This window comes from Cronobacter turicensis, assembly GCF_041222865.1.
Lineage (GTDB): Bacteria > Pseudomonadota > Gammaproteobacteria > Enterobacterales > Enterobacteriaceae > Cronobacter > Cronobacter turicensis.
This window is the reverse complement of sequence record NZ_CP165997.1, coordinates 2,468,924-2,579,819: the sequence shown is the minus strand read 5'-3', so window position 1 is coordinate 2,579,819 and position 110,896 is coordinate 2,468,924. Positions and strand designations below refer to the sequence as shown.

General features: G+C 55.0%; 121 protein-coding genes and 3 pseudogenes (2 of these 124 cut by a window edge). 79 read left to right on the top strand and 45 right to left on the bottom strand.

Annotated elements, in window-relative coordinates:
- Positions 1-454: the 5' portion of a transcription-repair coupling factor gene (gene mfd, locus AB8W27_RS12340; protein WP_041923445.1), read on the bottom strand. It extends 2,993 nt beyond the left edge of the window; only the first 454 of its 3,447 coding nucleotides appear in the window; its start codon is at positions 452-454; its stop codon lies beyond the left edge, outside the window.
- Between the two features lie 140 nt (positions 455-594).
- Here mfd and lolC point away from each other — a divergent pair, with 140 nt between their 5' ends.
- The 5 genes from lolC to cobB are packed head-to-tail and all read left to right on the top strand — an operon-like array spanning position 595 to position 5,497.
- Positions 595-1,794: a lipoprotein-releasing ABC transporter permease subunit LolC gene (lolC, locus tag AB8W27_RS12335; protein ID WP_015740869.1), complete on the top strand. Its 1,200-nt coding sequence runs from the start codon at positions 595-597 to the stop codon at positions 1,792-1,794.
- Positions 1,787-2,491, top strand: a complete 705-nt coding sequence (lolD, locus tag AB8W27_RS12330; RefSeq protein WP_007769521.1) for a lipoprotein-releasing ABC transporter ATP-binding protein LolD — start codon at positions 1,787-1,789, stop codon at positions 2,489-2,491. Before lolC ends, lolD begins: the two co-directional genes overlap by 8 nt.
- On the top strand, positions 2,491-3,735 hold the full coding sequence (lolE, locus tag AB8W27_RS12325) for a lipoprotein-releasing ABC transporter permease subunit LolE (RefSeq protein ID WP_041923446.1): 1,245 nt from the start codon (positions 2,491-2,493) through the stop codon (positions 3,733-3,735). The genes lolD and lolE overlap by 1 nt, the downstream gene beginning before the upstream one ends.
- 15 nt (positions 3,736-3,750) lie before the next feature.
- Positions 3,751-4,671: an N-acetylglucosamine kinase gene (gene nagK, locus AB8W27_RS12320; protein WP_015740871.1), complete on the top strand. Its 921-nt coding sequence runs from the start codon at positions 3,751-3,753 to the stop codon at positions 4,669-4,671.
- A 1-nt stretch (position 4,672) separates the two neighbouring features.
- Positions 4,673-5,497, top strand: a complete 825-nt coding sequence (gene cobB, locus AB8W27_RS12315) for a Sir2 family NAD+-dependent deacetylase (protein WP_041923447.1) — start codon at positions 4,673-4,675, stop codon at positions 5,495-5,497.
- Positions 5,498-5,718: 221 nt separating this feature from the next.
- Here cobB and potD read toward each other — a convergent pair whose 3' ends face one another.
- From potD to potA, 4 genes are read right to left on the bottom strand one after another with little or no spacing between them, the layout of a single operon-like run.
- Complete coding sequence (gene potD, locus AB8W27_RS12310; protein ID WP_015740873.1) at positions 5,719-6,765, bottom strand: spermidine/putrescine ABC transporter substrate-binding protein PotD; 1,047 nt, start codon at positions 6,763-6,765, stop codon at positions 5,719-5,721.
- A complete protein-coding gene (potC, locus tag AB8W27_RS12305) occupies positions 6,762-7,574 on the bottom strand; it encodes a spermidine/putrescine ABC transporter permease PotC (RefSeq protein ID WP_041923448.1) in 813 nt (270 codons plus the stop codon). Before potC ends, potD begins: the two co-directional genes overlap by 4 nt.
- Positions 7,571-8,428, bottom strand: a complete 858-nt coding sequence (potB, locus tag AB8W27_RS12300) for a spermidine/putrescine ABC transporter permease PotB (RefSeq protein ID WP_015740875.1) — start codon at positions 8,426-8,428, stop codon at positions 7,571-7,573. The genes potC and potB overlap by 4 nt, the downstream gene beginning before the upstream one ends.
- Positions 8,412-9,560, bottom strand: a complete 1,149-nt coding sequence (gene potA / locus AB8W27_RS12295) for a spermidine/putrescine ABC transporter ATP-binding protein PotA (protein WP_041923449.1) — start codon at positions 9,558-9,560, stop codon at positions 8,412-8,414. The genes potB and potA overlap by 17 nt, the downstream gene beginning before the upstream one ends.
- Before the next feature lie 287 nt (positions 9,561-9,847).
- Here potA and pepT point away from each other — a divergent pair, with 287 nt between their 5' ends.
- Entirely contained in the window at positions 9,848-11,077 is a 1,230-nt protein-coding gene (gene pepT, locus AB8W27_RS12290) for a peptidase T (protein ID WP_041923450.1), read from the top strand.
- 221 nt (positions 11,078-11,298) lie between these two features.
- Here pepT and AB8W27_RS12285 read toward each other — a convergent pair whose 3' ends face one another.
- The 9 genes from AB8W27_RS12285 to rluE all read right to left on the bottom strand — a co-directional run bounded on the left by AB8W27_RS12285 (position 11,299) and on the right by rluE (position 21,512).
- Complete coding sequence (locus AB8W27_RS12285; RefSeq protein ID WP_015740878.1) at positions 11,299-12,420, bottom strand: cupin domain-containing protein; 1,122 nt, start codon at positions 12,418-12,420, stop codon at positions 11,299-11,301.
- Positions 12,421-12,469: 49 nt separating this feature from the next.
- A complete protein-coding gene (gene phoQ / locus AB8W27_RS12280) occupies positions 12,470-13,975 on the bottom strand; it encodes a two-component system sensor histidine kinase PhoQ (protein WP_041923451.1) in 1,506 nt (501 codons plus the stop codon).
- The gene (gene phoP, locus AB8W27_RS12275) at positions 13,976-14,647 is read right to left on the bottom strand and encodes a two-component system response regulator PhoP (protein ID WP_015740880.1); all 672 of its coding nucleotides are present in this window, start codon (positions 14,645-14,647) and stop codon (positions 13,976-13,978) included.
- Positions 14,648-14,801: 154 nt separating this feature from the next.
- A complete protein-coding gene (gene purB / locus AB8W27_RS12270; protein ID WP_007769547.1) occupies positions 14,802-16,172 on the bottom strand; it encodes an adenylosuccinate lyase in 1,371 nt (456 codons plus the stop codon).
- A gap of 17 nt (positions 16,173-16,189) precedes the next feature.
- Positions 16,190-16,819: a high frequency lysogenization protein HflD gene (gene hflD / locus AB8W27_RS12265; RefSeq protein ID WP_015740881.1), complete on the bottom strand. Its 630-nt coding sequence runs from the start codon at positions 16,817-16,819 to the stop codon at positions 16,190-16,192.
- 55 nt (positions 16,820-16,874) lie between these two features.
- A complete protein-coding gene (gene mnmA / locus AB8W27_RS12260) occupies positions 16,875-17,984 on the bottom strand; it encodes a tRNA 2-thiouridine(34) synthase MnmA (protein WP_015740882.1) in 1,110 nt (369 codons plus the stop codon).
- Positions 17,985-18,177: 193 nt separating this feature from the next.
- Positions 18,178-20,127 carry a methyl-accepting chemotaxis protein gene (locus AB8W27_RS12255; protein ID WP_015740883.1) on the bottom strand — a complete coding sequence of 650 codons (1,950 nt, stop codon included), beginning with the start codon at positions 20,125-20,127 and terminating at the stop codon, positions 18,178-18,180.
- 268 nt (positions 20,128-20,395) lie between these two features.
- Positions 20,396-20,845, bottom strand: coding sequence for an NUDIX hydrolase (locus AB8W27_RS12250; protein ID WP_041923452.1), 450 nt, complete (start codon positions 20,843-20,845; stop codon positions 20,396-20,398).
- A gap of 10 nt (positions 20,846-20,855) precedes the next feature.
- The gene (gene rluE, locus AB8W27_RS12245; RefSeq protein ID WP_007769570.1) at positions 20,856-21,512 is read right to left on the bottom strand and encodes a 23S rRNA pseudouridine(2457) synthase RluE; all 657 of its coding nucleotides are present in this window, start codon (positions 21,510-21,512) and stop codon (positions 20,856-20,858) included.
- A gap of 115 nt (positions 21,513-21,627) precedes the next feature.
- On the opposite strand from rluE, the gene icd reads away from it, so the two are divergent.
- Both icd and AB8W27_RS12235 read left to right on the top strand, forming a co-directional pair.
- Positions 21,628-22,878: an NADP-dependent isocitrate dehydrogenase gene (gene icd, locus AB8W27_RS12240; protein ID WP_015740885.1), complete on the top strand. Its 1,251-nt coding sequence runs from the start codon at positions 21,628-21,630 to the stop codon at positions 22,876-22,878.
- Complete coding sequence (locus tag AB8W27_RS12235) at positions 22,856-23,956, top strand: hypothetical protein (protein WP_282914010.1); 1,101 nt, start codon at positions 22,856-22,858, stop codon at positions 23,954-23,956. The genes icd and AB8W27_RS12235 overlap by 23 nt, the downstream gene beginning before the upstream one ends.
- Here the strand turns inward: AB8W27_RS12235 and AB8W27_RS12230 are convergent.
- From AB8W27_RS12230 to AB8W27_RS12210, 5 genes are all read right to left on the bottom strand, one after another.
- The gene (locus AB8W27_RS12230) at positions 23,946-25,094 is read right to left on the bottom strand and encodes a site-specific integrase (protein ID WP_015740887.1); all 1,149 of its coding nucleotides are present in this window, start codon (positions 25,092-25,094) and stop codon (positions 23,946-23,948) included. The two genes, AB8W27_RS12235 and AB8W27_RS12230, sit on opposite strands and share 11 nt — an antisense overlap.
- Positions 25,075-25,320 (bottom strand): excisionase, encoded by a 246-nt coding sequence (locus AB8W27_RS12225; RefSeq protein ID WP_071820287.1) that lies wholly within the window; start codon positions 25,318-25,320, stop codon positions 25,075-25,077. The genes AB8W27_RS12230 and AB8W27_RS12225 overlap by 20 nt, the downstream gene beginning before the upstream one ends.
- 10 nt (positions 25,321-25,330) lie before the next feature.
- Positions 25,331-25,522, bottom strand: coding sequence for a hypothetical protein (locus AB8W27_RS12220; RefSeq protein ID WP_015740888.1), 192 nt, complete (start codon positions 25,520-25,522; stop codon positions 25,331-25,333).
- On the bottom strand, positions 25,519-25,911 hold the full coding sequence (locus AB8W27_RS12215; protein ID WP_015740889.1) for a hypothetical protein: 393 nt from the start codon (positions 25,909-25,911) through the stop codon (positions 25,519-25,521). The genes AB8W27_RS12220 and AB8W27_RS12215 overlap by 4 nt, the downstream gene beginning before the upstream one ends.
- Before the next feature lie 378 nt (positions 25,912-26,289).
- The gene (locus AB8W27_RS12210; RefSeq protein ID WP_041924145.1) at positions 26,290-26,985 is read right to left on the bottom strand and encodes a helix-turn-helix transcriptional regulator; all 696 of its coding nucleotides are present in this window, start codon (positions 26,983-26,985) and stop codon (positions 26,290-26,292) included.
- Between the two features lie 97 nt (positions 26,986-27,082).
- Here AB8W27_RS12210 and AB8W27_RS12205 point away from each other — a divergent pair, with 97 nt between their 5' ends.
- The 7 genes from AB8W27_RS12205 (at position 27,083) to AB8W27_RS12175 (ending at position 30,904) form a co-directional block, all read left to right on the top strand.
- A complete protein-coding gene (locus AB8W27_RS12205) occupies positions 27,083-27,340 on the top strand; it encodes a helix-turn-helix transcriptional regulator (RefSeq protein ID WP_015740891.1) in 258 nt (85 codons plus the stop codon).
- A 30-nt stretch (positions 27,341-27,370) separates the two neighbouring features.
- The gene (locus AB8W27_RS12200) at positions 27,371-27,907 is read left to right on the top strand and encodes a YmfL family putative regulatory protein (protein WP_015740892.1); all 537 of its coding nucleotides are present in this window, start codon (positions 27,371-27,373) and stop codon (positions 27,905-27,907) included.
- A gap of 193 nt (positions 27,908-28,100) precedes the next feature.
- Positions 28,101-28,268, top strand: coding sequence for a DUF4222 domain-containing protein (locus tag AB8W27_RS12195; protein WP_015740893.1), 168 nt, complete (start codon positions 28,101-28,103; stop codon positions 28,266-28,268).
- Positions 28,265-29,161: a conserved phage C-terminal domain-containing protein gene (locus tag AB8W27_RS12190; protein ID WP_015740894.1), complete on the top strand. Its 897-nt coding sequence runs from the start codon at positions 28,265-28,267 to the stop codon at positions 29,159-29,161. Before AB8W27_RS12195 ends, AB8W27_RS12190 begins: the two co-directional genes overlap by 4 nt.
- Positions 29,158-29,394, top strand: coding sequence for a PerC family transcriptional regulator (locus AB8W27_RS12185; protein WP_015740895.1), 237 nt, complete (start codon positions 29,158-29,160; stop codon positions 29,392-29,394). Before AB8W27_RS12190 ends, AB8W27_RS12185 begins: the two co-directional genes overlap by 4 nt.
- Positions 29,394-30,572, top strand: a complete 1,179-nt coding sequence (locus AB8W27_RS12180; protein WP_015740896.1) for a phage N-6-adenine-methyltransferase — start codon at positions 29,394-29,396, stop codon at positions 30,570-30,572. Before AB8W27_RS12185 ends, AB8W27_RS12180 begins: the two co-directional genes overlap by 1 nt.
- Positions 30,569-30,904 (top strand): Rrf2 family transcriptional regulator, encoded by a 336-nt coding sequence (locus AB8W27_RS12175; RefSeq protein WP_015740897.1) that lies wholly within the window; start codon positions 30,569-30,571, stop codon positions 30,902-30,904. Before AB8W27_RS12180 ends, AB8W27_RS12175 begins: the two co-directional genes overlap by 4 nt.
- A 94-nt stretch (positions 30,905-30,998) precedes the next feature.
- On the opposite strand, the gene AB8W27_RS12170 is transcribed toward AB8W27_RS12175, so the two are convergent.
- A complete protein-coding gene (locus AB8W27_RS12170) occupies positions 30,999-31,475 on the bottom strand; it encodes a hypothetical protein (RefSeq protein ID WP_282914009.1) in 477 nt (158 codons plus the stop codon).
- A gap of 81 nt (positions 31,476-31,556) precedes the next feature.
- Here AB8W27_RS12170 and AB8W27_RS12165 point away from each other — a divergent pair, with 81 nt between their 5' ends.
- The 10 genes from AB8W27_RS12165 (at position 31,557) to AB8W27_RS12120 (ending at position 37,799) form a co-directional block, all read left to right on the top strand.
- Positions 31,557-31,940, top strand: a complete 384-nt coding sequence (locus AB8W27_RS12165) for a RusA family crossover junction endodeoxyribonuclease (RefSeq protein WP_041924146.1) — start codon at positions 31,557-31,559, stop codon at positions 31,938-31,940.
- Positions 31,941-31,955: 15 nt separating this feature from the next.
- Positions 31,956-32,681, top strand: a complete 726-nt coding sequence (locus AB8W27_RS12160) for a phage regulatory protein/antirepressor Ant (RefSeq protein ID WP_015740900.1) — start codon at positions 31,956-31,958, stop codon at positions 32,679-32,681.
- Positions 32,678-33,664 carry a DUF968 domain-containing protein gene (locus AB8W27_RS12155; protein WP_041923453.1) on the top strand — a complete coding sequence of 329 codons (987 nt, stop codon included), beginning with the start codon at positions 32,678-32,680 and terminating at the stop codon, positions 33,662-33,664. Before AB8W27_RS12160 ends, AB8W27_RS12155 begins: the two co-directional genes overlap by 4 nt.
- An 18-nt stretch (positions 33,665-33,682) precedes the next feature.
- The gene (locus AB8W27_RS12150; protein ID WP_015740902.1) at positions 33,683-34,513 is read left to right on the top strand and encodes an antitermination protein; all 831 of its coding nucleotides are present in this window, start codon (positions 33,683-33,685) and stop codon (positions 34,511-34,513) included.
- Positions 34,514-34,726: 213 nt separating this feature from the next.
- Positions 34,727-35,452, top strand: coding sequence for a hypothetical protein (locus AB8W27_RS12145; RefSeq protein ID WP_015740904.1), 726 nt, complete (start codon positions 34,727-34,729; stop codon positions 35,450-35,452).
- A 122-nt stretch (positions 35,453-35,574) separates the two neighbouring features.
- The gene (locus AB8W27_RS12140; protein ID WP_015740905.1) at positions 35,575-35,955 is read left to right on the top strand and encodes a phage holin family protein; all 381 of its coding nucleotides are present in this window, start codon (positions 35,575-35,577) and stop codon (positions 35,953-35,955) included.
- Positions 35,942-36,226: a phage holin family protein gene (locus AB8W27_RS12135; protein WP_015740906.1), complete on the top strand. Its 285-nt coding sequence runs from the start codon at positions 35,942-35,944 to the stop codon at positions 36,224-36,226. Before AB8W27_RS12140 ends, AB8W27_RS12135 begins: the two co-directional genes overlap by 14 nt.
- On the top strand, positions 36,223-36,846 hold the full coding sequence (locus tag AB8W27_RS12130) for a glycoside hydrolase family 19 protein (protein ID WP_041923454.1): 624 nt from the start codon (positions 36,223-36,225) through the stop codon (positions 36,844-36,846). The genes AB8W27_RS12135 and AB8W27_RS12130 overlap by 4 nt, the downstream gene beginning before the upstream one ends.
- Entirely contained in the window at positions 36,846-37,310 is a 465-nt protein-coding gene (locus tag AB8W27_RS12125; protein WP_015740908.1) for a lysis protein, read from the top strand. The genes AB8W27_RS12130 and AB8W27_RS12125 overlap by 1 nt, the downstream gene beginning before the upstream one ends.
- A 177-nt stretch (positions 37,311-37,487) precedes the next feature.
- Positions 37,488-37,799: a hypothetical protein gene (locus AB8W27_RS12120; RefSeq protein WP_015740910.1), complete on the top strand. Its 312-nt coding sequence runs from the start codon at positions 37,488-37,490 to the stop codon at positions 37,797-37,799.
- A 100-nt stretch (positions 37,800-37,899) separates the two neighbouring features.
- On the opposite strand, the gene AB8W27_RS12115 is transcribed toward AB8W27_RS12120, so the two are convergent.
- Positions 37,900-38,313: a hypothetical protein gene (locus AB8W27_RS12115; protein ID WP_071820289.1), complete on the bottom strand. Its 414-nt coding sequence runs from the start codon at positions 38,311-38,313 to the stop codon at positions 37,900-37,902.
- A gap of 297 nt (positions 38,314-38,610) precedes the next feature.
- On the opposite strand from AB8W27_RS12115, the gene AB8W27_RS12110 reads away from it, so the two are divergent.
- From AB8W27_RS12110 to AB8W27_RS11975, 28 genes are all read left to right on the top strand, one after another.
- Positions 38,611-39,153 (top strand): hypothetical protein, encoded by a 543-nt coding sequence (locus tag AB8W27_RS12110; protein ID WP_049787172.1) that lies wholly within the window; start codon positions 38,611-38,613, stop codon positions 39,151-39,153.
- Between the two features lie 123 nt (positions 39,154-39,276).
- Positions 39,277-39,630, top strand: a complete 354-nt coding sequence (locus tag AB8W27_RS12105; protein ID WP_041923455.1) for an HNH endonuclease — start codon at positions 39,277-39,279, stop codon at positions 39,628-39,630.
- A 63-nt stretch (positions 39,631-39,693) separates the two neighbouring features.
- Entirely contained in the window at positions 39,694-40,035 is a 342-nt protein-coding gene (locus AB8W27_RS12100; RefSeq protein ID WP_015740913.1) for a hypothetical protein, read from the top strand.
- Between the two features lie 133 nt (positions 40,036-40,168).
- Positions 40,169-40,642 (top strand): phage terminase small subunit P27 family, encoded by a 474-nt coding sequence (locus tag AB8W27_RS12095; protein ID WP_015740914.1) that lies wholly within the window; start codon positions 40,169-40,171, stop codon positions 40,640-40,642.
- Positions 40,642-42,399 carry a terminase large subunit gene (locus AB8W27_RS12090; protein ID WP_015740915.1) on the top strand — a complete coding sequence of 586 codons (1,758 nt, stop codon included), beginning with the start codon at positions 40,642-40,644 and terminating at the stop codon, positions 42,397-42,399. The genes AB8W27_RS12095 and AB8W27_RS12090 overlap by 1 nt, the downstream gene beginning before the upstream one ends.
- A complete protein-coding gene (locus tag AB8W27_RS12085) occupies positions 42,399-43,703 on the top strand; it encodes a phage portal protein (RefSeq protein ID WP_015740916.1) in 1,305 nt (434 codons plus the stop codon). The genes AB8W27_RS12090 and AB8W27_RS12085 overlap by 1 nt, the downstream gene beginning before the upstream one ends.
- Positions 43,704-43,711: 8 nt before the next feature.
- The gene (locus tag AB8W27_RS12080) at positions 43,712-44,566 is read left to right on the top strand and encodes a head maturation protease, ClpP-related (protein ID WP_015740917.1); all 855 of its coding nucleotides are present in this window, start codon (positions 43,712-43,714) and stop codon (positions 44,564-44,566) included.
- Between the two features lie 13 nt (positions 44,567-44,579).
- Positions 44,580-45,800 (top strand): phage major capsid protein, encoded by a 1,221-nt coding sequence (locus AB8W27_RS12075; RefSeq protein WP_015740918.1) that lies wholly within the window; start codon positions 44,580-44,582, stop codon positions 45,798-45,800.
- A gap of 51 nt (positions 45,801-45,851) precedes the next feature.
- Positions 45,852-46,037 (top strand): hypothetical protein, encoded by a 186-nt coding sequence (locus AB8W27_RS12070; protein ID WP_015740919.1) that lies wholly within the window; start codon positions 45,852-45,854, stop codon positions 46,035-46,037.
- A 9-nt stretch (positions 46,038-46,046) separates the two neighbouring features.
- Entirely contained in the window at positions 46,047-46,373 is a 327-nt protein-coding gene (locus tag AB8W27_RS12065; protein WP_015740920.1) for a head-tail connector protein, read from the top strand.
- Positions 46,370-46,711 carry a phage head closure protein gene (locus AB8W27_RS12060; RefSeq protein ID WP_015740921.1) on the top strand — a complete coding sequence of 114 codons (342 nt, stop codon included), beginning with the start codon at positions 46,370-46,372 and terminating at the stop codon, positions 46,709-46,711. The genes AB8W27_RS12065 and AB8W27_RS12060 overlap by 4 nt, the downstream gene beginning before the upstream one ends.
- Complete coding sequence (locus tag AB8W27_RS12055; protein ID WP_015740922.1) at positions 46,708-47,157, top strand: HK97-gp10 family putative phage morphogenesis protein; 450 nt, start codon at positions 46,708-46,710, stop codon at positions 47,155-47,157. Before AB8W27_RS12060 ends, AB8W27_RS12055 begins: the two co-directional genes overlap by 4 nt.
- Entirely contained in the window at positions 47,154-47,483 is a 330-nt protein-coding gene (locus AB8W27_RS12050) for a DUF3168 domain-containing protein (protein ID WP_015740923.1), read from the top strand. The genes AB8W27_RS12055 and AB8W27_RS12050 overlap by 4 nt, the downstream gene beginning before the upstream one ends.
- A gap of 46 nt (positions 47,484-47,529) precedes the next feature.
- The gene (locus AB8W27_RS12045; protein WP_007760125.1) at positions 47,530-47,985 is read left to right on the top strand and encodes a phage tail tube protein; all 456 of its coding nucleotides are present in this window, start codon (positions 47,530-47,532) and stop codon (positions 47,983-47,985) included.
- Positions 47,986-48,033: 48 nt separating this feature from the next.
- Positions 48,034-48,429, top strand: coding sequence for a phage tail assembly chaperone (locus AB8W27_RS12040; RefSeq protein WP_015740924.1), 396 nt, complete (start codon positions 48,034-48,036; stop codon positions 48,427-48,429).
- A 23-nt stretch (positions 48,430-48,452) separates the two neighbouring features.
- Positions 48,453-48,722, top strand: coding sequence for a DUF4035 domain-containing protein (locus tag AB8W27_RS12035; protein ID WP_007760133.1), 270 nt, complete (start codon positions 48,453-48,455; stop codon positions 48,720-48,722).
- Between the two features lie 147 nt (positions 48,723-48,869).
- Positions 48,870-49,190: a hypothetical protein gene (locus AB8W27_RS12030; protein ID WP_015740926.1), complete on the top strand. Its 321-nt coding sequence runs from the start codon at positions 48,870-48,872 to the stop codon at positions 49,188-49,190.
- Between the two features lie 83 nt (positions 49,191-49,273).
- A complete protein-coding gene (locus AB8W27_RS12025) occupies positions 49,274-52,546 on the top strand; it encodes a phage tail tape measure protein (RefSeq protein WP_015740927.1) in 3,273 nt (1,090 codons plus the stop codon).
- A 46-nt stretch (positions 52,547-52,592) separates the two neighbouring features.
- Positions 52,593-52,931: a phage tail protein gene (locus tag AB8W27_RS12020; protein WP_015740928.1), complete on the top strand. Its 339-nt coding sequence runs from the start codon at positions 52,593-52,595 to the stop codon at positions 52,929-52,931.
- Between the two features lie 6 nt (positions 52,932-52,937).
- Positions 52,938-53,690, top strand: a complete 753-nt coding sequence (locus tag AB8W27_RS12015; RefSeq protein WP_015740929.1) for a phage minor tail protein L — start codon at positions 52,938-52,940, stop codon at positions 53,688-53,690.
- Positions 53,691-53,692: 2 nt separating this feature from the next.
- On the top strand, positions 53,693-54,397 hold the full coding sequence (locus tag AB8W27_RS12010) for a C40 family peptidase (protein WP_015740930.1): 705 nt from the start codon (positions 53,693-53,695) through the stop codon (positions 54,395-54,397).
- Positions 54,394-54,990 carry a tail assembly protein gene (locus AB8W27_RS12005; protein WP_015740931.1) on the top strand — a complete coding sequence of 199 codons (597 nt, stop codon included), beginning with the start codon at positions 54,394-54,396 and terminating at the stop codon, positions 54,988-54,990. Before AB8W27_RS12010 ends, AB8W27_RS12005 begins: the two co-directional genes overlap by 4 nt.
- 49 nt (positions 54,991-55,039) lie before the next feature.
- Positions 55,040-58,201, top strand: coding sequence for a host specificity protein J (locus AB8W27_RS12000; protein ID WP_041923456.1), 3,162 nt, complete (start codon positions 55,040-55,042; stop codon positions 58,199-58,201).
- Positions 58,201-58,491, top strand: a complete 291-nt coding sequence (locus AB8W27_RS11995; RefSeq protein ID WP_041923457.1) for a hypothetical protein — start codon at positions 58,201-58,203, stop codon at positions 58,489-58,491. Before AB8W27_RS12000 ends, AB8W27_RS11995 begins: the two co-directional genes overlap by 1 nt.
- Complete coding sequence (locus tag AB8W27_RS11990) at positions 58,488-59,147, top strand: hypothetical protein (protein ID WP_282914008.1); 660 nt, start codon at positions 58,488-58,490, stop codon at positions 59,145-59,147. Before AB8W27_RS11995 ends, AB8W27_RS11990 begins: the two co-directional genes overlap by 4 nt.
- Positions 59,148-59,184: 37 nt before the next feature.
- The gene (locus AB8W27_RS11985) at positions 59,185-60,636 is read left to right on the top strand and encodes a pyocin knob domain-containing S74 family peptidase (protein WP_041923458.1); all 1,452 of its coding nucleotides are present in this window, start codon (positions 59,185-59,187) and stop codon (positions 60,634-60,636) included.
- Between the two features lie 141 nt (positions 60,637-60,777).
- Positions 60,778-61,215, top strand: coding sequence for a translesion error-prone DNA polymerase V autoproteolytic subunit (gene umuD / locus AB8W27_RS11980; protein ID WP_014728470.1), 438 nt, complete (start codon positions 60,778-60,780; stop codon positions 61,213-61,215).
- Positions 61,199-62,461: a Y-family DNA polymerase gene (locus tag AB8W27_RS11975; RefSeq protein WP_015740936.1), complete on the top strand. Its 1,263-nt coding sequence runs from the start codon at positions 61,199-61,201 to the stop codon at positions 62,459-62,461. The genes umuD and AB8W27_RS11975 overlap by 17 nt, the downstream gene beginning before the upstream one ends.
- Before the next feature lie 107 nt (positions 62,462-62,568).
- Here AB8W27_RS11975 and AB8W27_RS11970 read toward each other — a convergent pair.
- Positions 62,569-62,709: pseudogene (locus AB8W27_RS11970) on the bottom strand (arsenate reductase); the annotation flags it as partial.
- A gap of 329 nt (positions 62,710-63,038) precedes the next feature.
- On the opposite strand from AB8W27_RS11970, the gene AB8W27_RS11965 reads away from it, so the two are divergent.
- Both AB8W27_RS11965 and AB8W27_RS11960 read left to right on the top strand, forming a co-directional pair.
- Positions 63,039-65,303, top strand: coding sequence for a restriction endonuclease (locus AB8W27_RS11965; RefSeq protein WP_282914007.1), 2,265 nt, complete (start codon positions 63,039-63,041; stop codon positions 65,301-65,303).
- Positions 65,304-65,921: 618 nt separating this feature from the next.
- Positions 65,922-66,113, top strand: coding sequence for an isocitrate/isopropylmalate family dehydrogenase (locus tag AB8W27_RS11960; RefSeq protein ID WP_015740939.1), 192 nt, complete (start codon positions 65,922-65,924; stop codon positions 66,111-66,113).
- A gap of 398 nt (positions 66,114-66,511) precedes the next feature.
- On the opposite strand, the gene AB8W27_RS11955 is transcribed toward AB8W27_RS11960, so the two are convergent.
- Positions 66,512-67,351 carry a helix-turn-helix transcriptional regulator gene (locus tag AB8W27_RS11955; protein WP_015740940.1) on the bottom strand — a complete coding sequence of 280 codons (840 nt, stop codon included), beginning with the start codon at positions 67,349-67,351 and terminating at the stop codon, positions 66,512-66,514.
- 99 nt (positions 67,352-67,450) lie between these two features.
- On the opposite strand from AB8W27_RS11955, the gene AB8W27_RS11950 reads away from it, so the two are divergent.
- The 3 genes and pseudogenes from AB8W27_RS11950 (at position 67,451) to AB8W27_RS11940 (ending at position 69,454) form a co-directional block, all read left to right on the top strand.
- A complete protein-coding gene (locus AB8W27_RS11950; RefSeq protein WP_015740941.1) occupies positions 67,451-68,347 on the top strand; it encodes an SDR family oxidoreductase in 897 nt (298 codons plus the stop codon).
- Positions 68,348-68,567: 220 nt separating this feature from the next.
- Positions 68,568-68,843 (top strand): annotated as a pseudogene (locus AB8W27_RS11945) (DUF4113 domain-containing protein); the annotation flags it as partial.
- A gap of 203 nt (positions 68,844-69,046) precedes the next feature.
- Positions 69,047-69,454 carry a hypothetical protein gene (locus AB8W27_RS11940; protein WP_237653229.1) on the top strand — a complete coding sequence of 136 codons (408 nt, stop codon included), beginning with the start codon at positions 69,047-69,049 and terminating at the stop codon, positions 69,452-69,454.
- 285 nt (positions 69,455-69,739) lie between these two features.
- On the opposite strand, the gene AB8W27_RS11935 is transcribed toward AB8W27_RS11940, so the two are convergent.
- Complete coding sequence (locus AB8W27_RS11935; RefSeq protein WP_369832971.1) at positions 69,740-70,180, bottom strand: hypothetical protein; 441 nt, start codon at positions 70,178-70,180, stop codon at positions 69,740-69,742.
- Positions 70,181-70,847: 667 nt separating this feature from the next.
- Here AB8W27_RS11935 and AB8W27_RS11930 point away from each other — a divergent pair.
- Positions 70,848-71,582 carry a metallophosphoesterase gene (locus AB8W27_RS11930; RefSeq protein WP_015740946.1) on the top strand — a complete coding sequence of 245 codons (735 nt, stop codon included), beginning with the start codon at positions 70,848-70,850 and terminating at the stop codon, positions 71,580-71,582.
- A 213-nt stretch (positions 71,583-71,795) separates the two neighbouring features.
- Here AB8W27_RS11930 and AB8W27_RS11925 read toward each other — a convergent pair whose 3' ends face one another.
- The 3 genes from AB8W27_RS11925 to AB8W27_RS11915 all read right to left on the bottom strand — a co-directional run bounded on the left by AB8W27_RS11925 (position 71,796) and on the right by AB8W27_RS11915 (position 75,457).
- A complete protein-coding gene (locus AB8W27_RS11925; protein WP_041923463.1) occupies positions 71,796-72,734 on the bottom strand; it encodes a hypothetical protein in 939 nt (312 codons plus the stop codon).
- 604 nt (positions 72,735-73,338) lie between these two features.
- A complete protein-coding gene (locus AB8W27_RS11920) occupies positions 73,339-74,877 on the bottom strand; it encodes a methyl-accepting chemotaxis protein (protein ID WP_041923464.1) in 1,539 nt (512 codons plus the stop codon).
- Positions 74,878-75,283: 406 nt separating this feature from the next.
- Entirely contained in the window at positions 75,284-75,457 is a 174-nt protein-coding gene (locus tag AB8W27_RS11915) for a YnfU family zinc-binding protein (RefSeq protein WP_007696555.1), read from the bottom strand.
- A gap of 240 nt (positions 75,458-75,697) precedes the next feature.
- Here AB8W27_RS11915 and AB8W27_RS11910 point away from each other — a divergent pair, with 240 nt between their 5' ends.
- Positions 75,698-76,171 (top strand): hypothetical protein, encoded by a 474-nt coding sequence (locus tag AB8W27_RS11910; protein WP_015740949.1) that lies wholly within the window; start codon positions 75,698-75,700, stop codon positions 76,169-76,171.
- Positions 76,172-76,238: 67 nt separating this feature from the next.
- On the opposite strand, the gene AB8W27_RS11905 is transcribed toward AB8W27_RS11910, so the two are convergent.
- Entirely contained in the window at positions 76,239-76,892 is a 654-nt protein-coding gene (locus AB8W27_RS11905; protein WP_041924148.1) for an epoxyqueuosine reductase QueH, read from the bottom strand.
- A 543-nt stretch (positions 76,893-77,435) separates the two neighbouring features.
- Between AB8W27_RS11905 and AB8W27_RS11900 the strand changes: the two genes are divergently transcribed.
- Positions 77,436-77,648, top strand: a complete 213-nt coding sequence (locus tag AB8W27_RS11900; protein WP_007760255.1) for a cold shock domain-containing protein — start codon at positions 77,436-77,438, stop codon at positions 77,646-77,648.
- A complete protein-coding gene (locus AB8W27_RS11895; protein ID WP_015740951.1) occupies positions 77,632-77,856 on the top strand; it encodes a hypothetical protein in 225 nt (74 codons plus the stop codon). The genes AB8W27_RS11900 and AB8W27_RS11895 overlap by 17 nt, the downstream gene beginning before the upstream one ends.
- 136 nt (positions 77,857-77,992) lie before the next feature.
- On the opposite strand, the gene AB8W27_RS11890 is transcribed toward AB8W27_RS11895, so the two are convergent.
- Positions 77,993-78,229: a hypothetical protein gene (locus tag AB8W27_RS11890; protein WP_004385763.1), complete on the bottom strand. Its 237-nt coding sequence runs from the start codon at positions 78,227-78,229 to the stop codon at positions 77,993-77,995.
- 147 nt (positions 78,230-78,376) lie between these two features.
- On the opposite strand from AB8W27_RS11890, the gene AB8W27_RS11885 reads away from it, so the two are divergent.
- The gene (locus tag AB8W27_RS11885) at positions 78,377-78,547 is read left to right on the top strand and encodes a hypothetical protein (RefSeq protein WP_007760256.1); all 171 of its coding nucleotides are present in this window, start codon (positions 78,377-78,379) and stop codon (positions 78,545-78,547) included.
- 228 nt (positions 78,548-78,775) lie between these two features.
- Positions 78,776-79,744, top strand: coding sequence for a chemotaxis protein (locus AB8W27_RS11880; protein WP_007760259.1), 969 nt, complete (start codon positions 78,776-78,778; stop codon positions 79,742-79,744).
- A 357-nt stretch (positions 79,745-80,101) separates the two neighbouring features.
- Here AB8W27_RS11880 and AB8W27_RS11875 read toward each other — a convergent pair whose 3' ends face one another.
- The gene (locus AB8W27_RS11875; protein ID WP_015740953.1) at positions 80,102-80,284 is read right to left on the bottom strand and encodes a hypothetical protein; all 183 of its coding nucleotides are present in this window, start codon (positions 80,282-80,284) and stop codon (positions 80,102-80,104) included.
- Between the two features lie 62 nt (positions 80,285-80,346).
- Complete coding sequence (locus AB8W27_RS11870) at positions 80,347-81,288, bottom strand: VirK/YbjX family protein (RefSeq protein ID WP_041923466.1); 942 nt, start codon at positions 81,286-81,288, stop codon at positions 80,347-80,349.
- 436 nt (positions 81,289-81,724) lie between these two features.
- Here AB8W27_RS11870 and AB8W27_RS11865 point away from each other — a divergent pair, with 436 nt between their 5' ends.
- Positions 81,725-82,030, top strand: a complete 306-nt coding sequence (locus AB8W27_RS11865) for a hypothetical protein (RefSeq protein ID WP_007760268.1) — start codon at positions 81,725-81,727, stop codon at positions 82,028-82,030.
- Here the strand turns inward: AB8W27_RS11865 and AB8W27_RS11860 are convergent.
- Positions 82,027-82,383: a DUF488 domain-containing protein gene (locus AB8W27_RS11860; RefSeq protein ID WP_015740956.1), complete on the bottom strand. Its 357-nt coding sequence runs from the start codon at positions 82,381-82,383 to the stop codon at positions 82,027-82,029. The two genes, AB8W27_RS11865 and AB8W27_RS11860, sit on opposite strands and share 4 nt — an antisense overlap.
- Positions 82,384-82,590: 207 nt before the next feature.
- Here AB8W27_RS11860 and AB8W27_RS11855 point away from each other — a divergent pair, with 207 nt between their 5' ends.
- Positions 82,591-83,298 (top strand): CTP synthase, encoded by a 708-nt coding sequence (locus AB8W27_RS11855; RefSeq protein ID WP_041923467.1) that lies wholly within the window; start codon positions 82,591-82,593, stop codon positions 83,296-83,298.
- A 1-nt stretch (position 83,299) separates the two neighbouring features.
- On the opposite strand, the gene AB8W27_RS11850 is transcribed toward AB8W27_RS11855, so the two are convergent.
- The 3 genes from AB8W27_RS11850 to AB8W27_RS11840 all read right to left on the bottom strand — a co-directional run bounded on the left by AB8W27_RS11850 (position 83,300) and on the right by AB8W27_RS11840 (position 85,720).
- On the bottom strand, positions 83,300-84,484 hold the full coding sequence (locus AB8W27_RS11850) for a CynX/NimT family MFS transporter (RefSeq protein ID WP_015740958.1): 1,185 nt from the start codon (positions 84,482-84,484) through the stop codon (positions 83,300-83,302).
- Positions 84,485-84,559: 75 nt separating this feature from the next.
- Entirely contained in the window at positions 84,560-85,006 is a 447-nt protein-coding gene (locus AB8W27_RS11845; protein ID WP_007760274.1) for a DUF441 domain-containing protein, read from the bottom strand.
- 189 nt (positions 85,007-85,195) lie between these two features.
- Positions 85,196-85,720 carry a YbaK/prolyl-tRNA synthetase associated domain-containing protein gene (locus AB8W27_RS11840; RefSeq protein WP_015740959.1) on the bottom strand — a complete coding sequence of 175 codons (525 nt, stop codon included), beginning with the start codon at positions 85,718-85,720 and terminating at the stop codon, positions 85,196-85,198.
- Between the two features lie 440 nt (positions 85,721-86,160).
- Between AB8W27_RS11840 and AB8W27_RS11835 the strand changes: the two genes are divergently transcribed.
- On the top strand, positions 86,161-86,337 hold the full coding sequence (locus AB8W27_RS11835) for a general stress protein (RefSeq protein WP_007760278.1): 177 nt from the start codon (positions 86,161-86,163) through the stop codon (positions 86,335-86,337).
- A gap of 50 nt (positions 86,338-86,387) precedes the next feature.
- On the opposite strand, the gene AB8W27_RS11830 is transcribed toward AB8W27_RS11835, so the two are convergent.
- The 3 genes and pseudogenes from AB8W27_RS11830 to yeaG all read right to left on the bottom strand — a co-directional run bounded on the left by AB8W27_RS11830 (position 86,388) and on the right by yeaG (position 91,532).
- Entirely contained in the window at positions 86,388-87,908 is a 1,521-nt protein-coding gene (locus AB8W27_RS11830) for an EAL domain-containing protein (protein ID WP_015740960.1), read from the bottom strand.
- Between the two features lie 284 nt (positions 87,909-88,192).
- Positions 88,193-89,475 (bottom strand): annotated as a pseudogene (locus AB8W27_RS11825) (YeaH/YhbH family protein).
- A gap of 122 nt (positions 89,476-89,597) precedes the next feature.
- Positions 89,598-91,532 (bottom strand): protein kinase YeaG, encoded by a 1,935-nt coding sequence (gene yeaG / locus AB8W27_RS11820; RefSeq protein WP_007760282.1) that lies wholly within the window; start codon positions 91,530-91,532, stop codon positions 89,598-89,600.
- Between the two features lie 471 nt (positions 91,533-92,003).
- Here yeaG and AB8W27_RS11815 point away from each other — a divergent pair, with 471 nt between their 5' ends.
- Positions 92,004-92,714: a MipA/OmpV family protein gene (locus tag AB8W27_RS11815; protein WP_202623501.1), complete on the top strand. Its 711-nt coding sequence runs from the start codon at positions 92,004-92,006 to the stop codon at positions 92,712-92,714.
- 122 nt (positions 92,715-92,836) lie between these two features.
- Here the strand turns inward: AB8W27_RS11815 and AB8W27_RS11810 are convergent, their stop codons facing one another.
- The gene (locus AB8W27_RS11810) at positions 92,837-93,724 is read right to left on the bottom strand and encodes a D-hexose-6-phosphate mutarotase (RefSeq protein WP_041923468.1); all 888 of its coding nucleotides are present in this window, start codon (positions 93,722-93,724) and stop codon (positions 92,837-92,839) included.
- A gap of 75 nt (positions 93,725-93,799) precedes the next feature.
- On the bottom strand, positions 93,800-94,795 hold the full coding sequence (gapA, locus tag AB8W27_RS11805; protein WP_007760285.1) for a glyceraldehyde-3-phosphate dehydrogenase: 996 nt from the start codon (positions 94,793-94,795) through the stop codon (positions 93,800-93,802).
- Between the two features lie 345 nt (positions 94,796-95,140).
- Between gapA and msrB the strand changes: the two genes are divergently transcribed.
- Positions 95,141-95,554: a peptide-methionine (R)-S-oxide reductase MsrB gene (msrB, locus tag AB8W27_RS11800; protein ID WP_007760286.1), complete on the top strand. Its 414-nt coding sequence runs from the start codon at positions 95,141-95,143 to the stop codon at positions 95,552-95,554.
- 40 nt (positions 95,555-95,594) lie between these two features.
- Complete coding sequence (locus AB8W27_RS11795; RefSeq protein ID WP_015740965.1) at positions 95,595-95,873, top strand: YeaC family protein; 279 nt, start codon at positions 95,595-95,597, stop codon at positions 95,871-95,873.
- A gap of 81 nt (positions 95,874-95,954) precedes the next feature.
- Here AB8W27_RS11795 and pncA read toward each other — a convergent pair whose 3' ends face one another.
- From pncA to sppA, 3 genes are all read right to left on the bottom strand, one after another.
- Positions 95,955-96,596 (bottom strand): bifunctional nicotinamidase/pyrazinamidase, encoded by a 642-nt coding sequence (gene pncA / locus AB8W27_RS11790; protein WP_015740966.1) that lies wholly within the window; start codon positions 96,594-96,596, stop codon positions 95,955-95,957.
- A 12-nt stretch (positions 96,597-96,608) separates the two neighbouring features.
- Positions 96,609-97,625, bottom strand: a complete 1,017-nt coding sequence (gene ansA, locus AB8W27_RS11785; RefSeq protein ID WP_015740967.1) for an asparaginase — start codon at positions 97,623-97,625, stop codon at positions 96,609-96,611.
- A 101-nt stretch (positions 97,626-97,726) separates the two neighbouring features.
- A complete protein-coding gene (gene sppA, locus AB8W27_RS11780; protein WP_015740968.1) occupies positions 97,727-99,577 on the bottom strand; it encodes a signal peptide peptidase SppA in 1,851 nt (616 codons plus the stop codon).
- Between the two features lie 174 nt (positions 99,578-99,751).
- Between sppA and AB8W27_RS11775 the strand changes: the two genes are divergently transcribed.
- The 4 genes from AB8W27_RS11775 (at position 99,752) to AB8W27_RS11760 (ending at position 103,832) form a co-directional block, all read left to right on the top strand.
- Entirely contained in the window at positions 99,752-100,303 is a 552-nt protein-coding gene (locus tag AB8W27_RS11775; protein WP_041923469.1) for an NAD(P)H nitroreductase, read from the top strand.
- Positions 100,304-100,454: 151 nt separating this feature from the next.
- A complete protein-coding gene (selD, locus tag AB8W27_RS11770) occupies positions 100,455-101,498 on the top strand; it encodes a selenide, water dikinase SelD (protein ID WP_015740970.1) in 1,044 nt (347 codons plus the stop codon).
- A gap of 3 nt (positions 101,499-101,501) precedes the next feature.
- Entirely contained in the window at positions 101,502-103,448 is a 1,947-nt protein-coding gene (locus AB8W27_RS11765; protein ID WP_015740971.1) for a DNA topoisomerase III, read from the top strand.
- A gap of 102 nt (positions 103,449-103,550) precedes the next feature.
- Entirely contained in the window at positions 103,551-103,832 is a 282-nt protein-coding gene (locus AB8W27_RS11760) for a DUF1496 domain-containing protein (RefSeq protein WP_007760311.1), read from the top strand.
- On the opposite strand, the gene AB8W27_RS11755 is transcribed toward AB8W27_RS11760, so the two are convergent.
- A complete protein-coding gene (locus AB8W27_RS11755; protein ID WP_015740972.1) occupies positions 103,792-104,205 on the bottom strand; it encodes a pyrimidine (deoxy)nucleoside triphosphate diphosphatase in 414 nt (137 codons plus the stop codon). The two genes, AB8W27_RS11760 and AB8W27_RS11755, sit on opposite strands and share 41 nt — an antisense overlap.
- 45 nt (positions 104,206-104,250) lie before the next feature.
- Complete coding sequence (xthA, locus tag AB8W27_RS11750) at positions 104,251-105,057, bottom strand: exodeoxyribonuclease III (RefSeq protein ID WP_007760319.1); 807 nt, start codon at positions 105,055-105,057, stop codon at positions 104,251-104,253.
- Between the two features lie 441 nt (positions 105,058-105,498).
- On the opposite strand from xthA, the gene AB8W27_RS11745 reads away from it, so the two are divergent.
- The 5 genes in view from AB8W27_RS11745 to astE are tightly spaced (at most 9 nt apart) and all read left to right on the top strand, a layout consistent with a single transcriptional unit that may run on beyond the window.
- Positions 105,499-106,719 (top strand): aspartate aminotransferase family protein, encoded by a 1,221-nt coding sequence (locus AB8W27_RS11745; RefSeq protein WP_015740974.1) that lies wholly within the window; start codon positions 105,499-105,501, stop codon positions 106,717-106,719.
- Positions 106,716-107,753: an arginine N-succinyltransferase gene (gene astA, locus AB8W27_RS11740; RefSeq protein WP_015740975.1), complete on the top strand. Its 1,038-nt coding sequence runs from the start codon at positions 106,716-106,718 to the stop codon at positions 107,751-107,753. The genes AB8W27_RS11745 and astA overlap by 4 nt, the downstream gene beginning before the upstream one ends.
- Positions 107,750-109,228 (top strand): succinylglutamate-semialdehyde dehydrogenase, encoded by a 1,479-nt coding sequence (astD, locus tag AB8W27_RS11735; protein ID WP_015740976.1) that lies wholly within the window; start codon positions 107,750-107,752, stop codon positions 109,226-109,228. The genes astA and astD overlap by 4 nt, the downstream gene beginning before the upstream one ends.
- Positions 109,225-110,550: an N-succinylarginine dihydrolase gene (astB, locus tag AB8W27_RS11730; protein ID WP_015740977.1), complete on the top strand. Its 1,326-nt coding sequence runs from the start codon at positions 109,225-109,227 to the stop codon at positions 110,548-110,550. The genes astD and astB overlap by 4 nt, the downstream gene beginning before the upstream one ends.
- A 9-nt stretch (positions 110,551-110,559) precedes the next feature.
- Positions 110,560-110,896 carry the beginning of a succinylglutamate desuccinylase gene (astE, locus tag AB8W27_RS11725; protein ID WP_015740978.1) on the top strand. 629 nt of this gene lie beyond the right edge of the window, so the window shows 337 of its 966 coding nt (coding positions 1-337); its start codon is at positions 110,560-110,562; its stop codon lies beyond the right edge, outside the window.

The following is a 110,896-nucleotide window of genomic DNA, read 5'->3' as shown; positions in this document are numbered from 1 at the left end:
GGCGATAGCCCGCCTGATCCAGCTGGGCGCGCAGCGTGTCGCGCGATAACTGCTGGCCTTTTTGCATCACCAGCGCGTGGCCATGCAGGAAGCTGTGCGGGCAGACGCGCTGCATCAGGGTGTTCACCGGCAGGATCAGCACGCCGCGCTGCATACCAGGCAACTGATAAAGCGTCGACAGGCGCGAGGAGATAATCTCCTGATGCGGCGAGAAGCTGTCATACGGCAGCGTCTCCCAGTCGGCCAGATTCATCACCAGGCTTTCGGTAAATTGTTGAATTTCATCGTGCAGACGCAGGGCGGTTTGCATATCCGGCGCGATAAGCGCCAGCGGGCCGGCATGGCGTTCCGCCATTTCCGCCACCTCGACGGCGCAGGCCGCGCCGGTCAGTTCACCCAGTTGACGCTGATCGCCCGCTTTGACGGGCAGAGAGTAACGATATTGTTCAGGCATAGAAGGCGAAGCGTGCTCCGGTTGTGCCGCTTGTCCGGGATAAAAACCCGGCGACAGAGTGGGTTAGTGGTTCCATAAATCAGATCTGGGCTTTATTATCGTTGATCACTTTGCATTAGCAACCGTACAAGACGGATTTCATGTATCAACCTGTCGCGTTATTTATCGGCCTGCGCTATATGCGCGGGCGTGCAGCAGACCGCTTCGGCCGTTTCGTCTCCTGGCTCTCCACTATCGGCATCACGCTCGGCGTGCTGGCGCTGGTGACAGTGCTCTCCGTGATGAATGGTTTCGAGCGTGAACTGCAAAACAACATTCTCGGGCTGATGCCGCAGGCGCTTATCAGTTCATCCAAAGGCTCCGTCAATCCGCAGCAGTTGCCTGCCGACAGCCTCCACCTTGAGGGCGTTAACCGTATCGCGCCGCTCACCACCGGCGATGTGGTGCTGCAAAGCGCCCGCAGCGTGGCGGTGGGCGTGATGCTGGGTATCGACCCGGCGCAGCGCGACCCGCTGACGCCGTATCTGGTCAACGTCAACCAGCAGGATCTGGCCGCCGGGAAATACAACATTATTCTCGGCGAACAGCTCGCGGGCCAGCTTGGCGTCAAACGCGGCGATCAACTGCGCCTGATGGTGCCGTCGGCCAGCCAGTTCACGCCGATGGGCCGACTGCCGAGCCAGCGTCTCTTTACCGTTATCGGCACCTTCGCCGCCAACAGCGAAGTGGATGGCTACCAGATGCTGGTCAACATTCAGGACGCCTCACGCCTGATGCGCTACCCGGCAGGCAATATCACCGGCTGGCGGCTGTGGCTGAATGAACCGCTGAAAGTGGATGTGCTGAGCCAGCAGACCTTACCCGCGAACACCCAATGGCAGGACTGGCGCGAGCGTAAGGGCGAACTCTTCCAGGCGGTGCGCATGGAGAAAAACATGATGGGCTTGCTGCTGAGCCTGATTGTCGCCGTCGCCGCGTTTAACATCATTACGTCGCTGGGGCTGATGGTGATGGAGAAGCAGGGCGAAGTGGCTATCCTGCAAACCCAGGGCCTCACGCGCCGTCAAATCATGGCGGTGTTTATGGTCCAGGGCGCCAGCGCAGGCGTTATCGGCGCGCTGTTTGGCGCGCTGCTCGGCGCGCTGCTCGCCAGCCAGTTGAATAATCTGATGCCGGTGATTGGCGCGTTCCTTGATGGCGCCGCGCTGCCGGTCGTTATCGAGCCGTTGCAGGTCATCGGTATTGCGCTGGCGGCGATGGCCGTCGCGCTGTTGTCCACGCTTTATCCTTCCTGGCGCGCCGCCGCCACCGAACCCGCTGAGGCTTTACGTTATGAGTAATTCTGTGCTGTTACAGTGCGACAACCTGTGCAAACGCTACCAGGAAGGCAAAGTGCAAACGGATGTGTTGCACAACGTCAGCTTCAGCATCGACGCGGGCGAAATGATGGCGATTGTCGGCAGTTCCGGCTCCGGCAAAAGTACGCTCTTGCACCTGCTGGGCGGGCTGGATACGCCCACCTCCGGCGACGTGATTTTCAGCGGACGTGCGCTGAGCACGCTCTCGTCTTCCGCCAAAGCGGAACTGCGCAACCGCGAGCTTGGCTTTATTTACCAGTTTCACCATCTGCTGCCGGATTTCACCGCGATGGAAAACGTGGCGATGCCGCTTTTAATCGGTAAAGCGCCGAAAGCGGAAACCGAGCGCCGGGCGCTGGCGATGCTCGACGCCGTAGGCCTCGCGCACCGCAGCAACCATCGCCCGTCTGAGCTTTCCGGCGGCGAGCGTCAGCGCGTCGCTATCGCCCGCGCGCTGGTGAATAATCCGCGGCTGGTGCTGGCGGATGAACCGACCGGTAACCTCGACGCCCGTAACGCCGACAGTATTTTCGACCTGCTCGGCGAGCTGAATAAAACCCAGGGCACCGCTTTTCTGGTGGTGACGCACGATCTGCAACTGGCGAAGCGGCTGTCGCGCCAGCTGGAGATGCGCGACGGGCATCTGAACCCTGAGCTGACCCTGATGGGGAGGGCGTAATGGGTTCCCCGTTATCGTTACTGATTGGCCTGCGCTTTAGCCGGGGGCGCCGACGCAGCGGCATGGTGTCGCTGATCTCCGTTATCTCTACTATCGGCATCGCGCTTGGCGTGGCGGTGCTGATTGTGGGCTTAAGCGCCATGAACGGTTTTGAGCGCGAGCTGAATAACCGCATTCTGGCGGTCGTGCCGCATGGCGAAATCGAGCCGGTGGAGCAACCGTGGCGCGGCTGGCAGGATGTCGTGACGCGCGTTGAAAAGGTCAACGGCATAGTCGCGGCGGCGCCGTACGTCAACTTTACCGGCCTGGTGGAGAGCGGGACGAACCTGCGCGCCATCCAGGTGAAAGGCGTTGATCCGGCGCAGGAGCAGCGTTTAAGCGCGCTGCCGCATTATGTGCAGAACAATGCCTGGCAGAGTTTTCAGGCAGGCAAACAGCAAATCATTGTCGGTAAAGGAGTGGCGGATGCGCTGAAAGTGAAGCAGGGCGACTGGCTCTCTATCATGATCCCGAATTCTGACGCCGACCATAAGTTGTTGCAGCCTAAACGCGTGCGTTTGCAGGTGGCTGGCATTCTGCAACTGAGCGGCCAGCTCGATCACAGCTTTGCGATGGTGCCGCTGACCGATGCGCAGGGGTATCTGAACCTCGGTGACAGTGTCACGGGTATCGCCATCAAAGTGAATGATGTCTTCAACGCGAATCAACTGGTGCGTGACGCGGGTCAGGTGACGGACGCTTATGTCTATATCAAAAGCTGGATCAACACCTACGGCTACATGTATCGCGATATCCAGATGATCCGCGCAATTATGTATCTGGCGATGGTGCTGGTGATTGGCGTCGCCTGTTTTAACATCGTCTCGACGCTGGTGATGGCGGTGAAAGACAAAAGCAGCGACATCGCCGTGCTGCGCACGCTGGGCGCAAAGGATGGTCTGATTCGCGCGATTTTCGTCTGGTACGGACTGCTCGCCGGGCTGCTCGGCTCGGTCAGCGGCGTGGTGGTGGGCGTGCTGGCGTCATGGCAGCTGACCGCCATTATTCACGGGATTGAAAAACTGATCGGCCATCATTTCCTTTCAGGCGATATTTACTTTATCGACTTCCTGCCCTCGGAGCTGCACGCGCTCGATGTGGTCTATGTGCTGATCACGGCGCTGGTGTTGAGCCTGCTGGCAAGCTGGTATCCGGCGCGGCGCGCAAGCCGCATCGATCCGGCGCGGGTACTGAGCGGACAATAATTCAGGGAGCGGCGGATGTATTACGGGTTTGACATTGGCGGCAGCAAAATCGCCCTCGGGGTTTACGATGAGGCGCGGCGTCTGCAATGGCAAACCCGCGTCGCGACGCCGCACGACAGCTACGACAACTTTCTTGACGTCATCGCCGCGCTGGTGGCAGAGGCCGATCGCCGCTTCGGCGGCGCGGGCCATGTCGGCATCGGCATACCGGGTATTCCTGAAACCGACGAAGGGCTGCTTTACGCCGCCAATCTCCCCGCCGCCAGCGGCAGGGCGGTGAGGCGCGATCTCAGCGCGCGGCTCGGGCGCGACGTGCGTATCGATAATGACGCCAACTGTTTTGCGCTCTCCGAGGCGTGGGACGATGCGTTCAGCGCGTATCCGGTCGTGATGGGGCTTATTCTCGGCACCGGTGTCGGCGGCGGCGTGATTGTCGAGGGCAAACCGGTGACCGGGCGCAGCTTTATCACGGGCGAGTTCGGGCATATTCGACTGCCGGTGGACGCGCTTGCGATCCTCGGGCGCGATATCCCGCTGATCCGCTGCGGCTGCGGGCAAACGGGCTGTATTGAGAACTATCTTTCCGGCCGGGGCTTTGCATGGCTCTGGCAACACTTCTACCATGAATCACTGGAGGCGCCGCAAATCATCGCGCGCTGGCAGCAGGGTGACGCCCAGGCGCAGGCGCATGTTGAGCGCTACACTGACCTGCTGGCGGCGTGCGTTGCGAGCCTGCTGACGGTGCTGGACCCGCACCTGGTGGTGCTGGGCGGCGGGCTGTCGGGGTTTTCGCATCTGACGGCGGCGCTCTCAGTGAAGCTGCCTGCGTATCTGCTGCCTGTTGCGAAAGTGCCGCGTATCGAGCAGGCGCGCCACGGCGACGCGGGCGGTATGCGCGGCGCGGCTTTTCTCCATCTCACACGCTCACGGAGTTGAAATGCAATCGCGTCGTCTGCACCGGCTGGGCCGGTTTCGAAGGAATAAACGTCGGCTGCGCGAGCGCTTGCGCCAGCGAATTTTTTTCCGGGACAGAATTATGACACCTGAAGTAATGAATAAACCTGTGGTTGTGGTCTTAACCGGGGCGGGGATCTCGGCGGAATCGGGCATTCGCACCTTCCGCGCCGCCGACGGGCTGTGGGAAGAGCACCGGGTTGAGGATGTGGCGACGCCGGAAGGGTTCGCGCGCAATCCGCAACTGGTGCAGGAATTCTATAACGCCCGGCGTCGTCAGCTTCAGCAACCGGAGATCCAGCCTAACGCGGCGCATCTGGCGCTGGCGCGGCTGGAAGAGGCGTTCGGCGACCGTTTTTTACTGGTCACCCAGAATATCGATAATCTGCATGAGCGCGCGGGCAACAAAAACGTGGTGCATATGCATGGCGAGCTGCTGAAAGTGCGCTGTTCGCAGAGCGGGCAGGTGCTGGAGTGGACGGGCGACGTGACGCCTGGCGATAAGTGCCACTGCTGCCAGTTCCCGGCGCCGTTGCGTCCGCATGTGGTGTGGTTCGGCGAGATGCCGCTCGGTATGGACCGCATTTATGAAGCGCTGGCGCGCGCTGATGTGTTTATCGCCATCGGCACCTCCGGGCACGTTTATCCGGCCGCCGGTTTTGTGCATGAAGCGAAGCTTCAGGGCGCGCATACGGTGGAGCTTAACCTTGAGCCAAGCCAGGTCGGCAGCGAGTTTGAAGAGAAGCATTACGGGCTGGCAAGCCAGGTGGTGCCGGAGTATGTCGAGAAGCTGCTGAAAGGGCTTTGACGGCAGGGTTGTCAGAGGGAAACGGCAGTGTCAGAGGGAAACGGCGGGTGCGCTTCGCTTACCCGCCCTACACCGCTCTTTAACCGGTTATTCGTAGGATGGGTAAGCGAAGCGCACCCACCACGCAACGCCACATCTCTACCGCATAACGCCGCATCTTCCGGTTGTAGGGTGGGTAAGCGAAGCGCACCCACCTTTACACCACGACATCGCGACGAAACTTAACGTCCCGCCTTTAACTTCTGGTAATACGACTCGTAAATCGCGCTGGCGTCGCCGACATCGTTCTGCCATTCGCCTTTCTTGATGATGGCTTCGGCAGGGTAAAGCGACTTATCTTCCGCCACCTCTTTCTTCAGAAGCTTACGGGCTGCCAGATTCGGCGTCGGGTAACCGATCGTTTCGGCAACCTGCTTCGCCACATCCGGGCGCAGCAGGAAGTTAATCAGCTTATGCGCGCCTTCAACGTTTTTCGCATTCGCCGGTATCGCCAGGCTATCCATCCAGAAAATCCCGCCTTCCTTCGGCCATACCACATCCAGCGGCGCGCCCGCCTGACGGGCGACCCACGCCGAGCCGTTCCACACCATGCCGAGGTTCACTTCGCCCTCCAGATACGGGTTCGCCGGGTTATCGGAGTTAAACGCCGCCACGTTCGGCATCAGCTTTTTCAGCTCGTTATAGGCCGCTTCTATCTCTTTCGGATCGGTGGTGTTGCCGGAAAGCCCGAGCTTGCGCAGCGCCATCTGGAACACTTCGCGCGCGTCATCGGTCAACAGCAGGCTGCCTTTATATTCCGGCTTCCAGAGATCCGCCCAGGAGGTCACGCTTTTCGGATCGATGGCGTCGCTGTTCACGCCAATTGCCGTCGCGCCCCAGATATACGGCACGGAATAGTCGTTATTGGGATCGAAAGGCTTGTTCAGCATCGCCGGATCCAGATTATGGAAATTCGACAGCTTGCTCTTGTCGATCTTCTGGATCATCCCTTCTTTACGCATCTTGTCGACGAAGTACGTGGACGGCACCACGAGATCGTAGGCGCCCTGCTGATAGGTCTTGAGCTTGGCGTACATGGTTTCATTCGATTCATAGGTCGAATAGATAACCTTAATGCCCGTCTCTTTCGTGAACTGCTCAAGCAGGCCCGGCGGCACGTACTCGGTCCAGTTGTAGAAGTAGAGCGTGTTCTTGTCATCAGCATGCGCGGCGCTCATGCCGAACGCCAGAGCACCCGCAGCAAGCAGGTGGCGTGACCATTTTTTCATTTTACGTCCCCTGGGGTTAAGGCCTGGCGAGGCAGGCTTTTCGTTTTATCGCGAAGCATCAGCTGGCTTGCCAGTACGAGCGCCAGCGACAGCATCAGCAGAATGGTGGCGAGCGCGTTCACTTCCGGCGACACGCCCACTTTGACCATCGAGTAAATTTTCAGCGGCAGGATTTCATAGCCAGGCCCGGTCACGAACGATGACACCACCACGTCATCCATCGACAGCGTAAAGCTCAGCAGCCAGCCCGCCGCCACCGCCGGCATCGCCAGCGGCAGAATGATTTTGCGCAGAATGATGATTTCGCTGGCGCCCAGATCACGCGCCGCTTCAAGCATGCGCACGTCAAAGCCTTTCAGACGTGAATAGACGGTGACGACCACGAACGGCAGGCAGAACGTGATGTGCGAGAACAGCAGCGACCAGAAACCGAGCTGAATGCCCACCAGCATAAAGAGCACCAGCAGGGAAATCGCCATCACGATATCGGGCGACATCATCACTACAAACAGCATGCCGCTGACAAACGGTTTGCCGCGAAAACGGTAGCGGTAGAGCGCGACCGCCGTCAGCGCGCCGATGGCGGTCGCGAACGTGGCGGAGAGCACCGCCATCGTCAGCGAGTGCTGGGCGGCCTGCAGCAGGCTATCGTTATTCATCAGCAGGCTGTACCAGTTGGTGGTAAAGCCCTGCCAGTTAATGCCGAAACGCGAGCTGTTGAACGAGTTCACAATCAGGATCACGATCGGGATGTAAAGGTAAGCGTAAATGGCGGTCATAAAACCGCCGCGCAGCAGGCGACCGATCATTCCAGTTCCACCTTCTTGTTAAGCAGGCGCGCGGCGCGCCAGTACACCAGTAGCATCAGACCCATCACCAGCGTCAGCGTAATGCTGGTCGCCGCGCCGAACGGCCAGTCGCGGATGTTCAGGAACTGGCTCTTGATAACGTTGCCGATTAGCAGGTTTTTCGCGCCGCCCATCAGATCGGAGACGTAAAACAGCCCCATCGCGGGCAGCATCACCAGCAGACACCCGGCGATAATGCCCGGCATCGTCAGCGGCAGAATAATGCGCACAAAGGTTTGCAGTTTGCTGGCCCCGAGATCTTTCGCAGCTTCCAGCAGCGGCTTATCGAGCTTCTCAATGCTGGAGTAGAGCGGCATCACCATAAACGGCAGCAGAATATAGACCAGACCGATAATCACCGCCGACGGGGTATACATGATGCGCACCGGCGTGTCGATAACGCCAAGCCAGAGCAAAAACTCATTCAGATAGCCGCGCGTGCTGAGAAACAGCTTCAGCCCGTAGATGCGGATAAGCGAGTTCGTCCAGAACGGGACTATCAGTAAAAACAGCAGCAGCGGGCGCACTTTCGCCGGCAGCTTCGCCAGAAACCACGCAAACGGGTAGCCCAGCACCAGACACGCCAGCGTCGCCTGCAACGCCATATTCAGCGAATGCAGTAGCACCTGGAAATAGAGCGGGTCGAGCAGGCGCGCGTAGTTATCCAGCGTAAACACCAGGCTTACGAAATGCGCGTCGTCGCGGGTGAGAAAGCTGGTGGCGATGATCATCAGGTTGGGCAGGAAGACAAACAGCACCAGCCAGCCGACGATCGTGGCGATCACCCCATTCTGGAATTTACGCGAGCTCTTCATCGGCCAGCACCACCTCCCAGCTCTCCACCCAGGTCACGGCCATTTTCTGATCGAGCGAGTGGTCGAAATCGGGGTCGTCTTCGTTAAAAAATTCGCTGACCAGCACGATTTTGCCGTTTTCCAGCTCCACGACCGATTCCAGCGTCATGCCCTTATAGTTGCGCTCGCGCACAAAGCCAATCAGGCCGTCGGCTTCGCCGTCGCCGTTAATCTCTTCAACGCGCAGATCTTCCGGGCGCAGCAGCACGTTGAGTTTCTGGCCTGCGGCCACAGGGAAGGCGACATACAGCACGCACTCGCGGCCTTCCACGTTTGCGCGCACGCGCTGCGCGTCGATACGCTCAATGACGATGGCCTCAAAGATGTTGATCTCGCCAATGAAGCTCGCCACAAACAGGTTTTTGGGTTCTTCGTAGATTTCGCGCGGTGTGCCGTCCTGCTCAATGCGCCCGTCGCGCATGACCACGATGCGGTCGGACATCGTCAGCGCTTCTTCCTGATCGTGCGTCACGAAAACAAAAGTAATACCCAGCTTGCGTTGCAGCGCTTTCAGCTCGTTCTGCATCTGTTTGCGCAGTTTATAGTCGAGCGCCGAGAGCGATTCATCGAGCAGCAGCAGGCGGGGTTTATTCACCACGGCGCGGGCGATCGCCACGCGTTGTTGCTGGCCGCCGGAGAGTTGATGCGGTTTGCGCTGGGCAAATTCCTCAAGCTGCACCATCTTTAAAGCATCCATCACGCGCGGCGTTATTTCGGCGGCGGGCGTTTTTTGCATCCGCAGGCCAAACGCGACGTTCTCAAATACCGTCATATGCGGGAACAGGGCGTAGCTCTGGAAAACGGTATTAACGTGGCGATGCTCGGCGGGAACGTCGGTGATGTCGTGTGAATCGAGCGTGATACGCCCGGTATCGGCGTTCTCAAGGCCTGCGATAAGGCGCAGTACGGTAGTTTTACCGCAGCCGGACGGGCCGAGGAGCGTGAGGAATTCACCATGATTGATGGTCAGTGAGAAATCAGAAATGACGGTTTTACCATCAAAGCTTTTCCCGATATCCGCCAGTTGCAGAAGCGGGGAAAGCGAGCGCGGCTGTGTATTCAATTTTTTGACTCTGTCCCGTAATAAACGCATCAAGAAGAAACCGGATGCGGGGTTTGTGATGAACCACCTTTGGGTCTGGCACGTGATAAGGGCAGGCATTCTACGGCAAACCATAGAAATCGCCAATGCCACAGACGCTTTCTTGCTGGTTTCACGCGGATTTCCGCGCTTTCTGTCAGGTCGGTTGCACGAAGGGAGAAATACCCCCTTTTTCCCGGCAGGATTATTCCTCTTCGCCGGGCGAAAGGTGACCTGAAACAATATTTGTCTTTTAATGCTTAATGATAATAACGTCACAAAATAACAGGGGTGAGAACATGGATAAATTACTCGAACGTTTCCTGCAATATGTCACTATGGATACCCAGTCCCGGGCCGGGGTGAAGCATGTTCCCAGCACCGAAAGCCAGTGGAAGCTGTTAAACCTGCTGAAGACTCAGATGGAAGAACTGGGCATGGTCAATGTGTCGTTGAGCGAGCACGGCACGCTGACCGGGACGCTCCCGTCGAACCTGGATAAACCCGTCCCCCCCATCGGATTCATTTCTCATGTCGATACCTCGCCAGATTTCACCGCCAAAAACGTGAACCCGCAAATCGTTGAAAACTACCGCGGCGGGGATATCGCGCTGGGCACCGGCGAAGAGATCCTCTCACCAGTGATGTTCCCGGTGCTTCATCAGTTGCTCGGCCATACGCTTATCACGACCGACGGCAAAACGCTGTTAGGCGCGGATGATAAAGCGGGCGTCGCGGAGATCATGACCGCCATGGCGACGCTTGTGCAGAAAAACATTCCTCACGGCGATATCCGCGTGGCCTTTACGCCGGATGAAGAGGTAGGCAAGGGCGCGAAGCATTTTGATGTCGAAGCCTTTGATGCGCGCTGGGCGTACACCATGGACGGCAGCGGTATCGGGGAGCTGGAGTATGAGAACTTCAACGCGGCTTCGGTAACAATCAAAATCGTCGGCAACAACGTGCACCCTGGCAGCGCCAAAGGCGTGATGGTGAACGCGCTGTCGCTCGCCGCGCGCATTCATGCGCTGGTGCCTGCCGGGGAAAGCCCGGAGTGCACCGAGGGCTACGAGGGTTTTTACCATCTGCACACCATGAAAGGCTCGGTGGATCGCGCCGAGATGCATTACATCATCCGCGATTTTGACCGTGAGAATTTTGAAGCGCGTAAACGCCGCATGATGGATATCGCGAAGCAGGTCGGCAAGGGGCTGCACCCGGATTGTTATATTGAGCTGGCGATTGAAGACAGCTATTACAATATGAGCGAGAAGGTGGCCGAGCATCCGCATATTATCGAGATAGCCCGCCAGGCGATTATCGATTGCGGCATTGAGCCGCAGTTAAAGCCAATCCGCGGCGGCACCGATGGCGCGCAGCTGTCGTTTATGGGCCTGCCGTGTCCGAACATTTTCACCGGCGGGTACAATTATCACGGCAAGCATGAGTTTGCGACGCTGGAAGGGATGGAGAAAGCGGTGCAAGTGATTGTGCGTATCGCCGAATTAACGGCGCAGCGGGAGGGGTGATCCTGCGCGTTAATTAAGCATGAAAAAGGCGGGTGCGCTGACGCTTACCCGCCCTACAGGTTTAGTTAACATTCAGATGATGTTGTAGGATGGGTCACCCACCACACGTCAGGACGCCATTAGCGTAGGGTGGGTAAGCGCCAGCGCACCCACCACACGTCAGGACGCCATTAACGTAGGGTGGGTAAGCGAAGCGCACCCACCGTCATACACTACCGCTGCTAATCCGCGAAATACCAGTAACCGCTGTTCACCAGCGCCGCCAGCATCGCCAGGAACGACGGGTCTTCCAGCGCCTCGCCGAGCATCGCCTCATTCAGCACCATTTCATTGGCCAACTGATGCAGCGCCGGGCGGTGCGGCGTGTCAAGCCTCTCGCCGTTCACAAAGACCTCATCGCCAATACGCAGCACGCGCAGGCCGCCGAGGCGCACCAGCGTATCGCCCTGTTTCAGCGCGTCATAAATTTCATCCGGCTGATACGGCGGCTCCGGCGGCGACACATCCAGCTCGTGACGCGACTGGGTGATAAACTCGCCAAACCACTCGTTGAAATTCGCCGGATCGCGAATCAGATCCAGCATCATCTCGCGCAGTTTTTCGACTTCCGCCGGCACAATATCCGCGGCACATTCACGGGCCGGCACGTCCGGATCGCTGTAGCGCTGGCTGCCGAGCTCGCGCTGCAACACATAATCGGCGAAGCCGCTGATAAGCTCGCGGCCGCTCGGCGCGCGGAAACCAACCGAATAGTTCATCGAGTTTTCCAGCGAATAGCCTTCGTGCGGGAATCCCGGCGGAATATAGAGAATATCGCCCGGCTCCAGCTCTTCATCGATCAGCGCTTCAAACGGCGCGACCTGGAGTAGATCCGGGTGCGGGCAGTGCTGTTTCATCGGCACTTTCTCGCCCACGCGCCAGCGGCGACGGCCGACGCCCTGGATAATAAACACGTCATACTGATCGAGGTGCGGGCCGACGCCGCCGCCCGGCACCGAGAAGGAGATCATCAGATCGTCAATGCGCCAGTCCGGCAGGGCGCGGAACGGGCGCATCAGCGCGGCGCTCGGCTCGTGCCAGTTATTGACCGCCTGCACCAGCAGCGACCAGTTGGTTTCGCCTAAATGATCGTAGCTCTGGAACGGGCCGTGACTGACTTCCCATTTACCGTCCTGATGACTGACCAGGCGGCTGTCCACCTCGTTCTCCATCGCAAGACCGGCCAGTTCGTCCGGGGAGAGCGGGTCGACAAAATTCTTAATGCCGCGCTTTAACACCACCGGGCGTTTTTGCCAGTAGCGCTCAATGAAATCGGGCCAGTTTATCTCTACGTGGTAGTCCATATTGTATTCCGCAGGCTCTGAAGTTGAGTCGGATTATAACGGACGCGCGTCACTCTGCGTGGTTGTCTGACAGGTTTTTTCGAAGCGTGACGGAAGATTCGCCAACCGGCGGCTGCTGGCGGGCGAAAATCACTTCCATTCGGGCGCCGCCAAGCGGGCTGGCGCCGGTAAGGATTTGCCCGTTGTACTGCTCCACCACCTCGCGGGCGACCGACAGCCCGACGCCCTGGCCGGGGCGCAGCGTATCGGCCCGCTGGCCGCGGTCAAACACCAGCGCGCGCTTGCTTTCCGGAATGCCCGGCCCGTCATCTTCCACCACCAGGTGCAGCGTGTCATCGGCCACTTGCGCGGTCACTTCGACGAACTCCAGACAATATTTACAGGCGTTATCGAGCACGTTGCCCATGACTTCGAGAAAATCGTTTTTCTCGCCGATGAAGACGATCTCCGGCGAGATATCGAGCGTGATACTCACGCCTTTGCGTTGATAAACCTTATTCAGCGCGGAGGTGAGGTTATCTAACAGCGAGGCCACCGGGTGCAGCTCGCGGCTGAGCAGCATACTGCCGCTGCGCATACTGGCGCGGTGCAGGTAGTAGCCAATCTGCTGCGAAATACGGCTGATCTGCTCCAGCATCACCGGCTCGGCCTGCTCCACATCGGTTTTGCCGGTCCGCAGCGACCGCAGCGTGCTTTGCAGCACCGACAGGGGCGTTTTCAGGCTGTGGGTGAGATCGGTGAGCGTCGTGCGGTATTTCTCATAGCGCTCGCGCTCGCTTTTCAGCAGCCGGTTGAGATTATGCACCAGGCTTGTCAGCTCGCGGGTGGTGTAGGGGTTCAGTTGCTCGCGATGATGTTCTTCCAGCTCGCGGACTTCGCGCGCCAGCGCTTCTATCGGCCGCAGGCTCCACCAGGCGGCGAGCCATAACAGCGGGATAACCAGCAGCAGATTGGCTGCGAGCACGTAGATAAACCAGTTCCAGACGCTCCATGAGCTTTTCAGCTCATCAGGAATGGTGTCCACCACCACCACCGTCAGCGCGGGCATGGTGGCGGTGGCCGGGTAGACGTTCACCGCCACCGAGTGCGTGGTTTCGTCATCCCGGTCAGGATCGTAATCATTGAGCCGCTTTTGCAGGGCACGGTTCGCGCCCAGCAGCGCGCGCGTATCGCTAAAGCGCGTTTCCAGCTCATGAAAGCCGTTAGCGTTGAGCCATTCCGGGCGGATAGCTTTCATCAGGCGCGGCACGTCGCGCTGCGACCAGAGCAGTTTGCCTTTTTCGTTATAGATAAAGGTCAGCGTCGGGCTCTGCCTGTCGATATGATCGGGGATCTCGACGGTCAGTTTGCCGTTGTCAAAGCGGGCGAGGGTGTAGAAAAGATTGCTCTCGCCGCGCAGCAGGCGGAAGGTAGTTTTATCGAAGCTGACGCTGTATCCCACCAGCGCCACCATGCCGTAGGCAAGCGACAGCACCAGCACCACCGCCGCCGTCGCCAGCAGAAAACGGACCCGCAGCGAGAGCGGCAAAAAGTGGCGCAGCACGTTTTTTTTCATTTAGCGCAGATCGAACCGGTAACCCTGGCCGCGCACCGTGGTGATCGCCTCGCCCGGATATTCCGCCTGAATTTTCTTGCGCAGACGGCCCATTAAAACATCAATGGTGTGGCTTTCGCGAAGCTCCGCGTCCGGGTAGAGCTGGAGCATCAGCGAATCTTTGCTAACGACTTTGCCCGCGTTGCGGATAAGCGTCTCCATAATGGTGTATTCGAAGGCGGTCAGGCGGATCAGATTGTCGTGAATGGTCACTTCGCGGCGCGAGAGATCCACCACGAACGGCGGCATGGAGATCACCTGCGAGGCCAGCCCACTGTTGCGGCGCAGCAGCGCCTGCATTCTCGCCACCACTTCTTCGATGTGAAACGGCTTGGTGACGTAGTCGTCGGCGCCCGCGCCCAGCACTTCGACTTTATCCTGCCAGCCCTCGCGGGCGGTGAGTACCAGGATGGGCAGCGTAATCTCGCTGGCGCGCCAGCGGCGGATAAGGCTCAGCCCGTCTTCGTCTGGCAGGCCCAGATCGACAATCGCCACGTCCGGCAGATGTTCATTCAGGTAATAATCGGCTTCTTTGGCATCTTCCGCCGCATCCACCTGGTGCCCAAGCTCAGAGAGCTGCACTTTGAGGTGATGTCGCAGCAAAGCATTATCTTCGACGACCAGCACGCGCATCCGGGGTCCCCTTATCCATCAATTATATAAATAGTTTAACGCCAATTATTACTGAAAGGGCATAAACATTGGATAAACCAGCCCGGGATCGACAGAGGTGCGGAAAAGGCGAGGGGAGAATGCAGCGCGCCACCCGAAGGTGGCGCGTGGAGGTTTATTTCAGGTCATCGACCATCTGGATGGCGCGGCCGATGTAATTGGCTGGCGTCATCGCTTTCAGGCGCGTTTTTTCCTCTTCCGGCAGTTCGAGACTGTCAATGAACTGCTTCATGCCTTCGGCGTCGACGCGTTTGCCGCGGGTCAGCTCTTTGAGTTTCTCATACGGCTTCTCGATGCCGTAGCGGCGCATCACGGTCTGGATCGGCTCAGCCAGCACTTCCCAGTTGTGGTCCAGCTCGTCCAGCAGGCGAGCGCGGTTCACTTCCAGCTTGCTCACGCCTTTCAGGGTTGACTGATAAGCGATAAGCGCATAACCGACGCCGACGCCCAGGTTACGCAGAACGGTGGAGTCGGTGAGGTCGCGCTGCCAGCGGGACACCGGCAGTTTGCTCGCCAGATGTTGCAGCACGGCATTCGACAGGCCCAGGTTGCCTTCGGAGTTTTCGAAGTCGATCGGGTTGACCTTGTGCGGCATGGTGGAGGAGCCGATTTCGCCAGCGATGGTTTTCTGTTTGAAGTGGTTCAGCGCAATGTAACCCCAGACGTCGCGGTCGAAGTCGATAAGGATCGTGTTAAAGCGCGCCATGCAATCAAACAGTTCGGCGATATAGTCGTGCGGTTCAATCTGGGTGGTGTACGGGTTCCACTGGATGCCGAGCGAGGTCACAAACTCCTCGCTGAACTGGTGCCAGTCCACTTCCGGGTAAGCAGCGAGGTGGGCGTTATAGTTGCCGACCGCGCCGTTGATTTTACCGAGGATCTCGACCTGCTGAAGCTGACGGAACTGGCGCTCCATACGGTACGCCACGTTCGCCATCTCTTTGCCCATGGTCGACGGCGTGGCTGGCTGGCCGTGGGTGCGGGAGAGCAGCGGGATATCGCGGTACTGGTGCGCCAGATCTTTGACCGCGTCGATAATTTTACGCCAGAACGGCAGGATCACCTCTTCGCGCGCGGTGGAGAGCATCAGCGCGTGGGAAAGGTTATTGATATCCTCAGAGGTGCAGGCGAAGTGGATAAACTCGGACACCGCATGCAGCGCCGGAACGTCAGCCACTTTTTCCTTCAGGAAATACTCAACCGCTTTGACGTCGTGGTTAGTGGTGCGCTCGATAGTCTTGATACGCGCCGCGTCTTCTTCGCTGAAGCCTGCGACAATCGCATCAAGGAAATCGTTTGCGTTTTTGTCAAAAGCAGGAACTTCCTTGATCGCTGCGTGTGCGGCCAGCTTTTGCAGCCAGCGTACTTCAACCTGTACGCGGAATTTCAGCAGGCCAAATTCGCTGAAAATGGCACGCAGCGCGCTGACTTTATCGCCGTAGCGTCCATCAACGGGGGAAACGGCGGTCAGTGAGGATAATTCCATCAGTCACTCCTGAGAGGTTAACATTGAGCAAGAATTTGTTTCGCCTGGGTGGTCAGACGATTACGGGAAAACATCAGTTGCAGACGTCCGCCGCCGACCTGCTGCCAGAGCACCGCGGCGCGGATACCGGCGAGCAGCGTGGCGCGCACTTTCGCCTGAACCTGCGGGCTTTGCAGCACGTTAGGCGAACCGTTGACCTGAATGCGCGGGCCGAGCGGGCTTATCACATCCACATAAATCCCGGCCATCGCGTTCATCAGCGTGTCGGACTCCAGCTCGAAGTGCTCAAGCTGGCGGCTTAAATCGGCAATGCGGTTGCCAAGCGTATTCATCGCGCCTTTGCTGCCGGCAAGCTTACGCTCCAGCACCATCAGGCTCAGCGTATAGCGCGTCAGCTCAGCGCCGGGGCCCTGGCGGCTGCTGGTGTTCAGCATGCCAAGCAGCGTCTCCAGGCCGACTTTCAGCCCGGCTTCGCGGCCGCCGAAGACGTCAAGCGTGGAGGCCGGGTTCTGGTCAATCACGCTCTTGAGCGAGACGCGCAGGGCCTCGCTGTCACAGGTACCTTCATGCGCGAGCGCCTGAACCAGACGCGCCGACTGGCAGATGCCCGCCAGCGCAAGGGTGATGTCGTAGAAGTTCTTTGCCACACAGACTCCTTTTTATCGCGGCTGTTCATTCATGGCCGCGCAGGCGGCATCAGGCTTAAACCGGCAGCGGCAGACGCTGTTCGATAATACCGCCGCCGAGGCACACCTCGCCCAGATAAAACACGGCGGATTGCCCCGGGGTTACCGCGGCGACCGGCTCGTCAAACAGCACTTCGATGCGATCGTCATCCAGCGGACGCACGGTGCACGGAATATCCGCCTGACGGTAGCGCGTTTTCACGGTGCAGGTAAACGGCGCGGTGACCGGCTCGCGATCCACCCAGTGCAGTTGTTGCGCGATAAGACCGACCGACATCAGGCGCGGGTGATCGTGGCCCTGGGCGACAATCAGAATATTGTTTTCGACGTCTTTATCCACCACGTACCACGGCTCTTCGCCGCCGTCTTTGGTGCCGCCGATGCCGAGGCCTTTGCGCTGGCCAAGGGTATGGTACATGAGACCCTGATGCTCACCGATGACATCGCCATCGACGGTCACGATTTTACCCGGTTGCGCAGGCAGGTAGCGGCCAAGGAATTCGCGGAATTTACGCTCGCCGATAAAGCAGATGCCGGTGGAGTCTTTTTTCTTCGCCGTCACCAGGTCTAGCTCTTCGGCGATGCGGCGCACTTCCGGCTTTTCCAGCTCGCCGACCGGGAACAGGCTTTGCGCGACCTGATCGTGGCCGAGCGTATAGAGGAAGTAGCTTTGATCTTTATTGCCGTCGAGGCCGCGCAGCAGGCGGCTTTTGCCGTTCACATCGGCGCGACGCACGTAGTGGCCGGTCGCGATGTAGTCTGCGCCGAGATCTTCCGCGGCGAATTCGAGGAAGGCTTTAAATTTGATCTCTTTGTTGCAGAGGATATCCGGGTTCGGCGTGCGTCCGGCTTTATATTCCGCCAGGAAATGCTCGAACACGTTATCCCAGTATTCCGCCGCGAAGTTGACGGTATGCAGCTCGATGCCGAGCTTATCGCACACCGCCTGGGCGTCTGCGAGGTCGGAAGCGGCCGTGCAATAATCCTCGCCGTCATCCTCTTCCCAGTTCTTCATGAAGAGACCTTCCACCTGATAGCCCTGCTGTTGCAGTAACCACGCGGAAACGGAGGAATCGACGCCGCCGGACATGCCGACGATGACTTTTTTCTGGCTGTTATCAGACATTGCACCACTCACGACTTAAAACAAAGGCGGCGTATTCTAGCACGCGCAGGCGGCGCAAACACCCCCTGAGCGCGCCGGGTTTGCCTTTGCGCGCGAAGAAAAGGGCTTAACGGCAATAATTGCGACTGGTCGGGGCTTAACAAGATAGGCGGTAAAAGAGGGCGGGGGCGCGTCAGGCCCCCGCGGAGGTCATTCAGGCGTAGCGGTCTTCGAGGCTGAACTGCTCGACGGTTTGCGCCAGCTGCTGCGCCTGCTCTTCGAGCGAGCTGGCCGCCGCCGCCATTTGCTGCACCAGGGCGGCGTTCTGCTGGGTCACGCCGTCCATTTCATTCACGGCGATCGTCACCTGGCTGATGCCTTTCGACTGTTCATCAGACGCGCTGACGATCTCACCGATAATGGTCTGCACGGAATGCACCGCCTGAGTCATCTCCTGCATGGTTTTCCCGGCGTCGTTCACCAGTTGCACGCCGTTAGCCACGCGCTGACCCGACTCTTCTATAAGGGCTGCAATCTCTTTCACCGCGTTCGCGCTGCGCTGCGCAAGGCTTCGGACTTCGCTTGCCACTACGGCAAAGCCGCGGCCCTGTTCGCCCGCCCGCGCCGCCTCTACCGCGGCGTTAAGCGCCAGGATATTGGTCTGGAACGCGATGCTGTTGATCATCGTGGTGATGTCGCTGATTTTCTTCGAGCTGTCGTCGATTTGCGCCATTGTCTGTACCACCTGACCGACCAGCGATTCGCCACGGCTGGCGATTTGCGTGGCGTTGGCGGTCAGCTCGGTCGCGTGATGCGCATTGGCGGCGTTGTGTTTCACGGTCGCGCTGATCTGCTCCATGCTGGCAGCGGTCTGTTCCAGCGCGGCGGCCTGCTCTTCGGTACGCGACGAGAGGTTAATGTTGCCGCTGACAATTTCACCCGCGCCCTGACGCACCGAGTTGCTCGCCTCTTTGATCTGCCCGACAATGCCGCGCAGTTGCGCCTGCATGGTGTTAAGCGCATAGAACAGGCTGCCGCGATCGCCCGGTTTAACGTCAATCACGTTATCAAGCTTGCCGTCTGCCACCGCCAGCGCAATGGTCGCGGCTTCCAGCGGTTCACCGCCGAGTGGCTTAAGCACTTTACGGCTAAAGACGATGCCCAGCAGCGCGCTCACCAGCAGAATGCTGACCACCATAAGGATAATGGCGTTCATTAACTGGCGATTCGCGGCGGCCATCACCTGGCTTACCGGCGCCACGATGCCCAGATACCAGTTATCCGTGCTGTTGCCAATAGTGACTGGCTGCCAGGTAACCAACGCTTTTTCGCCAAGAATGGCATCGTCCTGTTCAACCACATGGCTGGTAAATCCGGCGGTATCGCCAGGGAACGGTTTGCTGGTCAGCTTTTTATCCGGGTACGAGACAATTTTGCCTGCGGTGGAAAGCAGCATCGCATAACCGCCCCCTTCCCACGGTTTGATCTGATTGACTTTTTGCTGAAGCGACGCCAGCGAGATGTCGGAGGTCACCACGCCCTTAAGCTGGCCGTCGGAGACAATCGGCGCCGCCACCGAGGTCAGCAGCGTCGGCACGCCGTTGTAGGCGTAGCTGTAGGGTTCGATCAGCGTATCTTTCTGGGTTTTTTGCGGGATCAGGTAGTAATCGCCCTGGCCCGGCGTCAGGTAGGAGAGCAGTGGATGAAACTGGTAGTTGCCCGACTGGTCATGATCGACGAAGAAGGCATAACGGCCTTTCGGCGCCTGGCCGGGTTTGCCGTCGAACTCCGCATCGCGCCCGTCAAAAGCGTTTTCTTCAAAAATAACGGAAACAGAAAGGTAATCCGGATTATCGCGCAGCGCGCCTTCCAGCAGTTGATCGGCAACTTTACGGTCGGTGATGCCCGCGCGGGGCAGGGACGCCATGCTGTGGCCAAGGTTATGCGCCACATCGCGCGCATAGTTGAGTTCCTGCTGAATTCTCAGCGCTTCGCTCTGGGCAATCTGGCGTAAATAGCTTTCCGCCAGTGATTTTTGTTCGTTGCTGGACTGCCAGCTCAGCACGCCGATGGTGACGACAAAACCCAGCGTGATGGTTAATGCGCCCGTCAACAGCATCTGCGCGCGGGTACTCATCTTTTTATGAACGGATTGTCTGGCCATCACGGCTCCTCAGGATCAACCACGAAATAGCATTAGTGTCCCTTCGTTACGAGCCTCCTGGTCAATGCTCTATCGGCGTGGATTTAAGGTTCTTTAATGACGAGAAAAGCGTGCGGGTTGGTGTAAAAACAGGCGCTTTTGCCTCGGCGCAGCAGGAGTGCACAAAGGAAGATGGGCAAGATGGCAGAAGGTGCTGAGTGTAGCGCCAGGCGGCAGCATGTTAAGCTGCCGTTAAAAGTTTCGCTACGAAACAAATAGTGCGGCGCGGTTAACGCCGCGGCAAGTTGAACGCGCCGATAAGCGAGAGCGGATAACGCTCGCCGCGCTGCCAGGTGCGGATGCTTTCGGCTACCAGCGGGGAGCGGAGGTTGGTTGCCGAGAGGATTTCGTCGGCGCTCACCCAGCGGCAGAGATCGATATCGCTGTCGTGCGGCTCGGTCGGCAGCGGCGCGTCGAGCTCAATGCTGAACAGGAAGCGCAAAAACGGCGTGTTGTCGGGCGCCAGCCACTGATGCAGGCGCAGAAAATGCTGCGGCTCGGCGCGGATGCCGGTTTCTTCCCATAGTTCGCGGCGGGCGGCTTCCAGCAGCGTTTCGTCAGCTTCGAGATGACCGGCGGGCTGATTCCACAGCGCTTTGCCGTTAATGGTCTCTTCCACGACCAGAAATTTGCCCTGCGCGTGAACCACGCAGGCGACGGTGACATGGGGTTTGAACATCCGGTTCTCCTTATTTGAGCGGGACTTCTCGCCACTGGCCGCAGGCCAGCGCGTCAAGAGTATAGTCGCCCGTCGCGTAACGAATCAGTCGAAGCGTCGGGAAACCCACATGCGCCGTCATCCGCCGCACCTGGCGGTTACGCCCCTCATAAAGGGTTATCTTAAGCCAACTGGTGGGGATGGATTTACGCTCGCGGATGGGCGGATTGCGCGGCCACAGCCAGGCGGGCTCCGCAACGCGCTCTACGCCTGCCGGGAGCGTCGGCCCGTCGTTCAGCGTCACGCCGGTGCGTAACTGCGCCAGCGCTTCGTCCGTCGGCTCGCCTTCCACCTGCACAAAATAGACTTTCCCGGTGCGTTTCCCGGGCTGGGTTAATTTCGCCTGCAACGCGCCGTCGTTGGTGAGCACCAGCAGCCCTTCGCTGTCGCGATCGAGACGGCCTGCGGCATAGACGTCCGCTACCGGGATGAAATCCTTCAGCGTCTGGCGTCCTGCCTCGTCGGTAAACTGCGGCAGCACATCATAAGGTTTATTAAAGAGGATCAGCCGTTTCGGGCCTTCGGGTTTGCGGCGCTTAGCGGAATGTTGTGAGCTGAATCGCTCAAGCCGGTGATTTCTAAAAGAAGTTTTCTTCATACTATTTTCAGGCTTTATCAATTGCCGCATTATACCCTATTCATAAGGGCGTGGCATGGGGCAGAACATTAAGGTAGTATTATCACGCCTATTACAAATCATTAACAAAATGAGTCACAACCAGAAGCGCTCGAAGGAGAGGTGAATGGAAAGCAAAGTAGTAGTTCCGGCGGAAGGTGAAAAGATCACAGCGCAAAACGGCAAGCTGAATGTCCCCCACAACCCGATCATCCCGTTCATTGAAGGCGACGGTATCGGCGTGGACGTGACGCCGGCGATGCTGAAAGTGGTCGACGCCGCGGTTGAGAAAGCCTACAAAGGCGAGCGTAAAATTTCCTGGATGGAAATTTACACCGGTGAGAAATCTACCCAGCTTTACGGCCAGGATGTCTGGCTGCCCCAGGAAACCCTGGATCTGATTCGTGAATATCGCGTTGCCATCAAAGGCCCGCTGACCACGCCGGTTGGCGGCGGTATTCGCTCCCTTAACGTAGCCCTGCGTCAGGAGCTGGACCTTTACGTCTGCCTGCGCCCGGTACGTTACTACCAGGGCACCCCGAGCCCGGTTAAACACCCGGAACTGACCGACATGGTTATCTTCCGTGAAAACTCCGAAGACATCTACGCGGGTATCGAGTGGAAAGCCGACTCCGCTGACGCTGAGAAAGTGATCAAATTCCTGCGCGAAGAGATGGGCGTGAAGAAAATCCGCTTCCCGGAACATTGCGGCATCGGCATCAAGCCGTGTTCTGAAGAAGGCACCAAACGCCTGGTGCGCGCGGCGATTGAATACGCCATCACCAACGATCGCGAATCCGTGACTCTGGTGCACAAAGGCAACATCATGAAATTCACCGAAGGCGCTTTCAAAGACTGGGGCTACCAGCTGGCGAAAGAAGAGTTCGGCGGCGAGTTGATTGACGGCGGCCCGTGGATGAAGATCAAGAACCCGAACACCGGTAAAGAAATCATCGTCAAAGATGTTATCGCCGACGCCTTCCTGCAGCAGATCCTGCTGCGTCCGGCGGAATATGACGTTATCGCCTGTATGAACCTGAACGGCGACTACATCTCTGACGCCCTGGCAGCCCAGGTGGGCGGCATCGGCATCGCGCCGGGCGCGAACATCGGCGACGAGTGCGCGCTGTTCGAAGCGACCCACGGCACCGCGCCGAAATACGCAGGCCAGGACAAAGTGAACCCGGGCTCTATCATTCTCTCTGCTGAGATGATGCTGCGTCATATGGAATGGTTCGAAGCCGCTGACCTTATCGTGAAAGGTATGGAAGGCGCTATCAACAACAAGACCGTGACCTATGACTTCGAACGCCTGATGGAAGGCGCTAAGCTGCTGAAATGTTCAGAGTTTGGCGATGCTATCATCGCGAACATGTAATCCAGATGCTGGGTTAGGTAAGAACGGGAGCCAACTGGTTCCCGTTTTTATTAGTAGTTGTGTAACGGTTATCAAAATTTTATCAAAATTATTTATCAAAAAGGGTGTAATGATGACGGTGAGCCGAAAAACCTTTTTCATTGAAACACAAAAAATCAATGAACAAATGGGCGATTTTTTGAACTTTACTTGGGCAAGTTACGCTGGGCTTCGAGAAATGTGGTGGCAGGTTAAAGGTTTTACACATTGTTTTCCTGATATGAATAATAAAGTATTAAAAGAAAAGTTTTTGACAGGTTTGGAAATACCTGGTGGAATTGATCTGGAATCAGTTTGTTTAAGCCAAGGATGGGACGAACATGTACACCGTTTCAGTAAATCCCTTATCTTTGAAGCTTGTACAATGTACGAAGCATGGGCAGAAAAAATATGTGAGTATGTACTACCTGGAGATGATACAGCAAGAAAATCACTTCAATTCCCTACTACGAACGGAAGTAATGGATATATGAAGGCGATTATCAAAGTCAATTCGAATCCTTCAACTTTTATAAAAAATAATTTTTTTGGGATCGTTTCTTCTAATAATATGAATAGGTGGGCTAGGATTAACGATTTCTTAATAATGTATCGATACTTCAAAGAGATTAGGAATTCATTCATACATGGTTCAGGGAATGTCAACCAGGAAATAATGGATTGTTTTAGTCAAGTTGAATCTATGCATAATCATCGTGGGCAATTAACGAAATTTCCAATAAATTTATCTCAACCCACATTAGATAGCGAAATTAACATTTCGATAAGGGATTCAGTGATTTTTTACAGTTACATTAAATATATTATAATTACTTTTGATGCCGCTCTTTGTGTTTCATTAAATTCAGAGGATTATATGAGTCATCGCATTAAGAACTATATAAACTCTAATAAAAAACAAGTATATCATATACCTCATGATACTGCCAAAAAAGAAAGAGTAGTTAAGAAAATATTATTAGGATCATCCTTCCCATTTGGTTCAAGTATGACCCCTATTTTCAATTGGCTGGTTCAACGGAATCTAGTTATTTCTTAATTAAACTGCTTGCTAGTGCAATATAATTCCAATCCTTCCCTCTATTATCGTGATACCTGGCTGTTTGCTGGGGAGATTTATGCCCCAGCAACCTTTGAGTGTCTACTCCTTGATCACCATACAGACGCTCAGCTAATGAACGTTGTTCATGGAAAGTTGCAGGTGTACCGTCCCCCCAATGTATTTCTGCTTTATCTCGCGCCTTACTGAAATTCATTGTTATCGTATTCGACTTCACTTGCGCTCCACGCTCAGCCATTGAGGTGGCTCGGAAGAAATGTATAAGGAACGGGCTTACAGCATAATCTCGACAGCGCGCAATGACGTCTCTCAGATTCCAGCCAATTGCGTCCAATCTTAGGGAAAGAGGGATTGCCAATTTGCTTCCAGTTTTCTCCTGAACTACATGAAGGTGATCATCCCAAATGTCGGCAAATTTCATGTTTGAGATATCTCCTAGACGCTGACCGGTGACGAGTGCAAGCAGCATGGCATTCCCCATGTAACGATGAGTAGCGTCGGCAATATCGAAGATTTTTTGCCACTCTTCCAGTGAGAGTCGCTGCCTGTTGATTCGTCGCCTCGGCTGTTTTGTCGCCAGGGCAGGGTTATAACCGGGAGGCACTTCCCCAAAATGCTGCGCCTCTTTAAAAATATCGATTAGAACGGAGCGAATGACTTGTGCCATTCTCGGCTGGCCGGCAGCAATATAATCATCAAGGATCTGCGCTATGTCTCGAACGTCGACCGCTGAGATTAGTTTCATACCCACACGCTCCCGCAGGAGCGAAACTGGCTTAGCCTTTTGCTTAAATGTATTTTGCCTTATGTCTCCCGACTTAAGTCGCTCTTCCTGAATTTTCCAGTAACGCTCAAGCCACGTTATAGTGGTAATTGCTTTTCCTTTACTGGTAGCGATGCGGTCGCTGAGTGCTAATATTTGCCGCGTTTGCTGTTCAGCTAAACGCGAGTTTGCCTCTGTCGCAATGGCAATAGCCTCAGCTTCATTGGTACCCAGACTGTGGAATTTCCCGGTAATAGGGTGCTTATATCGCCAGTAAACCTTATTCACTTTGCGGCTGTAGAGTGGGTAAAGATTTGGTACTTTAACGTTATTTTTACGAGGTCTGGCAGCCATCACTCAATATCCTTTGAAGCTGAGGGGAATCTAAACTTTTAATCACTGGTTGAGCTATATTTCCAGTTATTTCCGCATCTTCGCGCACTCGCCAATATCGGCCTTCTTTTCGCGCCGGTGGGGTGAACATGCTTTGCTTAGCGTACCGTCGTAATGTGTTAAGACTGGGTGGATTACTCCTGTATTTCAGCGCGGCCCATTCTTCTAAAGTCATCATCTGAAGCATGTCATTCACCTCATAAAATGGTAGGCTTATTTGGCGCTGTGCGGTCGTATTCATTCACCATCTGGTGCTGCTGCTCCAGCTTCTCGATACGATCTTTCATCGCCCGTACTGTAACGGTCAGAAGGTCTACATCAGTAATGCTGCCATGCAGAATCACGGCGATGCGCTCAACGATGGCACGGTAATCTGTTTGTTTATTCATGCGGCACCGCATTCGCTCAGTGAATTTGCCAATGCTTCTAGTGCAACATGCAATTCAAATGCACCAGCTGTACGCAGCTCAGCTTCTTCATAACTGATACTCAATCTATCCATTACGCAGTCAGTATCCAGATAGTCAGAGCAGGCATCGAGCGCATTTCTGATACCTTGCGACAGCTCGCTGGCAGTTTCCGGCAGTAGATAAGAGTTCTCCACCACCAAAGCTTCGCATAGCTTCGTCTTTTCGTTTAACACTGCACCTAAGATATCGAGCTGTCCTGCCATACTCTGAACAAGAGAGGCGGCCTCATACATGCCGTTCTGCGTGCCCAAAAGCACCACCAGCTGGTGGCCCGATTTCGCGAGCTCCTTAATTTTTTTGTAATTCAATGCGTGTTCCTCCACTTAACTTTGCGCTGCACCGCGCTGTCTTTTGGTTATAGCAACCCTACCCATGCGAAATGGGGTAAGTCTGTTTAAACAGGTTTTATTCACTCCCGTGAAAGGGGGCGGCCATCTGCACTGGCCGCCGGGTAGTTTCTCCACACAACACAGAAGAGCATCTTCGGTTAGGATTTCCGCCCGGGTGGATTGGGTTATGAGCCCGTCGCTCGGTGATGCTCTTGTGTGTTGCGTAATCTGTTTGCTTGCTCACGACGTATAGAAAATAATCCAAAGTTGCGATAAACGCAAGTTTTAGTTGCGTGATGTGCAAACAAAGGTGCAAAAAAAAGGCCGCTTAAGCGACCTATTTTCATGTAATACGGGTTAGCCGTGCCTTTTAAACGCTTGCGATTGGCTTATCAAAACCTTCCCATAAATGTAAAAACGATGCTCATTGCTCTTGTCTATACTCCATTCCCGATACTTAGGATTGTCAGATATAACAAGAAGTTGGTCAGGAATCATTTGAAGCCGTTTGGCGTAAATTTTGCCGTCAAAGCCAAAAGTGTAGATGCCGTCACCATCAAATTCATTAACTGAGACATCAACGAAAACTAAGTCACCAGGCTCAATGGTGGGCGACATGCTATCGCCACGAACGTTAATCACTTTAACGTTTCCAGCGGATCTACCACCAAACATTGCTAAAGCTTTTTCGTGGTTATATTCAATGGCCTGGATAACATCGATCACATCACTTCCTTGTATATAACCCATACCAGCACTTGCGCTGGCATCAAGAACTTCGACTCTAAACACATCGGTACCCTCTCCGATTGCGGAATCTGGCTTACTGTTTTTATATACAGTAGTCGCATTGTCGGTCGAGGTAAAGAGGTCAGCAACAGTAACGCCTAAAGCATGCGCTAATCGATTAAGTGTCTGTTCTGTAAATTGCTTTTGTTTACCTGTTTCAAGACGAGAAATATTCGCTGCATCCACCTCAACGGCGTCAGCTAATTCAGCAATTTTCATATTCTTCGCCAGGCGAAGCTGTCTAACTCGATTTCCTATGTTCATGCGCATATTACATGTCCTTTTTGCGTGTCATGCAAAGCAACTTGCGCAAGTTAACAACATGCAATAACATGCGTAATACGCAAATAAAGGAGGTGTTATGCAATCCCCACTAAGAAAATTGCGCAATTCGCACGGCTATACATTATCTCATGTTGCTGGCGGTGTTCAGGTTGACCCCGCCACGCTCAGTCGCATCGAGCGTTGTGAACAAGTCCCCTCCGTTGAGTTAGCTGAAAGGCTTGTGAAGTTCTACGCCGGGGAAATAGACGAAATGCAGATTCTTTACCCCAGCCGTTATCAGACAACCGAACAAGAGGCAGCTAAAACTGGCATCGCCAATTTAGCGGCAAATTAATCAACCGGTAACTACCAAAGGACAAACAAAATGGTAGACAACATCAAAGCAGCAATCAGCGCGATGTGTAAGGCGCATCCCGCCGGTCGTCTCGGGATGGCTGCCGATCTCGGCATGAGCATCGACACCTTTCATAACCACATGTACCAGAAATGCGGCAGCCGCTTCTTCACGCTGGCCGAACTTGAGCGCATGGAGGACCTGTCCGGCATATCAATGCTGGCGGAATATGCCGCGGCGCGCGTCGGCAAACTGCTGGTGGACGTTCCGAAGCCGGAAAGCATGGACAACGTGGACCTGTTCGCGATCGACATGAAAACCAGCGCGGCGAAAGGCCAGCTGGCGCAGGCGCAGATTGAAGCGGCTGAAGATGGGGTAATTGACCGTCATGAACGCAAAAAGCTCTCTGAGCTGTTTCGCAAGACTATTCGCCACCAGTTCCACGGATTCATGGGCTTTATGGCGCTGTATGGGGTTTCAGACCAGGCAGTAGAAGTATTTATGAGCACCAGAAAAGGTGACGCCCCGAGTGTGCAGCTCGAGGCGTCGGGCGCGTCTTTTCAATAGTGGAGAAACTACGCATGAACAGTTTAACAACACGTTACCGCAGGTCGCAACTTATTGCGCTGCCGGTACCGGGCGGAGCCGGTCCGGTGCAGTACCAGTATGCAGTGAGAGTATCAGGCCACTGTGTGCCCGTCAGCTACCAGCTCGTTCAGCAGATGGTAGAGGAGTTTAAGCGCCAGGCGGAGGCTTTCGCGTGCAGGAACTCAACAGACGATACCGCGACTGGCGGGGAACTGAAGTCCACGTCACCGGTTACGACCCCGAAAAGCGACAGGTTATCTTCCGGCGCGAGGGTTACCCGCACGACTGCATGCGGCCTGTTGAGCGGTTCCGCGAGAAGTTCAAAAGGGTGGATGCATGAGCGTTAAGTTATCAGCCTACGTGTGGGATGGCTGCGCGAGTGCCGGAATCAAAGGCACGAAGCTGCTGATTCTGGCGCGCCTGGCTGATTTTTCCAGCGATGAAGGTATCAGCTGGCCCAGCATCGACACCATCGCGCGCCAGATTGGCGCCGGTCGCAGCACCGTTATTACCGCAGTTGGTGAGCTTGAGCGTGACGGATGGCTGACCCGTAAAGAACGCCGTCAGGGCCAGCGCAGCGGTACCAACATCTACACGCTGAACGTGCCGCGCCTGCGCCAGGCGGCTGCCGGTGCTTATTCTCAGGGTCCAGTTTCTGAACATTCAGAATCTGGACGTTCAGAATCCGAAGGTTCAGAAGCTGGACGTCCAGAATCTGAACGTCCGGAAAACCGCAAAACCGGGGCTTCTCAGGGTCCAGAATCTGGACACGATCCGTCAGTAAATTCAAAACAAGAACCATCAGATAAAAAACCTTCTTGTCAGGTTGCCCGGCAACCCGACGCTGAGCAGCTGATCACCGATAAAGCGATTGCTGTGCTGAAGCACCTGAATCTGGTCACCGGCGCGCGTTACCAGAACTCGAAATCCTCACTGGAGAACATCCGGGCCCGGCTGCGCGAAGGTCATTCGGTGGACGACCTGCAGCTCGTTGTCGACTACAAGCACGAGCACTGGCACGACACGGAAATGTACGACTACATGCGCCCGCAGACGCTGTTCGTCCCGGGCAAGCTTGAAGGCTACCTGCTGAGCGCTACCCGCTGGAAAGAGCGCGGACGCCCGCCCCGCCAGCAGTGGAAGCAGCGCAGTGTGCAGCGCGACGACAGCGCATTTAAAGCCAGCTATGCCGGTGTTGATTACAGCCAGGTTCCGGAGGGGTTCAGATCATGAAAAAAGAGAAGCTGAAACACGAAGTTTTCGAAGAGATGGCCTGCCAGCTTGAAAGGCAGAATTTATGGCGCCGCGCCGCACATGTTTACCTGGCTGCATTCGATGCTTCGAAGAGTAACCGGGACCGCGAACGGCTGGCGAAGAAGCGTACCCAGTGCCTGAAGATGAGCAACCGCGTTGGTTACGTGGAAGGCCGTTGCTATCTGGCCGGTAACTATGTGGGGGAACAGTGATGCACCCGTTGAATGCTTACAGCCAGGCGCTGGCAGCGCTGCGCAGCAAACCGGCTCACGAACTTAAGGAAGTCGGCGATCAGTGGCGCACGCCGGACAATATTTTTTGGGGCATCAACGCCATGTTCGGCCCGCTCGTACTGGACCTGTTCTCTGATGGCGAGAACGCCAAATGTGAGGCTTATTACACCGCCGAAGATAACGCGCTGACGCAGGACTGGTCCGCGCGTCTGGCCGAGCTCAACGGCGCCGCGTTTGGCAACCCGCCGTACAGCCGCGCGTCCAGGCACGACGGGGAGTACATCACCGGCATGCGTTACATCATGCAGCATGCCAGCGAGATGCGGGAAAAAGGCGGGCGGTACGTCTTTTTGATTAAGGCGGCCACCAGCGAAGTCTGGTGGCCGGAAGACGCGGATCACATCGCCTTTATCCGTGGCCGTATCGGTTTCGATCTTCCGTCATGGTTTGTCCCTAAAGACGAAAAGCAGATCCCGTCCGGCGCGTTTTTTGCGGGTGCCATTGCGGTATTCGATAGGACCTGGCGCGGCCCGGCAATGAGCTACATCAGCCGTAACGAGCTGGAAGCGCACGGCGACGCGTTTATTGCACAGATACGCCGTCAGGCTGAACGCCTGCTGATGAGTAACCGCCCGGAACCCGATGAGGATGAAACAGATCTGCATTCAGAAACTGAGCCGCAACTGCAGGCTGCTGAAACAGAGTTGCCACTGACCGCAGCCGACATCCTGGAGCGAAGTGGCGTTGAAGTATGGGCCTGTGCATGCGCGGCGTTCGGCAGCAAAGAGACGTATGCCTTTCATGAATCCCGCTTTGCTCACAGCTGGGCAGCCGATTCTGTGGAAAGCCCGATGTTGGTGACGGTGACCGCAGATGTCATTTCGCGCGCGCAGTCGCTGATTAAAGAGCATCACAACGGCGTGAAGCTGCGTGCTTTTATGGCCCTCCATGATTTTGTCTTTCAGGACGATGCGGAGCGGAAAGACATGCACGAACGGCTTGCGACGGTCGCTCGCGAAGCTGAAGAGCAGCATGGCCTGGCGATGGATGAGGTTCTGCTGGTTGTCGGGGCAATTGACACCACGCACTGGCGGAACATTCGGCAGCTTAGAGCCTCCATTCGCGAAATGGCTGGCGCGCGGGAGAAAACGGCATGAATTCTGCCTCTGCTTTAACCGCCCGCCAGCAGGAGGTGCTGAATATGCTCGCGGATTTCCAGAGACGAAACGGTTACCCGCCGACACAGAAAGAAGTGGCCCAGCTTATGGGGGCCGCTTCACCCAACGCTGCGACCGATATGCTGCGTAAGCTGGAGAAGAAGGGAGTTATATCGGTATCAAGGGGCGTCGCCCGCGGCATCACCCTCAACGGCATCGCCAAAGAAGATGAGGCCGTTTCTCTGCTGCGCGCCATGGTTGAACGTGAATCTGATGCACGTGAACGGGCAATTTCTTTCCTGCATAAAATGGAGAGCGAGCAGTGCAAATAACTTTTCTGTCCAGCCTCAGTAACACCGAAGCCGTTATGCTCCCGGGAAATAGCCCTCATATTCCCGGAGGCACAAAAGCGTGTTCAAAAAGATGTCATTTACTGAATACAGTGCGACGAAACTCTTCAACAGCAGCAGCGACAGGCGGCCAGATTGAAACTTCACTGCCATTAACATCAAAGACTTTACCGTGGTTCTTTTCGGCGATGTTTTTCATCTGTACGAAATTAATGTCGAAGTTGTCTTCGCCAACCTCTTGTTTAAGTTGTGCTTCAGATACTTTGCGATCCGTCTCATCGGAAAGTTTAAGGAATGCTTTCAGGATTCTGGTGTTCATTTGTTCAGGACGCTTAGCCCAGAGCTTAAGACGACGTGCAACTTTGAAGGCTTCCTGCAGTTCGTCCTGCACGGGAGTGGTGCCTTTAGCAAACATTCTTTCTAACTCCTCAAGCGAGACTAAAGCTTTAACAATGTTTCTGTGCGCTTCCGGTAATTCCCGGCCAGAGGAAACGTGGAATGCTGCTGCCTCAAGAAAATTTTTAGCCTCTGTGATTTTTTCGGTAATGTGCATTTTAGTTAAATCTCACTCAATATTGATTAATTTAGTTAAATTAGTCTTTTTTAGTGTTTTTGGCAAGGGGGAATTATGCGCATGAAACTGGTTTTGCCATTCCCTCCCAGTGTTAACAGTTACTGGCGCGCCCCGACTAAGGGGCCGCTAAAAGGCCGTCACCTTGTCAGCGCCGACGGGCGCAAATATCAGAGCAATGCCGCAGCGGCAGTTGTTGAGCAACTGCGGCGCATACCCAAGCCTGTCACCAGCCTGCTGGCGGTGGAGGTGGTGCTTTATCCGCCTGACCGGAAACGCCGCGATCTGGATAACTATCTGAAGGCACTTTTCGATGCGCTGACGCTGGCCCATGTCTGGGAGGACGACAGCCAGGTGAAAAAGATGCTGGTGGAATGGGGCCCGGTAACCAGCAAAGGGAAGGTGGAAATAACGATCAGTAACTTTGTGGCGGGTGCAGCCGCCTGAGAGATGGAGAAACGTATGAACCAGATAAACCCGATTTCATTTTGCCCCAGGCATCATGCGGCGCTGGCAGGTCAGGAGATTTTTATGTCCAGCCGGGAAATAGCCTCGCTTGTAGGTTCACGTCATACCGACGTGTGCACCGCCATTGAGCGGTTAATAAAGAAGAGCGTCATTGATGGGTATACGGCATTGCCGTACACCCATCCGCAGAACAGGCAGGAATACCATCACTACCTGGTTAACAAGCGTGACAGCTATGTCATCGTGGCGCAGCTATGCCCGGAGTTTACCGCGCGTCTGGTTGATCGCTGGCAGGAACTGGAAAGCGGGCAGCAGATGAGCGTGCCGCGGTCGCTACCGGAGGCACTGCGCCTTGCTGCGGATCTGGCCGAGCAAAAGGAAAGACTTACACAGGAACTTGCCGCCGCGGCGCCAAAGGTGGAGTTTGTGGATCGCTACTGCTCCGCCAGCGGTTCGCTCTCATTCCGTCAGGTGGCAAAGCTGTTAAAAGCCAAAGAGACGGATTTCCGCCTGTTCCTGATCGACAACGAGATTATGTACCGCCTCGGCGGGGTGCTGACGCCGCGCCACCAGCATATTGATGCCGGACGGTTCGAGGTGAAAACGGGTACCTCCACAACATCCAACCACGCGTTCAGCCAGGCGCGTTTCACAGCGAAGGGTGTTAAGTGGATAGGTGGGCTGTGGGCTGAGCATGTAGCGAAGGGGAACGCAGCGTGAGAGCTCTGTTAACACCGGAAATAGCGCGCGTGCTGGTGGAGGTGCAGCCAGAAAGCATGGCACGGTTCCCGAGCGGCGTGGTGCCGCCGGCGCACCAGCCTCTGGCTGATGACGAAGGACTGCAGGTCTTCTTTACTGATGAGAGGGTGATCCGGGCTGTTGGCGGCATCAATGGGCTGGAGCACTGGCTGATGAAGCAGCAGGGCGGCTGCCAGTGGCCGCACAGTAAGTACCATCACCATGAGCTGACCACGATGCGGCATGAGCCCGGCGCGCTGCGTCTGTGCTGGCACTGTGATAATCAGCTGGCCGAACATTTTACTGAGCGTCTGTCAGCAATTGCCCGTTCCAATGTGATAGCCTGGATTATCAGCGTCGCGCGCGGTGCCCTTGCCTTTGACGATACCCACGAGCTGACTCTGCCGGAATTATGCTGGTGGGCTGTCAGGATGGATATCACTGATGCGCTGCCGGACAGTGTGGCGCGCCGCGCGCTGCGCCTTCCGCCTTTGCCAGTGCAGGGCGTGTCGCGTGAAAGCGATATTGTTCCGGGACCGTCGGCGGCGGAAATAGTACAGACGAAAGCACAGCGTGCTGGTGCCGTGAAGACGTTAATGAACTGCGACAAGCCGCAGGAACAACAGCCGCGGGTGGTTGCGCTGACGATCGACCCTGAGTCACCTGAAAGTTATATGCTGCGGCCAAAGCGCCGCCGCTGGGAAAACGAGAAATACACCCGCTGGGTTAAGCAGCAGTCTTGCGCATGCTGCAACCAGCGAGCAGACGATCCCCACCACCTGATCGGCCACGGGCAGGGCGGGATGGGTACTAAAGCCCATGACCTTTTCGTATTGCCTTTGTGCAGAAGGCATCACGACGAGCTCCATCGGGACACCGTGGCATTCGAAGAAAAATATGGCTCACAGCTTGAGCTTATTTTTCGTTTTTTAGACAGGGCGCTGGCAATCGGCGTTCTGGCGTAGTGGAGTGGAGACCACCGCATGAACTTAGATGGCATCATTAAATTTTTCGCCCCGAAAGGGATGCATATTTCCGACAGCCCGTGCGCTACAGCAAGCGAGCAGTTAGCTGTTACTGATGTTATGGCCGCGCTGGGTATGACTCAGGCAGAAGCGGGGATTGGCCTGGCTATGTTCCTGGGTAAAGCTGGCGTAAGCATACAGGATAAAGAGGCCGCTATCCGCTGGCTGGCAGAATATGCGAAAGAACGCGTGCCGCTGGCTATCCGCCGCGCTGCCGGGAAGAAACTTCCTCTCTGTATGTTGCAGCTGGCTAAATACGCTTATAACGATTACGCCTCTTCAGCCGCCGACAGTGTCGATTGTTCGAAATGCACAGGGAAGGGGCTGATCACCACCACCAGCAAAATAACGAAAAGTCACTACACGATGCGGCTGCCGGACTGGGTGAAAAAGTCTGGACAGTCCCCTTCCGATTTTGAGCGCTTCCGGCAGGTGGATGACGTGAATCACTGCCTGTGCCCAAAATGTGGCGGCAAAGGAAAAATCAGTAAGCGCTGTCAGTGCGGTGGTACAGGTAAGACACTGGACCGCAAGGCCACTGAGTTCCAAGGTGTGCCGGTTTACAAAGAGTGCGCTCGCTGTGAAGGGCGTGGCTATAGCAGGCCAAGATCGTCGGTAGCCTATCGCGGTGTTCTCGCGCTGTTACCAGGACTTCCCGAACGGACCTGGCGTTACAGCTGGAAGCCGTTCTATGAAAGTCTTGTAACGCGATGCTTTCAGGAAGAAAGCTATTCAGATGCACAGTTACGGCGTGTAACCGGAATGCAAAGTTCGAGTAATATCGCATAATTTAGCAACACAATGCTTGCATTCTTGCCGTTTTTGTGTAATTTTGATGTTAACGATGGGCATTGTATGTTCATAGTTAATAAACCCGCCAGCGAGCGGGTTTTACTTTTTGCAGCTTCAAGCTATGGCCATGCATTATTTACGCTAATGGATTTTTAATAACCTCTACTCAGCGGTGTTTTCTGCTGGTATGCTTCCCAAAAAGGAGGCTATATGTCGTGGTTAGGTATTCCATATCCATTATCTGAAACAACATTTCTTGATAGCGGTATCTTAAGTGTAAGCAAAGTTCCAGAGATTTCTGTGAATACAGGATTTGGCTGGGATAATGTTGTCGGTACTATATTAGCCGCTTTTGTTGGGGCATTAATTCCTGCATTAATTGCTTTTTACAGCATACGAAAGAACGATATTTATTCAGAAAAATTAAGACTGCAGCAAAAGGAAGATTTAGAAGCAACTATCAATACTCAACTAAAAGTCTCCACACTATCTTTCAATGCACAGGTGCTTTCAAATAACCGTCAGGGATGGATTAATAATGTACGAGATTTAACATCTGACTTTATTTCCCTTTGCGAAGATTTCATAAGTACAAGATACTTTTATTATAAGGCTTTTAGAAGGTTAGACCGCTTTAGCGCACAGGATGAAGCGACGCGTATGTACAGAGATCGGACATACGAAATCAAAAGGGAAATAATAAAAGTTAAAACCAATATTGAGTTGATGTTAAATCCTAATGAACTTACATCAAGAGCAATTTTTGTTGCGATGAATAGAATCGTTAACGTAATTAATGAGGATGACTTTAAGCATACCCTTTTCAGGAAGCATGGCGAATCTTGGAAGATATACGATAAAACTAAATTGGCTTATATAAAAACCATGAAGCGCTGCTTGAAAACTGAATGGAAAAGAGTGAAGAATGGAGAATGATTTTTTCTAGGGGTTTTTAATTAATATTCATTCTTTGATTTTGCTTAATTATTGAGCCTCCTTATGGAGGCTTTTTTATTCCCCTCATCTGAGAGGATCCACAGCAATGACGAGGGGGCTAAATGTCCGAACCTGTATCCGGGTCTGTTGCAGCTGCGAGTGCGTTAACTGGTGCCAGCCTGTACGGGCTGCTGACCGGCACTGATTATGGTGTCGTATTCGGCGCGTTCGCTGGTGCCGTCTTCTACGTGGCCACAGCAGCAGACCTGACTATTTTTCGCCGCTCTGCATACTTCATCGTTTCCTACTTTGCCGGGGTGTACGGTTCAGGGCTGGTTGGTTCCATGCTCGCAAGCGTAACCCAGTACAACGATAAGCCACTTGATGCGCTTGGCGCGGTGCTCCTTTCTGCTCTGGCTATCAAGACGCTCACCTTTTTCAGTGAGCAGGATCCGCTGTCGCTGTTGCAGAGGTGGAGAGGAGGAACCAATGGTAATAAGTGATCCTCTGGTGCTGACCAACGTTGTGACGTGTACCGCGATTGTTCTGCGCTTGATGATGTTCCATAAGCCGGATGGCAAACATAACTGGTGGGCATCGTGGCTGGCATACCTGATTATCCTGGCGTATGCCTCTGTGCCGTTTCGCTACGCCTTCGACTTTTACGTCCACACACACTGGGCGTCGGTCATCATCAACTTAATCATCTGCGCCGCCGTGTTCCGTGCCCGGGGCAACGTGGCGCGCCTTTTTCAGGTACTGAGGCCCGAATGAACCAACAACAATTTCAGCAGGCGGCTGGTTTAAGCGCCAGCTTAGCTGCGCGCTGGTTCCCGCACATTGATGCGGCGATGCGCGAGTACGGCATCACTGCACCGTGCGATCAGGCGATGTTTATCGCGCAGGTCAGTCATGAAAGCACCGGCTTTACCAGGCTGGTGGAGAGCTTCAATTACAGCATCGCGGGGCTGAACGGTTTTATCCGGGCTGGCCGGTTAACTCAGGATCAGGCCAACATGCTGGGCCGCCGCACGTATGAAAAGGTGCTGCCTCTTGAGCGTCAGCGCGCGATAGCCAATCTGGTTTATAGCAACCGCCTCGGTAATAACGCCTCGGGTGATGGCTGGAAATATCGCGGACGCGGCTTAATCCAGATTACCGGGCTCGAGAATTACCGCGACTGCGGTGCCGTGCTGAAACTCGACCTTGTGAGCACGCCGGAACTGCTTTCCGAAGACGCCACCGCAGCGCGCTCTGCGGCATGGTTCTATGCCAGCAAAGGCTGTCTGAAATATCCGGGCGATTTGCTGCGCGTCACGCAGATCATTAACGGTGGGCAGAACGGGATGGAAGACAGACAGTCCCGCTATGCGGCAGCGCGCCGGGTGCTCTGATGGCTGCGCTATGGGGCTTTTCCCGGGCATGGTGGAAGCCGTTACTCTTCCTGACTGCTGTTGGATTCGCACTTTATTACCGGGCGTCGCTCACCAAAGCCGAGGCATCTTTAACCAAAGTTAATCATGAATTAAAACTGGCTAAAGATGACATTGAGATTATGCAGCGCCGTCAGCACGACGTGGCTGCGCTCGATGACAAATACACGAAGGAGTTGGCTGATGCCCAAGAAAATATTGCTCAGCTTGAGCACGATGTTGCTGCTGGTCGTAAGCGGTTGCAGCTCAACGCCACCTGTCCCGCGAACGGAGCGCCCGGCACCACCCGCGTGGATGATGGCACCGGCCCCCGACTTACTCACACCGCTGAACGGGATTATTTCACCCTCAGAAAGCGAATCGAAACCGTCACCAAACAATTGACAGGCTTACAAGGCTACGTGAACTCACAGTGTTTAAAATGAAGAAAAGTAATTTGCGACAAAAGTCGATAGTTGGTTCTTCGCTGTTGCGCAAGTTTGACGGGTTTCGCCACTTTGAATTTGAACTGCGTAACTTAATGTTTTAAAAGATATTTAAAATGTGGAAAAGCCTATTTCAGCCTGAAACAATGCACCTTTTATGTTTGAGAGGAGTGCTTTATGACAAGCCGCAGAATCCCATTTGTAACAAATGCGTCACGAGATTACATTTTGTTGACTCAGGCCTTAGATATCTTTGAGCCAGCTATCTTTGGTGGAAAGAATAAATCTGAGAGAGCTTTGAAGCTTGCACAAGTTCAGTATGGGGAAGGCCCATGCATAATGGATGATATCGTATCAGACAAAAATATATTTCGGTGCCGAAGCAAGCGGGTCGTTAAGTCATTTCTTGATGATAATGACTTAAAAAACGGCGATTTTATAGTGATTAAAAAAGTAGCACCTTACACCTATAAAATCCTGAAAGGATGACTTAAAGGAAATCTTTCTGAATTTAAAAATTTGATGTTTGGGCATTATTTTGTGGGGCGTATGCCATTACGAGTTAGGTAAAACGTAATGGCAACCTTTTTTAAAATGCTGTGGGGGATAGACTGAAATCACCGGCACTAGAAAAACTTGCTCGATAAACTTGGGTTGAGCCTGCGGTTATTGTTATAGATTGCTCGCTTAAACCTCCAGTACATGCACCTTTAGGATCGGCGCTCACGATGTGACTGCCTGGCAGTAAGTAGGCTGTAATCTTTTCTTCTGACTCAAGCTTGGCTAAGGGAGTACCATCTATAAAAACATGTACAGTGCAAATACTGCCCATCTTTCCAGAATCTCTTTTAATGATGACAGTGCCACTTTCGGAAGCTGCTGTAGAGTATTTACTGGTTAATACCTGGCTACCTTTAACTTCTTTCGCCATGTTGGTAGGGACAGGTGTGTTTGAACAAGCAGTAAGTGCCAGTGCTACCAGTGTAATGCTGGTGAATTTCATGTGACTCCCTAGGACTTTGTGTCGAACCCGTTAACGTATCGAAAACAATGTTACCTCTAAGTCCGTGGTTCGTCATGTTTGCTATGCCGTGAGTGGCATTACTCGCTGTTGGTTTTATATGAGGGAAAAAGCCGGATAGCAACAAGTTGCCTGGCTATCTCAGGCATCAATATGCAGGAGGCGATAATGTGGGCGTATTGTGCATTAGGCGCTGTCTGCTAAGGCATTACAGCAGGCATTCACTGAGTGCCTGTGATAATGCAATGGAATATACTCACCAAAAAAGGTGAGGATGGTATGGACGAAAAAGTTATAGCTTTAACTATGCTACAAGCGGCGAAAGACTCCGCAGAATGGGCGTATTGGTCCATGATTGGGACATGCTTTTCTGGAATGGCAACTTTCTTCGCTGTTATCACTTCTCTTTACATCGCATTAAGAGACCGCAAGGCTTTTATTGGTGGGAAAGTTAGAACGGCATACATTATTACTGAAGACGACGATAGGAGGATAGTAGGCGTAACGGTAGTTAATCGATCAATGCATGCAATCAGAATCAGAGCGATCTTATGGGATGTTGGCGGCGGAAATGAACTGCAACAATTCTTTAGAAACGCAGAATCAGATCCGCTCCCTATTAGATTGGAGAATGGAGATGAAGCTAACTATCGTATCATGCTTGATGACGATGATTCATGGTTCCGAAGAATGGCAGTGCGTCTGAAAAAAGTTGATTCACACCCTAAAAAACTCCGTTGCATTATTGCACTTTCAACTGGAGAGAAGCTTCGATTAAAAGTAGATAAAAGAATAAAAGAAAAAATTCTTCAATATATGTGAATAACCTGTTTTGACAGGGTCGCTCAAGTAACTTTCCTGGTGCGTTTCGCCTGCGCATTAAAATACTTTTTCAGTCGTGAGCCACTGGCATTCGCTGGTGGCTTTTTTATTGGAGCTTCCAGTATGCCATCCGTCATCCCTCGAGCTTGCCGCAAGCGCGGATGCCCCGGTACTACAACAGACCGTTCGGGTTACTGCGAGGCTCACCGTAATGAAGGCTGGCAGCAACACCAGCGAGGGCTGAGCCGCCACCAACGCGGTTACGGTAGTAAATGGGACGTCATCCGTGCCCGCATCCTTAAACGTGACAGGCACATCTGCCAAGAATGTCTGCGCAATGGCAGGCCGCGCCCGGCTGAAACCGTCGACCATATCATCCCGAAAGCTCATGGCGGCACAGACAACGACAGCAACCTTCAGGCGCTGTGCTGGCCATGCCATAAACGTAAAACCGGCAGAGAAAATACCAAAATTTGATAGTTTTCTTTTTTTAGTAATTGAACAACGATTCTCGTTCATTTACTAAAACAGGAGAAAAGCATGTCTTTGCAAAGAGGTGAAGCCGCAGCCTTTATGACTCAGATGGTTAACAACACGGCCAGTTACGTCACATTAATCGCCGCCATGACATTCATTGTTATTTTGGCAGATAAGAAAGGCTATCCCGGTGTTGGGGTTCCCATGGCTATTATTTATGGACTTTGCGCAATGGCTCTTCTTGGATATTGGATTAAAAATGTCATAGAAGAATGTAGGAAGTTTAGGATTGATAAGAAAGGCTTTTGGGCTGGCTTACATGTGTCCATCATTGCTTTGGTCACAGTATTAAGTTGTTCTGGCGCAGTTATTATTGCCATCTTTACACTTACTGAGACCTTATAAGCCTAATGAGGGCGGGTCGAAAGTTCAGGGCCCTGCCTGCTAAGTACCGCCGCCTAACCCTTTTTCACACCGCCGCAGGTTAGAAAACTTTTTATGGGGTCCCCCACTCGATGATTAATAGGAGTTTTCGATTATGTCCGGACCACCGAAAACCCCGACCCATCTGCGTTTGGTGAGGGGTAACCCATCAAAACGCCCGATTAATAAAGACGAGCCACAACCCCCTGCAGGGGTACCCCCAACTCCAAAGCATTTCGACAAACAGGCGAAGTACTGGTTTAAGCGAATGGCCGAAGAACTGGATGCCGTTGGCGTCATTTCTCAGCTGGACGCCCGCGCGCTCGAATTGCTGGTTGAGGCTTATACCGAGTACCGCCACCACTGCGATACGCTGGACATCGAGGGGTATACATACCGCACTGAAACGCAGACGGGGGATGTACTGATTAAGGCGCATCCGGCAGCAATGATGAAGGCAGATGCCTGGAAGCGGCTGCGCGCCATGCTGGCTGAGTTCGGGATGACGCCAGCCAGTCGGTCAAAGGTCAGCGCCAAGACGCCGGACGCGGTTGATCCGCTGGCTGAGTTTATGAAAGCGAGGGATTAATGGCTAAGGTTGCCGATGGTATTCGCTACGCCGAGCGCGTCGTGGCGGGGGAGATTATTGCCTGTGAATATGTCCGGCTGGCCTGCCAGCGTTTTCTGGACGATCTGCAAAACGGCGAGGCGCGGAGTATTTTCTTCAGCGAGCCCCGCGCCCAGCACATCCTGAATTTTTATAAGTTCATCCCGCATGTGAAAGGCGCTCAGGCCGGGCAGCCGATCGCCCTGATGGACTGGCATGTTTTCATCCTTATCAATATTTACGGTTTCGTTATTCCGCTGGTTGATGAGGAAACCGGCGGGGTGGTGCTGCGGAATGATGGCAGCGGCCGCCCGGTAATGGTGCGGCGGTTCCGTACTGCTTACAACGAGGTGGCCCGTAAGAACGCCAAATCCACGCTTTCTTCCGGTGTTGGCCTGTACATGACGGGCGCGGATGGCGAGGGTGGGGCCGAGGTCTACTCTGCGGCCACAACCCGCGACCAGGCGCGCATCGTTTTCGAAGATGCCAAAAATATGGTGAAAAAAGCGAAATCGACGCTTGGGCGCCTGTTCGAGTTCAACAAGCTGGCTATTTATCAGGAGCAAAGCGCCTCTAAATTTGAGCCGCTTTCTAGTGACGCTAACAACCTGGATGGCCTGAATATCCACTGCGGCATTGTTGACGAGCTGCACGCCCATAAAACCCGTGACGTATGGGACGTTCTGGAAACGGCGACCGGCGCGCGCCTGCAGTCCCTGCTGTTTGGTATCACCACCGCGGGCTTTAACAAAGAAGGCATCTGCTACGAGCTTCGCGATTACGCCATTAAGGTGCTGCGCGGTTTTAACAGTGAGGTGGAAGGTGCCGTTAAGGACGATACCTTTTTCGCCATCATCTACACGCTGGACGACGGCGACGATCCGTTCGACGAAGCGGTCTGGCAAAAGGCAAATCCCGGACTGGGGATCTGCAAGCGCTGGGACGATTTACGCCGCCTTGCGAAGAAAGCCAAAGAGCAGGTATCAGCGCGCGTTAATTTCTTCACTAAACATATGAATATCTGGGTGACGGCGGAGTCCTCCTGGATGGACATGCTGAAGTGGGATAAATGCGAATTCATCGCACCGGCACATGAGCTGAAAACTTATCCCCTTTGGGTTGGTGTCGATCTGGCGAACAAAATTGATATCTGCGCCGCGGTAAAAGCCTGGCGATCGCCTGACGGGCATGTTCACGCCGACTTTAAATTCTGGCTGCCCGAGGGGCGGCTGGAAAAATGCTCGAGGCAGATGGCCGAGCTCTACCGGAAGTGGGCTGAGCTCGACAAACTTATCCTGACGGATGGCGACGTTATCGATCATGCGCAGATAAAAGAAGAGCTACAGCAGTGGGTCAGCGGGGAAAGTCTGAAAGAAATAGGCTTCGATCCGTGGAGCGCGACGCAGTTCAGTCTGGCGCTTGCTGAAGAGGGTTTACCCCTTGTGGAAGTGCCGCAAACGGTGCGCAATTTCTCTGAAGCCATGAAAGAGGTTGAGGCGCTGGTGTACGGCGGCAGGTTCCACCACAGCAATCACCCCGTGATGAACTGGATGATGTCTAACGTCACGGTGAAGCCAGATCGTAACGACAACATCTTTCCCAACAAATCGACACCCGAGGCCAAGATTGATGGTCCGGCTGCGCTGTTCACCGCGATGAGTCGCTTGCTCGTTAACGGTGGTAATGACCAGCAGGACCTGAGCGGCTTCTTTGATAATCCCATCATGGTAGGTTTCTGATGAAGAAAAATAAGCAGCCAGGCAGGGTGAAAAGCGCCTTGCTTAACTGGCTGGGCGTCCCCATCAGCCTGACCAACGGGACGTTCTGGCAGGAATGGTACGGTACGAGCAGCAGCGGGAAGGTAGTCACTGCGAATAAGGCTATCCAGCTGTCAGCGGTCTGGGCCTGTGTCCGGTTGCTGAGCGAGTCAATCTCCACGCTACCGCTGAAGATTTACGAGCGGCAGCCTGATGGATCGCGCAGGCTGGCGCAACAGAATCAGGTATACCAGGTACTGTGTCGCCGGCCGAATCTGGAGATGACGCCATCGCGGTTTATGCTGATGCTGGTGGCGAGTATCTGTCTTCGTGGTAACGCCTTCGTGGAAAAGTTGTTTATCGGCAACAAACTGGTCTCGCTGGTGCCGCTGCTTCCCCAGAACATGGTGGTTAAACGCCTCGATACCGGCCGGCTTGAGTACACCTACACCGAGAACGGTACGGCGCGTGTCATTGCGGAAAAGAACCTGATGCACATTCGCGGCTTCGGTCTTGACGGGGTCTGCGGCATGATGCCGCTGAGTTCCGGACGCGATGTGATCGGGGCTGCAATGGCGGTCGAGGAGTCGGCGGCCAAAATATTTGAGAACGGCCTGCAGAGTTCGGGTTTTCTCTCAGCAGATATGCCGCTGGATAAAGAGCAACGAGAACGGCTGCGCAGCTACATGGCACAGTTCACCAGTTCAAAGAATGCCGGGAAAATTATGGTGCTTGAAGGCGGTCTGAAATATCAGAACGTCACGATGAATCCGGAAGCGGCCCAGATGCTGGAGACGCGCTCTTTTGGCATTGAGGAAATCTGTCGCTGGTTCCGCGTGCCGCCGTTTATGGTCGGGCATACCTCTAAGCAGAGCAGCTGGGCATCAAGCCTGGAGGGAATGAACCTGCAGTTTCTGACCCATACGCTGCGCCCTTTGCTGGTCAATATTGAGCAGGAGATTTCCCGCTGCCTGCTGAACGGTGAAGAGGACATCTTTGCCGAGTTTTCTGTCGAGGGGCTGCTTCGTGCCGACAGCGCAGGACGCGCTGCCTACTATACCAGCGCGCTGCAGAACGGCTGGATGTCACGTAACGATGTGCGCCGGCTGGAAAATCTGCCTCCCATTGAGGGTGGTGATATTTACACGGTACAGCTGAACCTAACGCCGCTGGAGGACCTCAAAAAGAACAGCCCGGTAGCGCAGGCCGCCGCGCTTCGTCAGCTTCACAGTCACGTTTTCCCCGACATTCCCTTCGAACAGTCCCCGCTGAAACAGGCGGCTTAGGAGCATCCATGACCATTAAAAGCCTTCCGGCGGCGCCGGAGGGGCGACCTTTTGCGCGCGAAAAACCAGACCTTCCCGCTGCGGCAATGGAGCGCTGGAACGGGAGCATCCGTGCGGCGCGCGACGGCGATAACTGTATCTCGATTTTTGACGTGATAGGCGCAGATTACTGGGGCGAGGGCGTCACCGCGAGCCGTATCGCTGGTGCGCTTCGTTCGCTTAATGGCGCAGACGTTACGGTCAACATCAACAGCCCCGGCGGCGACATGTTCGAAGGGCTGGCGATTTATAACCTGCTTCGCGAGTACGACGGCAAAGTCACCGTGAAAGTGCTGGGGCTGGCGGCCTCTGCGGCGTCGATTATCGCAATGGCAGGCGATGAAGTGCAGATAGGCCGCGGCGCGTTCCTCATGATCCACAACTGCTGGGTCTGTGCGATGGGCAACCGTCACGACCTGGCGCAGATTGCCACTGACATGGCGCCGTTTGATAAAGCCATGAGCGGTATCTACCAGGCGCGCAGCGGCCTCGACGCCTCCACCGTCGACAAAATGATGGACAGTGAAACGTATATTGGCGGCAGCGAAGCTGTAGAAAAGGGCTTTGCTGACAGCCTGCTGTCTGCTGACGAAATCGCCGACGACGAGGAAAGCCCAGCCGCCGCGCTGCGCAAGCTTGATGCGTTACTGGCGAAAGCAAACACGCCACGGTCTGAACGCCGAAAACTGCTTAAAGCCTTATCGGGCAGCACGCCGGGCGCTGCTGCCATCCCTGACGGTACGCCAGGCGCTGCCACCATCGAAAAAGAAACCATTGACCGTCTGGAAGCCGCCATTAGCGGACTGAAAGCGGCTGCCCAGTAAATATGGAGAAGTTATGTCTGAAGTAAACGAGATCCTGAAAAAAGTCAGCGCCAGCATTGAAGAGGCCACCGGCAAATTCAACGCCAAAGCAGAAGAGGCGCTGAAAGAAGCCCAGAAAACCGGCAAGTTGTCGGCAGAAACTAAAGAAACCGTCGACAAAATGGCGTCAGAGTTTAACGCACTGAAAGAGGCGGAAAAAACACTCAAGGCCGCGCTCGGCGAGCTGGAACAACAGGTGGCACAAATGCCCCTGGCGAATGCAGCAAAAGTGGTTGAAACCGTCGGCCAGACCGTTATCAGCAGCGAAGCGCTTAAAGCTTTCGCCGCCAGCGTGGAGGGCGGCAAGCGCGTGAGCGTGCCGGTAAATGCAGCGCTGATTTCTACTGACGTGGCAACTGGTGTGGTGGAGCCGCAGCGTCTGCCTGGTATCGACACCGCGCCGAAGCAGCGCCTGTTCATCCGCGACTTGATCGCTCCGGGCCGCACCGCTGCGCCGGCAATCTTCTGGGTACAGCAGACGGGCTTTACCAATGCGGCAAAAGTGGTACCGGAAGGCACCACCAAGCCGTACAGCGATATCCAGTTCGCCACCCAGATCACGCCGGTGACCACAATTGCGCACATGTTCAAAGCGTCCAAGCAGATCCTGGATGACTTCGCGCAGCTGCAGTCCACGATTGATGCGGAAATGCGATATGGCCTGAAGTATGTCGAAGAACAGGAAATCCTGTTTGGCGACGGCACCGGTGCACATCTGAAAGGCATTGTGCCGCAGGCGTCCGCTTTCAGCGCCGCGTTTGAAGTCGAGAAACAGAACGGGATTGACGTGCTACGACTGGCGATGCTGCAGGCACAGCTGGCGCGCTTCCCGGCGTCCGGCCATGTTCTGCACTTCATCGACTGGGCGAAGATTGAACTTACCAAAGACAGTCTGGGCCGCTACATCCTGGCGAATCCGGCGGCGCTGAGCGGGCCGACCCTCTGGGGCCTGCCGGTGGTGGCGACCGAAACGGCAGCGTTCCAGGGCAAGTTCCTGACCGGCGCGTTCAACGCGGCGGCGCAGCTCTTCGACCGGGAAGACGCCAACGTGGTGATCTCCACCGAGAACGCTGATGACTTCGAGAAAAACATGATCTCGATTCGTTGTGAAGAGCGCCTGGCGCTGGCGGTGAAACGCCCGGAGGCGTTCATCTATGGTGCGTTTACTGCGCCTGTCGCCGGTGGCGGTGCTTAACCCTTAGCAGCGGCTCCCGGGCCGCTTTTCTTTTCCCTGAAGGAGAGCGTCATGAAGCTGATCGCTATCAAGCCCATTTACTTTGAAGGCAACGTGCTGACTGAAGGTGCCGAATTCGAAACGCTCGATCAGCACGGTCGCGAGCTTGTTAAGCGCGGTTACGCAGAAGAGCCCGGCCAGAAAAAGGCAGATTCCGGAAAAGCCCCTGATCCGAAAGGAAAGGGCAAAGCCAAATAGGGGGCGCAAATGCTGACCAAAGAGCAGGTTAAGCATCATTGCAACATCGAGCAGGATTTCACTGAAGATGATGCATGGATAGAAATCAGCATAAAAGCCGCGGCGCGGTATGTGGAAAGGTGGACCCGTCGCCGGCTTTATGATTCTGCGGATGACACTGCTTATCTGGCCGATCCTGACCGGCTGCTCTATGACGCCGATATCGAAATGGCCATGCTGATGCTTATCGGGCACTGGTACTCAAACCGGGAAGCCGTCAACGTGGGTAACGTTACGTCTGCGCTGGCCTTCTCCACCGAAGCACTTCTTCAACCTTACCGGGTGTATGGCATATGAAAGCGGGGAGACTACGGCACAGGGTAAGCCTGCAAAAACCAGCGACCGGGCGGCTACCGTCCGGGCAACCGGCGACAGGATGGGTTGAAGTTGCTTCGGTACGCGCAGAGGTCGCGGATGTATCGGGACGGGAGATGATGGATGGTGGCGCAGAGCTGAGCAGCACCACTACCCGAATCTGGATGCGGCGGTATCCGGGTATTACGGTAACGACAGGCTGGCGCGCCGTTCACCTGCCGCCTACCGGCAACGGTGAAATATACGATATCAGTTCGGCTATCTCTGCGGAGAACGGCACCAGACTTGAACTGCTCTGCGAGAAGGGGGTTAAACAGTGATTTCAACGAGTCTTGATTTCTCAGGCCTGGCCGGCATTGCAAAGGATCTGGAAACGCTCAGCAGGGCAGAAAATAACAAGGTATTACGTGACGCAACCCGAGCGGGTGCCGAAGTTCTGAAGGATGAGGTCGAAAAAAGGGCCCCCGTCAAAACCGGCAAGCTGAAGAAAAATATTGTGGTCGTGACGAAGAAAGCGCGTCGCCGCGGCGAAATTTCATCAGGGGTACATATCCGCGGCGTCAATCCGGTTACAGGTAACAGTGACAGCACCATGAAGGTCAGCAATCCGCGTAACGCATTTTACTGGCGCTTCGTTGAGCTTGGCACATCAGCTATGCCGGCGCACCCTTTTGTGCGTCCGGCCTTCGATACCCGCCAGGAAGAGGCCACACAGGTGGCGCTGCGGCGGATGAATCAGGCGATCGATGAGGTGCTGGCGAAATGACGGAGGCTGATATCTATACGCGACTCAGTGCACTGGCAGGCTGCAATGTTTTCCCGTATGTCGCTCCCCAGGGCACAGCAGCGCCGTGGGTGGTTTTTCTTCTGCCCTCGTCTGCCAGTGAGGATGTTTTATACGGACCGGCAGAAACCGCCTGCACGGTTCAAGTGGATGCCTGGGCCAGCTCGATTGACGACGCCCGCGCGCTGCGCGAGCAAGTTAAATCTGCTCTCGCTGATCTGCATCCAGTTGGTCTGAACGAGATTAATGGTTACGAGCCTGATACAGCGCTATACCGCGCCACGCTGGAAGTTCAGATCTGGCAATAATCTACTCTGCCGCCTCCGGGCGGCTTTTTTATATCCGGAGCTCTCTATGTCCTCAAAGTACGAAAAAACGCAGGGAACGAAAATTAACGTTTCCGCCGATCCGGCAACGGTGCCTAATCCCACCGGTGCGACCTGGCAGTCCATTAACTGTTCGACCAAAGAACTCAGCTATACCGGCGGGCAGAAATCGGATATCGACACCACCACCCTTTGCTCCACCGAGCAGGAGATGACGAATGGCCTGGCTGCGCCCGGGGAAATGACGGTTTCCGGTAACTGGTCAGCCGATGAAGAAGGTCAGAACACGCTTCGCACCGCTTACGATACCGATGCACTGCATGCGTTTCAGGTGATTTTCCCCTCCGGTAATGGCTATGCGTTCCTTGCAGAAGTACGCCAGAACAGCTGGAGCCTGGGCACGGCCGGGGTGGTGACGGCGTCGTTTACGCTTCGCATCAAAGGAAAACCCGTCCCGATCGTACCGGCCCCGGCGGCAGGTTAATCACAGCGGCGAAAGCCGCTTTTTTAGTGCTAAAACGAGAGTCATGAAATGGAAAAGCAGGTTTCACAGAGTTCACTTCGCGCGCTTGCGCTGGCACCGATGGCGGGCTTCCGTACCAAAGTCGTGACGGTACCTGAATGGGAAAACGCCACGGTAAAACTGCGTGAGCCTTCCGCTCAGGCCTGGCTTGAATGGCAGCAGGTGCTTAACCCTAAGCAGACAGATGGCGAAACGGATGAATTGACGGCTGCAGAGCGCGCGCTGCGTAACAAGAGCGCTGACGTCGTGTTGTTTATTGATGTACTTCTTGAAGAAGATGGCACGCAGGTCTTTTCTGAAGAAGACAAGCCGCAGGTGGAGCTGTTTTATGGCCCGGTGCACGCCCGTCTTCTTAAGCAGGCGCTCGATCTGACTACCTCGGCCGCCGAAGTGGAAAAGCCGTAAGCCAGCCCGGCACCTTCTTCCTGATGGCGCTGGCGTTGCGTCTGGGGCGTACGCTTCATGAACTGAAGCAGACAATGACGGCCAGCGAGTTGCGTATGTGGATCGAATTTGACCGCCTCAACCCCATCAGCGACCGGCGCGGCGATATCCAGGCTGCGCAGGTTTCCGCCGCGGTACTCAATTCGCAGGGTGCAAAGTTAAGCATTGATGATGTGATCCTGCAGTGGAACGCCCCGGAACAGGAAGAGAGCAGCGCCGGGCTGGAAGGCTTCTTTGCAGCACTTGCACAATGAATTCGTCACTTACATTTATATGGGCTTCATAAAGGCACACTAAAAAGATGGCAGGTAGAAACTGATTCTTTAACCCTGCAAAAGAGTAAGGTAGAAAGCAAATATTGATGTTAGGATGTTTCTGATTGCAATTTGAGGAAACATAAAATGAAAAAATTATTAGTTTTGGGGATTGGCGTAGTAATGCTTACCGGATGCGCAACCAAGCAGTATCCACAAGCTTCATCAGTCACGGGTGAAGAGGCCAGTACATTCGACTGTAAAGCGCTTAATCAAGAGATCGCCAAGGCACATAGCGTACAGCAAGACATTGAGAGCACTGGCCAGTTTGATGGACGTACTGTGCTTGGTTTCCTTGGTGACTTCGGTATCGGAAATGGTATGGCTAAAAATGAGGCTCGTAAAAAAGTTCAGGACCGTCTGAATCAGCTCGAGTCACTTAAAGCAGTGAAATGCACACAGCAATAATTAAGTGCGTAATTTAATTCACCTGATATAGGTGAAATTCGCAAATATAAACCCGCTTCGGCGGGTTTTTTTATGAGACAAATATGGCTACTCTGCGTGAATTAATAATCAAAATATCCGCAAATTCTCAGTCATTTCAGTCTGAGATTTCCCGCGCCGCCCGGATGGGCTCTGATTATTACAAAACGATGGAGCAGGGGGGCCGCCGTGCAGCCGTTGCTACCCGGGAAACGCAGCGTTCTTTGGCCGAGCTCAATGCACAGCTTGCTTCGGTTCGCTCATCTGCTGCGGGTATGGCTGGCGCGTTTGCCGGAGCGTTTGCTACCGGGCAGCTTATTCATTATGCCGATACCTGGAACCAACTGAATGGTCGTCTGCGCCTCGCTTCCTCTTCGGCACACGACTTTACCGCGGCGCAACAGTCGCTGATGTCTATCAGTCAGCGGACCGGAACCTCGTTTGAGGCAAACGCCAACCTCTACAGCAGAATCGCTCAGTCCCTGCGTGACGCTGGCTATGCATCTGCGGACGTGGCAAACGTCACCGAAACCGTGGCGACCTCTCTCAAGTTATCCGGCGCCAGCACGGAAGAAGCCAGTTCTGTCATTACGCAGCTCAGTCAGGCGCTCGGTTCGGGCGTCCTGCGTGGTGAAGAGTTTAATGCCATCATGGAAAGCGGAGGCCGTCTCGCCAAATTTCTTGCTGACGGGCTTCACACCACGATCGGCGGGCTTCGTAACATGGCAAATAATGGTGAGTTGACCACCGATAAAATCGTGCCGCTGCTGACCAATGTTGCGCAGCTTCGTAAAGAATTTGACACCCTTCCGGCCAGTATCAGCGGATCGGCACAGAAAGTAGAGAATGCTTTTATGGCCTGGGTAGGTGGAGCTAACCAGGCCGTGGGAGCCTCCTCCACGCTTTCGGGCGTACTGGATGGCCTGGCCGGAAACATTGATACCGTTGCAAACGTTGCAGGCGCGCTGGTTGGGCTGGGGGTGGCACGATACTTCGGCAATATGACCGCCAGCGTCACAACAGCCACCGCCTCTGTCGTGGCGAACACGACGGCAGAGGTGGGGCTTGCTGAAGCGCAGCTGCGAGGTGCCCAAATCAGTGTGGCAACGGCAAGGCAGGCTTTTTACCGCGCGCAACAGGCTCGTGCCGCCGCGGCAGGTATCGAGGCGCAAATCACAGCGGAGCGTCAGTTAACCGTGGCACAGGCACAACTGAATACAGCTATCAACGCTCGCGCTGCTGCTGCCGGTCGGTTGACTGAAACAGCGTCTGTGATGTCCCGCCTGGGTGGTGGCGTACTGAGCCTGTTAGGCGGCTGGCCGGGCGTCATCCTGGCATCTGGTGCAGCGATGTATGGCCTGTACCAGCATACCGAGCAGGTTCATAAAGAAGCTGTAGGCTTTGCCAGTAACCTGGATGAGATCAACACCCGTCTTAAGGATATGTCATCCCTCGGCCTGCGATCCGCAGCGGCGGATGCTCGCTCATCAGTGGATGCGCAAAAAAAAGATATTTCCGATCTCGACAGCCAGATAGCGCGTGTCAAAGTCAGCCTGGCGGGGCTCGCACAAATTCAGCATGACTATAACCAAAACCCAACCATGACGTGGATTAACACGTTTATGGATCAGGCCGATATCACCGAGAAGAATATTTCTCTGACGGATCAGCTGAACAAACTGGAGTATCAGCGAGAGCAGGCTGTTTCAAAACTTCAGCAGACTCAAAGACTGTTTAACGACGCCAGCGAACAGGCCACACAGAAAGCCATTCAGGAGGCCGGAGCAATTGCCACCCTGAAAGGGGCTTACGATCTTTTGAACCGAAGTATGAGTGTTACGCCGGCAAACCGGCCAGCGTCTTATACCGGTCCGGTGATATCCACTTCGAACGTGACGCCGCAGCAGGCAACGGCACTGGAAAAAGCCCGTCGCGATAATGAACTGGCGAGCCTGTCCGGTTTGCAGAAACTTCATCAGCAGCATGTCTATGAAGCGCAGGATCTGAAACTATCCGGTGCGCTGTATACCCAGTACATTTACAACAAAGATCAGGCCGCCCGGAAAGATGAGGCGCTGGCCCAGGCGAAAAAGGATGAGACGGCTGCAACCCACGCCCAGAATAAAGCGTCACGCCAGGCGGCGCAGACCGCTGAGCAGTACAGCCGAAAAATCACCGATCTGAGTGTCGCTGTTGAAGTTCAGAAGGTGCGCGCCACGCAGGGAGAAAAAGCGGCTGAGCTTTACGCTGCGTCTCATGAAAATGGCCTTAAGTGGAGCGAAGAGGAACGCAAATCCATTGAGGCTGGCGCCGTGGCGCTGGCGCAGTGGACACAGAAAGCCGATGAGGCTGTCCGAAAACAGCATGAAATGGCTGATGCGCTGAAAGATCTGAAGGATGCGGGGCGCCGTTATCAGGATGAAGCTGACCTAACCTCCGCCACGTCTGGGATGGGGAACCGTCAGCGTGAGCAGTACCGCGAGCGGCAGGAAGTGGAGCGCGTTTTTGATAAAACCGATAAGGGGGCTGAGGCCATTGCTGCGCGCCAGGCTGCACTGGATGCGCTTGATAAAAAATATCAGCAGGCGAAGGCCAGCGAACTGGACTGGCGCGCGGGCGTAAGCGCGGGGCTTGCTGACTGGATGGATAACGTCAGCAACATTGCCGGCACGGTATCTCAGGGCATCACTTCCACGATGGACAGCGCGCTTGATAACGTCTCTGCAATGCTGGTGGGTAACAAGGCCAGCTGGAAAGACTGGGGGTTATCCGTTTTGCAGATCATCTCAAAGATTGCGCTCCAGATGGCCGTGGTTAACGCGATGGGAGGCGGCTCGTCTGGTAGCGGCCTTTTCGGCTCGCTCCTCGGGGGAATTGCGGGCGGTGTCGCCGGAAGCGCATCCGGCGGCGCCAGTGCAGGCACCGCCATCCAGAACTACGGCGCGTCTTTCCAGTTTAACGCGAAGGGTGGGGTTTATTCGTCAGCCGATCTGAGCAGCTACAGCGGCAGTATCGTTGACACTCCCACCTTTTTTGCGTTTGCGAAAGGGGCCGGCGTAATGGGCGAGGCCGGGCCGGAAGCCATTATGCCGCTCACCCGCGACGCTACAGGCAGGCTTGGTGTAAAAGCGCTGGGCAGTGGCACGCAGGGCGGCGCGGGTGTCAGTGTCAGCATCGGGACCATAAATTTCTCCGGCGGCACAGGCGCTGCACAGGGCAATGCTAACGCCGCCGGCGCGGTGGCTAACCAGCTCACCGGGGCCATTCTCGATACCATCAATTCGCAGCTTCGCAAGCCCGGCACCCCCTTGTGGAACGCCACGCAGGGCAAGCGCTAAAAATCAATTTACCACCCGCTACGGCGGGTTTTTTTATGGGTGAAACATGGCAACCGAAACCTTTACCTGGTGCCCGCGCATTAATGCCGGGGGCGAGGTGACTCACCGCGTCCGCCGCGCGCAGTTCGGCGACGGGTATGCCCAGGCGTCGGGAGACGGCATCAACGCCCACGGTCAGAAATGGGATCTGGAATTCGTCGGGGATGAAAGCTACATCACCGCGATTATGGACTTCCTGGACAGACATGGCGGCAGCCGTTCATTCATCTGGCAGGCACCTCTGAAAGGTGCGGGGCTTTACCGCTGTGACGCCTACCGCCCGTCGGCGCCGGGCGGTGGCATTTTCTCTCTCACCGCAACCTTCACACAGGCATTCGCTCCGTAGGTACTTATGGCAATCAGTAATGACGTTCAGAAGCTTGAGCCCGGCGACAGTGTCCGCCTGGTGACCGTCGACGGCTCGGCGTTCGGCGCGGGCGTGCTGCGCTTTCACGCCTGCACCATTCCCCACACGCCGGAAGAAATCGCGGCGAGCGGCGGCGATACCCCGAAGCTTGCCGCTAAATCCATCTGGTTTGATGACGAGGAATACGGTGCCTGGCCGTTTGAAATTACCGGGCTGGCGTCGTCGAGTGACGGCCAGAGCGCGGAGCCGGTGCTGCGTGTCGCTAACCTTGATGGTGTGGTGACCGCGCTCTGCCTGCGCTTTGATGACATGGTACAGGCAAAGGTTACTGTTCTGGATACGTTCGGCCAGTATCTCGATGCGCGCACGTTTCCCGACGGCAACCCGTCTGCCGATCCGGGGCAGTATTTCCGCCAGGTGTTTTACATCGACAGCAAGGCGGCTGAAGACAATGAAGTGGTGGAGTTCCGCCTCTCCAGCCCGATGGACCTGCAGGGACTGCTGATCCCGACGCGGCAAATCACGGCGGTCTGCACCTGGGCCTGCCGCAACAAATACCGCAGCGGTGACGGCTGTACCTACAACGGCCCGCGCATGTTTGATCTGAAAGGTAACCCGGTGACCGACCCTGCACAGGATAAATGCTCGGGCCTGCTGACCGACTGTAAAAAACGCTTTGGCCCGGATGCCCGGCTCGATTTCGGCGGCTTTCCGGGGGCCAGCCTGATCCGGAGGTAACCATGCGCGATAAAACCATTGCCGATATCCTGGCCCATGCTGAGGCGGAATACCCGCGCGAGTGCTGCGGCCTGGTGGCGCAGAAAAGCCGCGTCGAGCGGTATTTCCCGTGCCGAAACATCACCGGCGTGCCGGAGGAGCAGTTTGAGCTGTCGCCGGAGGATTACGCGGCGGCGGAAGACTGGGGCACCGTCACCGCCATTGTGCATTCCCACCCGGGCGACGGCGTGACCACCCAGCCGAGCGAGCTCGACCAGCTGCAGTGCGACGCCCACGGCATCCCCTGGGTAATCGTCTCGTGGCCGGAAGGCGACCTGCGCACCATCGCGCCCCGCGGCGAAAGGCCGCTGGAAGGGCGCGCCTTTGAACTGGGTTATGCGGACTGCTGGTCGCTGGTGATGGACTGGCACCGCCGGCAGGGCGTGACGCTTCGTAACTACAGCGTGGATTACCCGTGGTGGGAGCGGGGCGAAAATTTCTATATGGATAACTGGTATGCCGAGGGATTTCGCGAGGTCACAGAGCCTCGGCCCGGCGACATGGTGCTGATGCAGGTGTCCGCGCCGGTGGTGAATCACGCCGGTATTCTGCTGGAGGGTAACCAGCTGCTGCATCACCTCTACGGCCAGCTCTCCTGCACCACGCCGTATGGGGGCTACCTGCGCGAGCGCACCATCAAAATTGTCAGACACAAGGATCTGCCATGAACCAACTGAAAACGGTGCGGCTTTACGGCGCGCTGGGTGCGCGGTTCGGTCGCGAGCACCGGCTGGTGATAGCCAGCCCGGCGGAAGCCTGCCGCGCGCTGTCAGTCATTATCCCCGGCTTTGAGCAGTACATGCAGACGGCGCACCTGCGCGGCCTGCGCTTTGCCGTGTTCAAGGGGAAAAAGAACATCGGCCAGGATGAGCTGAAGCACAACAGCGGCGAAGTGGATATCCGCATTGCGCCGGTGATTGCTGGCAGCAAGCGGGCGGGCGTGCTGCAGACCATACTGGGCGCGGTGCTGGTGGTGGTCGGTGCCATTGGCATGACCATCGGCCAGGCATGGGGCGGGGCGACGTGGGGCCCGTATGCCTTACAGGCCGGGATCGGCTTAATGGCTGGCGGCGTGGTGCAGATGCTGTCACCCCAGCCCGGCGGGCTGGCATCGCGTCAGGACCCCGATAACGCGCCGAGCTATGCATTCGGCGGGCCCGTGAATACCACGGCAATGGGTAACCCCGTCGGGCTCCTGTATGGCGAGCGCGAAATCGGCGGTGCGATTGTTTCCGCCGGCATCTACACCAACGACCAGTGAGAACCGGTCTGATAACAGCGCCTGCGGGCGCTTTTTTTATGGGCGCAGTATGGAAAAAATAACCGGTAAAAAGGGTGGCGGTGGTAATTCACGCACGCCGCGGGAATCTCCTGATTCATTACAGTCGATCGCGACGGCCAAAATACTGCTGGCGCTGGGCGAGGGGGAGTTCGCCGGCGGCCTGACGGATAAAGATATTTTCTTCGACGGTACCCCGATCCGCAGCGCCGACGGCACGCTTAATTTTCCCGATGTGAAATGGGAATTTCGCCCTGGCACTCAGACGCAGGATTACATCCCCGGTATACCGTCGGTGGAAAATGAAATCACCGTTAACACTCAGCTTAAAGCCACACAGCCGTGGACGCGCGCCATCAGCAACACGCAGCTTTCTGCGGTCCGGGTGCGTCTCGGTGTGCCTTCACTGCAGCGCATGAAGGACAACGGGGATGTGGTGGGCTACCGCGTTGAATACAAAATTGAGCTGTCCACTGACGGTGGCGGATATGTCACTGTGCTGAACAGCGCATTCGACGGTAAAACCACCTCCCTGTATGAGCGCAGCCATCGCATTGACCTTCCGCCCGCCCGGACCGGCTGGCAGCTTCGTGTAAGCCGGACGACGGCGGACAGCACTTCCAGCCGTATCGTGGATACTACGAATATCGAGGCCTATTCGGAAATCATCGATGCAAAACTGCGCTATCCGAACACCGCACTGCTGTTTGTGTCGTTCAACGCGAAGCAGTTCAGCAATATCCCGCAAATCAGCATGCGCGCCCGCGGACGGCAAATCCGCGTGCCCACCACTTACGATTCGGTGGCCCGCACCTATTCCGGCACCTGGGACGGCTCGTTTAAATGGGCCTGGAGCAATAACCCCGCCTGGGTGTTTTACGACCTGGTGCTGAGCGACCGTTTCGGAACCGGTGACCGGCTGGATGCCTCTCAGGTGGACAAGTGGGAGCTCTACCGCATCGCGCAGTACTGCGATCAGCCCGTGCCGGACGGTACCGGCGGCAGCGGTACCGAGCCGCGTTTTCTTTGTGATGTGTATATCCAGAGTCAGAACGAGGCGTTTACGGTGCTGCGTGACCTGGCGAGCATCTTCCGCGGCATGACCTACTGGGCCGGTAATCAGCTGGCCGCGCTGGCGGATATGCCGCGCGATATGACGTATGTCTACACCCGCGCCAACGTTATCGACGGCAAATTCTCCTACGCCAGCGGCAGCGAGAAGAAGCGTTATTCAACGGCGATGGTGAGCTGGTCAAACCCGGAGAACCATTACACCGATGAAGTGGAAGCGGTGATGGAGCCTGACCTGGTGCGGCGCTACGGCGTGCGCCAGACGCAGATCTCCGCCATCGGCTGCACGCGGCGCACCGAGGCCAACCGCCGCGGCCGCTGGGCGCTGCTGACAAATGCTAAAGACCGGATGGTGAGTTTTGCCACCGGGCTGGAAGGCATGATCCCGTTGCCGGGCCATATCATCGGCGTGGCGGATCAGTATCTGTCCGGGCGGGTGATGGGCGGGCGTATCAGTCAGGTGAACGGTCGCGCGCTGACGCTCGACCGGGCGCCGGATGCAAAAGCGGGCGACAGGCTTATCGTCAACCTGCCGTCCGGCAAATCACAGGCCCGTACCATTCAGGCGGTCAGCGGCCGAAACGTCACGGTATCTGCGATATTCAGCGAAACGCCGGAGCGCGAGGCGGTCTGGTCGGTGGATGCGCAGGATGTGGCAATCCAGCAGTACCGCGTCACATCCGTTGAAGACAATAACGACGGCACCTGGACCATCAGCGCCGTGCAGCACAACCCGGATAAATATGCCGCCATCGATTCCGGCGCTCGGCTCGATGAGCGCCCGGTATCGGCCATTCCGCCGGGCGTGCAGGCGCCGCCAGCCTCGGTGACCCTCAGCAGTTACAGCCGCGTGGTGCAGGGTCTCAGCGTGGAAACCCTGCGTGTCGCCTGGCCCGCGGCGCCCGGCGCCGTGGCGTATGAATGCCAGTGGCGCAAGGATAACGGCGACTGGGTGAATGTGCCGCGCACAAGCTCGCTCGGCTTTGAGGTGCAGGGCATTTATGCCGGGCGGTATATGGCGCGCGTCAGCGCCGTGAACGCCAGCGATGTTGCCTCGGTCTGGCAGACCAGCGACGAGGTGACGCTGACCGGCAAAGTGGGGCAGCCGCCGGTTCCGCTGAACTTCCGCACCACGCCGATTAACTGGGGCATCCAGCTCGACTGGAACTTCCCGGACGGTGCGGACGACACGCTGATGACCGAAATTCAGTATGCCGCCGCGACCGACGGCAGCGACGCGCTGCTGCTTTCGGATGTGCCCTATCCGGCGCACAGTTACACGCAGCTTGGCCTGCGTGCCGGGCAGATCTTCTGGTACCGCGCGCGGCTGGTGGACCGCATCGGGAGCCAGTCAGCCTGGACCGGCTGGGTGCGGGGTATGGCGAACGACAATGCGGAGGATTACCTGGGTGATATTACCGGGGATTTTCTCACGAGTGCCGACGGCCAGGCGCTCCAGCAGCAAATCGACACTAACATCGAGGCGGTGATGCAGAACGCGCTGGCGAACAACGCCACGGTCGATCATCAGTGGAAGCAGTATGGCGAAGTACGCGCTGATATTCTGGTGGTGAAAACCACAATCGCCGACGTTGATAAGGCTCTGGCGGAAATGAGCACCCAGGTCCAGGCGCAGATAGGCAGTGTCACGGCCGCGCTGGAAGACAAACTGACAGCTGTGGTGGATGCCAGTGGTGCTACAGCCATTCATACGCTGAAAGCAGGCGTGCGGATTAACGGCGACTACTACAGTGCCGGCATGAGCATTGCGGTGCTGGCGCAGGCCGGGCAGCCGGTTGTAACGCGTGTTGCGTTTAATGCCGATCAGTTTGTGCTGACCACCGGCAGCGGTGCCAGCCAGTTCTCGCCATTTGCTGTGGTGGGTGGGCAGGTGTTTATGAGCTCTGCCTTTATTCAGGATGGCACCATAACCAGTGCCAAAATTGGCGCATTCATACAGTCCACGAACTATGTGGCAGGTCGCACAGGCTGGCGCCTGGACAAAAACGGAAACTTCGAGCTTAACGGCAGCGGTGGAAATGGTCGCATGTTAATTACCAATAACATTGTGCAAATCTGGGACGCCAATAATGTCCTGCGCGTGAGAATGGGGCTCTTTTGATGGCCGGATTACAGTGCTGGGATGCCAGCGGAAGATTGGTTGTTGACCTGGGCGATTACATGGTGAGGCACAGGGGGAGAATTACAGTAAAAGCACCCGGAGGCGTTAACCAATTCGATGTTGCTATGCCCGGCGCGACGGCGTCGGGTTCATTTGCCGCAATAACGACAACTTTGATGCAAACCAGGATATGGGGAACATCTTGTTATGATGGTGGCGTGACTGTCTTTTTTGTGCCTGGTACATCATTCGCTGATACTTTAACTATTGATTTATATAATTTTATATGAGCGGCTTCGAAGTAAGAAACGATGATGGAATTGTTACTGTAAATAGCGATTATACATCCCCGCTATTTTCTTCCTATGTAGCTTCTCCACGAATGGATACTGTCGGCGGTATTGATGGTGACGTGCCAGGATTTGGTAGATTAAGGGAGCTTGCTCCATTTCTTGACGAACCAAATGCCATCCATCAACCCGGGCAGCTTAACTGGTTCCGAATGCCTGTTGGCGGCTGGGGTTTACCCGGCGCAAGTTGGTTCGTTCCGGGCAAAGTTAACCTGGCTAAAACCAGAACAGATGTTGCCGTTCAGAGCGGGTTTATGGATGTTTTCGATTCGTCTGGCAAGCTGATCTGGTCTGCAAAGTCGGCGGCAACCATGCCCAGGATTTTAGGATTTCTGACAATTCCACCAAATTACGATCTGCAAAACAACACACTGACGATTGCAGTTTCTGGCACGCCATTCATGCCTCTTGAGAGTTTTATGGGGGCGATAAGTGAGGATCAGGAGGGGGTTGGCGCAAAGAACGGGATAGTCATAAAGCAGCAATCCGGTTCTGTAATCTTGAGGTATATCAATCAGAACGGGAAAAACTACAACCAAACGCCAATATATTCCAGAGGATATAAAATACCCTATGGAGTGATCCCAAACCTTTAACCCGCTTCGGCGGGTTTTTTTATTTCAGGAGACAGTCATGTCTGCAGGAACTCTTACACTAACAAATAAATCAGCAGCGGTTACTGGTAATGGAACATCATTCACAACGGAATTAAAAGCTGGCGATCTCATTGTTGTTAAAGTTGGGGGAACTCCTTATACACTGCCCGTTAAAGCAATTACAAATAACACTCAACTGATGCTTGTGAGTGATTACACAGGACCAACCCAGAGCGGTGCCGCCTGGTTTGCCGTTCCGCAGGAAGCACAAAGCTTAATTACTGCGGCCCTTGCCTCACAGACCGCAGAAGCATTACGTGGCCTTAACCTCGACAAGACAAACTGGCAACAGGTTTTCAGCGCCAGCGACGATATCACGGTCACTCTCAAAGATGGCTCGACATTCAGCGGACCAAGCTGGCTCAAGATAATCAATTTTATTAAGAGCATCTTTTCCGATAATGGCGAGGTTACAGCCACAACGTTTAAACCTGGTGATATTGCAGCAACGTGGGAAAACTTGCAGGTGCCACATGCGCCAGTTGGCGGTTTAAGTGGCTCAATATCTACAGCAGAATATCTGCGTCGTGCCGGGATGTACATGCAACCCTTGAATGCACAGGCGACGACGGCTAATGGCTATCCTGAAGGAAAGGCGGGATCGCTTTTAGTATTGCCAAACAGTGCTAATGGAGCAAACGGAAGCACGCAAATTTATTCCAACTATCAGGGTACTGGTGGTATTTTTTTTCGTAGATATCTTGCAGCGTCATCAAGTTTTGAGGGTGGCAGATATATTGGTTGGAATGAGATCTTTACCAACTGGGGGGATGTCGCCAATGTTTCAGGCGGCACGTATGCTACGGTTAATGACTGGAATGATATTAAGCCCAATCATGTCGCTTTCGGTTATTCTGGGGCGGCAAACAGTCCAGGAGGTACCGGAAGCTGTTTGGCATTTTCCAACTCCAACTTTTCGTCATACGCCTTACAGATTTCCGGAACCTATAATTCCGCATCTCGCTACTTCGCGCGCTCTCAGAATGGCGACAACGGCGGCGCATGGCAACCCTGGCGCGAGTTCACGATGGCCGCTGTTTCAGATGAGCGCCTGAAAGATGTTAAAGGGAGTTTTAATGTCGAAGCTGGCCTGGACAATATCAACCGCATGGAGTTTAAGCTGTTCCGCTATAAGTGGGATAAACCTGAACGGTCGGCACGCCGTGGCGTTATCGCCCAGCAGATTATGCAGATTGACAAGGAATACGTGAAGGATGTTGGCGAAAACATGGTGCTTGACCAGACGCCGATGTTACTTGACGCTCTGGCTGCAATAAAAGCGCTGCGCCAGCGTGATGAGGACAACAAGGTGCGTATTGCTGCGCTTGAAATGGAACAGGACCGGCTGCAGGCGTCAGTTTCCAGCCTCATTGCTGCGGGAAGCGCCACCAAAGAAGATACTGAAAGCGAATCGGTCAGTGGAAAATGATAAGGCATAGTGGCCCGTATGGGCTGCTCTGCTTATAAAAAACATTACCTGCCGTTACGATTAATAGGCCGCTGCGTCTTGATTTCGTTACTTCCTGAAATTACTGTATAAATACACAGTAATTTTACCGGGAGGTACATAATGAAAATACACCCCCTCGTCTGGCCGGTTACGCCAGTCAACATCCCATTCTATGCAGACCTGATTTCAGCAGGGTTTCCGAGTCCTGCTGCCGATTATATCGACAGCGGCATTGACCTCGTTTCCCACCTTATTGCACATCCTTCATCCACCTATGTCCTGCGGGTTGCTGGCGACTCGATGCGCGACGCGGGCATCCTTGACGGTTCGCTTTTGCTGGTGGACTTCAGTCTGCACGCGAAGCATAACGACATCGTGGTCGCCAATATTGGCGGAGAGTTTACCGTTAAAAGGCTGGTGACGTACCCGGTGGCGCAGCTGCGCGCAGAGAACCCGGCTTACCCGCCTATTGCTGTTTATGACGCCGACGACCTCGAAATCGTCGGCGTTGTCATTTGCGTTATAAATACCCTGCACCGCAATGTTCGCGCTGGTTGATATGAACTCGTTTTTCACGAGCTGCGAGACGGCATTCCGTCCCGATCTTGTCGGTCAGCCGATCGTGGCGCTTTCCAATAACGACGGCTGCGTGATAGCGCGCAGCCGCGAAGCCAAAGCGCTTGGCATAAAAATGGGCATGCCCTGGTTCCAGTTGCGCGAGATGCAGTTCCCTCAGCGGATCATTGCCTTTTCCAGCAACTATGAACTTTACGGTGATATGAGCCAGCGGGTGATGACGACGCTTGAGGAAATGTGTCCGCGCGTTGAGATATACAGCATCGATGAGGCTTTCTGCGACCTGACGGGAGTGCGGAACTGTCGCGACCTGGCTGATTTTGGCCGGGAGATACGCGACACCGTCCGGCGCAACACCCGGATCCATTGTGGTGTCGGTATCGCCCAGACGAAGACGCTGGCGAAGCTCGCCAATCGCGCGGCGAAGGAGTGGCCGCAGACGGGCGGGGTGGTGGACCTGTCAAACCATGCGCGCCAGCGGCGGCTGATGGCGCTGATGCCGGTAGAGGAAGTCTGGGGCGTCGGTCGGCGTATTGCCAGAAAGCTGGAGGCAATGGGCATTAAAAACGCTTTGCATCTCTGTGATACCGACATACGCTTTATCCGCAAACACTTCAACGTTGTGCTGGAGCGCACCGTGCGCGAGCTGCGCGGCGAGCCCTGTCTGGAGATCGAGGAGTTTGCCCCGGCGAAACAGGAAATCGTCTGCAGCCGGTCATTCGGGGAGCGAATCACCGACTATGAGGCGATGCGCCAGGCTATCTGCAGCTATGCGGCGCGCGCGTCGGAAAAGCTCCGCGGCGAGCATCAGTTCTGCCGGTACATTTCGGTGTTCGTGAAAACGTCGCCGTTCTCTACTGAGCCGTACTACGGCAACCACGCCGGGACAAAGTTGCTGACTCCCACACAGGACACGCGCGACATTATCGCCGCGGCGACGCGCTGCCTCGATGCGGTCTGGCGCGACGGCCACCGGTACCAAAAAGCAGGGGTGATGCTGGGTGACTTTTTCAGCCAGGGCGTGGCGCAGCTGAACCTGTTTGACGAGAATGCGCCGCGCGCGAACAGCGAAGCGCTGATGTCACTGATGGATAAACTCAACCAGCAGGGGCGGGGAACCCTGTATTTTGTGGGGCAGGGTATCCAGCAGTCGTGGCAGATGAAGCGGGAAATGCTGTCGCCGTGCTATACGACACGGCTGGCTGATGTGCCGACCGTGCGGGCATGATAAAAGGGGTATTGTTCAGGAATTAAAGAAAAGAGAAGGTCCGCTTTGAGCGAGAAGGGGACGCCCACATAGTGTAAACAGGCGTGCGATATTCTGAAGTGGGCCGATTACTTAACCCGCTTCCCCGTTTCGTTAATGACCTTCTCGTCATCCTTTTTGGTAAACGCTCCTTTCTGACTTTCCGTTAGAATACGCAGCACTATTTCTGAAGGGCGGTAAAGATGAGTGCTAAGCGGCGTAACGACTAATGCAGGTCTGCGGAGATACAGATTCCTTAAATGCTGCGAACCAGCGACCTGTCCACCTTTGCATGCGCTTGCTCCCCCGACTCGCCTGCGCGCATTACTACCTCATTTCTGTGCCCTTTCTGAAAGGTAGCAAAGCTGCGCCATATACGACGCGGCACATCGTTTAGTTACCTTGAAAAATTGTGCAATTGTGCGAAAAATTATGCACTAAATCACAATTTAATCCTTATGAACTCTATAAATAGAACAATCTAACATCATTCCACTTTTTTTTGATTTTTCCACCATGTAACATAGCTATCATATTCAGCCAATTATTAAGAAATTCAATGACAAACTATGATTTTAGAGCACTCAATAATGAAGAGTTTGAAAGACTAGCTACAGACCTCTTAAGCAAGAGAGAAAATCTGCTTATTGAGCGTTTTAAATCAGGAAAAGATGGTGGGATTGATGGTCGTTTTTATCATTCTGGCGAAGTAATAATCCAAGTTAAACACTATGTTAAAACTGGCTATAGTGGATTATTAAGTAAACTTAAAAACGAAGAGGTTGCAAAAGTTGAAAACTTAAAACCTAATCGATACATTTTCATCACAAGCGTTGGTTTATCCCCTGCTAATAAAAAAGAAATCTTCGATTTGTTTAATCCTTACATTCTAAGCAATAATGACATCATTGGCCCTGAGTATCTCAATGATCTTTTAACACTTTACCCAGAAATAGAACGAAACCATTACAAACTTTGGCTTTCCAGTACAAACATTTTAATGGGTCTGCTAAATAATTCTGCAATTCAAAATAGTAACTTCCTGATTGAAGATGCTAGGAAGGAATCATACAAATTCATCGAAACCAAGCAATTACAAAAGGCTTTAGAGATTTTAGATGAAAACAAAGTCGTAATCATCACTGGTTTACCAGGCGTTGGTAAAACCACTCTTGCAAAACAAGTGATGCTTATGCATTGCAATAGCGACTATGAAATTTACCACATTGAAGGATCAATTTCGGAAATAGAATCTATATATTTTAAAGATAGAAAGCAATTTTTCTATTTTGATGATTTTCTCGGTGCTACTCTTTTAGAAATTTTCACTAGAAACTCTGATTCTAAAATTGTTCAGTTTATTAAAAAAATCATTACCGACAAAAACAAAAAGATGATTTTAACGTCAAGAACCAACATATTAAACAGAGCTAAAAATCTCAGTGAGATATTTAATATAGAAAAAATTGAAAAAAAAGAATTTGAGATAAATGTATCAGATCTTACTGATATGGAAAAGGCTGATATACTTTACAATCATGTTTGGCATAGTTCATTACCGCAGGAGTACACTGATACTTTTTATGACAATCTTAATTATTGGAAAATAATACATCATCCAAACTTTAATCCACGACTTATATCGTTTATTACAGATAGCGATAGAATATCAGGAATCGATAGTTCGAGTTTTTGGGCATATATCGAAAATTCATTAGACAATCCAGAAATGATCTGGTCGCACTGTTTCAATAATCAAACACGTGAGGAAGTCCTTGATCTAGTTTGCTTGGTTGTTTTTAATGCTAATAACATTGAAGAACAGAATTGTAAAAATGCATTAAAGCGCGTTTTCAATGTGAAATATAAAAATAATTTTCACTCGAAAGTAAATAAAATAGATGAATATATAAAAGAGTCATTAAAATCAACACTTAATAGGAGTTTGACACAGCTAAACAAAAATTTAATGATAAGACTGACACCATTCAACCCATCAGTGTCTGACTATATCATCAATCGCTATGCTACTGATGAAACCTCTCTTGCACTTTACTTTTCAGCCCTTAAGACAAATCAATCAATTAACACTTTATTCTCTTTGCACAGCAATAGGAAAATCAATGCAGATGTATTTGTTTCAGTGCTTGAGTCAGTGCTCAAAGCTGTTGATATTAAATGCTTAAATAAATACTCAATCCATCTTCTTCATTCGATCATACATTCAAATTTAATCTCCACCAATAAAAATAGAATGGTCTATCCGAGCTTATTTTTAAACATTGAAGAAGAATATCTCACTTACGATCACGAAGTTGGGGAGTGCGTGTTATGGGCGGTAAAAAATGCACCAAATCTATTTTCAGATCAATTCATCTCTGACTTTATAAATTATGCCATGAAGTCTGGTTGGCGATATACTCTCAACCATGAAGATTACCTCCCCTTAGCACACTTAATCAATCTTCGACCTGCAATAAAAGGAGAGGAAGTTACTCATGAACTAATGGAACATATCAAACAATATTGGCATGAAAATTATGATGAACATTTATCTGGAACAGGAAAAATTCAATCATTAGATTATGACGAAAGAGCTAAAGCTGATGACATTGCATATGACATGCTATATGATTTAATTAATGAGTACGATTTGCCCTTTGAGGACAATGAAATTGAATATATGTATTGTAAAGTCGATGTGTCTACACACCTCTATAACTCTTATGATTATGATGAGGATGAAAGAGATCACTTTCATAGGCATAGAGATGAAAGAGAGCATAGCGAAAGCTATATAAACGATTTATTTCAAAAACATTAGTTATTTTCGTAACTCACCATTTTGGCCACACAGGAAAAATATTATTGCATAAATGCGCAACCCACCGAAGGCCAGCCCGGTGGGTTGCTGTTGATACATCAAAATGCAGAGCTGAACAGTTCAAAATTGATTTTTAAAAGATTTTATTGTGGTGCTGCATCATCAACTCGCTTTTCCAAAAATCCCATCTAAATCACCCAGAAATCCACAACAGTCCCAGCCATTTCGGTGTCTCATCCATAGTCCTCCCGCAACTCTGCCCTGCTGTAACTCAGCTTTTTCCCTTATATTCCCAATCCCAGAGCATTGTTAGAATTGGACCGTTCCTTTCAAATCGCACACGCGCTTCCGGTTTAACTTTTCTGGCCTCCATCGTAAGTTGTCCTTTAATTGCCACATCCACCTGACCTGCCCCTACCACTTAGTACGCTTCGAACTTAACAGTGTCCGCTCCTGGCACAATGCGGGCATTATGAAAGGAATGTGCTCAAGCGAACATCCATTTTGCCTTGAAGTGGTTATCAAAACTCTACGTAAACTATACAAAATCAACGAGTTATGGCGAAGGCAAAAATAATAAGTTTAGATGCTTATTAAGCATAAAAGCTTGTAAATTCAATCGGATGTAATGAATTTCTAAATCTACTGCTGCGTCATATGGAATGGTTCGAAGCGGCTGACCTGATTGTTAAAGGTATGGAAGGCGCTATCAACAACAAGACCGTGACCTATGACTTCGAACGCCTGATGAAAGGCGCTAAGCTGCTGAAATGCTCAGAGTTTGGCGACGCTATCATCGCGAACATGTAATCTATTTTATGGGTTACATAAGAACGGGAGCCGAAGGGCTCCCGTTTTTTTATGCCTGAAAACGCTCTCTCACCACCTTGCCTGTGCATCGTTTTTCTGGGAAGCGGCCAGCGCATCGCCAGGATGCTTGAGACGGCAGGAACCAAAACGAGGCGCTGATGCCACTGATGGACGAATTCAATCTGCAGGGCCGGGAAGCGCTTTATTTGTAGGGCAGGGCATTCAGTCGTTGTACAAATGAAGCGGGAGATGCTTTTGCCGTGCTACACATCACGGCTGGATAATGTGCCGCTCACGCAGGCATGTTAAAAGCGATCTCTTCAGGATGTAATGCGATTTACGTCCGCTTTGAACAAGAAGCGGACGTTTTAATCATGGCAAACTGAAGAAAGTTTGACTCAGCATTCGCGCTGGGCCCGGTTTTGGGTAATCCAACGCTCTATTTTCATCCTGCTTTCATCGGTTGCTGGATTGAAGAGCATCATTGTCAGATCCGGCCTCCCTTCGACAGAAAAGGTGCAAAACTCCAGCTCAATTGTCCCGATTTGCGGGTGATGTAGCATTTTTAACCCTTCCGCATGCCCGGCAACATCGTTGTTACGCCACAGGCGGGCGAAGTCAGAGCTTTGAGCGGATAGCTCCTCAACCAGCTGAGCGATTTCCTCTGACGCACCAAGGCGCGCGGCATCCGCCCGAAAGGCATTGACGATGAGCCGGGCCAGGCCCTCCCAGTCGTGCTGCATCTCCAGGGCCTCCGGGTCGGTAAACAGCAGGCGCAGAATATTTCGCCGCGCGGGCGGCAACAGCGCGTAGTCCTTCAGCACAACCGCCGCCGGGTGATTCCAGGCCACTACATCCCAGATGGCGGTTTTGATAATCGCCGGAATCGTCAGGCTTTCCAGCACGCGTTGCAGCCGTGGGGTTATGCTGCCGGACGGACTTACCCGGCTTTCCGGCGGATGGCCAAACGCAAGAATAAACAGATGATCGCGTTCGGGAGATGTAAGCCGCAGCCCGTCAGCAATGCGGTTCAGCACCTCGCGCGAGGGGGCTCCCCCGCGGCCCTGCTCAAGCCAGGTATACCAGGTCGGGCTGATATTGGCGAGCTGAGCCACCTCTTCGCGGCGCAGGCCCGGCGTACGGCGGCGGCCGGGCAAAAAACCAAACGAAGCCGGGTCAAGTCCCAGACGGCGAGCCCTTAAAAAATCACCCAGAGGATTTTCAGAAAGCAGAGTCATAAATTAGCCTGTTAGTGTTTATACACTGATAACGTCACTACTTTAATAGTAAAAGATCCGTGCTTACGCTGTTGCAGTAAATTACTCAGGAGACAGACTATGCGTATTTTTGTAACGGGTGCGACGGGTTTTATCGGCTCACGTGTAGTATCAGCCCTTCTGGCACGCGGCCATCAGGTGACTGGGCTTGTGCGTTCAGAAGAAGCAGCCCGGCAGTTAGCCGATAAGGGCGTTACTGCCCAGCGCGGAACTCTGGAAGATCCCCGGGCGTGGGTTGCAGGCATCGACCTGTGCGATGCCGTGATCCACACCGCCTTCGATCATGATTTCACCCGTTTTGTGGAAAATTGCGAAAAAGATCGCCGAGTGATTGGCGCTATTGGCTCTGTGTTGCAGGGCAGCCAGCGCCCGCTGCTTATCACCTCCGGCACCGGGATGGGTGATGACGGCAGCGGCCAGCCCGCTCTGGAGCAGAATTTCAACCCGGCACATCCTAACCCACGTGTAGCCTCTGAGCTGGAGGGTTCTCAGCTACTGGAATCCGGGATTGATGTACGCGTGGTGCGTTTACCCCAGGTTCACAACACCGAACGCCAGGGGTTAATCAGCTATTACATCTCTCTTGCCAGAGAAAAAGGTGCGGCAGCCTACATTGGCGAAGGTAAAAATGCCTGGTGTGCGGCACACGTGGATGACGTGGCCGGGCTGTATGTAAAAGTGCTTGAGCAAGGCGAACGTGGCGAACGGTATCATGCGGTAGCGGAGGAAAACATTGCCTCATGGCTGATTGCGCAAACCGTGGCGACAGGCCTGGATATCCCTGCTGTTTCGCTGAAATCAGAACAGGCCGCAGAGCATTTCGGCTGGTTCGCCGCTTTCACAATGATGGATATGCGTGCCAGCGGTGCATGGACACGCCAGCAGCTCGACTGGCAGCCCAAAGGACCGGGGCTTATTGATGATCTGAGCAGAATGAGTTTCTCAGGCCAGCCTTAGACCCAGCGCCGGGTAGCGGTTTTCGCCTTACGCGTCCCTGACGATTGCGCATCGCTGCATGGACAGGCAAGTGAGTGAATGATGGCCGGTTAAAACCGACATCTATAGGCAAAGCCTGTTATTACGGCGGCGCCGACACGCCCGTTTCTGGCACAGAACAGATATTATCAACACCATACAAGTGTCTCTGATTTCCGCACAGTCAGGAACAATGTGATATCTGGATGCCGTATGGCGTGACGGCCACCGATACCAGATGGCGGGCGTTATGATGGGTGACTTATTCAGACAGGGCGTGGCACGGTTTGACGAGAACGCGCCGCGCGTGAACAGCGAGGCGCTGATGTCACTGATGGACAAACTCAACCAGCAGGGGCGGGGAACTCTGTATTTTGCAGGGCAGGGCATCCAACAGGCATGGCAAATGAAGCGTGAGATGCTGTCGCCGTGTTATACGACGCGACTGGCTGATGTACCGACCGTGCGGTCATGGTAAAAGTGATCTGCTAAAGAATTAATACGACCAAACGTCCGCTTTGAGCGAAAAGCGGTCCTTTAATCCATTGTGTATCAGATGCAGGACTAACACTGGCATGTGATAATCAACCGGGGATAGGTGATAGGTCATCGCATCCGCTCAGGTAATGGCGATGTGATTCTACGTTGTGAGAAATGTACAAAGATATTTGGTGTTAAAAAATGACGGAAATGGACGATGACTTTTTAGAATATGATCTGGACTGGTTTTTATCCAGCCAGGAAGGGTACTTGGCGCATTTTGCAACAGCAGGCCTGGGGCCGGTTCCTGAAAGGATCAAAGCATCTGTCGAGGACTATAATTTTATTCTTGATTATATTTACTCACTGGAACCTTTGTCAGAGGTCTATGTGATAGAAGGCAATCTGCCTGCATTTTCAGATGAGAATCAACGATCTTGCTATCTGCGCTCATTTGTTGAGATGTCAAGTAAAGGGTTGTTCAGCTACGACTATGAACAAGGTGGATATAAATTAATTTCGAAACCCAAAACGCCATTGAAATATGAAACATTGCCAAATGAAGTGAAAGGCGTGATTTATATTGCAGATGGAGAAATAGACTTATAGATATGATGTGCTGATGCGACCTGTGCTCAATTTTTTGACACACAATAGCCCTAGAAAGATCCGCTTCTGGCACGTAGCGGAAGGTATCGACATTCTACAGATCTCTCGGCACCCCGCGCTGTCTGGAAAGAGGGCTACCATCAAGGTTAACGTATTTTGTTATCCAGCTCGTTTGACTGACGCACTGAGCACAGGGGCGAAGCCGCGGGAAGCTTCTGTCACTCCCCCCATGGTTCGCAAAACAAGCTTAACAAGATTTTTCAGACACAGTAGTAGCCGAAATATCTATGTATTTTTGAATGCAGCGTCACGTTTTACCCCTCTCGGATCTGATAAGAAAGGGAGCCTTAACCGTGGTGTATCGGATACTGTGACAGTCCAGAGATAATCACCCATAAATCTGAAGTTGATCCGATCTGCTGTAATAGATAACGCCTCAAAATTTCCTGTGGAGTACTCATTGCCCACAGAGACAATCTCTTTGATACCCTCACAAAGATCAATGAGAGCGATAGTCAGCGATTCTTCGAAAATAACGTCGTCAGTCAGAAAAAGAACATAACGCTGATCATTGATCTGAACAGATGCTTCAAGTATTTCCCCTGGGACGATAATACCTGTGATATTTCCATTGAGTAATAGTTCAGAATGAGCCTGTGATAAATCGGTCGCTTCCCGAACTTTCATTAGCGATATTGAATTAACCTGTTGCATAATCAATTCCATAAACGATCCCTTTCCCAGGCAGCAAGTGCACCACCAACGGAGGCGCCTGTAAGTACACATGCAGGAGCGCCAGGCCCACACATCATTCCCGCCATCACTCCACCCGCGGCTGCGCCAGCAATACCCGCGCTGTTTATAGCCAGTTACCTTCCTGACTCCGAGATTTTATCGTCTGCGTTATAGATCTCGTAAACAGAAATAGCAATTGAAAGCACGATGAGGCCTTTTCCTAAACGCGAAAGTTGCATCGGTTCAAGCAGCATTACGTTTATGCAAAATTTCCTTTCAAGCACGTAGGACGCTTTACTTAGCGTAGTCACATATTCAGCACTTTATATCGTTGCTTTTATGATGGAACACAACTTAATCCCTGCGCCGACTTGCCTGGCAGGTTGCGTCCTGTGCAGAGCACGCCAGTTAGTGACGCATCGGATCATTTAATATAAGAAAATCCTGTGTCAGCAAAACACAGGATTTCTGCTTTAAATAAGGGTAGTCGGGGAGGGCGTCCCGGCAAAAATACAGAGATAATTAGGTGCGTCGGGAGTATGGTTAAACGCAGACGGCGTCAATAAAAGAAGGCATTATGGTTGCGCCAGTACAGCGCCGCCGGGCGTAAACGTTCTGTACGGGACAGAGCGAAGAATACTTTCAGAAGGAACTTATTATGAAGCTCGCGGCTATTTCGGATATTCACGGTAACCTACTGGCGCTGGAGGCGGTGCTGGAGGATATTGAAAAACATAATGTCGACGTTATTGTCAACCTTGGCGATATCCTCTCCGGCGGGTTATTCCCCTCAGAAACGGCTGACAGACTTTTACCGCTCAATTTGCCCACTATCAGAGGGAACCATGAACGGCAGCTGCTTGAAACTACGCCTGAGAAAATGGGGTTATCGGACCGCCACGCGTATCGCTATCTCTCGCCAGAACACCTGGAATGGCTGCGCAAAATGCCAGCCGGGCTGACCCTGCATAACGACATTCTGTTGGTCCATGGAACGCCGGGTAATGATAAAGAGTATCTCCTTGAGGAAGTGACGGAGACAGGCGTTCGGGAATCTTCTCATGAAAGGATTTATGAACATATTAAGCATCATAACGCCTCTCTTATTCTCTGTGGCCACACGCATATTCCCCGCAGTGTTGAGATTTCTTCAACGTGCCTGATTGTAAATCCGGGGAGCGTTGGTTTACAGGCGTATGATGACGAGCATCCTTTCTTTCATAAAATGGAAGCGGGTTCACCGCATGCCCGCTATGCGATCCTGGAAAAGCAGGCTAATCAATGGACGGTGAATTTCCGCAAGGTCGTTTACGACTGGGAAAAGGCTGCCCGACACGCGCAGGAAAACGATCGCCCGGACTGGGTTAATGCGTTAAGAACCGGAAAAATGTGAGTATAGAGATTATTCGCATGCCCTGATGGGGGCAGTATAAGAGCGGCGCTAAGGTGCTGGACTATTTAGCGGTGGGTGAGACCCGCGAGTTGCTGCAATAACAGTCCGCTTTGGCGCAAAATAGGCGTGAACGCATAAAGGCGGGACGATAATTATCATCAGGCGGGCAAAATGATAATCATCGTCCATGACGTTTCTCATTCAGCCTGCTTGTTAGCGAACCAAAACGACATTACCATCGATAATGGAAAAATAAGGGTTGTATACGAAGACCACTTCCCCTTCGCTATTTTTAAACATCAGCGGAGAATTCTGGAAGAATCCGGCAGCCAGTCGGAAAAGACGCCCACCGCGATAACGCATCAGGCGATAGTCTTGCCATTCAATGTCCACCGGAGTCAGTTGTGGGTCACTCACATGTTGTGGAAAATCAGTGGAAAGGAAAATAATATCTGGCGTGGCGCCTTCCGCCTGGGCCATCTCTTCATTCGAAATTTTCGCTGTGCGTTTCAGGCCTTCCACATCGCGGCGTTTTATCTGCATCCAGATATCTTCATAAGCCTTACGAATTTTCGGCAGATCGTTCTCCGTTACCGGCGTCGCATTCACCCATGACCACTCAGGCAGACGGTCAAGTGTAATAACCCCCTTCATATTATATAACCCGTAATCATCATCTGATGGGGTGTAACCTTCAAACGTTTTCGTACCGGTCGCATAAATAACCGTATTGACCGCGCTTATCTCTTTTTTATCATTCACCGTCAGGCTGTAGTCGGCCAGTTTAACGCTGTTGTCAGTGGTATCATCGGAGATGGTTACCTGGCATGCGGAGTCAGCCCACAGCGTCTGCGGTTGTTTCACATCCTGCGGCCCCATTAATAACTCAATATCGTTATTACCGTTTTCCAGAAAGGCGGTCATATTAAAGCCTGCGGCGATCGTGCCGTCATCGTCCGTGGTATTGTCAAACGCGGGCAGATCATTAGCCCGCAGAAGGCAGGTGCTTTTACTGGATTTGAACGAGAAAAGATATTTCACATGAGGCACGTCTTGCGCCTTAGCGGAAAACGTTGTCAGAAAAATCACACTGACAATAAGACTACGCAGCAGGTAGCCGCCAGGTTTATTTTTCTTTCTCACATCTGCCATGAATAATACATTCCTTTTTAGCCTTGTTGCTTTTATCCACGTTGCGACATGGTGGATTCGTTTACCGATGCCTTCACTTCTGGGCTCAAACCCGTCAACGCGCTTCGGTTTCTGGGCAACGATTCTAACGTAATTCGCCTTAATGAAACATGCTATTGCGGATGCGACGGACCGCCCGATCTTAATGGCAGCAAAGGGTAGCCTTTCGCGAATGGAGAGTGAAAGCGATGCGGGCGGATATGTAATCACTCACACCATAATGACCGTTTCATCTAACCAGCCCGGCAGATTTTCACGGTACCATTCTGGATAAATCATCAGACATGCGACCTTCCTTAAGCATGGGCCGGTTAATATTTCCTGTTGCGGATGAATATAGCGCCAACAGGATGCGATGCTTCTGATGAGATTCATCTTGAGTGACGATGAAGCGGCTGTTAACCCCTGCAGGAATGACCCGCTCAGCTGAAAGAATAAACCAGCCGGGTACATCCTGTTACCCGGCTGTGGCGGGTACATCCTGTTACCCGGCTGTGGCGGGAGGAACATGCTAACGGCGGTGCCGTGGTACTGTGTGTTCCAGCCCCCTAAACCCATTTCTCTGTCAGTTAACTTTAAAGATGTCCACCGTTTGCTTAAGCAAATGAGACTGCTCTTTTAGCGACAGTGCGGCAGTGGAGGCTTCCTCAACGAGCGCGGCGTTCTGCTGCGTTACCGCATCCATCTGCGTCACCGCAATATTAATCTGTTCAATGCCGCGGCTCTGCTCGCCGGTGGAGAGCGCCAGTTCAGACATTAACACCGACACCTGATTGATAGAGTTGATGATGGCTTTCATGCTTTCACCCGCCCGGGTCACTTTTTCGCTGCCGGACGAAATATGGGTGCCGGACTGCTCAATCAGCTCTTTGATCTCCTTCGCCGCGGCGGAGGAACGCTGCGCCAGATTGCGCACTTCGCTCGCCACCACCGCAAATCCGCGGCCCTGTTCGCCTGCGCGCGCCGCCTCTACAGCCGCATTGAGCGCCAGAATATTAGTCTGGAAGGCAATGCCTTCGATGATCCCGGTAATGGAATCGATACGTCTGGCGCTCGATTCAATCTCCATCATGGATTCCACGGCTTCTGCCACTATCTGATTCCCTTCATGTGCTGAATCACGCATGGAGCCGGCGAGCTGATCCGCATTATGGGTATTCTCAGACGTATGCTTCACGGTGGACGTCAACTGCTCCATGCTGGCCGCAGTTTCGCCCAGTGAGGCGGCCTGTTCTTCGGTGCGGGCGGAGAGATCGATGTTGCCCGCGGCGATTTCGTCGGCCGCGAGGGCGACGCTGTCGCTGGAATCGCGAACCTGAATAATAATCTCGCGCAGCGACTGGCGCATTTGCTCAAGCGCGGTGAGCATCTTGCCGATTTCATCTCCGGAATGAGAAATAATCGGATCCTGTAAATCCCCTTCAGCCATTTTCTGACAGTGCGTATGGGCGATGTCTAACGGCTTGAGGATACGGCGTTGGATCAGAATAAACGTCGCAATCAGGATCAAAACAAAGATAAGGGTAAAGCCGCCCAGCAGGGTCACGCTCAAGGTAAATTGATCCTGTGCGTCCAGATTAAGCTTATGGGCGTAATCTTCACGGAACGCGAGTAATTTCAGTAATTCATTTTCAAACTGATAATCCAGCGCAGGTACGGTAAAGCTGGCAAGCTGGTTAAATCGCTCAACGTCATTATTCATTGCGGCATCCATCATCGGACGTAAACCGTTATTGAGATAATTCTGCCAGGTTTGCTGATACGGGATTAAAATCTCTTCTTCGCCTGGCGCACGTGGTGACGCCATATAGGTGTCGAAGGTCTTCACCGCATGCTGCATAAACTCGTTAGCGCCTTGCAGCGAAGTTTGCGCCTGTGAGGTTTTGCCTAATGATTGATTAATCATGGCTTCCATCAGGCGCACACGGACCGTGCGGCTGTGGTTAATCGGGTCTACCACTGAAAGCACGACGCGGATTTCTTTATCCACGCCATCCAGCGCCTGATTACTGCGCATTAAAGACCACAGATTAGATAATGAACTGGCAAGAAAAATTAATATTAACGCGCCCAGTGTTATAAATGAAAAAAGCCTAACTGTCATAGTCATTCCTTTTACATCCATTCTCATACTCAACGATGCCTCTCTATCATGCGATATAAACAATTCAAGGCGTATATCGGCGGCATGAGATCGGCTTTTAGACGCCAGAAAAGTAAATAAAAGCAAAGAAATGCAGAGTGACGTTTGGGGTTGTTAATAAACCAGACGGTGTAGCTACGATGATATTAAGAGGGTGGCGATTTTTTTAAAAAGATGTTTTCTGATTTAATTATCGTTAAGGGTTTTTTATGGACTTGTGAAGCGATATTTGCTCCGCAAGAGAAGGAAGGTGGGCCGGCTGTGTTTACTGAGGAGGCGTAGTGTTAGGCCGCTAATGAAATATCAAGAACACCATTATTAAAAGCACCAGATAACCGGCGCTTTTAACCGGATATGAAAAGAGAGCTTAGTATTGATTCGCTGGGGTTTGAGCGGATACAAATAAATGGTTGCAGGCGGGGCAGATGAGCGTTTTTTTCTTGTTGACGCGGGCGGAGCTGTGTTCAGATTTTTCGTTGCATTTCGGGCAGGTAACGCGGCTTAAGTAACTGTCTTGCGATTTTCTTTTATGAATAGCCATAAGTATCTTCTTTGATGTGAGGAGAGAGCACCTTACACACATCCACGGCCAATTGCCCGATATTTATTTTTTAATTTGGTATTGGCGTGTTTTTTATACAGGCTAAATCAGGCGGTTAACGGCAAGTCATCCCGATGAAAGGGCGCCGTGCTACGTATATCACCGCGTTATGACGATTCTGGTAGTTTTACGGCGCCGGGCGGCGCGGTAATCTTGGCGCGGAAAAACAGGAGGTCAGGGATGCAAAACCGCTACTTTACGCACTGGCGAAACACCTTACGCTGGGGTTACCGGTTGAGTATAAAACAACTGGTCGTCTTTATTGGGCGCAGCGTCATCGCATACATTTTCCTGCTGGGGCTATGGCTGGCGGTGTTTCAGGCGGTCGCACTCACGCCGCTCATTGATTACCTCACGGCAGATATCATCACCACCGCCGGGGTGTGGGTAACGCGGAGCTCGCTGGCGCTGGTGGGTATTCCTGTTATCCTGCACGCCATAAAATCTGTTATCTGGCTGTTTACTACCGCGCCGCACGGGCACAGCGGCGACACCAGCAATTATACTGACACGTCGCACCACCCCGGCTCGAACCACGCATCGTATGACTCGACGGTAACGCATTCGCACGCGTCCCACCATAGCAGCTATTCCGACAGTTGCAGTTCAGACAGCAGCTCGGGCAGCGATTCCGGCAGCTGCAGTAGCGATTAAAAAAAGCCCGGGGCGGAGCCGGGCTTTTTTGGGCGTGATGCGAAGCGTCTTAAGGCTTTTATTACCGCTATGACTCATCGCCATAATAGAGCGTGCCTATCTTGATGAGCGGTCGGCCCTGAGATTTGCGGTGCAGGTTAGAATCGCGCAGCGAATACACGCAGCCGCAATATTCCTGCTGATAAAACCGCTCACGCTTGCTGATTTCAATCATTCGCGCCGAGCCGCCCTGTTTACGCCAGTTATAATCCCAGTACACCATGCCTTCATAGGGTGCGACGGCACGCTGCCCGCAGTCGTTAATTTGCTGCATGTTTTTCCAGCGCGAAATACCGAGCGAACTGCTGATCACCTTAAAGCCATTTTCATGCGCATAAAGCGCGGTACGCTCAAAGCGCATATCAAAGCACATGGTGCAGCGCACGCCGCGCTCCGGCTCCCACTCCATCCCTCTGGCGCGCTCGAACCAGTTATCGGTATCGTAATCCGCGTCGACAAAAGGAATGCCGTGCTGTTCTGCAAAGCGGATATTTTCCTCTTTGCGCAGCAGATATTCCTTCTGGGGATGAATATTGGGATTATAGAAAAATATGGTGTAGTCGATACCGGAAGCCTGGAGCGCTTCCATCACTTCACCCGAGCAGGGGGCGCAGCAGGAGTGCAGCAGCAGTTTTTGTTCCTGATTAGGCAGCGTAAGCGTGGGCCTGACAAACGCGTTCATCATTACCTCGTCCAGTGTTGTCATCAGATAAACCTTAACAATATTTCGCGCAGGACGCACGTCGTCGCGCCGTTTATTGCGCGGGCGTCCGTTACGAAAGCGCCAGCGGTGGCCGGGAGTAATGAAATTACGCAGCGTAAAAAATAGCGTCGCGCTTTAAAGGGCAATGGAAAATATATTTTGTTAAAACGAATAAACGACACGACTATCTTTGTTTAACGCGCCCGGGAATTTATTTTGAGGTGATGCTGGCAATAAACGCGCGCATGAACTAGCGGTTACCGCTTCATTTTACTAAATATATAGTTTTGTAAAAGGCACAGTATTGCTTGCTTAAAAAATCAGGGCGTGCGTTAATGAACTCCTCGGTTTGATACGCAGAACCCGTGTGCAGTGGTTGGTACGAGTCCTCCACTTCAGTAGTGCTCATCTCCAGACGTTATCCTTCGATATCTCTTCTTTTGAGTTTCCTCTTAAGCACTGAATATTTCTGTTATGCAAACCATTTTTCGCCGCAAGGCTCAAGTATAAAGGTATTACAATATGGCTAACAGAATGAATGGTTCAGTGAAATGGTTTAACGCGGATAAAGGTTTTGGTTTTATCGCACCAACTGACGGCAGCAAAGATGTTTTCGTCCACTTTTCCGCAATCCAGAGCGATAATTTTCGCACGCTGACCGAAGGCCAGCAGGTTGAATTCTCGGTTGAAAACGGCGCTAAAGGCCCGTCAGCCGTGAATGTGGTGGCGCTTTAAAGACAACATGATCGCTGCAGGTTTGCATTTCAAGTGTCCTGCGTGTCATGGCTCGCAGTATCGTACTTCGCGTTTCGACGTGACCGACAAAAATCCGCACGGTGCAAAATGTATATTTTGCAAATCTGCCATGCTGGTTGGGATCGCGGCGGCCGAACGTTACGACAGTTATGCGATGATGCATTCGGAAACGAATACGCACCGCTAAAAAACACCCCCATTCAGTAAAAAAAGCCCGCTTGCGGGCTTTTTCTTTTTCTCTTTCCGGCATAAAAGCAAGACAGCGCAGGGCAGGCGTAAATAAAAACGCGACGCTTCTGCGCCGCGTTACCCTTTTTCTGAACTCAGTGCTTACGGGCCAGCAGTTGTTCCACCACGGCGCGGGCTGCCGTAATTTTTTGCGCCCGCTCCGGGTCGCTATTGACGCCCGCTTCAAGGCCTGCGAAATGGTGGCGGGCATTATCAACTACCCGTTCTTTCAGCACGGCGGGCACTTCTTCCAGTAATGACTGGAACAGAATTTCATACGCCAGGATGCGCGTCTGGAGTTTTTCAATAATTTCGTCAATCGAGCCCGTCATTTGTACCTCTTCTGGTGAGTGCGTCGGCGCTACGTTTCACTTTAGCCGCTTGACCGGTCGTTGGCGAGGGGGGAGGCGAGAAAAGCGTCCGGCGCTCGCAGGCCAGGCTACACTTTTTCTTTGTCCCATGGAAATGAGGAAAGCTTTATGCCTGACAATCGCCATCCCGACAGACCGCTTGCAGACGATAACGAGCATCACGGCTTGCCCGAAGATGCGCCGAATACGATAAACCCGTGGGAAGAAGACGACCTGCCTGAAAAAGAGGAGCCGCACGGGCGGGAATCGCTGCACGACGCGTGGCGCAAGGCGCCCTGACTTTTACACACGGCATAAGCCGCCTGCGGGCGGCTTCATTTTTTGCGCTCGCTCTCCTTTTTGTTACCTGCCGAAATTTTGTTGTCGCATCCCCCCTCTACTTTTTCCAAAACCTGCCGATAACGATTTAAACCAAATTCAGGCACAAGGAGTGCCTGAAACCAGGCACCAGCGCGTTATCCCTTCGCCGCATGAGCCATCACACATAAGCGTACCTTTGAGGTAAATATGGATAACTTCCAGAAAGATATCGATGAGAGGGCGAATCTCGCTTTATCGAACAAATTCGAACTGCTTCTCTTCCGGCTGGGATCTGCGAGTGAAGAGGAGAAACCTGAGCTGTATGGTATTAACGTTTTCAAACTGCGCGAAATCGTGCCCATGCCGACCATTACTAAAGCCGCAGGCATGCAGGCGCCGCTGCTCGGTATGGCCAACATCCGCGGACAGATCATTCCTGTCGTCGATCTGCCGGCGGTCGCAGGCTGCAAACCGACGACCGGGCTGAATCTGCTGCTGGTGACGGAATATGCGCGCAGCACCCAGGCGTTTGCCGTGGAATCGGTCGAAAACATTATCCGTCTCGACTGGAGCCAGGTGCATACGGCGGAGTCGGGCGTCAGCTCACGCAACATCACCAGCATCGCGCGCCTCGACAGCGACAACCAGAGCAATGAGCTGGCGCTGGTGCTGGACGTTGAACAGATTCTTTATGACATCATCCCGTCGGTGCGCGACGGTCAGCCGAATACCGTGATGCAGGAGCGCAGCTTCAAACTGAAGCCCGGCGCGGTTGCTATCGTGGCGGAAGATTCCAAAGTGGCGCGCTCGATGCTGGAGCACGGTCTTAAAAGCATGGGCATTCCTGCGCTTATGCATACCACGGGCCTTGAGGCCTGGGAAAAGATCAAGCTGATGGCGAAAGAGGCGCAGGCGGAAGGCCAGTCGATTACCGATAAAATCGCAATGGTGCTGACCGACCTCGAAATGCCCGAGATGGACGGTTTTACGCTGACGCGTAACATTAAAATGGACGCCAACCTGAAGAAAATTCCGGTGGTGATCCACTCGTCGCTCTCCGGCAGCGCCAACGAAGATCACGTGCGTAAAGTCGGTGCGGATGGTTACGTGGCGAAGTTTGAAATCAACGAACTTTCCGCCGCTATCCAGCGCGTGCTCGACAAAGCGGCGAGCTGACGGCCAGGCTCCGGCTATGGCGGGGCCTGCGCTTTTCAGACAGACGGTAAGCGTACCGCGCCTGCGAAGGCTTTCTGGTCAGCTACACTTAATGTGTTAACTCTGATGGATACAGGAGGTCATCATGTTTTTTGGTTTCGGATACTTCGGTGAATCGCAAAAAGAGCAGGCTTTTCGCTTACAGGCTGAAGAGCAGGGGGCGGTACGCCGGGCCCGGAAGGGGAAGTGACGCGCAAGCGTGACGACAGCGATGACGACGAGAAAGGGCCGTATCGCTCGGAAGACGACGCAAAATAAAAAAACCGCCGACAGGCGGTTTTTTAATGGGCGCAACGCCGCGTGTATCTGCGGCCCCGCTTAACGCAGGGTATCCTGGGCCTCTTCCAGCATCGCCTGCACATGGCTGCGAATCAGCGCAAAACGTGAGGCGAGCCTGACCCTGGCGGCAGGCGCTTCATCAGGCGTAATCCAACAATAACCGAGCCCGGGCTGAAGCTCATGGGCAGTAGCCGCTTCAGGTTCGGGATAGCGTTCCAGCACCGCGTCAAGCGGTCGATAATCCAGCGGCCGAAAATGTCCGTTATCCCGTGGCCGCCTGAGGCTTACTGCGCGTTCAGCGCGCGCCACTGCTCAGCCAGAGAATCCAGCAGTTCGTAGCGTTTACGGTACTCTGAGCGTTTTTTGCTGGCGACCTCTTCCAGCGGCTTGCGGGCTGCCGTGAGCGGCAACGTGAAGCAGCGCGCGCCATGGCGTTCGCCGCCAATCGATTCCCAGAACTCATCGTAACTTGCAAAAAAGTGCCGCCCTTTGCTGAAGCGATAGCGCAGCCCGCGAAAGACGTGGCCGTTATTGCTTACCGCGTCGAAATGCGACATGTCATGCTGCTGAATCATCAGCCAGAGTACTTCCATCAGCAGACGTTTTGGAAAAACGCCGTAACAGGCTTTCGTTGCATCACGAATAGCTTCATGCGGTACGCTTCTGCGCGGGCCCTGCAGGCCGCCAATAGCGATGCCATAGCCGGCGGCGTCGCGCACCACGCTGAACGTCAGGCTGGCGAGCAGAACGTCGTCGCAGTGCAGCCACAGTGTGCTTTCGCCTTCGCGTTCCGCTTTGTGCGCGGAAGAAGCGCTTATCACGACGGTTTTATCTTTCGCCGCAAGGGTAAACAGCGGCTGCGGGCTGGTGGCGCAAAGCGCATCGGCAAGACGCGGTGCCGCCTCATCGCGAATAAACGCATAGTGATTAATGATAGCGCTGGCACGAGCGCCCGCGCTTAACCCGAGACGCAGATAGTGGCGATGAATTTTGCCCGGCAGCGTTTTCTGTACGCTCAGCAGTTGTTCAAAGCGCGGGTTGGTGGCAAGCGCATCCATAAAGCGCAGCGTGGCGGGCAGATAGATACAGCTTCGCAACGCGAATTTCAGACGATAGCTTTTTTTCTGCCATAACCCGCCGGGCATCAGCTCGCCGGTGGTAAGGGCTTTAATAAGTTCCATGCCGCTGCGCGAGGCGGGCGCAGCGTGAGAAGTGATGACCGACATAAGAAAAACCTTAGATACCGCGAATCACCGAAGTATATCGGGCAAGCGCAACGGCTTTTTAAACGGCAGCTCAATGCAGAGTGATCAGACAAATCTTAGGGGGGGCTATGGCGAAAAAAACACCCCGCAGCAACGGAGGAGAGCATCAAGGGCTGTCGTAATACGCTGCACGGACAGGGCAATTGTCCGTACTGCGCTTTCATGGCGGCGCACGCCGCTCCTGCCGCGGGGTAAGATGAGGCTAAACATTGCAGTTATATGGGGTATCACACTAACAGCGCCAGCTTAACGTAAAAGCGAAGCAAGAGGATGAAGAAAATAGGGAGATGAGCCAGCAAAATGGACGGTTTTTTGATCCAGAAATCTTTACATCGCGACATAAGAATGTTCTGATCTGCGCGTGAGATCTATTGTTTATTGCGAACGCGGAAAGACCATGCAACAACTCAAGCCAGGCGCTCTCGCCATTATTATCGGCGCCCGTACCGCTGCCGGACGGGAGAATATCGGTAAATCTGTTGAACTCTTCAGCCTCTGCCAACCGGGCGAGCGGTTTATTAATCCGGTGACCGGTTTTATGACCGAACTGCCAAAAGCCTGCGCCCGCCCGCTGTGGCTGGTGACCGGCGATGTCGTAGCCGCCGACGGCCAGGCTGGCTTTGCCTTTGTGCGTGCCGAACACCTGATGCCGCTGGACGGCCAGCTGCTGCCGCTCGAAGAAACGGCGCTTCTTCTCGACTAAGCTTTTTCAGCCAGCTCTCGGAGCCACGCCGCCAGGATCTGCGCATGGTTCTGGCGCCTGTCTTTCGCGCCGTATAACAACGTGAGCGTGCCTTTGCGGGCCATCGCCGCCAGACGCTCGCCTTCGGCCTGCTGTGCGGCCAGCTCTTCACGGTAGCGCTCGCTGAAGTGCGTGAAATCGATAACCTCGCCATGCAACGCCTTGCGAAGCGGGGTGGAGGGGGCCAGCGCTTTATTCCATTCGTCTAACGGCAGATCCGCTTTTTTTATGCCGCGCGGCCAGAGCCTGTCCACCAGCACCCGGTAGCCGTCCTGCGCGTCCGGTTCGTCATAAACCCGTTTAAGCGTAATCATGTTTGCCTCCTGGCGTATCGTTATGCACGACCGAATTATCCGCCTCGTGAACGTGGGAGGCAAACCGCGAGACGTGATTGCCCGAGACGTCTCGCAAAATTCCTGCGTGAGGCACTGCTGATTTTGGGTGTTGTTAGCGGGCGCGCAGATCGGTATGCTGATGCTCCTTATGTTGTGCTTAATTCATTCAGGCATAAGGAAAACCCCATGGAAACCTCTCCGCTTACTTCCACCCTGCGTATTGCGCTGGTCGGCGACTACAACGCCGCGACGGTAGCGCATCAGGCGATCCCGCTTGCGATTGACGACGCCGCCGCCGTGCTGGAACTTACCGCCGATTACGACTGGCTTGCGACAAAAGACATTAAAAGCCCGGAGGATCTGGTGGGCTATGACGCCATCTGGGTCGTGCCTGGCAGCCCGTATGAAAACGAAGACGGCGCGTTTATCGCCATCCGCTACGCCCGTGAAAATGCGATTCCCTTCCTCGGCACCTGCGGCGGCTTTCAGCATGCGGTGATTGAATACGCCCGTAATGTCCTGGGCTGGAGCGATGCGAACCACGGTGAAACCGCCCGGAGCGGCAGGCTGGTGATTACCCCGCTCAGCTGTTCGCTGGTGGAGCAGACCGGTGAGGTTGAACTGCGCCCGCATACGCTTATCGCGCGCGCCTACGGGCGTGATGAAATTGTAGAGGCGTATCACTGTAACTTTGGCGTGGCGCCGGAATTCGTCGAGGCGCTTAACGCGGACGCGCTGAAAGTTACCGGCTGGAATAACGACGGCGACGTGCGCGCCATTGAGCTGACTACCCATCCGTTCTTTGTGGCGACGCTGTTCCAGCACGAGCGCGGGGCGCTGGAAGGACGTCCGGTCCCGCTGGCGCGGGAATTTCTGCGCGCCGCACGCCGCTAACCTACGGCGCGCCGATTTCCCGCGCGCGCCCGGCAAACCCGCCCGCGATAGCCATCACGACGGCAAGCGCGGCGCAGACCATTAACGGCAGACTCCAGCTGTGCAACAGATCGTGGAGCCTGCCGATAGCGGGCGGCCCGCACGCCGCCAGCAGATACCCCACCGACTGCGCCATACCTGAGAGCGCCGCCGCCTGATGCGCGGAGCTGGCGCGCAGGCCGATAAACGTCAGGCCAAGGATCATCGTCGCGCCTGATCCGAAACCGAAAATCACCACCCACCACGCCGCGAAATGCGGGAAAAACCACAGACCGACGGGGCTTAAGGCGCAGAGCAGCGCCGTCAGAATGGCGATGCCGCGTTGATCGCGAAGTCTTGCGAGCAGCAGCGGTACCGCAATGCCTGGTACGGCGGTGGCAAGCTGCATCAGGCCGTGTAGCGAACCAGCCTGCGCTTCGCTAAACCCGGCGCTTATCAGAATCGACGGCAGCCAGCCTATCACGATGTAATAGATAAGCGAGTTCACGCCCAGAAAGAGCGTGACCTGCCAGGCGAGCGCTGAGCGCCAGATGCCGCGACTATGCGCCGCCGCGTTGCCGCCGATCGCGTCGTGCCGGCGCGCGCGCAGCTGCGGCAGCCAGAGGAGCAGAGCTATCAATGGAAAGACAATCAGGGCCAGCAGCGCGCCGCGCCAGCCGCCGCCAAGCGCCGCAACCGGCACCACCAGCGCTGAGCCTGCGGCTGCCGCAAGCCCCATCGTCAGCGAATAGGCGCCCGTCAGTTTCGCCACGTTGCCCGGAAAATCGCGTTTGATCATGCCCGGCAACAGCACATTGCCGATGGCTATTCCACAACCGATAACCGCGGTGCCGGCAAACAGCGCCGCCGCGCTGCCGCATGCGCGCAGAAGGATCCCTGCGCTGATAAGCAGCAGCGCACCGCCAAGGCTGCGCTCCATCCCGAAACGTCGAGCGCTACCCGCCGCCAGCGGCGACACCAGGGCGAAGGCGAGCAGCGGCAGCGTGGTGAGGAGCCCTGTCGCTGCGGTCGAGAGCGAAAAATCAAGGCGAATGGCGTCCAGCAAGGGGGCCGCGCCGGTAAAGGTCACGCGAAGGGTGGTGGCGATAGTCAGCAGGCCCGCCAGCTGCAGCCAGCCGCCGCGACGCGAAGCAATCTGGTTAGTCATTGATACCTCAGTGGGCGCGCAGGCCGTGTGGCGCTGCGCGAATACAGCAGGTGAAAAAGCATGTAAAACGCACGGCTACTGACGGCCAATCAGCAAAGAAACCAGCCCTGCGGCAATCAGCGGCCCGACCGGCACGCCACGAAAGAGCGCCACGCCAAGCACGGTTCCGACTAGCAGCCCGGCGACAATCGACGGCTGGCTGCCCATTAACGCGACGCCCTTACCGCCAAGCCAGGAGACAAAAACGCCCACGGCGATAGCGACCAGCGATTTCCAGTTTAAAAAAGCGTGGAACAGCGTCGAGGTCGGCAGGGTGCCGCTGGCGATGGGCGCCATCACGCTGATGGTCAGAATAATAATCCCGACGGTGACACCCTGTTTTTCCACCCACGGAAACCAGGCGCTGAGCGGGGTCATACGAATCACAATCAACACCAGCACCGACACCGTAACGGCCAGGTTATGACTGACAAACCCAAGCCCGGCGAGCGCCAGGAGGATAAGCAGCGTGATATCAAACATGAAAAGCTCCTTGCCATAAAAGAAGACGCACGGCCTGTCGTCATGATTCTGCAATCAAAAGGCGGTATCAGTGGGAACAGTATCCCCTCTGACAGTGACGCGAGACCCCCGGAGAAACGATGAACGATCTTTTGTCGCCCGATGCGCTCTGGATAACGATGTTCTTTTTCGCCACAGCCGCCACGCTGGTTATCGCGGTGCGGTATCTGGAGCGGCGCTGGTAGACGGCGCGCGATGGAAGGTCACCAGCGCAGGCCTGGCGAGGCGCAGATAGTCGGCGGTATCCATGATAATCGATTTTTCGAGCAGGCCGGCATTAAAGGCGATTTCGTCATGACGCTCGAATAACAGCGGGTCGGCCACCAGCTTGAGTTCCGGATGGAAACTGAACGGCGGAATGGCGCCAAAGACGCAGCGGGTGAGCGTATCGACTTCCGCCGGGCTGGCGAGCGAGGCTTTCGTGCCGCCGAGATGCTGCGCGAGCAGCGCAAGATCCGCCTGGAGATCGGCCCCGAGCACCGCCAGCACAACCTGCTTAATGCCGTTGCCTTTGATTTTGCACACCAGCGCTTTCGCCCCCTGGCTTAGCTGCGTACCGCGAATGTCCGATACCGCCTCGCATTTACCCACCGCCTCATGCTCCATCACACGAAAGCGCGCCTGGCCGTCGGTCAGTAAATCCACGAGTTGCTGATGAATATCCATACCTTTCATTTTTTCGCCTCGTTTCAGGTTAAGGATTGTCACCTTACTGGCGCTTCGCTTATTTTGCAACGTCGGGAAATTTTCACAAAATAAAAGCAAATAAAATAAACAAGCTAGGGTAATTTCTCACAGAAAATAAAATTCTGTCGTTTGGCTTACTTTGCAAAGCTGTATTAGAGTCATAAGAGTGCCTTATGAAGTCGGCGGTCGTCATAATGCGGGCGATAATACTTTGCCCTGACGCGTCGTAATAAGCGCAACGCCGGAATACGGCGATACGGTTTCACAATCGGGGCTTTGACGGGAATAGTCCGTACATAGCGACGTTTGCGGAAACAATGCACGGAAGCGCGCTCTGACCGGTAAGCGTAATGATACCTTCGGCAGGCGATAGATTTTTCAGTATTGACGTTTTTTCTGGTAACACTAACCCAATCTCGGAGGCTGTTATGGCTGAACATCGTGGTGGTTCCGGCAACTTTGCCGAAGATCGTGAAAAAGCATCAGAAGCGGGTAAAAAAGGCGGACAGCAGAGCGGCGGGAATTTCAAAAATGACCCGGAACGCGCATCTGAAGCAGGTAAAAAAGGCGGCCAGAACAGCCACAGCGGCGGACGTAATAAATAATCCGGCACGCTGATTTTATCTGTGATCGCAGCAGCCTCAGGGCTGCTGTTTTATTTTGCCTGCATAGTCAGTAATAAGCGCAACGCCTGGCTATCGATGGGGCGAGAAAACCACCAGCCCTGGCCGTAACATCCCGGAAAATTATCCTGCAAATATTCGACCTGAAGGCGCTGCTCCAGTCCTTCAAATACGATTTGCTGCGGCATCGCTTTTAGCATCTGAATTAAATTGACCAGTAGCGTTTTATTGAGCGTCGGCGTGCCTATCGCCTCGGTAATACTTTTATCAACTTTGACTTCATCAATAGGCAACCGCGACAGCCAGGAGATGGTCGAATAACCGGTGCCGAAATCGTCCAGTGCGATTAAAAATCCCTGCTGCTTGAATAAGGCGATCGCCGCTTCCATGTGCGCCAGCGTTGCATTTTCCCGTTCCGTTATTTCCAGCATGATGCGGTTCGCGGCAAGACCGGTCTTTTGGGTAAACTGTATCAGAAACGCCAGATAGTGACGGGAGAAGAGATCGGCCAGACTGATATTAATGCTGAGCGTCAGATCATATGGCGTCAGTAATTCCGCCATCTCCGTCATGGCCCGCGTCGTGACAAATTCAGTAACCTTGCTCATCATGCCTTCTTTTTCCGCCAGCGGGATAAAAACATCCGGCGAAATCGCCTCGCCATTATTATCATGCCAGCGCAGCAGCGCCTCCATGCCCTTCATCCGGCCTGTCTCAATTTCATAAATGGGCTGATAAACGACACGCATGTCGCCGTTTTTTAACGCGTTTTCCAGGCGCGCGCGGAGCGAGGCTTTTTTCCGTCGATAAAGGGCAAGGCTTGCGCAAAGCAGCAACCCGATCGCGAGACCGAGCGCGATAAGTAATCCGAGGGTATACCAGCGCGCCTGTAACAGACCATAAGGATGCGTACCGGCCATGACGCAGACATCGTATTGCGCATTGCAGCGCTCCCGGGTGATGAAATACCAGGCATAGTGCGACGTGGGGTCGGTTTGAGATAATAATGCCTGTGTCGGCCCAAGCGTAAACCAGCGCCGATCGCGCTTTGAGGTGGTAATAATGGCGCTGTAATGCGCCGTCTCTGCGTCATTTTCAAAGCGGGTAAAAACAAAAGGGGAAAATATTATCAGCAGATTGTTGCGCCACCAGGCGCTGACTTCGATGGTTTCCGTCAGCGGCAAATTTAATAACCAGCGCGCGCCGTCGCGGCTGACGATATTTTCCGTTGCAGTCAGCGGTTGCGGAACCGCAAGCGTGCCCCAGAGCGCTGAGCACATAATCCCGCGCGCGCCGGTGCGGCCAACATCTTTGATCATCTGGTATTCCCACAATAGCGTGCGCAGGGAATTAAGATCGGCTTCGCTACAGGAGGGATAATGCGCCATTTTCATCTCGCGGGCGGCCAGATTGTTTGCCTGCTGTAAAAGCGTTACGCTGCGCTCCAGCACCGCCTGGCTATAATCGTCTATTCGACGTGTTTCTAATTGCCAGTACACTATTTGCGCAATCGCCAGGACGGCGAATAGACTGGCGATGATTATGCCTGCCATTCCCGAAGTTTTATTCAAGCCCAATGAGACCCTGTTAAACATGATTCACGGTGGTCCTGCGACGGCGCCCGTCGTTATTTATAGTGCCGCTCACTATAACTGATAGCGAACCGGCTGTAAGTAAAATCTGTAGGGTTATTAATACACAAGCGTTGCGCTGCTAAATATTATGAAGCAGAGACGTTAGTTAATTAAGCGGGGCTGACATTAAAGTTAAGTAGGGCTTTAATCGCAAGGTAATAAATAAGTAATACGGTGGGCCGACACAGGGCCGGCCCGGTTGGTTAGCTCCAGTTTTCGCTGGCCTGCTTATGAAACAGTTCGCGAAATACCGGGTAGATATCATCCTGATCGCGAATATGCTGCATGGCGAAATTCTCATATTTCGCCTGGAGATCTTCATATTCGCGCCACAGCGTCTGATGAGCGCGGCGGGTGATTTCGATATAACTGTAATAACGCACCACGGGCAGTATTTTCTTAGCCAGAATTTCGTGGCAGAGGGGGAATCATCGGCCCAGTTATCGCCATCGGATGCCTGTGCGGCGTAAATATTCCACTGCGCTGGATCGTAACGGGCTTTTACCACTTCATCCATCAGCTTCAGCGCGCTGGAAACAATGGTCCCGCCGGTCTCCTGCGAATAGAAAAACTCATGTTCATCGACTTCTTTCGCCTGCGTATGGTGGCGGATATAGACCACATCAACGTTTTTATAGGTTCGGCTCAGGAACAGATAGAGCAAAATATAAAAACGTTTGGCCATATCTTTGGTGGCCTGGTCCATCGAGCCGGAAACGTCCATCAGACAGAACATGACCGCCTGGCTTGACGGCTCGGGGCGCTTCTCAAAGTTTTTGTAACGCAGGTCGAAGGTATCGATAAACGGCACACGTTCGATTTTGGCGCGCAGCTCGGCAATTTCCTTGCGTAGCCGCTCCTCTTCGAGCAGTTGCGCCGGTTCGCTTCTCAGCGCGTCTTCCAGATTCGCCTCCAGCTCGCGCAGCGCGCGGCGTTTGCCTGCGGTCATGGCGGTGCGGCGCGCCAGCGAGTTTTGCAGCGAACGTACCACGCTGATATTGGCGGGCACCCCGTTGGAGGTGTAGCCGGAGCGGTGGGTTTTATATTCGTTTAACTGGCGATGCTGATTCTTTTTCAGATTCGGCAGGGCGAGATCTTCGAACAGGAGGTCGAGATATTCGTCTTTGGAGATCTGGAAAACGAATTCATCCTGTCCTTCGCCGTCGGCGCTCGCCTGACCCTGGCCGCTGCCGCCGCCGCCACCACCACCCTGTGGGCGTTCGATGCGGTCGTTCTGAACGAAATGGTCGTTACCCGGATGCACGCGATGGCGCAGGCCGCCGCGTCCCTGATGGAACATCGGTTCGCTGATATCGTCATTCGGAATGGAAACGGATTCGCCGCTCTGAACATCGGTCACCGAGCGCTTGTTGATCGCCTCGGAAATCGACTGTTTGATTTGTGCTTTATAACGGCGCAAGAAGCGCTGGCGGTTTACCGTGCTCTTGTTTTTGCCGTTAAGACGTCGGTCTATGAACCAGGTCATATGCCCCCCGTACTGCATTGCCAACTTTATGCCGAACCGGTATCGCCGGAGGCGCTGTGCGCTCCGGCGTACGGCTCGCTTCGTTGTAGGCCCGGTCAGCGCAGGCGCCGCCGGGCGATTCGTCAGGACGATTTACGCACGCGCAGATACCATTCGCAAAGCAGACGCACCTGTTTGCGGGTATAGCCTTTTTCCATCATGCGATCGACAAAATCGTCGTGTTTTTTCTGCTCATCGGTTGAGGTTTTGGCGTTAAAGGAGATAACTGGCAGCAGCTCCTCGGTGTTCGAGAACATTTTCTTCTCGATAACCGTGCGCAGCTTCTCATAGCTGGTCCAGTTCGGATTGCGCCCATTATTGTTAGCACGGGCGCGCAGCACGAAGTTGACGATTTCGTTACGGAAATCTTTCGGGTTGCTGATGCCTGCCGGTTTCTCGATTTTCTCAAGCTCTGCGTTGAGCGATTCGCGGTCGAACAGTTGACCGGTATCCGGATCGCGATACTCCTGATCCTGGATCCAGAAATCCGCATAGGTGACATAGCGGTCAAAGATGTTCTGGCCATATTCGGAGTAAGACTCCAGATACGCCGTCTGGATCTCTTTGCCGATAAACTCGGCATATTTCGGGATCAGATAGCCTTTGAGGAATTCCAGATAGCGCTCGGCCTGCTCCTGCGGGAACTGTTCGCGCTCAATCTGCTGCTCCAGCACATAGAAGAGATGCACCGGGTTCGCGGCCACTTCGGTATGATCGAAGTTGAAGACGCGCGAGAGGATTTTGAACGCGAAACGGGTCGAGAGCCCGTTCATGCCTTCATCGACGCCCGCGTAGTCGCGGTACTCCTGGTATGACTTCGCTTTCGGATCGGTATCTTTCAGGCTTTCACCGTCATAGACGCGCATTTTTGAGTACGTACTGGAGTTTTCCGGCTCTTTCAGGCGCGAAAGAATAGAGAAGCGCGCCAGCGTTTCCAGCGTGCCGGGCGCGCAGGGCGCATGCGACAGCTCACTGTGGTTAAGCAGTTTCTCGTAGATTTTGATCTCTTCCGAAATACGCAGGCAGTAAGGCACCTTGACGATATACACACGGTCAAGGAACGCCTCGTTGTTTTTGTTATTACGGAAAGTGACCCATTCCGATTCGTTGGAGTGCGCCAGAATGATGCCGTTGAAGGGCAGGGCGGAGATGCCTTCCGTCCCGTTATAGTTCCCTTCCTGGGTCGCCGTCAGCAGCGGGTGCAGCACTTTAATCGGCGCTTTAAACATCTCGACGAATTCCATCACGCCCTGGTTGGCGCGGCACAGCGCGCCGGAGTAACCATAGGCGTCCGGATCGTTTTGCGCGTGATGCTCAAGCTTACGGATATCCACTTTACCGACCAGCGCGGAGATATCCTGGTTGTTTTCATCGCCAGGCTCGGTTTTCGCGATAGCGATTTGCTCAAGAATTGACGGCCAGACTTTGACGACGCGGAATTTAGTGATGTCGCCGCCGAACTCATGCAGGCGCTTCGCGGCCCACGGCGACATGATCGTGCCGAGATAGCGGCGCGGGACGTTGTACTCTTTTTCCAGAATTTGCGCGTCTTCCTGCGGATTGAACAGGCACAGCGGATGATCGTTAACCGGGCTGCGCTCGCCGTTGGCGCTTAGCACATAAATAGGCACGCGCTGCATCAGCGATTTCAGACGCTCCGCGAGCGACGATTTACCGCCGCCTACTGGCCCCAGCAGATAAAGGATCTGTTTCTTCTCTTCCAGACCCTGCGCCGCATGTTTCAGGTACGACACAATCTGCTCAATGGCCTCTTCCATGCCATAGAACTCTTCAAACGCCGGATACCGGGCGACCACCCGGTTCGAAAAGAGACGGGAGAGCCGTGGCTCCTGGGCAGTATCCACCATCACTGGCTCACCGATGGCCATCAATAGCCGTTCCGCCGCATTTGCATATGCACTGCGATCCTGCCGGCAAACGGTAAGAAATTCCTGCAGTGTGAACTCTTCGTCCTTGGCAGCTTCATAGCGCTGGCGATAGTGATCGAATATATTCATGGCATGCCGTCCTTTCGTTTTTTAGCACAGGTTAAAGAGCCGTTCATATGAATAGTGGAGGCTCCCGGAAGACGTATTCTGAGTACAGCAACCCTAATGCCAACTTAAGCATTTTTTTGCGCGTTGCACTGTGCTACTGCGGTCAGGGTAATGCACCTTCTTAATTTTAAGCGTAGATGGCATTTGAAAATCTTGCATGCCGCCTTATTGGGGATTCAGTGATTAATCAAGCACTCATCCCGTTGTTTCTGCTACAGCATTTGCATTCGACATGCGGATTCACCGCGAAGTCATAAAATTGCAAGGCAGCTGTCACGCGAAAATGCGAGGCTGCGCGATCCGGTGATGTAAAGAAGTGCGAAAAAATTTGGGGTGAAGCGTAAGGGGCGGTTACACTTCGCGAGCCGATCATTTGACTAAAGGACTTGATGGATTGTGAGCACATTCAAATTTCTGGCACTGGGTGCCGTTATGGCTTCAGCCGCTACCTTTGCGCATGCAGAAGGAAAACTGTCAGTTGGCGCGGGTGCAGGATGGGTAGTGAATCCTTATAAACAGTACGACCGCGACGTTTATCCTCTGCCGGTTATCAACTATGAAGGTGATAACTTCTGGGTGCGCGGCCTTGGTGCGGGATACTACCTGTGGAATGACAATGCCGATAAGCTTTCCATTATGGCGTATTACTCGCCGCTGCACTTCAAGCCAGGCGACAGCGACAGCCGTGCGCTGCGCCGTCTGGACGAGCGTCGATCCACGCTGATGGCGGGCCTGTCTTACGTACATAACACGCAGTATGGTTATCTGCGTACCTCGCTCGCCGCCGATACGCTGGATAACAGCAACGGCATCGTGTGGGATCTGGCGTGGCTCTATCGCTACACCAACGGCGGTCTTACTCTGACGCCGGGCATCGGTGTGGAGTGGAGCAGCGAAAACCAGAACGACTACTACTATGGCGTGAGCGGCAAAGAGTCGCGCCGCAGCGGTCTTGATCGCTATGACGCGGACGATGGCTGGGCGCCGTATGCTGAGCTGACCGCCACTTATCGTCTCTCTGACAGCTGGAGCGTTTACGGCAGCGGCCGTTACACCCACCTGAGCGACGAAGCCAAAGACAGCCCGATGGTGGACCGTTCCTGGTCTGCGCTGCTGTCTACCGGCGTGACCTATACGTTCTGATTCGTAATGCCATGTTGCGGGGCGCCTTGTGCGCCCTTTTTTTTATGGCGCAAGCCGGCAGGAGAGTAAGGAAGAAAAGGGGCGGGCAAAAAACGGCCCCGCGAGAGCGAGGCCGTCTGTCATCAGGCTTGCTTAATCACGCGCAGCGTCTGAGAAAGGCGCGACGGTTTATCTTCACGCGTCTGCTGCGGTTTGGTGACGCAGGCCGTTTCCACGCAGACAAAGGTTTTGTAGCCGTCGTCCGGCATATCGCCCATGCTGACGGAGAGCGCCGGGCCCGGGTTCCAGCCCACCACGTTGCTGTTGTGATGGTGAACCACTTCAAGGGTGCGGTTAAGCGCGCCGTCGTGGATCAGGCTGCACCCTTCCGGGTTCAGGTAAACGCGGTCGGTACGGTCCGGGAACGTCTGCACGCCATCTTCCAGCTTGCCTTGATCGCCGCCGTTGACTTTATCGATGTACGACTCGCCAAGACCGCTCACTTTTACTGCCGCGATGTCGCCGACGTTGAAATAGGAATGCAGCGCGGAGGTGGTTTCAAATTCACCGTGCGCTTCCAGTTCCATTTCGCAAGTTTTGCCCAGTTTGTAGCGCGCGTAGAGCGTGAAATCGTGCGGCCAGTACTGGCGACTCGCGTCACTGGCGTGCAGTTCAAACGTCAGCACCACGCCGTTGTCATCTTCATTGTGCGCGCTCAGATTCCACGGCAGATTGCGGGCGAAACCGTGCGAAGGGAGATCTTTTTGCGCCGACGGGCCAAACCACGGCCAGCAAATCGGTACGCCGCCGCGCAGCGCGACGCCTTTCTTAAACGGCGTATTGGCGCTCAGCCATAACACCTCTTCTTCGCCAGCTGGTTTCCAGCACAGCAGATGCGCGCCCTGCAGCGCCACGGCGGCGCGAACCTGCGGATGGTCGATAACGATAACGTCCAGTTCGTCATGCTGACGACGGGAGAGATAAGGCGTTAACTGTTCAGACACCGGCAAGGCAAAAATCGTCTTGATCATTTCTGGCAATCCTCTGTCTTAAAGCCAATAAAAAGGGCGACCGAAGTCGCCCTTAGGATCAGAATCTCATCTCACTTATTTGGAGATGTGAGCGATCAGGTCCAGTACTTTGTTGGAGTAGCCGGTTTCGTTGTCGTACCAGGAAACCAGTTTCACGAAGTTGTCGTTCAGTGCGATACCTGCTTTAGCATCGAACACGGAAGTGCATACTTCGCCGTTGAAGTCGGTGGAAACCACGTCATCTTCGGTGTAACCCAGAACGCCTTTCATTTCGCCTTCAGCGGCTTTCTTGATGGCGTCTTTGATCTGCTCGTAGGTCGCTGCTTTTTCCAGACGAACGGTCAGGTCAACGACAGACACGTTCGGGGTCGGAACGCGGAACGCCATACCAGTCAGTTTGCCGTTCAGTTCCGGCAGTACTTTACCTACTGCTTTAGCAGCGCCAGTAGAGGACGGGATGATGTTCTGAGCTGCGCCGCGGCCGCCGCGCCAGTCTTTGTGAGACGGGCCGTCAACGGTTTTCTGGGTAGCGGTGGTTGCGTGAACGGTAGTCATCAGACCTTCGATGATGCCGAAGTTGTCGTTGATAACTTTCGCCAGCGGTGCCAGGCAGTTGGTGGTGCAGGATGCGTTGGAAACGATGTCCTGGCCTTCATATTTATCAAAGTTAGCGCCACGAACGAACATCGGGGTGTTGTCTTTGGACGGGCCAGTCAGAACAACTTTTTTCGCGCCAGCGGTGATGTGTTTACGTGCGGTTTCGTCGGTCAGGAAGATACCGGTCGCTTCAGCAACCACGTCCACGCCCACTTCGTCCCACTTCAGGTTAGCCGGGTCTTTTTCAGCGGTAACGCGGATTTTTTTACCGTTAACGATCAGATGACCGTCTTTAACTTCAACGGAACCGTCGAAACGACCGTGAGTAGAGTCATACTTCAGCATGTAGGCCATGTACTCAGCGTCTAACAGGTCGTTGATTGCAACGATCTCGATGTCAGAACGTTTCTGAGCAGCACGGAAAACAATGCGACCGATACGGCCAAAACCGTTGATACCTACTTTGATAGTCATATATTCCACCAGCTATTTGTTAGTGAATAAAAGGTTGGCTGTAAAATTACAAAAACCTTACGCAGCGTCAAGCGGAATCGTGTCAATCATTGCGACAAATCAATCCTCTGGACAAGCTTTGCACGACTGACTCACCTCACTCTTCCTTTTGGCCTCAGGTCCATATGGGGACGCTGAGAGGAATTTAAAAGGGCGTCGAAAACAAAAGTGTGATGTTAATCACATTTGCCTGTTCGCTGCATTTTCAGTGCTAAGTTTAGACCAAAAGTGTACGCCTTACTGTTAATGTTTTGTTAGAATATTACAGGTAATGTAACTGCTTAAACCTTGCCGAGATGTCACCTTATGGCCAATCAAAACTCTCATGACGACCTGAAAAATACCCTGACGGAAATGCAGTTCTACGTCACCCAGAATCACGGTACGGAACCGCCGTATACCGGGCGTCTGCTGCATAATAAGCGTGATGGCGTCTACCGCTGCCTGGTATGCGATGCGGCGCTGTTCAACTCCGCAACCAAGTATGATTCCGGCTGCGGCTGGCCCAGCTTTTACGAGCCGGTGAGCGAGGACTCGATTCGTTATATCAACGATTACTCGCACGGTATGCAACGTATTGAGATCCGCTGCGGCAGCTGCGATGCGCACCTGGGCCACGTCTTCCCGGACGGCCCGCAGCCGACCGGCGAGCGCTACTGCGTCAACTCGGCCTCGCTCAGCTTTACCGATGACGATAACGGCGAGCAAATCAAAGGCTGAAGAATCGATTCAGCAAATTATTCCACTGGAGCGTGATTTTATGAACCTGGAAGACCTGATTAGCAGCATGACGCCTGACGTTTACGAGCGCCTTGCGACGGCCGTTGAGCTCGGAAAATGGCCCGACGGCGTGGCGCTCACCCCCGAGCAGAAAGAAAACAGCCTGCAGCTGGTGATGCTCTGGCAGATGCGGCATAACACGAATCCGCAGCACATGACGATCGGCACTGACGGCCAACTGGTGATGAAAAGCAAGCAGCAGCTTAAGGCGGAGTTCGGCATCAATCAGCAGCCTATCGCCACGCTCAAGCCGGAGTGAGCTGACGTTTGCTGAAGCCATAAAAAAGGCCGCGGATTGCTCTGCGGCCTTTTTTATAATGCAACGTAGGTCTGAAGAGGCTTACGGCTGCGTTTCGCGCCAGTCATCGAGCGTATAGAGCGTGGCGCCGCTCGCCGCCATCTCCTGAAACGCCAGCATACTGGCCTGCGGCGTCAGGTTAACGCCACGGCAGCCGTCGGTTATCACATTCACCGTATACCCAAGACTTACCGCGTCGAGCACCGTGTATTTCACGCAGTAGTCGGTGGCCAGACCCATCACGATTAATTCGTTGACGCCGCGCTCACGCAGCCATGCGTCGAGCGCGGTTTTCTGGCGATGCCCGTTATCGAAAAACGCGCTGTAGCTGTCGATAGCCGGATTTTCGCCTTTATAAAACCGCTGTTCGATGGCGCTCTGGTTCAGCAGCGGATGGAGCGCCGCGCCGTCGCTTTCCTGAATGCAGTGATCGGGCCACCAGGTTTGCGGCAGGCCGTCAAGCGTGCCTTGCGTGAACGGCTCGGCGCGCTGAACAGAAGCAAAGCTGCCGTGATTGGCCGGATGCCAGTCCTGGCTTGCCACCACCGGCTCGCCGCGGCTCTGACACCATGCAATCATCGCGTTCGCTATATCCACCGTGCTGTCGCCTTCCGCGACTGCCAGCGCGCCGCCGGCGCAAAAATCATTTTGCAGATCCACCAGCAGCAGGGCGCGTGAGTTCATATCGTGCTCCTTTTAGTCGTCCGGGGTCAGTTCGCCGCGCAGGTTACACATCATCGCCTCGCGGATCGCCTGCGGCTCCAGCCCCTGGCTTAACAGATAATGCAGTTTGGTCAGCGTGGCCTCGACGGTCATGTCAAAGCCGCTGATGACGCCCGCATGGGCCAGCGCGTTGCCGGTGGCGTAGCCGCCCATATTTACTTTACCGGACATACACTGCGTCAGGTTGACCACCACAATCCCGCGCGAGCACGCTTCCTGCAACTCTTTCAGGAATTCCCCATGCTGCGGCGCGTTGCCGACGCCGTAAGAGCGCAGGATCAGCGCCCGCACCGGCTGGCGTAAGAAGTTACGCACCACGTCGGCGGAGATCCCCGGATAAATGGTCACCACGCCGATAGGCTGCGGCGTAATCGTATGCACGCGCAGCTCGCCGTGGCCGTGCGGCGCGGGCGGCGTATTCAGGCGACGAATATGAATGCCGGCTTCCAGCAGTGGCGGCAGATTAGGGGAGGCGAAAGCGTCAAAGCCGTCGGCATGGGCTTTGGTGGTGCGGTTGCCGCGATAGAGCCGGTTATTGAAGAACAGCGTCACTTCGCTAATCGGATAGTTCGCCGCCACGTAGAGCGAATTCAGCAGGTTGATCTGCCCGTCGGAGCGCAGCTCCGCGAGCGGGATCTGCGAGCCGGTCACGATAACCGGTTTGCTAAGATTCTCGAGCATAAACGACAGCGCCGAGGCCGTGAACGCCATCGTATCGGTGCCGTGAAGGATAACGAAGCCGTCATACTCGTCGTAATGCGCTTTGATGTCCTCGGCGATATGCTGCCAGTCCTGCGGCGTCATATCGGAGGAGTCCATCAGGGGCGCATATTCATGGATGGTGAAATCCGGCATTTCGGGGCGGTGGAATTCCGGCATTTGCGCGAGCTGCTGCTGGAGGTGGCCGGAAACGGGAATGTAGCCGTGTTCGGAGCGTTGCATACCGATGGTGCCGCCGGTATAGGCAACGTAGATCGATTTCTTTTGCATAGGTTAGCTTTCGTTGTGCTTAAACCCGCGCAGTATAGAGGCGCTGCGCAAAAAAATCAGCCCGGCGCTGGCCGGGCTGTGACAGGATCGACGCAGGCGCCTTAGCGCACGTCGCCGCAGGTCAGGCAGAAGGCGTAACGGTTCTGCGGATCGTTAAAGGCGGCGAGCTTATCGCCTTCTTTTTTCGCCGCCAGCGCCGCGTCGGCCACCGGCGCAGGCAACCATGCCTGAAGCGCCTGCGGCAGCATCGCGTGCACCGAACCGGTCAGATTCGCCAGCACCATATCCACAAAGCCCGGCTCATCCTGATAGAAATCGAGATGCCAGGTTTTCAGCTTCGCCAGCTCAGCGGCTTTTTTCACGGCGTCGTCGAAATCGCCGAGGCTGTCCACCAGGCCGTTTTGCTTCGCGTCTTCACCCGTCCAGACGTGACCCTGCGCAATCTGGTCTATCTGTTGCGGCGTCTTGTGACGCGACTGCGCCACCAGACCGATAAAGCGCTGATAACCGTTTTCGATGGTTAACTGCATCAGCTTCTGCACTTCAGGCGGCAGCGCTTTGGTGACCGACACATCCGCAAGCGGCGAGGTCGCGACACCGTCGGTATGCACGCCAATGGAATCGAGGCTGTTTTCCACCGTGTTGATAACGCCAAAGATGCCGATGGAGCCGGTCAACGTGCTCGGGTTCGCCACGATATAACTGGCCGGCGTGGAGATCCAGTAACCGCCGGACGCCGCCATGCCGCCCATGGAAACCACGATCGGTTTGCCTGCTTCTTTCGCCGCCGCCAGCTCCTGACGAATAGTTTCAGAAGCGGTCACGCTGCCGCCGGGGCTGTTCACCCGCAGCACTATGGCTTTTACCTTCGGATCCAGACGCGCGTCGCGGATCTGCGCGGCGGTGGTATCGCCGCCGACGTTGCCCGGCGTCTCTTCGCCATCCATGATGGCCCCGTTGGCGAACACCACGGCGATGCTCTCGCCCTGTTCAGACGGCTTGTTCACCGGGTAGTCGTAAATGCTGACGGCGCGGAAATCTTTATCCTTGTCGCTCCAGCCAAATTGTTTCACCAGCGCTTTATCGATGGTCGCGCTGCTCGCCAGCTCATCCACGAGCTTATTGTCGAGCGCATATTTCGCCGTATCGCCGCCTGCGGCTTCAAGGCCTGCGATCATCGCCTGCGCGCCAGGGAAGATCTGGCTGGCCGGCACCTGACGGTTGGCCGCGAGTGTGCCGAGATAGTTCTGCCACAGCTCGCCAATCCAGCGGCTGTCGGCCTCACGGGCTTCCGGCGACATATCGTCGCGGATAAACGGCTCAACGGCGGATTTATAGGTGCCGACGCGGAACACATGGGTGGTCACTTTGAGTTTATCGAGCAGCGATTTGTAGTAGAGGCCATTAGTCGCGAAACCGTGCAGATCGACGGTGCCCTGCGGCGAGAGCCAAATCTTGTTGGCGAAGCTTGCGAGGTAATACTGGCCCTGGCTGTAGCTTTCACCGATGGCGTACACCGGCTTACCGGCGTCGCGGAATTCGCGCAGCGCCTTGCCGATATACTGCATTGAAGGCTGATCGGCGCCGGCGAAATCTTTCAGATCCAGCACGATACCCGTGATATTGCGGTCGTCTTTCGCCTGGCGAATCGCGTTGACGATATCAAACAGCGAATTTTCCTGTAAACGGTCGGAGCTTGCGCCAAAGAGCTGACGGCCCAGCGCGCCAAGCTTATTATTAACCGACGGTTTATCCACCACCACGCCGCTGATATCGAGCAGCAGCGCGCCGCGCGCAGGTTCAGACGGGCCGCTGTTAAACTGCATCCAGACGCCAACGCACACCAGCACCAGCAGCAGAAACAGCAGATTCATCACCAGCTCTCTGATGATATTGAGCAGGCGCCAGGTCCACTTAAAGAATCCGGCAATAATTCGCCAAAGGGTACGCATTTACTCTCCCTAATCCGTGAATAACGGGGAACCCCGTAACCTCCCGCTACAGGCGGGACGCCGACAAAGTGTAAATACCACGGGCGGGCTTGTCAGCAGGAAACGCGGGCAGGGTGTAACAAAACATACCGCTGTGTTAATTTTATGGGTAAAAATCATCAAAGGAGAGTTGAGATGGATGCATTAGATATGCTGGTCAACCGCCGCAGCGCCTCACGTCTCGCTGAGCCTGCGCCAACGGGCGACGCGCTGGAAAACATTCTGCGGGCGGGTCTGCGCGCGCCGGATCACGGTACGCTACAGCCGTGGCGTTTCTTTGTCATCGAAGGGGAAGGGCGTGAGCGCTTCAGCGCGCTGCTGGAGAAAGCCGCCGTTGCCGACGGTCAGGATGAAAAGGCTATCGACAAAGCCCGCAACGCGCCGTTTCGCGCGCCGCTGATTATCACCGTGGTCGCCCACTGCGAAGCGCACCACAAAGTGCCGCACTGGGAGCAGGTGGTCAGCGCCGGTTGCGCGGTCATGGCGATGCAGATGGCAGCGCTCGCCCAGGGCTTTAACGGCATCTGGCGCAGCGGCCCGTTCACTGACAACAACCTGGTGCGCGAGGCGTTTGAGTGCCGCGAGCAGGATCAAATTGTCGGTTTTCTCTATCTCGGCACGCCGCAACTGAAGGCGTCCACCACCATTAATCTGCCGGATACCGCCCCCTTCGTGCGTCATTTCTGAACCCCACGCGCAAAACTGTCTGGATTGTGAGCAAAAGCGGCGCAATTCAGACAGCCATACTTACCACCCCGTCTTTCTGGCGCTACCATAAGCGCGCTTTATTTATCGAATGATAACGATCACCTGATTCTGACCAAACAAGGAGCGGTCCATGAGTGAGCAAGCGATTCGTCTGACCCAGTACAGCCACGGAGCAGGTTGCGGTTGTAAAATTTCCCCGAAAGTGCTGGAAACCATCCTGCACAGCGATCAGGCGAAGTTTATCGACCCCAACCTGCTTGTCGGTAACGAAACGCGCGACGACGCGGCGGTGTACGACCTGGGCAACGGCACGAGCGTTATCAGCACCACTGATTTCTTCATGCCCATCGTGGACAACCCGTTCGACTTTGGCCGCATCGCCGCTACCAACGCCATCAGCGATATCTACGCGATGGGCGGTAAACCTATTATGGCGATCGCCATTCTCGGCTGGCCGGTTAACACGCTTGCGCCGGAAATCGCGCGCGAGGTGGTGGAAGGCGGGCGCTTTGCGTGTCAGCAGGCGGGCATTGCGCTGGCGGGCGGCCACTCCATCGACGCGCCGGAGCCGATTTTCGGTCTCGCCGTCACCGGCGTGGTGCCGACCGAGCGCGTGAAGAAAAACAGCACCGCCGAGGCGGGCTGCAAACTCTTTCTCACCAAGCCGCTGGGTATCGGCGTTCTCACCACGGCCGAGAAAAAATCGCTGCTGCGCCCGGAGCATCAGGGTCTTGCGACGGAAGTGATGTGCACCATGAATAAAGCAGGCGCTGAGTTCGCAGAGATCGACGGCGTGCGGGCGATGACTGACGTCACCGGCTTCGGGCTGCTGGGCCATCTCAGCGAAGTGTGCCAGGGCGCGGGCCTGCAGGCGGAGCTCTGGTATGAGGCCGTGCCGAAACTGCCGGGCGTGGAGGAGTACATCGCGCAGGGCGCGGTGCCGGGCGGCACCAGCCGTAACTTTGCGAGCTACGGCCACCTGATGGGCGACATGCCGGACGCCTGGCGCAGCCTGCTGTGCGATCCGCAAACCTCCGGCGGCCTGCTGCTGGCGGTCGATCCGCAATCCGAGGCGCAGGTGCAGGCCGTGGCGGCGGAGCATGGCATCACGCTTAGCGCCATCGGCGAGCTGAAAACCGCGCGCGGCGGCCGCCCCATGGTGGAGATTCGCTAATCGATGCGGTTGTTTATTGCCGAAAAGCCCAGCCTGGGGCGCGCCATCGCCGACGTGTTGCCTAAGCCGCACCGCCGGGGCGACGGGTTTATTGAGTGCGGGAACGGCCAGGTGGTCACCTGGTGCGTCGGGCATCTGCTGGAGCAGGCGCAGCCGGACGCTTACGACAGCCGCTATGGCCGCTGGAATCTCGCCGACTTACCCATCGTGCCGGAAAAGTGGCAGCTTCAGCCGAAACCGTCGGTCGCAAAGCAGCTCAATGTGATTAAAAAGCTGCTGCGCGAGGCGCAGGAGATAGTGCATGCGGGCGACCCGGATCGCGAAGGGCAACTGCTGGTGGACGAAGTGCTCGACTACCTGCAACTGCCCGCGGAAAAGCGCCAGCAGGTGCGCCGCTGCCTGATTAACGATCTCAACCCGCAGGCGGTGGAGCGCGCTATCGACAAGCTGCGCGAGAACCGCGAGTTTGTCCCGCTCAGCACCTCGGCGCTCGCCCGCGCCCGCGCCGACTGGCTTTACGGCATTAACATGACGCGCGCCTATACGCTGCTCGGGCAGAACGCGGGCTATCAGGGCGTGCTCTCGGTAGGCCGCGTCCAGACGCCCGTGCTGGGGCTGGTGGTGCGGCGCGACGAAGAGATAGAACACTTCGTCGCCAAAGATTTCTTTGAAGTCAAAGCGCACATCGTTACGCCCGCCCAGGAGCGCTTCACCGCGCTCTGGCAGCCGAGCGAGGCCTGCGAGCCGTATCAGGATGAAGAGGGGCGGCTTCTGAACCGGGCCCTGGCGGAGCATGTCGTTAAGCGTATCGAAGGGCAGCCTGCGCGTGTCACCAGCTACAACGACAAACGCGAAGGCGAAGCCGCGCCGCTGCCGTTCTCGCTCTCGACGCTGCAAATCGAGGCCTCAAAACGCTTTAACCTGAGCGCGCAGGCAGTGCTGGATATCTGCCAGAAGCTGTACGAAACCCACAAACTCATTACGTATCCGCGCTCCGACTGCCGCTACCTGCCGGAGGAGCACTTCGCGGGCCGCCATGCGGTGCTGAAGGCGATAGGCGTCCATGCGTCGGATCTGCTGCCGCAGCCCGCAGTCGATCCTGAGCGTCGCAACCGCTGCTGGGACGACAAAAAAGTGGACGCCCACCACGCCATCATCCCGACGGCGCGCAGCGCGCCCGCGTCGCTCTCTGACGGCGAAGCGAAAATCTACGGGCTTATCGCCCGTCAGTACCTGATGCAGTTCTGTCAGGACGCGCAGTTTCGCAAATGCGTCATTGAGCTTGACATCGCGGGCGGCAAATTCATCGCTAAAGCGCGCTTTCTGGCTGAGGCGGGCTGGCGCACGCTGCTCGGCGCGAAAGAGCGCGACGAAGAGAACGACGGCACGCCGCTGCCGGTGGTCGCAAAGGGCGACGAGCTGCATTGCGAACGGGGTGAAGTGGTCGAACGTCAGACCCAACCGCCGCGCCATTTCACCGACGCCACGCTCCTGTCGGCCATGACCGGTATCGCGCGCTTCGTGCAGGATAAAGATCTGAAAAAAATCCTGCGCGCCACCGACGGGCTCGGCACGGAAGCGACCCGCGCAGGGATTATCGAGCTGCTGTTTAAGCGCGGTTTTCTTGAAAAGCAGGGGCGCTATATCCACTCGACGCCCGCCGGAAAAGCGCTGATCCACGCGCTGCCGGAGCTTGCCGCGCGCCCGGACATGACCGCGCAGTGGGAGTCGACGCTGACGCAAATCAGTGAGAAGCAGTGCCGCTATCAGGATTTCATGCAGCCGCTGGTGCACACGCTCTACACGCTGATTGACCAGGCGCGTAGCGCCCCGGTGCGTCAGTTCCGCGGTCTGGTGGCGCCCCAGCAGGCGCAAAAACGCCGCGCGGGCAAGGGCGGCAAAAAGCCTGCCGCCCGCAAACGCAGCGGCGCGCAACCGGCGACGGAGTAATTCCGTCGCGCTAAACTCCGGGCCGGATGCGCCGATACTGTCTACACGAGCGCGCGACGCGCTATAGTGAAATCAGGATCACATAACGAGAGGGGAAACGGGGTGTCAGTGAAAAAGAGCTTACTGGCGGCGCTGGCGCTGCTGGCGACCCTGCCGGCGGGCGCCGACAGGCTGCGCCCGGATGTGCAGGTCAACGTGCCGGAAGAGGTATTTAATACCGGCGGCCAGCGTTCGCAGCAACAGTGCATTCAGTGCTGCGTCTATCAGGATCAGAATTACTCCGAAGGGGCGGTGATCAAAGCCGATGGCGTGCTGTTGCAGTGTCAGCGCGACGAGAAAACCCTCAGCACGAACCCGCTGGTGTGGCGTCGCGTGCGGACATAAACGCCTCCAGCAACGGAATATCCGCCGGGGCGAGCGCATAGCCGAACGCCTCGCGCGGTTCACACCAGACGAACGCGCTGTGGCACAGCGCCTGCGGCTCGCCGTCAAAATCGTCCACCCGCCACGCATGTAACCGGATAACCCGCCCGGAGACCTCATGCGTGTGGCTTGCCACATACGCGCCGATACGCGCGCGTATCGCCAGTTCTTCCTGCAGCTCACGCGCCAGCGCCGCAGGCTGGCTTTCGCCCGGCTCCACTTTGCCGCCGGGAAATTCCCACAGCCCCGGTTGGTCGCCAGCGGGTGAGCGCTGCGCCAGCAGCAGACAACCCTCGCGCACGATGATCGCCGCCACGACATCAATGATTTGCATAGTGTGTTTTCCGAAGGGCTCCTCCCGCAGGAGGAGCCGCAAGAATTACAGCGAGAAGGTCGCCCAGACCGGCGCGTGATCGGACGGTTTTTCCATGGCGCGGATATCATAATCGATACCGGTTTCCACCAGGCGCGCCATCAGCGGGTCGCTCGCCAGCAGAAGATCGATGCGCAGGCCGCGGTTATCGTCAAAGCCTTTCGAGCGGTAGTCGAACCAGGAGTAGCGGTCAGTGATGTCCGGGTTAGCGTGGCGGAACGTATCTTTAAGCCCCCAGTTCAGCAGGCGGCCCATCCATTCGCGCTCTTCCGGCAGGAACGAACATTTGCCGGTGCGCAGCCAGCGCTTGCGGCTCTCTTCGCCGATGCCGATATCCAGATCGCCCGGGCTGATATTCATGTCGCCCATAATAAGCACCGGTTTATCGTTGCTGAGCGCCGTTTCAAGATAGTCCTGCAAATCCTGGTAGAACTTCGCTTTGGCGGGGAATTTCACCGCGTGGTCGCGGCTTTCGCCCTGCGGGAAGTAACCATTGATCACGGTGATATCGCCGATCGCGGACGGGATTTCCGCCATGATGATACGACGCTGCGCTTCTTCATCGTCGCCCGGAAAGCCGCGGCGCACGGAAACCGGCGTGGCTTTGGTCAGCAGCGCCACGCCGTAATGGCCTTTCTGGCCATGATAAAACACGTTGTAGCCCAGTTTCGCCACCTCTTCGAGGGGAAACATATCGTCGTGGACTTTGGTTTCCTGCAGGCCGATTACGTCCGGCTGATGCTGTTCCACCAGCGCGGCAAGCTGATGAGGGCGGGCGCGCAGGCCATTGATGTTAAAAGAGATGAATTTCATAGTCGCGAACACACTGGATGAACAAGAGTGGCGCGATGGTATCAGAAAAACCGTCCGCGCGTCTCCCGCCCCGGCAAGGTTGTGGCGATAGCTGAAAGCGGCGCAAACCCGATTTTGGTGCACCATGATGGCGCAGACGCCCTGTAAAGGGGCGCATTTTCAAGACAAATCCCGGTCACGATCACAAATCCAGAACAATATTTTATCAATGCATAAAAGTGCGGGTTTTTTTATGGCGAAGGCCGCTTTGTCATAAATTTATTCACTTATTATGCATTAAAAGTGAATAATGGCGGATCGTAACCTATTGATTTAACGCCACCCCCTCTCCGCTATGCATTTTCTCCTCTGGCTGGCACGAAGCGTGCAATCTACAGTAAGAGCGCAAATGCACATTTAATTAACAACTAAACAACCTTTTATTTACCGGACGAGGTCGCTATGTCGCAGTCAATTACCCGCCAGAACTTTGATGAGTGGATGATCCCCGTTTATGCCCCGGCCGCGTTTATTCCGGTGCGGGCCGAGGGGTCCACGCTCTGGGATCAGGAAGGCAAAGAGTATATCGATTTCGCAGGCGGCATCGCGGTAAACGCTCTCGGCCATGCGCACCCGAAACTGCGCCAGGCGCTGGAAACCCAGGCGGCGAAAATCTGGCATACCGGTAACGGGTATACCAACGAGCCGGTGCTGCGCCTTGCCAAACGCCTGATTGACGCTACGTTCGCCGACCGCGTCTTTTTCTGTAACTCCGGCGCGGAAGCCAATGAAGCGGCGCTGAAGCTCGCCCGCAAATATGCCCACGACCACTACGGCGCGCAGAAAAGCGGCATCGTGGCGTTCAAAAACGCCTTTCACGGCCGCACGCTGTTTACCGTCTCGGCAGGGGGGCAGCCTGCGTATTCCCAGGATTTCGCGCCGCTGCCGCCGCAAATCAGCCATGCCGTGTTTAACGATCTCAATTCCGCCGCGGCGCTGATCAATGACGACACCTGCGCGGTGATTGTCGAGCCGGTGCAGGGCGAGGGCGGCGTGGTGCCTGCCACCAAAGCTTTCCTGAAAGGGTTGCGCGAGCTGTGCGATCGCCACAACGCGCTGCTGATTTTTGATGAAGTGCAGACCGGCGTGGGCCGCACCGGGCACCTCTATGCTTACATGCACTACGGCGTGACGCCGGATGTGCTTTCCACCGCAAAAGCGCTCGGCGGCGGCTTCCCGATTGGCGCGATGCTCACCACCGAACGCTGCGCGGCCGTGATGGGGGTTGGCACCCACGGCACCACCTACGGCGGCAACCCGCTGGCGAGCGCCGTCGCAGGCGAAGTGCTGGATCTTGTGAATACGCCGGAGATGCTGGATGGCGTCAAAGCGCGTCACGACGCGCTTGTCGAGCAACTCAACGCCATGAACCAGCGCCTCGGGGTGTTTAAAGAGATCCGCGGTCTGGGGCTTTTGATCGGCTGTGTGCTGAGCGATGAATATGCGGGCAAGGCGAAGGCGATGTCGCTCGCCGCCGCGAAGGAAGGCGCGATGGTGCTGATTGCGGGCGCGAACGTGCTGCGCTTTGCGCCTGCGCTCAACATCAGCCATCAGGAGATTGAAACCGGGCTCGCCCGCGTGGCGCGCGCCTGTGAAAACTGGATTAAGGAGGGCGCATCATGATGGTGATTCGCCCTGTCGCTCATCAGGATGTCCCGGCGCTGCTCCGGCTCGCCGCCAAAACCGGCGGTGGGTTGACCTCGCTGCCGGTCGATGAAAAAACGCTCAGCGCCCGCGTCGAGCGCTCCCTGCAAACCTGGCGCGGCGAGCTGCCGCCAGGCGATCAGGGCTATGTCTTCGTGCTGGAAGATACGCAAAGCCGCACGGTCGCCGGGATCTGCGCCATCGAAGTGGCCGTCGGGCTCAGCGAGCCCTGGTATAACTACCGCGTCGGCACGCTGGTGCACGCGTCGAAAGAGCTGAATGTCTACAACGCGCTGCCCACGCTCTTTCTCAGCAACGATCACACCGGCAGCAGTGAACTTTGCACGCTCTTTCTCGACCCGGACTGGCGCAAAAACGGCAACGGCTATCTGCTCTCCAAATCGCGTTTTATGTTTATGGCCGCGTTTCGCGAGCGCTTTAATGAAAAAGTGGTCGCGGAAATGCGCGGGGTGATTGACGAGCACGGCTACTCGCCGTTCTGGGAAAGCCTCGGCCAGCGTTTCTTCTCTATGGAGTTCAGCCGCGCCGACTACCTGTGCGGCACCGGGCAGAAAGCGTTTATCGCCGAACTGATGCCGAAGCACCCCATCTACACCCAGTTTCTTTCCGAAGAGGCGCAGTCCGTCATCGGACAGGTACATAAAGACACGGCGCCCGCGCGCGCCGTGCTGGAGGCCGAAGGCTTCCGCTATCGCAACTATGTCGACATCTTCGACGGCGGGCCGACGCTGGAGTGCGATATCGACCGGGTGCGGGCTATCCGTAAAAGCCGCCTCGTGGAGGTCGCGGAAGGCCAGCCGGTCACCGACGACGAACTGCCCGCCTGTATGGTCGCCAACGAAAATTACGATAATTTCCGCGTGATGCTGATCCGCGCCAGACCGGACGCCGACAGGCTGATTCTGGATGCCGCCACGCTGGATGCCCTGCAATGTCGCCACGGCGATCGCGTACGCCTGGTGCGCCTGTGCCCTGAGGAGAAAAAAGTATGAGTTTATGGATCAACGGTGAGTGGACAACGGGGCAAGGCGAGGCGCTGGAAAAACGCGATCCGGTCGGCGGCGGCCTGCTCTGGCAGGGCCATGCGGCCGACGAGGCGCAGGTTATAAATGCCTGCGCCGCCGCCCGCGCGGCGTTCCCGGCCTGGGCGAAACGGCCTTTCGCCGATCGTCAGGCCATCGCCGAGAAATTCGCGGCGCTGCTGGAGGCCAATAAAACCGAACTGACGCGGATCATCGCGCTGGAAACCAGCAAACCGCGCTGGGAAGCGGCCACCGAAGTGACTGCGATGATCAATAAAGTGGGCATTTCGCTCAAAGCGTACCAGACCCGCACCGGCGAACAACACTCGCCGATGCCGGACGGCGCGGCCACGCTGCGCCACCGTCCGCATGGCGTGCTGGCGGTCTTCGGGCCGTATAACTTCCCGGGCCACCTGCCGAACGGCCATATCGTCCCGGCGTTACTGGCGGGCAACACATTAGTGTTTAAACCGAGCGAGCTGACGCCGCACACCGGCGAGGCCGTGGTGAAACTCTGGGAGCAGGCGGGGCTGCCTGCGGGCGTGCTGAATCTGGTGCAGGGCGCGCGCGCGACCGGCCAGGCGCTCTCCGCCCAGCCGGAACTCGATGGGCTGCTGTTTACCGGCAGCGCCAGCACCGGTTATCAGTTACACCGTCAGCTCGCCGGTCAGCCAGAGAAGATCCTGGCGCTGGAGATGGGCGGCAATAACCCGCTTATCGTTGAAGATCCGGACGATATCGACGGCGCGGTGCATCTGGCGATTCAGTCGGCGTTTATCACCGCCGGGCAGCGCTGTACCTGCGCGCGCCGCCTGCTGGTTAAACGGGGTGGTGCGGGCGACGCCTTCCTGGCGCGCCTCGTTGAGATTGCCGGACGTCTGCGCCCTGACCGCTGGGACGCCGAGCCGCAGCCGTTTATGGGCGGGCTTATCAGCGCGCAGGCGGCGGAGCGGGTACTGGAAGCCTGGCAGGGGCATCTGACGCGGGGCGGCAAGCCGCTGTTAACGCCAGCCCTGGCGCAGGCGGGCAGTTCGCTGCTCACGCCGGGCATTGTTGAGCTGACCGGCGTGGATGACGTGCCGGATGAAGAAGTCTTCGGGCCGCTGCTGGGCGTCTGGCGTTATGACGATTTCGACGAGGCCATTACGCTTGCCAACGCCACCCGCTACGGGCTCTCCTGCGGGCTGATTTCGCCGGTGCGCGAAAAATTCGATCGGCTGCTGCTGGAAGCGCGCGCCGGTATTGTGAACTGGAACAAACCGCTGACCGGCGCGGCCAGCACAGCGCCATTCGGCGGCGTCGGGGCCTCCGGCAACCATCGCCCGAGCGCCTGGTATGCGGCGGATTACTGCGCCTGGCCGATGGCCTCGCTGGAAAGCCCGACCTTCGCGCTGCCGCAGACGTTAAACCCCGGCCTCGATTTCAGCGGCAAGGAGCAGGCATGAAAGCACGTGAAGTCAACTTTGACGGGCTGGTGGGACTGACTCACCATTACGCCGGACTCTCTTTCGGTAACGAAGCGTCAACGAAGCACCGTTTTCAGGTTTCGAACCCGAAGCTTGCCGCGAAACAGGGGCTCGCGAAGATGAAAGCGCTGGCGGACGCCGGTTTCCCGCAGGCGGTGATCCCGCCACAGGAGCGGCCGAATCTCGCAGCGCTGCGCCAGATTGGGTTTACCGGCAGCGATCACCAGGTGCTGGAGAAAGCCTGGCGCGCCGCGCCGCATCTGCTCTCCGCCGCCAGCTCGGCGTCGTCGATGTGGGTGGCGAACGCCGCGACGGTGTGTCCTTCCGCCGACGCGCTGGACGGCAAAGTGCACCTGACGGTGGCGAACCTCAACAATAAATTCCACCGCGCCAGTGAAGCGCCCGGCACCGAACGGCTGCTGCGGGCGATTTTCCGCGATGAATCCCGTTTTGCCGTCCATCCGGCGCTGCCGCAGGTAGCGATGTTCGGCGACGAAGGCGCGGCGAACCATAACCGGCTCGGCGGCGACTATGGCGAGCCGGGCCTACAGCTTTTCATCTACGGGCGTGAAGAGAGCGGGGCGCTGGTGCCCGCCCGCTACCCGGCGCGCCAGACGCTGGAAGCCTCGCAGGCCGTAGCGCGCCTGAATCAGGTAGATCCGCAGCGCGTCATCTTCGCGCAGCAAAACCCGGCGGTCATCGATCAGGGCGTGTTTCATAACGATGTGATTGCTGTGTCCAACCGCCAGGTGCTGTTCTGCCACGAACACGCGTTTTTACACCAGCACGCGCTCTTCGATGCGCTGGCTGAAAAAGTACCGGGCTTTACGCCGCTGGTGGTGCCCGCAGGCGAGGTCTCGGTGCAGGATGCGGTGGAGACATACCTTTTCAACAGCCAGTTGCTGAGCCGCGACGACGGTTCCATGGTGCTGGTGCTGCCGGAAGAGTCGCGCCGCCACGAAGGCGTCTGGCGTTACCTGAATACGCTCGTGGCGGCGGATAACCCGATTAGCGAGCTGAAAATTTTTGATTTGCGCGAAAGTATGGCTAACGGCGGCGGCCCGGCGTGCCTGCGGCTGCGCGTGGCGCTGACCGACGACGAGCGCCAGGCGGTGAACCCGGCGGTAATGATGAATGACGCGCTCTTTACGCGGCTTAACGCGTGGGTCGACAAACATTACCGCGACCGGTTGACGCAGGAAGACCTGGTTGACCCGCAGTTATTGCGCGAGGGGCGCGAGGCGCTGGATGAACTGACGCGTCTGCTCTCGCTCGGCAATGTCTATCCGTTCCAGCAGTAAGGAGACGCCATGGACGATTTTCTTGCACAGACGCTGCGCGGCGAGACGCCCGCGCTGACAACGCAACAACGCGGCGGCGTGACTATCGAGTGGCTGGATGAAGGCATTTTGCAACTGACGCCCGGCAAAGACGTGCGCGGCGCGCTGGTGCTCAGCGCGGGCATCCACGGCAATGAAACCGCGCCGGTGGAGATGCTGGAGCAGCTACTGGCGCCGCTGCTGCGCGGCGAGCGGCCGCTCGCCTGGCGGCTGCTGGTGGTGCTGGGCAGTCCGGCGGCGCTGCGGGCCGGACGGCGGTTTATCGATTATGATCTCAACCGTCTTTTTGGCGGGCGCTGGCAGACCG

Bases quoted from the DNA above. Each gene is read 5' to 3' on its own strand.
- lolC (WP_015740869.1), top strand. From the start codon at position 595: ATGTATCAACCTGTCGCGTTATTTATCGGCCTGCGCTATATGCGCGGG.
- lolD (WP_007769521.1), top strand. From the start codon at position 1,787: ATGAGTAATTCTGTGCTGTTACAGTGCGACAACCTGTGCAAACGCTAC.
- lolE (WP_041923446.1), top strand. From the start codon at position 2,491: ATGGGTTCCCCGTTATCGTTACTGATTGGCCTGCGCTTTAGCCGGGGG.
- nagK (WP_015740871.1), top strand. From the start codon at position 3,751: ATGTATTACGGGTTTGACATTGGCGGCAGCAAAATCGCCCTCGGGGTT.
- cobB (WP_041923447.1), top strand. From the start codon at position 4,673: ATGCAATCGCGTCGTCTGCACCGGCTGGGCCGGTTTCGAAGGAATAAA.
- potD (WP_015740873.1), bottom strand. From the start codon at position 6,765: ATGAAAAAATGGTCACGCCACCTGCTTGCTGCGGGTGCTCTGGCGTTC.
- potC (WP_041923448.1), bottom strand. From the start codon at position 7,574: ATGATCGGTCGCCTGCTGCGCGGCGGTTTTATGACCGCCATTTACGCT.
- potB (WP_015740875.1), bottom strand. From the start codon at position 8,428: ATGAAGAGCTCGCGTAAATTCCAGAATGGGGTGATCGCCACGATCGTC.
- potA (WP_041923449.1), bottom strand. From the start codon at position 9,560: ATGCGTTTATTACGGGACAGAGTCAAAAAATTGAATACACAGCCGCGC.
- pepT (WP_041923450.1), top strand. From the start codon at position 9,848: ATGGATAAATTACTCGAACGTTTCCTGCAATATGTCACTATGGATACC.
- AB8W27_RS12285 (WP_015740878.1), bottom strand. From the start codon at position 12,420: ATGGACTACCACGTAGAGATAAACTGGCCCGATTTCATTGAGCGCTAC.
- phoQ (WP_041923451.1), bottom strand. From the start codon at position 13,975: ATGAAAAAAAACGTGCTGCGCCACTTTTTGCCGCTCTCGCTGCGGGTC.
- phoP (WP_015740880.1), bottom strand. From the start codon at position 14,647: ATGCGCGTGCTGGTCGTCGAAGATAATGCTTTGCTGCGACATCACCTC.
- purB (WP_007769547.1), bottom strand. From the start codon at position 16,172: ATGGAATTATCCTCACTGACCGCCGTTTCCCCCGTTGATGGACGCTAC.
- mnmA (WP_015740882.1), bottom strand. From the start codon at position 17,984: ATGTCTGATAACAGCCAGAAAAAAGTCATCGTCGGCATGTCCGGCGGC.
- AB8W27_RS12255 (WP_015740883.1), bottom strand. From the start codon at position 20,127: ATGGCCAGACAATCCGTTCATAAAAAGATGAGTACCCGCGCGCAGATG.
- AB8W27_RS12250 (WP_041923452.1), bottom strand. From the start codon at position 20,845: ATGTTCAAACCCCATGTCACCGTCGCCTGCGTGGTTCACGCGCAGGGC.
- rluE (WP_007769570.1), bottom strand. From the start codon at position 21,512: ATGCGGCAATTGATAAAGCCTGAAAATAGTATGAAGAAAACTTCTTTT.
- icd (WP_015740885.1), top strand. From the start codon at position 21,628: ATGGAAAGCAAAGTAGTAGTTCCGGCGGAAGGTGAAAAGATCACAGCG.
- AB8W27_RS12235 (WP_282914010.1), top strand. From the start codon at position 22,856: ATGCTATCATCGCGAACATGTAATCCAGATGCTGGGTTAGGTAAGAAC.
- AB8W27_RS12230 (WP_015740887.1), bottom strand. From the start codon at position 25,094: ATGGCTGCCAGACCTCGTAAAAATAACGTTAAAGTACCAAATCTTTAC.
- AB8W27_RS12225 (WP_071820287.1), bottom strand. From the start codon at position 25,320: ATGCTTCAGATGATGACTTTAGAAGAATGGGCCGCGCTGAAATACAGG.
- AB8W27_RS12220 (WP_015740888.1), bottom strand. From the start codon at position 25,522: ATGAATAAACAAACAGATTACCGTGCCATCGTTGAGCGCATCGCCGTG.
- AB8W27_RS12210 (WP_041924145.1), bottom strand. From the start codon at position 26,985: ATGAACATAGGAAATCGAGTTAGACAGCTTCGCCTGGCGAAGAATATG.
- AB8W27_RS12205 (WP_015740891.1), top strand. From the start codon at position 27,083: ATGCAATCCCCACTAAGAAAATTGCGCAATTCGCACGGCTATACATTA.
- AB8W27_RS12200 (WP_015740892.1), top strand. From the start codon at position 27,371: ATGGTAGACAACATCAAAGCAGCAATCAGCGCGATGTGTAAGGCGCAT.
- AB8W27_RS12190 (WP_015740894.1), top strand. From the start codon at position 28,265: ATGAGCGTTAAGTTATCAGCCTACGTGTGGGATGGCTGCGCGAGTGCC.
- AB8W27_RS12185 (WP_015740895.1), top strand. From the start codon at position 29,158: ATGAAAAAAGAGAAGCTGAAACACGAAGTTTTCGAAGAGATGGCCTGC.
- AB8W27_RS12180 (WP_015740896.1), top strand. From the start codon at position 29,394: ATGCACCCGTTGAATGCTTACAGCCAGGCGCTGGCAGCGCTGCGCAGC.
- AB8W27_RS12175 (WP_015740897.1), top strand. From the start codon at position 30,569: ATGAATTCTGCCTCTGCTTTAACCGCCCGCCAGCAGGAGGTGCTGAAT.
- AB8W27_RS12170 (WP_282914009.1), bottom strand. From the start codon at position 31,475: ATGCACATTACCGAAAAAATCACAGAGGCTAAAAATTTTCTTGAGGCA.
- AB8W27_RS12165 (WP_041924146.1), top strand. From the start codon at position 31,557: ATGAAACTGGTTTTGCCATTCCCTCCCAGTGTTAACAGTTACTGGCGC.
- AB8W27_RS12160 (WP_015740900.1), top strand. From the start codon at position 31,956: ATGAACCAGATAAACCCGATTTCATTTTGCCCCAGGCATCATGCGGCG.
- AB8W27_RS12150 (WP_015740902.1), top strand. From the start codon at position 33,683: ATGAACTTAGATGGCATCATTAAATTTTTCGCCCCGAAAGGGATGCAT.
- AB8W27_RS12145 (WP_015740904.1), top strand. From the start codon at position 34,727: ATGTCGTGGTTAGGTATTCCATATCCATTATCTGAAACAACATTTCTT.
- AB8W27_RS12140 (WP_015740905.1), top strand. From the start codon at position 35,575: ATGTCCGAACCTGTATCCGGGTCTGTTGCAGCTGCGAGTGCGTTAACT.
- AB8W27_RS12135 (WP_015740906.1), top strand. From the start codon at position 35,942: ATGGTAATAAGTGATCCTCTGGTGCTGACCAACGTTGTGACGTGTACC.
- AB8W27_RS12130 (WP_041923454.1), top strand. From the start codon at position 36,223: ATGAACCAACAACAATTTCAGCAGGCGGCTGGTTTAAGCGCCAGCTTA.
- AB8W27_RS12125 (WP_015740908.1), top strand. From the start codon at position 36,846: ATGGCTGCGCTATGGGGCTTTTCCCGGGCATGGTGGAAGCCGTTACTC.
- AB8W27_RS12120 (WP_015740910.1), top strand. From the start codon at position 37,488: ATGACAAGCCGCAGAATCCCATTTGTAACAAATGCGTCACGAGATTAC.
- AB8W27_RS12115 (WP_071820289.1), bottom strand. From the start codon at position 38,313: ATGAAATTCACCAGCATTACACTGGTAGCACTGGCACTTACTGCTTGT.
- AB8W27_RS12110 (WP_049787172.1), top strand. From the start codon at position 38,611: ATGGACGAAAAAGTTATAGCTTTAACTATGCTACAAGCGGCGAAAGAC.
- AB8W27_RS12105 (WP_041923455.1), top strand. From the start codon at position 39,277: ATGCCATCCGTCATCCCTCGAGCTTGCCGCAAGCGCGGATGCCCCGGT.
- AB8W27_RS12100 (WP_015740913.1), top strand. From the start codon at position 39,694: ATGTCTTTGCAAAGAGGTGAAGCCGCAGCCTTTATGACTCAGATGGTT.
- AB8W27_RS12095 (WP_015740914.1), top strand. From the start codon at position 40,169: ATGTCCGGACCACCGAAAACCCCGACCCATCTGCGTTTGGTGAGGGGT.
- AB8W27_RS12090 (WP_015740915.1), top strand. From the start codon at position 40,642: ATGGCTAAGGTTGCCGATGGTATTCGCTACGCCGAGCGCGTCGTGGCG.
- AB8W27_RS12085 (WP_015740916.1), top strand. From the start codon at position 42,399: ATGAAGAAAAATAAGCAGCCAGGCAGGGTGAAAAGCGCCTTGCTTAAC.
- AB8W27_RS12080 (WP_015740917.1), top strand. From the start codon at position 43,712: ATGACCATTAAAAGCCTTCCGGCGGCGCCGGAGGGGCGACCTTTTGCG.
- AB8W27_RS12075 (WP_015740918.1), top strand. From the start codon at position 44,580: ATGTCTGAAGTAAACGAGATCCTGAAAAAAGTCAGCGCCAGCATTGAA.
- AB8W27_RS12070 (WP_015740919.1), top strand. From the start codon at position 45,852: ATGAAGCTGATCGCTATCAAGCCCATTTACTTTGAAGGCAACGTGCTG.
- AB8W27_RS12065 (WP_015740920.1), top strand. From the start codon at position 46,047: ATGCTGACCAAAGAGCAGGTTAAGCATCATTGCAACATCGAGCAGGAT.
- AB8W27_RS12060 (WP_015740921.1), top strand. From the start codon at position 46,370: ATGAAAGCGGGGAGACTACGGCACAGGGTAAGCCTGCAAAAACCAGCG.
- AB8W27_RS12050 (WP_015740923.1), top strand. From the start codon at position 47,154: ATGACGGAGGCTGATATCTATACGCGACTCAGTGCACTGGCAGGCTGC.
- AB8W27_RS12045 (WP_007760125.1), top strand. From the start codon at position 47,530: ATGTCCTCAAAGTACGAAAAAACGCAGGGAACGAAAATTAACGTTTCC.
- AB8W27_RS12040 (WP_015740924.1), top strand. From the start codon at position 48,034: ATGGAAAAGCAGGTTTCACAGAGTTCACTTCGCGCGCTTGCGCTGGCA.
- AB8W27_RS12035 (WP_007760133.1), top strand. From the start codon at position 48,453: ATGGCGCTGGCGTTGCGTCTGGGGCGTACGCTTCATGAACTGAAGCAG.
- AB8W27_RS12030 (WP_015740926.1), top strand. From the start codon at position 48,870: ATGAAAAAATTATTAGTTTTGGGGATTGGCGTAGTAATGCTTACCGGA.
- AB8W27_RS12025 (WP_015740927.1), top strand. From the start codon at position 49,274: ATGGCTACTCTGCGTGAATTAATAATCAAAATATCCGCAAATTCTCAG.
- AB8W27_RS12020 (WP_015740928.1), top strand. From the start codon at position 52,593: ATGGCAACCGAAACCTTTACCTGGTGCCCGCGCATTAATGCCGGGGGC.
- AB8W27_RS12015 (WP_015740929.1), top strand. From the start codon at position 52,938: ATGGCAATCAGTAATGACGTTCAGAAGCTTGAGCCCGGCGACAGTGTC.
- AB8W27_RS12010 (WP_015740930.1), top strand. From the start codon at position 53,693: ATGCGCGATAAAACCATTGCCGATATCCTGGCCCATGCTGAGGCGGAA.
- AB8W27_RS12005 (WP_015740931.1), top strand. From the start codon at position 54,394: ATGAACCAACTGAAAACGGTGCGGCTTTACGGCGCGCTGGGTGCGCGG.
- AB8W27_RS12000 (WP_041923456.1), top strand. From the start codon at position 55,040: ATGGAAAAAATAACCGGTAAAAAGGGTGGCGGTGGTAATTCACGCACG.
- AB8W27_RS11995 (WP_041923457.1), top strand. From the start codon at position 58,201: ATGGCCGGATTACAGTGCTGGGATGCCAGCGGAAGATTGGTTGTTGAC.
- AB8W27_RS11990 (WP_282914008.1), top strand. From the start codon at position 58,488: ATGAGCGGCTTCGAAGTAAGAAACGATGATGGAATTGTTACTGTAAAT.
- AB8W27_RS11985 (WP_041923458.1), top strand. From the start codon at position 59,185: ATGTCTGCAGGAACTCTTACACTAACAAATAAATCAGCAGCGGTTACT.
- umuD (WP_014728470.1), top strand. From the start codon at position 60,778: ATGAAAATACACCCCCTCGTCTGGCCGGTTACGCCAGTCAACATCCCA.
- AB8W27_RS11975 (WP_015740936.1), top strand. From the start codon at position 61,199: ATGTTCGCGCTGGTTGATATGAACTCGTTTTTCACGAGCTGCGAGACG.
- AB8W27_RS11965 (WP_282914007.1), top strand. From the start codon at position 63,039: ATGACAAACTATGATTTTAGAGCACTCAATAATGAAGAGTTTGAAAGA.
- AB8W27_RS11955 (WP_015740940.1), bottom strand. From the start codon at position 67,351: ATGACTCTGCTTTCTGAAAATCCTCTGGGTGATTTTTTAAGGGCTCGC.
- AB8W27_RS11950 (WP_015740941.1), top strand. From the start codon at position 67,451: ATGCGTATTTTTGTAACGGGTGCGACGGGTTTTATCGGCTCACGTGTA.
- AB8W27_RS11940 (WP_237653229.1), top strand. From the start codon at position 69,047: ATGACGGAAATGGACGATGACTTTTTAGAATATGATCTGGACTGGTTT.
- AB8W27_RS11935 (WP_369832971.1), bottom strand. From the start codon at position 70,180: ATGGAATTGATTATGCAACAGGTTAATTCAATATCGCTAATGAAAGTT.
- AB8W27_RS11930 (WP_015740946.1), top strand. From the start codon at position 70,848: ATGAAGCTCGCGGCTATTTCGGATATTCACGGTAACCTACTGGCGCTG.
- AB8W27_RS11925 (WP_041923463.1), bottom strand. From the start codon at position 72,734: ATGGCAGATGTGAGAAAGAAAAATAAACCTGGCGGCTACCTGCTGCGT.
- AB8W27_RS11920 (WP_041923464.1), bottom strand. From the start codon at position 74,877: ATGACAGTTAGGCTTTTTTCATTTATAACACTGGGCGCGTTAATATTA.
- AB8W27_RS11915 (WP_007696555.1), bottom strand. From the start codon at position 75,457: ATGGCTATTCATAAAAGAAAATCGCAAGACAGTTACTTAAGCCGCGTT.
- AB8W27_RS11910 (WP_015740949.1), top strand. From the start codon at position 75,698: ATGCAAAACCGCTACTTTACGCACTGGCGAAACACCTTACGCTGGGGT.
- AB8W27_RS11905 (WP_041924148.1), bottom strand. From the start codon at position 76,892: ATGAACGCGTTTGTCAGGCCCACGCTTACGCTGCCTAATCAGGAACAA.
- AB8W27_RS11900 (WP_007760255.1), top strand. From the start codon at position 77,436: ATGGCTAACAGAATGAATGGTTCAGTGAAATGGTTTAACGCGGATAAA.
- AB8W27_RS11895 (WP_015740951.1), top strand. From the start codon at position 77,632: ATGTGGTGGCGCTTTAAAGACAACATGATCGCTGCAGGTTTGCATTTC.
- AB8W27_RS11890 (WP_004385763.1), bottom strand. From the start codon at position 78,229: ATGACGGGCTCGATTGACGAAATTATTGAAAAACTCCAGACGCGCATC.
- AB8W27_RS11885 (WP_007760256.1), top strand. From the start codon at position 78,377: ATGCCTGACAATCGCCATCCCGACAGACCGCTTGCAGACGATAACGAG.
- AB8W27_RS11880 (WP_007760259.1), top strand. From the start codon at position 78,776: ATGGATAACTTCCAGAAAGATATCGATGAGAGGGCGAATCTCGCTTTA.
- AB8W27_RS11870 (WP_041923466.1), bottom strand. From the start codon at position 81,288: ATGTCGGTCATCACTTCTCACGCTGCGCCCGCCTCGCGCAGCGGCATG.
- AB8W27_RS11865 (WP_007760268.1), top strand. From the start codon at position 81,725: ATGCAACAACTCAAGCCAGGCGCTCTCGCCATTATTATCGGCGCCCGT.
- AB8W27_RS11860 (WP_015740956.1), bottom strand. From the start codon at position 82,383: ATGATTACGCTTAAACGGGTTTATGACGAACCGGACGCGCAGGACGGC.
- AB8W27_RS11855 (WP_041923467.1), top strand. From the start codon at position 82,591: ATGGAAACCTCTCCGCTTACTTCCACCCTGCGTATTGCGCTGGTCGGC.
- AB8W27_RS11850 (WP_015740958.1), bottom strand. From the start codon at position 84,484: ATGACTAACCAGATTGCTTCGCGTCGCGGCGGCTGGCTGCAGCTGGCG.
- AB8W27_RS11845 (WP_007760274.1), bottom strand. From the start codon at position 85,006: ATGTTTGATATCACGCTGCTTATCCTCCTGGCGCTCGCCGGGCTTGGG.
- AB8W27_RS11840 (WP_015740959.1), bottom strand. From the start codon at position 85,720: ATGAAAGGTATGGATATTCATCAGCAACTCGTGGATTTACTGACCGAC.
- AB8W27_RS11835 (WP_007760278.1), top strand. From the start codon at position 86,161: ATGGCTGAACATCGTGGTGGTTCCGGCAACTTTGCCGAAGATCGTGAA.
- AB8W27_RS11830 (WP_015740960.1), bottom strand. From the start codon at position 87,908: ATGGCAGGCATAATCATCGCCAGTCTATTCGCCGTCCTGGCGATTGCG.
- yeaG (WP_007760282.1), bottom strand. From the start codon at position 91,532: ATGAATATATTCGATCACTATCGCCAGCGCTATGAAGCTGCCAAGGAC.
- AB8W27_RS11815 (WP_202623501.1), top strand. From the start codon at position 92,004: ATGGCTTCAGCCGCTACCTTTGCGCATGCAGAAGGAAAACTGTCAGTT.
- AB8W27_RS11810 (WP_041923468.1), bottom strand. From the start codon at position 93,724: ATGATCAAGACGATTTTTGCCTTGCCGGTGTCTGAACAGTTAACGCCT.
- gapA (WP_007760285.1), bottom strand. From the start codon at position 94,795: ATGACTATCAAAGTAGGTATCAACGGTTTTGGCCGTATCGGTCGCATT.
- msrB (WP_007760286.1), top strand. From the start codon at position 95,141: ATGGCCAATCAAAACTCTCATGACGACCTGAAAAATACCCTGACGGAA.
- AB8W27_RS11795 (WP_015740965.1), top strand. From the start codon at position 95,595: ATGAACCTGGAAGACCTGATTAGCAGCATGACGCCTGACGTTTACGAG.
- pncA (WP_015740966.1), bottom strand. From the start codon at position 96,596: ATGAACTCACGCGCCCTGCTGCTGGTGGATCTGCAAAATGATTTTTGC.
- ansA (WP_015740967.1), bottom strand. From the start codon at position 97,625: ATGCAAAAGAAATCGATCTACGTTGCCTATACCGGCGGCACCATCGGT.
- sppA (WP_015740968.1), bottom strand. From the start codon at position 99,577: ATGCGTACCCTTTGGCGAATTATTGCCGGATTCTTTAAGTGGACCTGG.
- AB8W27_RS11775 (WP_041923469.1), top strand. From the start codon at position 99,752: ATGGATGCATTAGATATGCTGGTCAACCGCCGCAGCGCCTCACGTCTC.
- selD (WP_015740970.1), top strand. From the start codon at position 100,455: ATGAGTGAGCAAGCGATTCGTCTGACCCAGTACAGCCACGGAGCAGGT.
- AB8W27_RS11765 (WP_015740971.1), top strand. From the start codon at position 101,502: ATGCGGTTGTTTATTGCCGAAAAGCCCAGCCTGGGGCGCGCCATCGCC.
- AB8W27_RS11755 (WP_015740972.1), bottom strand. From the start codon at position 104,205: ATGCAAATCATTGATGTCGTGGCGGCGATCATCGTGCGCGAGGGTTGT.
- xthA (WP_007760319.1), bottom strand. From the start codon at position 105,057: ATGAAATTCATCTCTTTTAACATCAATGGCCTGCGCGCCCGCCCTCAT.
- AB8W27_RS11745 (WP_015740974.1), top strand. From the start codon at position 105,499: ATGTCGCAGTCAATTACCCGCCAGAACTTTGATGAGTGGATGATCCCC.
- astA (WP_015740975.1), top strand. From the start codon at position 106,716: ATGATGGTGATTCGCCCTGTCGCTCATCAGGATGTCCCGGCGCTGCTC.
- astD (WP_015740976.1), top strand. From the start codon at position 107,750: ATGAGTTTATGGATCAACGGTGAGTGGACAACGGGGCAAGGCGAGGCG.
- astB (WP_015740977.1), top strand. From the start codon at position 109,225: ATGAAAGCACGTGAAGTCAACTTTGACGGGCTGGTGGGACTGACTCAC.